General features: G+C 37.4%; 62 protein-coding genes (1 of these 62 only partly in view). 50 read left to right on the forward strand and 12 right to left on the reverse strand.

Annotated features, from left to right (window positions below; all coding sequences use genetic code 11):
- The 5 genes from prwr041_RS06490 to prwr041_RS06510 all read left to right on the forward strand — a co-directional run.
- Positions 1–1,873 carry the 3' portion of a SusC/RagA family TonB-linked outer membrane protein gene (locus prwr041_RS06490; RefSeq protein WP_237072321.1) on the forward strand. It extends 1,355 nt beyond the left edge of the window, so the window shows 1,873 of its 3,228 coding nt (coding positions 1,356–3,228); the start codon falls outside the window, past its left edge; it ends in the stop codon at positions 1,871–1,873.
- 13 nt (positions 1,874–1,886) lie between these two features.
- Entirely contained in the window at positions 1,887–3,725 is a 1,839-nt protein-coding gene (locus prwr041_RS06495; protein WP_207155514.1) for a RagB/SusD family nutrient uptake outer membrane protein, read from the forward strand.
- Positions 3,726–3,810: 85 nt separating this feature from the next.
- On the forward strand, positions 3,811–5,142 hold the full coding sequence (locus tag prwr041_RS06500; protein ID WP_237072322.1) for a pectate lyase family protein: 1,332 nt from the start codon (positions 3,811–3,813) through the stop codon (positions 5,140–5,142).
- Positions 5,143–5,637: 495 nt separating this feature from the next.
- Positions 5,638–7,743 carry a hypothetical protein gene (locus prwr041_RS06505; RefSeq protein WP_207155515.1) on the forward strand — a complete coding sequence of 702 codons (2,106 nt, stop codon included), beginning with the start codon at positions 5,638–5,640 and terminating at the stop codon, positions 7,741–7,743.
- 116 nt (positions 7,744–7,859) lie between these two features.
- Positions 7,860–12,053: a hybrid sensor histidine kinase/response regulator transcription factor gene (locus prwr041_RS06510; RefSeq protein ID WP_207155516.1), complete on the forward strand. Its 4,194-nt coding sequence runs from the start codon at positions 7,860–7,862 to the stop codon at positions 12,051–12,053.
- Between the two features lie 3 nt (positions 12,054–12,056).
- On the opposite strand, the gene prwr041_RS06515 is transcribed toward prwr041_RS06510, so the two are convergent.
- The 9 genes from prwr041_RS06515 to prwr041_RS06555 form a co-directional block, all read right to left on the reverse strand.
- Complete coding sequence (locus tag prwr041_RS06515) at positions 12,057–13,391, reverse strand: glycoside hydrolase family 28 protein (RefSeq protein WP_207155517.1); 1,335 nt, start codon at positions 13,389–13,391, stop codon at positions 12,057–12,059.
- Positions 13,392–13,503: 112 nt separating this feature from the next.
- Positions 13,504–16,638, reverse strand: coding sequence for a DUF4450 domain-containing protein (locus prwr041_RS06520; protein WP_207155518.1), 3,135 nt, complete (start codon positions 16,636–16,638; stop codon positions 13,504–13,506).
- 646 nt (positions 16,639–17,284) lie between these two features.
- Positions 17,285–18,778 carry a lipopolysaccharide biosynthesis protein gene (locus prwr041_RS06525; RefSeq protein WP_207155519.1) on the reverse strand — a complete coding sequence of 498 codons (1,494 nt, stop codon included), beginning with the start codon at positions 18,776–18,778 and terminating at the stop codon, positions 17,285–17,287.
- Positions 18,779–18,798: 20 nt separating this feature from the next.
- Complete coding sequence (locus prwr041_RS06530; RefSeq protein WP_207155520.1) at positions 18,799–20,031, reverse strand: nucleoside recognition domain-containing protein; 1,233 nt, start codon at positions 20,029–20,031, stop codon at positions 18,799–18,801.
- A 71-nt stretch (positions 20,032–20,102) separates the two neighbouring features.
- Complete coding sequence (locus prwr041_RS06535) at positions 20,103–20,750, reverse strand: YiiX/YebB-like N1pC/P60 family cysteine hydrolase (protein WP_237072323.1); 648 nt, start codon at positions 20,748–20,750, stop codon at positions 20,103–20,105.
- The gene (locus prwr041_RS06540; RefSeq protein ID WP_207155521.1) at positions 20,750–22,837 is read right to left on the reverse strand and encodes a TonB-dependent receptor plug domain-containing protein; all 2,088 of its coding nucleotides are present in this window, start codon (positions 22,835–22,837) and stop codon (positions 20,750–20,752) included. Before prwr041_RS06540 ends, prwr041_RS06535 begins: the two co-directional genes overlap by 1 nt.
- Positions 22,838–23,017: 180 nt before the next feature.
- The gene (locus prwr041_RS06545; RefSeq protein WP_207155522.1) at positions 23,018–25,561 is read right to left on the reverse strand and encodes a zinc-dependent metalloprotease; all 2,544 of its coding nucleotides are present in this window, start codon (positions 25,559–25,561) and stop codon (positions 23,018–23,020) included.
- A 16-nt stretch (positions 25,562–25,577) separates the two neighbouring features.
- Positions 25,578–26,228 carry an HAD family hydrolase gene (locus prwr041_RS06550; RefSeq protein WP_207155523.1) on the reverse strand — a complete coding sequence of 217 codons (651 nt, stop codon included), beginning with the start codon at positions 26,226–26,228 and terminating at the stop codon, positions 25,578–25,580.
- Positions 26,229–26,330: 102 nt separating this feature from the next.
- Entirely contained in the window at positions 26,331–27,983 is a 1,653-nt protein-coding gene (locus tag prwr041_RS06555; protein WP_207155524.1) for a DUF6377 domain-containing protein, read from the reverse strand.
- Between the two features lie 299 nt (positions 27,984–28,282).
- Between prwr041_RS06555 and prwr041_RS06560 the strand changes: the two genes are divergently transcribed.
- From prwr041_RS06560 to prwr041_RS06740, 36 genes are all read left to right on the forward strand, one after another.
- A complete protein-coding gene (locus prwr041_RS06560) occupies positions 28,283–31,261 on the forward strand; it encodes a SusC/RagA family TonB-linked outer membrane protein (protein WP_207155525.1) in 2,979 nt (992 codons plus the stop codon).
- A 13-nt stretch (positions 31,262–31,274) separates the two neighbouring features.
- A complete protein-coding gene (locus tag prwr041_RS06565; RefSeq protein WP_207155526.1) occupies positions 31,275–32,792 on the forward strand; it encodes a RagB/SusD family nutrient uptake outer membrane protein in 1,518 nt (505 codons plus the stop codon).
- Between the two features lie 11 nt (positions 32,793–32,803).
- The gene (locus tag prwr041_RS06570; RefSeq protein ID WP_394370812.1) at positions 32,804–34,318 is read left to right on the forward strand and encodes a glycoside hydrolase family 30 protein; all 1,515 of its coding nucleotides are present in this window, start codon (positions 32,804–32,806) and stop codon (positions 34,316–34,318) included.
- 12 nt (positions 34,319–34,330) lie between these two features.
- Positions 34,331–35,665 (forward strand): DUF5121 domain-containing protein, encoded by a 1,335-nt coding sequence (locus prwr041_RS06575; RefSeq protein WP_207155527.1) that lies wholly within the window; start codon positions 34,331–34,333, stop codon positions 35,663–35,665.
- 12 nt (positions 35,666–35,677) lie between these two features.
- Positions 35,678–37,918: a glycoside hydrolase family 3 C-terminal domain-containing protein gene (locus tag prwr041_RS06580; protein WP_207155528.1), complete on the forward strand. Its 2,241-nt coding sequence runs from the start codon at positions 35,678–35,680 to the stop codon at positions 37,916–37,918.
- A gap of 202 nt (positions 37,919–38,120) precedes the next feature.
- Complete coding sequence (locus prwr041_RS06585) at positions 38,121–38,522, forward strand: energy transducer TonB (RefSeq protein ID WP_237072163.1); 402 nt, start codon at positions 38,121–38,123, stop codon at positions 38,520–38,522.
- Positions 38,523–38,532: 10 nt separating this feature from the next.
- Entirely contained in the window at positions 38,533–40,143 is a 1,611-nt protein-coding gene (locus prwr041_RS06590; protein ID WP_207153049.1) for a hypothetical protein, read from the forward strand.
- 1,519 nt (positions 40,144–41,662) lie between these two features.
- Positions 41,663–41,989 (forward strand): heavy metal-binding domain-containing protein, encoded by a 327-nt coding sequence (locus tag prwr041_RS06595; protein WP_207153050.1) that lies wholly within the window; start codon positions 41,663–41,665, stop codon positions 41,987–41,989.
- A gap of 229 nt (positions 41,990–42,218) precedes the next feature.
- The gene (locus tag prwr041_RS06600; protein WP_207153051.1) at positions 42,219–45,293 is read left to right on the forward strand and encodes a SusC/RagA family TonB-linked outer membrane protein; all 3,075 of its coding nucleotides are present in this window, start codon (positions 42,219–42,221) and stop codon (positions 45,291–45,293) included.
- A gap of 38 nt (positions 45,294–45,331) precedes the next feature.
- Entirely contained in the window at positions 45,332–46,966 is a 1,635-nt protein-coding gene (locus prwr041_RS06605; RefSeq protein ID WP_207153052.1) for a RagB/SusD family nutrient uptake outer membrane protein, read from the forward strand.
- A 184-nt stretch (positions 46,967–47,150) separates the two neighbouring features.
- Positions 47,151–47,966 (forward strand): metallophosphoesterase family protein, encoded by an 816-nt coding sequence (locus prwr041_RS06610; RefSeq protein ID WP_207153053.1) that lies wholly within the window; start codon positions 47,151–47,153, stop codon positions 47,964–47,966.
- Positions 47,947–48,672 carry a hypothetical protein gene (locus prwr041_RS06615; RefSeq protein ID WP_207153054.1) on the forward strand — a complete coding sequence of 242 codons (726 nt, stop codon included), beginning with the start codon at positions 47,947–47,949 and terminating at the stop codon, positions 48,670–48,672. Before prwr041_RS06610 ends, prwr041_RS06615 begins: the two co-directional genes overlap by 20 nt.
- 102 nt (positions 48,673–48,774) lie before the next feature.
- Complete coding sequence (locus prwr041_RS06620; protein ID WP_237072164.1) at positions 48,775–50,685, forward strand: glycosyl hydrolase family 8; 1,911 nt, start codon at positions 48,775–48,777, stop codon at positions 50,683–50,685.
- A gap of 16 nt (positions 50,686–50,701) precedes the next feature.
- The gene (locus tag prwr041_RS06630; RefSeq protein ID WP_207153055.1) at positions 50,702–52,156 is read left to right on the forward strand and encodes a family 43 glycosylhydrolase; all 1,455 of its coding nucleotides are present in this window, start codon (positions 50,702–50,704) and stop codon (positions 52,154–52,156) included.
- A gap of 25 nt (positions 52,157–52,181) precedes the next feature.
- Entirely contained in the window at positions 52,182–54,752 is a 2,571-nt protein-coding gene (xyl3A, locus tag prwr041_RS06635) for a xylan 1,4-beta-xylosidase (RefSeq protein ID WP_207153056.1), read from the forward strand.
- A gap of 217 nt (positions 54,753–54,969) precedes the next feature.
- Positions 54,970–58,107 (forward strand): SusC/RagA family TonB-linked outer membrane protein, encoded by a 3,138-nt coding sequence (locus prwr041_RS06640; protein WP_207153057.1) that lies wholly within the window; start codon positions 54,970–54,972, stop codon positions 58,105–58,107.
- Positions 58,108–58,118: 11 nt separating this feature from the next.
- On the forward strand, positions 58,119–60,020 hold the full coding sequence (locus prwr041_RS06645; protein ID WP_207153058.1) for a RagB/SusD family nutrient uptake outer membrane protein: 1,902 nt from the start codon (positions 58,119–58,121) through the stop codon (positions 60,018–60,020).
- 38 nt (positions 60,021–60,058) lie between these two features.
- Positions 60,059–62,896, forward strand: coding sequence for a SusC/RagA family TonB-linked outer membrane protein (locus prwr041_RS06650; protein ID WP_207153059.1), 2,838 nt, complete (start codon positions 60,059–60,061; stop codon positions 62,894–62,896).
- 13 nt (positions 62,897–62,909) lie between these two features.
- On the forward strand, positions 62,910–64,697 hold the full coding sequence (locus prwr041_RS06655; protein WP_207153060.1) for a RagB/SusD family nutrient uptake outer membrane protein: 1,788 nt from the start codon (positions 62,910–62,912) through the stop codon (positions 64,695–64,697).
- Positions 64,698–64,721: 24 nt separating this feature from the next.
- Positions 64,722–65,729 (forward strand): DUF5627 domain-containing protein, encoded by a 1,008-nt coding sequence (locus prwr041_RS06660; RefSeq protein WP_237072165.1) that lies wholly within the window; start codon positions 64,722–64,724, stop codon positions 65,727–65,729.
- A gap of 8 nt (positions 65,730–65,737) precedes the next feature.
- Positions 65,738–67,423, forward strand: coding sequence for an endo-1,4-beta-xylanase (locus prwr041_RS06665; protein ID WP_207153061.1), 1,686 nt, complete (start codon positions 65,738–65,740; stop codon positions 67,421–67,423).
- A 356-nt stretch (positions 67,424–67,779) separates the two neighbouring features.
- Positions 67,780–69,456, forward strand: coding sequence for a glycoside hydrolase family 43 protein (locus prwr041_RS06670; RefSeq protein WP_207153062.1), 1,677 nt, complete (start codon positions 67,780–67,782; stop codon positions 69,454–69,456).
- 1,621 nt (positions 69,457–71,077) lie between these two features.
- On the forward strand, positions 71,078–71,833 hold the full coding sequence (locus prwr041_RS06675) for a response regulator transcription factor (protein WP_237072166.1): 756 nt from the start codon (positions 71,078–71,080) through the stop codon (positions 71,831–71,833).
- Between the two features lie 130 nt (positions 71,834–71,963).
- On the forward strand, positions 71,964–74,003 hold the full coding sequence (locus tag prwr041_RS06680) for a TonB-dependent receptor (protein ID WP_207153063.1): 2,040 nt from the start codon (positions 71,964–71,966) through the stop codon (positions 74,001–74,003).
- A gap of 6 nt (positions 74,004–74,009) precedes the next feature.
- Positions 74,010–74,495, forward strand: a complete 486-nt coding sequence (locus prwr041_RS06685; protein ID WP_207153064.1) for a hypothetical protein — start codon at positions 74,010–74,012, stop codon at positions 74,493–74,495.
- A 470-nt stretch (positions 74,496–74,965) separates the two neighbouring features.
- Positions 74,966–77,335 (forward strand): hypothetical protein, encoded by a 2,370-nt coding sequence (locus prwr041_RS06690; RefSeq protein WP_207153065.1) that lies wholly within the window; start codon positions 74,966–74,968, stop codon positions 77,333–77,335.
- 84 nt (positions 77,336–77,419) lie between these two features.
- A complete protein-coding gene (locus prwr041_RS06695) occupies positions 77,420–78,796 on the forward strand; it encodes a hypothetical protein (RefSeq protein WP_207153066.1) in 1,377 nt (458 codons plus the stop codon).
- Entirely contained in the window at positions 78,793–79,962 is a 1,170-nt protein-coding gene (locus prwr041_RS06700; protein ID WP_207153067.1) for a multidrug transporter, read from the forward strand. Before prwr041_RS06695 ends, prwr041_RS06700 begins: the two co-directional genes overlap by 4 nt.
- Before the next feature lie 25 nt (positions 79,963–79,987).
- Complete coding sequence (locus tag prwr041_RS06705) at positions 79,988–81,640, forward strand: TackOD1 domain-containing metal-binding protein (RefSeq protein ID WP_207153068.1); 1,653 nt, start codon at positions 79,988–79,990, stop codon at positions 81,638–81,640.
- A gap of 13 nt (positions 81,641–81,653) precedes the next feature.
- Positions 81,654–82,973, forward strand: a complete 1,320-nt coding sequence (locus prwr041_RS06710) for a glycosyltransferase family 2 protein (protein WP_207153069.1) — start codon at positions 81,654–81,656, stop codon at positions 82,971–82,973.
- 27 nt (positions 82,974–83,000) lie between these two features.
- Positions 83,001–84,251 carry a nucleotide sugar dehydrogenase gene (locus tag prwr041_RS06715; RefSeq protein WP_207153070.1) on the forward strand — a complete coding sequence of 417 codons (1,251 nt, stop codon included), beginning with the start codon at positions 83,001–83,003 and terminating at the stop codon, positions 84,249–84,251.
- A gap of 145 nt (positions 84,252–84,396) precedes the next feature.
- A complete protein-coding gene (locus prwr041_RS06720) occupies positions 84,397–86,199 on the forward strand; it encodes a MutS-related protein (RefSeq protein ID WP_207153071.1) in 1,803 nt (600 codons plus the stop codon).
- Between the two features lie 223 nt (positions 86,200–86,422).
- A complete protein-coding gene (locus prwr041_RS06725) occupies positions 86,423–87,025 on the forward strand; it encodes a TetR/AcrR family transcriptional regulator (protein WP_207153072.1) in 603 nt (200 codons plus the stop codon).
- A 259-nt stretch (positions 87,026–87,284) separates the two neighbouring features.
- Positions 87,285–88,601, forward strand: coding sequence for a TolC family protein (locus prwr041_RS06730; RefSeq protein WP_207153073.1), 1,317 nt, complete (start codon positions 87,285–87,287; stop codon positions 88,599–88,601).
- A gap of 13 nt (positions 88,602–88,614) precedes the next feature.
- Positions 88,615–89,688, forward strand: coding sequence for an HlyD family secretion protein (locus prwr041_RS06735; RefSeq protein ID WP_207153074.1), 1,074 nt, complete (start codon positions 88,615–88,617; stop codon positions 89,686–89,688).
- A gap of 1 nt (position 89,689) precedes the next feature.
- Entirely contained in the window at positions 89,690–91,267 is a 1,578-nt protein-coding gene (locus prwr041_RS06740) for a DHA2 family efflux MFS transporter permease subunit (protein ID WP_207153075.1), read from the forward strand.
- A 143-nt stretch (positions 91,268–91,410) separates the two neighbouring features.
- Here the strand turns inward: prwr041_RS06740 and prwr041_RS06745 are convergent, their stop codons facing one another.
- The 3 genes from prwr041_RS06745 to prwr041_RS06755 are packed head-to-tail and all read right to left on the reverse strand — an operon-like array spanning position 91,411 to position 96,778.
- Positions 91,411–92,682 (reverse strand): TolC family protein, encoded by a 1,272-nt coding sequence (locus prwr041_RS06745; protein WP_207153076.1) that lies wholly within the window; start codon positions 92,680–92,682, stop codon positions 91,411–91,413.
- Positions 92,679–95,744 carry an efflux RND transporter permease subunit gene (locus prwr041_RS06750; RefSeq protein ID WP_317194506.1) on the reverse strand — a complete coding sequence of 1,022 codons (3,066 nt, stop codon included), beginning with the start codon at positions 95,742–95,744 and terminating at the stop codon, positions 92,679–92,681. Before prwr041_RS06750 ends, prwr041_RS06745 begins: the two co-directional genes overlap by 4 nt.
- 11 nt (positions 95,745–95,755) lie before the next feature.
- Positions 95,756–96,778, reverse strand: coding sequence for an efflux RND transporter periplasmic adaptor subunit (locus prwr041_RS06755; RefSeq protein WP_207153077.1), 1,023 nt, complete (start codon positions 96,776–96,778; stop codon positions 95,756–95,758).
- Positions 96,779–96,976: 198 nt separating this feature from the next.
- Here prwr041_RS06755 and prwr041_RS06760 point away from each other — a divergent pair, with 198 nt between their 5' ends.
- The 9 genes from prwr041_RS06760 to prwr041_RS06800 all read left to right on the forward strand — a co-directional run bounded on the left by prwr041_RS06760 (position 96,977) and on the right by prwr041_RS06800 (position 114,892).
- On the forward strand, positions 96,977–97,879 hold the full coding sequence (locus tag prwr041_RS06760) for a helix-turn-helix domain-containing protein (RefSeq protein WP_207153078.1): 903 nt from the start codon (positions 96,977–96,979) through the stop codon (positions 97,877–97,879).
- Positions 97,880–98,046: 167 nt separating this feature from the next.
- A complete protein-coding gene (locus tag prwr041_RS06765; RefSeq protein WP_237072167.1) occupies positions 98,047–100,713 on the forward strand; it encodes a hybrid sensor histidine kinase/response regulator transcription factor in 2,667 nt (888 codons plus the stop codon).
- 200 nt (positions 100,714–100,913) lie between these two features.
- Positions 100,914–103,985, forward strand: a complete 3,072-nt coding sequence (locus tag prwr041_RS06770) for a SusC/RagA family TonB-linked outer membrane protein (protein WP_207153079.1) — start codon at positions 100,914–100,916, stop codon at positions 103,983–103,985.
- 33 nt (positions 103,986–104,018) lie between these two features.
- The gene (locus prwr041_RS06775) at positions 104,019–105,803 is read left to right on the forward strand and encodes a RagB/SusD family nutrient uptake outer membrane protein (RefSeq protein ID WP_207153080.1); all 1,785 of its coding nucleotides are present in this window, start codon (positions 104,019–104,021) and stop codon (positions 105,801–105,803) included.
- Positions 105,804–105,809: 6 nt separating this feature from the next.
- A complete protein-coding gene (locus prwr041_RS06780) occupies positions 105,810–107,879 on the forward strand; it encodes a glycoside hydrolase family 32 protein (protein WP_207153081.1) in 2,070 nt (689 codons plus the stop codon).
- Between the two features lie 12 nt (positions 107,880–107,891).
- Positions 107,892–110,816, forward strand: a complete 2,925-nt coding sequence (locus tag prwr041_RS13640) for a DUF2961 domain-containing protein (protein WP_237072168.1) — start codon at positions 107,892–107,894, stop codon at positions 110,814–110,816.
- A 154-nt stretch (positions 110,817–110,970) separates the two neighbouring features.
- The gene (locus prwr041_RS06790; RefSeq protein ID WP_207153082.1) at positions 110,971–112,776 is read left to right on the forward strand and encodes a DUF4980 domain-containing protein; all 1,806 of its coding nucleotides are present in this window, start codon (positions 110,971–110,973) and stop codon (positions 112,774–112,776) included.
- Positions 112,777–112,797: 21 nt separating this feature from the next.
- Positions 112,798–113,973 (forward strand): MFS transporter, encoded by a 1,176-nt coding sequence (locus prwr041_RS06795; protein ID WP_207153083.1) that lies wholly within the window; start codon positions 112,798–112,800, stop codon positions 113,971–113,973.
- A gap of 25 nt (positions 113,974–113,998) precedes the next feature.
- Positions 113,999–114,892 (forward strand): carbohydrate kinase family protein, encoded by an 894-nt coding sequence (locus tag prwr041_RS06800; protein ID WP_207153084.1) that lies wholly within the window; start codon positions 113,999–114,001, stop codon positions 114,890–114,892.
- Positions 114,893–115,343 lie beyond the last annotated feature (451 nt).

Below are 115,343 nucleotides of genomic sequence, written 5' to 3' on the forward strand. Positions count from 1 at the left end.
ATTGACAACAAATGCCGGTATAGAATTCGATTTTCTCAAACATTTTACATGGCGTACAGCTGGAAGTTATACGTGGGCTCAGACTCGTTCTGACGTATGGGATAAAGGTCTCACACGTTTAGCTAAGAATAATGGTGGCCCCTATGGTTCACGCAACAATTCAGAGAGTTCTACTTATCAGATAACAAACACTCTAAACTGGGTCCATAATTTTGGTCTAAACCATCTTAATATTCTTCTGGGTCATGAGGTATATCATTTAGATAACTTGAAGCTTGATAACGAATATCACAACTTTCCAGAAGCCAATTTTGGATTAAACAATGTAACGATGGCTAAACCTTATAAATGGGAATCAGACATTAGTAATAGGGCTCTTGTTTCATTCTTCGGTCGTGCATCATATAATTGGAACGAACGTTATCTTGTTACTACTGCACTTCGAACCGATGGTAGTTCTAAGTTCAGTAAAGGTCATAAGTGGGGTTGGTTTCCATCTGCTAGCGCAGCATGGCGTATCACAGAAGAGCCTTGGATAAAGAATACAAGTGACTGGCTTTCAAATCTGAAGTTAAGAGTAGGATTTGGTACAACAGGTAATGATAATATCGATAATAATATGTATGCTACCGACTATGGTGCTGGATATTATACCAATGGAACAGAAGTTATATCAACATTAGTGCCTGGAGGTATTGTAGGTAATCCAGAAATAGAATGGGAGAAAACAACTACTATAAATATCGGACTAGACTTCGGCTTCTTTCATAGTCGTCTAAACGGTAGTATCGATTACTATAACAACAAATCTACAAATTTGTTGATAAAAAATAAAATACCTACATCAACAGGTTACAGTTATCAATATCAGAACTTGGCCTCAGTAAGAAATCAGGGCGTCGAAGTCACTATAAATTCTACGAATATCCGAACAAAGGAATTCGCATGGACAACAGACTTCAATATCGCCTTCAATAAAAATAAAGTGTTGAAACTTTATGGCGGTGATAATGCCAACAACTATATGATTCAAGATTATGACTCTCGTATGTTATTCTATATAGCAGAAGGTCAGCCTTTAGGTCAATTCTATGGATACAAAGCCGATGGTGTCTATACTACAGACGATTTTACACAAAATGCCGATGGAACATATACCATTAAAAATGGAGTTCCTTCCCTAAAAGGAGCAACAAAGTCAAATATCAAACCAGGTGATATAAAATATGCATGCACAGCTAATCAAACTGATAAAGACGGGAATCCTGTATGGAGTACAGATGATCGTACTGTGATAGGCAATGCCAATCCAGACTTTGTTGGAGGTATGAATAACACGGTTCGTTATAAAGGCTTTGATCTATCCGTATTTCTCAACTTTTCTGTAGGTGGTGACGTCTTCAATATGAACACACAGAGATATATTGGGCCTTACCTACCTAATCAAAACACTCTTGCATGTATGGCCAACAGATTCACTCTCATTGACCCTATTACTGGCAAGGAGACAAAAAATCTTTCAAGACTGGCAGAACTCAATCCTGATCAGTATTCAAAGAGTCAGATGTGGAGTGTACATGCAGATAATAAAATAGCCATTTCAGACCCTCTCGACTATTATATAGAAGATGGAAGCTATTTGCGTTTTAGTACCATCACTCTAGGTTATACATTTCCTAAGGCATGGATGCAGAAGATTAAAGTACAAAATATGAGAATATATACCACATTGAATAATATTGCAACCATTACTGGTTATGATGGTTTCGATCCAGAGGTCAGCGCAACGTCTAGTGCCCTTACTCCAGGTATTGATAATTCAGCCTATCCACGCTCTAAGAGTTTTGTTATCGGTATGAACTTAACCTTTTAATGAAAGAGAACAAATGAAAAAGAATATTTTATATATAGGAATTGCGACGGTTTTGTTGCTAGGTACTGCTTCGTGTAATGATTACATCGATATACCTTCAAAATCAAAATATGATTCAGAATCAGTATTTGAAGACGCAACTAAAGCAGAAATGGCTGTATTAGGTTGTTATCCTCAAACATTCAATCGAGAATATTTCTATCAACTTGGCATGGGTACCGACGAGTGCTTCTCAACAGAAGGAGAAACTAACTCAAAGAACCAGATAGCTAATTATGTTTATACATCTTCCAATGCACCTACAGGTCTGTATAATGCTATGTATCAGGGCATTGAATATGCAAATGTATGTATAAAAAATCTAAAGAAAATGAGTTCTTCAAACTCTTCAGAACAGAAGAAGTTGAACTATCTATTAGGCGAAGCTTTGGCTATAAGGGCGGAAAATTATTTTAATCTTGTTCGTTACTTCGGTGATGTGCCATTTATAACGACACCAACTTCAGACGCATCTACGTTCTATTCTTCACGTACAAGCCGTGATACAATTTACGACCACATCATAGCAGATATGCAGAGTGCAACCCAATTATTGTCTTGGGATAGTGAGAACGTCGTAAGTAGTGAATCGGAAAGATTTACAAAGAATTCGGCATATGGTATCCTTGCCCGTATATCCCTTTACGCTGCAGGCTATTCTTTAAGATGGAATCTTGATACATATGATCCTACAACAGTGAAGATGGCTCAGCGCTCTAATCAGACACGTATCAAAGAACTTTATGAGATCGCAGCTGATGCTTGTAAGACAGTAATAGATAGAAAGGAAAATTCTTTGATGCCCAAATATGAGACTGTATTCCGCGATATACTTGAAAAGAAGTTCGATAATGAGACAATGTTGCAGATCGGACAGTATAGTTCTCAAGTTAATAGCTATAATGTAGGTTATACAAATGGCATTTTTTGTCATACAAATACTATTTATGGAAAAACAGCACCTCAAATGATTGTTAATCCTGTGTATTACTTTAATTTTGAAAATGGAGATACACGTCGTGATGTGTCTATATGTAACTATGGTTATGCTGGTACAAAAGACAAAAATGGAGAACGACAACTTAACGGTCTGCCAAGCAACACGATTGGAAAATTCCGCGTAGATTGGAAGAACGATGCTGGTATAAATGCCAGCACGCGTGAGATCGACTTTCCTATTCTTCGATATTCTGACATATTGCTTATGTATGCAGAAGCTTTGAATGAGCTGAACAATGGTGCCAACAGCCAAGCAATAGATGCGCTGAAGCAGGTAAGAGCCCGTGCTTTTGGTGGTGATGTTACTAAAATAGGTAATATTCCTTCTGGACATGACGCATTCCTCAAGGCAATACAGGACGAACGTAAATTGGAATTTGGATTTGAAGGCTTACGTCGTACAGACCTTTGCCGTTGGAATATTTTATATGAGACACTGACTCAAACAAAAAAAGATTTGCTTGATTTGGCAAATGGTGAAGGCCGTTTCTCTGATTATAAGTTACACTATGCAGCTTATAAAGCAGAGAAACCATCTGGATTCAATGAGCCAATTGTTGCTATGAGATATACTCCAATTGCTCAATCTGACTCGATTATATATGCTAAGCAGGGTTATAAAGTTCAGAACATGTTCATCGGTACTGATGGCTTCACCAATGCCCTTCATAAAATTGATAAGAGAGAAGCATGGATGACAACGTCACTTTTCCGTGGTTTGGTTAAAAATCAGGTAGAGATTTTGCCGCTAAATACTACTTCTATTATAGACATTAATAAGGGGTTGGAAGGACAGCAACATCCATTATACTAATAAAGACGTTTTAATTAATTTAGTATTTTTGCCCCTCTTAAATAATACATTTTATCTAAGAGGGACTTAAATATAATATAAAGTTATGACAAAATTTTATTTAGGTTTGATTTTTTTTGCATTGATTTTATCTGCTCATGTTTGTGCTGCATCTAAACGTGCAAAGCGTCTTATTGCATTTCCAACAGCAGAAGGCTGGGGCAAATATAGCTGTGGAGGTAGAGGCGGAAAGGTCATTAAAGTTACTAATTTAAATGACCACGGTCCTGGTTCATTACGATATGCCATTGATTGTAAAGGTGCTCGGATCGTTGTCTTTGACGTGGACGGCACAATTTCATTAGAGACCCCCCTGCGCATTACAAATGACTCTATTACGATAGCAGGACAGACAGCACCTGGTGATGGTATTTGTCTGAAAGACTGCCCGTTGAGTATAGATGCATCAAATGTTATCATAAGATATATTCGCGTCCGTGTAGGAGATAAATATCCCCATGACTATGATTCGGTTACAGGTGGAGGATATGGACAACATGATGTTATCGTCGACCATGTAAGTGCAAGTTGGAGCATTGATGAATGTTTTTCATTATATAAGACCTCTAACTTAACTGTTCAGTGGTGTATGATAAGCCAGAGCTTGGCTAAAAGTCATCACACCAAAGGCGCACATGGATTTGGAGGAATTTGGGGCGGTAAAAATGCCACATGGCATCATAATCTCTTAGCAGATAATACAAGTAGGAACCCTCGTTTTTCTTCAGTCGCTAATACAAAAAATGTAGATTTTCGTAATAACGTAGTTTGGAACTATGGTTTTAAAGCAGCTTATGGTGGCGGAGAATATGGAGAAATAAACTTCGTTGGAAACTATTACAAGCCAGGACCTGCAAGTATTAGACCTCATTTGCTTGATGTCTCAGAAGATGGGACAAGCTTATATTTTATATCTGGGAATGTCATCGAAAAATGTGATTCTATCACTGCTGATAATTGGAAAGGAGTTGGAGGACCGAATCCTATGAGTAGTTTTGTTGGTCACCCTTTTGAATGTGAACCTATAAAAGAACAAATGCCTATGAATATGTATGATAAGGTTCTTAAACAAGTCGGTTGTAGTCGGAATCGTGATTCTTACGATTGTTCTATAATAAAAGAAGTAAGAACAGGTAAACCGGCATTTAGTCCTAATGGAATTATTAATAGCCAGACTGAAGCAGGAGGATGGCCTAAACTTAAAATAGGCAAAGCTAAAAAAGATTCAGATAATGATGGAATGCCTGACTCTTTCGAAGACAAATATGGCCTAGATAAGAATAATCCCAATGATGCATCTCAAATTGCAGAAAACGGATATGCTAATATAGAGAATTATATATTTACTATAGATGCTCAACTTGAAAAAGGATACTAATATTATAAAGGGAATTATATCTTTTATTAAATACATAGTATTTGCATTCATAATATTTATATGGCTGTACAAATGGAATTACAGAACAAGTTTTTGTATAAAAGCCTAATTCTTTTAGATTTTCAATAGATAGAAAATCATTTTTAGTTGATATACCTTCTAGTAACATAATATGAATTAATAGCGATAATGTATAGGTATTAAGTAGCATATTAATAAGTCTACATAATATACATACTATAAATGGATATTTTCAGTTATACAGATAGTGTGGAATTAGACGATGGCAAAATCAAGTATCTGCAAATCGCATTTTGTCATCTGTAGACATAAACGCTTACTACTGGTGTAGCTCTACATACGAAGAGAATTCTGCTAATGCTCAATATTTGGCCATTGGTAAAAATACTGTAAAGATAAACTTATCTAATAGCCGCGCTAACTCTTGTTTAATAAGATGAATTAAGATAAATTAAGATAAATAATAATTAATATATGAACCGAAAATTAAAAATATTTATACTGACTTTCTTGATTAGCATTTCTGCTGCAGGAAGAAGTATAACAATAGACAAGCACGCTGTTGTGAGTAGGAATAATCCACATGTTACATCTGTAGATTCATTAAGCTCATTGTCGGTGGGCAATGGCGGGTTTGCGTTTACGGTTGATGCGACAGGTCTACAATCTTTTCCTGAAAAATATTCAAAAGGTATACCTTTAGGAACAATGAGCGATTGGGGATGGCACTCTTTTGATAACCCCAATGGATATAAATTTGAAGAGACTCTGCGTAATTATGATTTCGGAAGAGGACGGTTAGAACCTTATGCTGTACAGATTAAAGACAATGCTCGTCAAAAGGCTGCTTGTAACTGGTATCGTGTAAATGCTCATCGCCTGCATCTAGGTGTTGTAGGATTGGAACTTGGTAACGATATTCATCAAATCAAGTCAATAGATGAAACTCTGGATATGTATAGAGGTGTCATCAATAGCAAGTTTAAATACAAAGGTAAAGCATATCATGTGAGCACAGTATGTGATCCTGTTTCTGACAGAATAGCTTCTGATATTGTTTCAGATGGTAAGATAACCGTGAAATTCAGATTCCCATATCCATCAGGGGGGCATAGTGATGATGCTTGTAATTGGACTTCTGATAACTTGCACAGTACGGTGTTAGTGAAAAACTCCGCAAACCGGGCTATATTGAAACGTACAATAGGTAAAACTGTTTATTATGTAACAATAAATTGGCAAGGTAATGCTAAGCTGCGTGAACGGTCAAGGAACTATTATGTACTTGATTCTGATGGTAAAGAATTGTCTTTCACATGTTTGTTTTCAGAAAAAGAAACAACATCTTGCTCAATGACATTTAATCATATAAAAACAGCGGCAGACAAGTATTGGCAAGGCTATTGGACAAAAGGTGCTATAGCTGACTTTTCTCAATGCAAAGCAGCACAAGCTAAAGAGATGGAGCGTAGGGTAGTGCTAAGTCAATATTTATTGGCTATTCAGGATTGTGGCGATACACCTCCGCAAGAAACGGGTCTGACATACAATTCATGGTATGGTAAATTCCATTTGGAGATGATACTCTGGCATCAGGCACAATTCGCCTTGTGGGGACACCCGGAAATGCTAGACCGTTCTTTGTCGTGGTATTTTAAAGTTGAAGATAAAGCACGAGAGATTGCAAGAAGACAAGGATTTAAAGGCGTGAGATGGATGAAGATGACGGATCCTAGTGGAGATGAGGCTCCTTCTGATGTCGGAAGTTTCTTGATATGGCAACAACCTCATCTTATTTATCTTGCAGAACTGCTGTACCGTGCTAATCATTCTAAGGCGGTATTGAAAAAGTATGCTCGACTTGTTGAGGAAACGGCTGAATTTATGGCAGACTTTGCGCAATATGATTCTGTAGGGAATAGATATGTGTTAAGAGGATGCATCGCTGCACAAGAAACGTTGCCTGCTTCTACAACAGTGAACCCACCTTTTGAATTATCTTATTGGCATTTTGCCTTGCAGATAGCACAAAGTTGGCGTGAACGTTTGGGGAAGGATAGAAATGCACATTGGGATGATATCATCTCGAAGATATCTCCATTGGCAGATAAAGATGGACTTTATCTAGCGGCAGAAACTCAGCCAGATACCTATTCAAATGAAAGAATGTATAGTGATCATCCAGCAGTGCTTGGGGCTGTAGGTGTTTTGCCGTTTAACAGTCATCAGGTGGATATTGCTAAGATGAAGAAAACAGAACAGTGGATTTGGAAAAACTGGAAATGGGATACCACTTGGGGATGGGATTATCCAATGATGGCAATGTGTGCAGCACGTATGGGAGAACCAGACAAGGCTGTGAGTGCATTGCTTATGAAACAGCAGAAAAACACTTATCTTGTAAGTGGACATAATTACCAGGATGATCGTCTGAGACTTTATCTTCCTGGTAACGGAGGCTTATTGATGTCTGTGGCAATGATGTGCGCAGGATGGGATGGGAGTACAACTGCAAATATTGGTTTCCCTAATGATGGAAATTGGAATGTGAAATGGGAAGGATTAAAGCCACTACCATAAATCTTTGTTTTATATCGGAGTTTGAGCTTATTTTCAAACTCCGGTCTGTTATTGTATGTGTCAAATTTTGTTAATCCGTTTTCTTTGCTTATATTTGCAAAGCATTTAATAATACTATGAATAGGATTAAATTAATTATATTTTGTGTTTCTACAATATGCCTTCTTGGTTGTGCTAACAACTCTAGACAGACCAGTAGTCATATTGATGAGTCTTTTGATTCTACAGCTGTTGATACTGTGTCTTTACCTATACAGGTAAAAGCGAAACATCTTACAATTCAAGACGGATTACCCTCTATTACAATAAACTCTTTGTGTCAGGATAAAAAAGGATTTATTTGGTTTGGTACACGTTATGGACTTGCTCGTTATGACGGTAATAAAATAAAAGTGTATCGTCATAATAATAGTCCAATGTCTATTGATGACAGTAGAATTAAAAAGACAATAGAAGATGCCTCAAATAATAAAATGTGGCTTTACACTGTTTCAGAAACATTTGAATGCCTTGATTTAAAAACAGGTACCCAATCAGATTATATGTCTGGCGAGAAAAAACCTCATTTTACTAATTCCAAATTTGTAAATGCGGGTGAAATATGGATGTATGGAAAGAAAAATGGAGCAATGAGAGTCTGCCTTTTGAATGGCAAATTCTATATTGAGAGATTTGGGAAGGATAATATTGGAAGTGATGATATAGAAATGTTTGATACGGTCAGTAAAAATAAAATACTGATATGTACTCCTGTTAGACTTTATATATACGGAAATAGGAAACTGATCTGTGCTAATAAGGGTAATAAATTTGTTAAGACAAGAAACATTGCCGGTAGACAGATGCTTGTAACGGATAAAGGCAAACTATACGAACTTAAAGGAAATAAGACACAAATGTGTCTGAAAATAGCTTTTGATAAAGGAGATCATTTTGTGGATGATGTGGTATGGAATGGGAAATGGATGATATTTACTAACCTAGGTTGCTACTTTGTAGATATAAAGAAAAGTAAGGTTGAACGTTGCTCCGGCGAATGGGATATTGCCAATGGTAAAATAGTGAAAGACAATAGAGGTAGAAAATGGATTTATAATAAAACAGGTGAGCTGAGGCTGATTACTGAAAAAGGTTTGATAAGTCTTAATCTGTTGCCTTCTGGCGAGACAAATTATATTGATTATGAGAGATACCATATTGTGGAGGATAATCACGGACTTATATGGATTTCAACGTATGGTAACGGACTCTTCGTGTTTAGTCATGACCTTAAACATCAACAGCATTTCATTGCTGATGAAAAAATCCATTCTCCAATAACATCCAATCATTTGTTGGATATGATTGCTGATAGGAATGATGGGATATGGATTAGTACAGAATTTGGCGGAGTGGCACATATTCAGGTCCTAGAAAAAAATACAGAACGTGTATTCCCAGATAATAATAGACGGATGGATTTCTCTAATACCGTGAGAATGATTTCGAAATCAAAAAATGGTAATATATTAGTCGCAACAAGGGCTGGCTGGCTGTATAGATACAGTTCGGATATGAAGCAGATGAAAGGTAAAAGTCATTATGATTCAAACGTGTATGCTATAAAAGAGGCTCGTGACGGACAGACTTGGATTGGTACTCGTGGAAAAGGAATCTATGGTGTAGATGGGTTGGATTTTGGCAACCATAATGTGTTCTGCATGGCAGAAGACAATAAAAACAGAATGTGGGTAGGTACATACGGTGATGGATTAAGTGCAGTGATGAAACGAGGGCAGAAATATCTCATAAAAAAAATGTTTCTTGATAGCGTGGGCACAAATGAGGTTCGTTGTATTATAAAAGATCGTAATGGCTGGATTTGGGTAGGGACAACTGGCGGATTGCTGGTCTTTAATCCTGATAAGTTTATTTTTGACAAGAATGCCTATATCCAGTATCTTCCAGGCAAAGAAATACATGATATATTTGTAGATAGAAAGAATAGAGTATGGCTTGCGATTCCTGAAGACGGAATATGTGTAACAACGAGTAAAAATGGTTATAATAGGCTGAAATTCAAATACTATAACCGTTTAGATGGTCTTGTGAACAACATGACTCAATGTGTTGTTGAGGATAGAAAAGGTGATTATTGGATATCTACCCAACAAGGAGTTTCGTGTTTAAATTTGCGTAAAAAGACTTTTGAGAACTATAGTCTTGACCCTAGTCCAATGGGGAATATGTATAACGAGAATGCTGCCATTTGCTTAGATGACGGACGAATATTGCTGGGAGGATATTATGGTCTGACGATCATACAACCAGGAAAATTACGCCATGCAAAAGACAATGTTAATGTAGTGTTTACATCCGAGCCATATTCGGATATAATGACTTTGGATTATAGTGATAATTCTCCTGTAATAGATTTTTCTACATTGGATTATTCTGATGTGAAAAATGTTAAATATACGTATTGGCTTGAGGGATATGATAAAACATGGAGTGGAGCCTCACCAATATCTTGGGCGGCTTATAAAAATCTACCTTCTGGTAAATATATACTTCACGCTAAAGCTTGTAATGCCGATGGTGTTTGGGGGCGTGAAAGCGTACTAACTATAAGGGTAAATCCGCCTATGTATTTATCTTTCTGGGCGATATTATTATACATTGTTATTGCGGTAGTAGTGATGTATATAATTGTGAGAAATGTGCGTGAAAAGAATGAGTTGCGTAGCAAAGTTAAATTTGAACAGGAGTTGACTAAATATAAATTGTTGTTCTTTACGAATATCGCTCACGAGTTCCGTACGCCTCTTACTCTTATCGAAGGGTCATTGGAAAAGGAAACAAAAATTGTGAAAGCGAATAATTGGCATGGAGAGCTGGATAAGTCAATACGCACAATGAACAAGAGTGTCAAACGTATGCTAAGGTTGATAGATCAGCTACTGGAATTCAGAAAGATGCAGGCTGGGAAATTGGCGTTGGCTCTTCAACAAAGTGATGTTGTTTATTTTGTGAAGAGTTTGTTCTTGACATTTGAAGACGCTGCCGATTCTAAAAAAATAGATTATAAATTCACGTCATCAGAGAATACTTATATGATGTTTTTTGATAAACAGCATCTTGATAAAATAGTGTTTAATCTGCTTTCTAATGCTTTTAAATACACACCGTCTAATGGAGCGATATCATTGGAGATGTCTTTTGATGATGGAATGATGACCATCAAGATAATAGATACAGGAGTGGGGGTACCCGACGACAGACGTAACGAATTGTTTAGTAGGTTTATGCAAAGTAGTTATACTGGTGAAAGTTTTGGTATCGGACTTCATTTGACAAAGGAACTTGTAGCAGTGCATCATGGAACGATAGATTACGAGAAGAATCCTTGTGGAGGATCTATATTCGTGGTTAAGATTCCGACGGATGTTGATGTATACGAGGAACATGATTTTCTAGTACAGGGTAACCCAATTCTGAGAGATGAAGAGGATACGACGTTGCAGTTTAATGAGCTTGTTAATGTATCGGAGACAGCTACAAAAAGATCAAAGCCGTTGAACAGAAAGAAGATTCTTTTTGTTGAGGATGATAATGATATTCGGGAATTTTTGGGAAATGAACTGAGTAACTATTTTGAGGTAGAAACAGAAGCTGATGGGAAAAGTTGTATTGATAAGGCAAAAGAATATGATGTGGATTTGATTATCAGTGATGTTATGATGCCGGGTATGAATGGATTTGAATTGACAAAGCGTTTGAAAAATAATTTTGAGACCAGTCATATTCCTATCATCTTACTTACGGCATTGAGCAATGATGAAAGCCAGTTGGAGGGTATGGAGTCTGGTGCGGATGCTTATATAACTAAGCCATTCAGTCCCCAATTGCTTGTTGCAAGAATATTCCAGTTGTTGAATGGAAGGGAGATTTTGAAACAAAAGTATTCAAAAAGTCTTGAGGAAGTGAGGCCTTCATTATGTTCTTCTGAGCAAGATCAACTATTTGTGCGAAGATTAGATGCCATCATCATGTCAAGAATGAGCGATCAGACTCTTTCTGTGGAGAAAATAGCAGAGATGCTACATCTTGGTAGGACGATCTTTTATAATAAAGTAAGAGGCGTAACGGGTTATACTCCGAATGAATATATAAGGGTGAAACGAATGAAATATGCAGCTGAACTTCTTAAAAAAGGAGAAAAGAATGTGTCAGAGGTAGCTTATGAGGTAGGTTTTGATACTCCGTATTATTTCAGTAAGTGTTTTAAAGACCAGTTTGGCATGCCGCCGTCACAATATAAAGGAGGATAAGATTCATTGAATCTTATCCCCATTTATTCTAACATTATTTATTTTGCAACTTTTTAAGAAAGAGGTGTCCATTTTCCCATAAGGATCATGAGCATTGATGTCGTAAAAAGCAAAAGAGCCAAGGTCATATTTATCTGATGGTTTTAACTGGTAAAATCCTTTTTGGCATGTAATATTGATATTTCTCATTTCTACATTTGAAACGTATGAACGTGGCATATCTTTGCGTTCTTTTAAATCAAAGAACTGTGTCCAAATTTTCGTCCTTATGCCGTATATTGTATTACCAGTACAGTCCTCAACTCTTACATATTCATATCTTTGTGGCGTGTCTGGACGCATCTTGAACAATAGAATGTTGCTTGTATGATTGAAGTTACAGTTTCTCATTATAATATTTGTGGCATCGTAACATTCACTACCAAACGTTATACCACCTCCTGCTTTTGCGAATTTACAATATTGAACAATGATATTACGGCAGGGACCATTAGTGGAATCTTTGTCAACATAAGTTCCTTTGCCACCTTTAAGGCATACTCCATCATCGTTGACGTTTATGAAACAATTGTTTATCAGTACATTTTCACAGGCATCAATGTCTATTGCGTCTGTGCTGGGACCTTTGGGATAACCATCTGTTGGTGCATATATATAGCAACCTAGATATTTTACTTTATTACATTTATATATATGATTTGTCCAAAAACCAGAATTGATCATTCTCACACCACAGATTTTTACATCATTCGAATTTGAGATATAAAGCATCCTTGGTCGTAATGCTTCGAGATTGGTACACTTTGGATTTACTTTTCTCCTTAACCAAAATTCGTCATAGTATTTTAGTCCGTTTCCATCAATAGTTCCTTTGCCGAAAATAGAAAAATCTTTCACCCCATCAACGTTTATAAGTGCGGCAAAATAGTTTGTTGTCATTCCCTCAAGTCTAGTGCGTTTTATCTTGTAATTGGTTATGGCATCGCTACCTTTTATTTTTCCATCTTTAGTGATATACAAGTTTGTCCCTTGTTTGAAGAATAAGGAACCAGTGAGATATGTTCCTGATGGGATGACGACTACGCCGCCACCTTCATTATGACATCTGTCTATTACTGATTGAATTCTGTCAGTCTGTATAACTGAGGAGTCTTTAATTACTCCATAGTCTGTGATAACGTATTGTTTCCCTAATTTATTTATGTTTACTTGTGCTGTATCAGTAAACCAACTCTGTATAGTAGAACCGTCAGGGAACTTTTCGTTTTGACTTTTACTATATGCAGTGACGTGACATGCTGTAAATATAAAAATGAATGCAGTTAAGTATTTAATCATTTGTTTATTAATTGATTTGCATACAAAAATACATCCTTTCAAGGAACCTAAGATATGAAATTATACAATCATGATATAAAATCATTCAGTATATGTCAAAACGATTAAGCTATTACTTCTGTAATGTAATTGCCATCACGCCTACTACCACATCATTTGACAATGTGCGCAAGGTAAATGAACGCAACTTCTTATCTTTATTTAAAGGCATCTTCAAGATTTCTGCAGCCCCGTCTTTGATAAACTGTGGCTCCGCACTATCAGGATTACCACTAACCGATTTTTCAATATCTCCCACGGAGATTACTTTTCTTAGGTCGCGTGTTGCAATTCCTGAACCAAGATGTACTCGATATGGTTTGACAGGACATGTCCAAAAAGCCATATCATCTACATAGTATTCTTGTTCTATAGGACACCAGTTAATTGGATTACGCAGAGCGAGTGTATCTGTTGTGCCATCTTGATAAGTAGCGATAATGATAGCGTTGTCTATACGACTTTGCATGTTGTTGGTGCTGCCTGTTAAAAGGAAGTAAGCATATTTAGCCTTACCTTTTGCCAAAATAACCACGCTGTCTGGATAATTGTCCCATAATGATGTGTATATGATATTCTTACCAATTGCGTGAGAACGAAAGCTTACTCCTATGCCTGTATCATATTTGTCGTTAATGATTTTGGCACGCAATCCGCTATCATTGATTTCGGCAGTACGTTTAGGTATGCACCATTGTCCAATGCCTTGTTTTGGAATTTCTAATGTTGTATATGGGGAACGTGGCGACAGATATTCATTCTTATAGATGTCATCAACATTGGAATTGAAATACTTATCAATGTTTAATGCTCGTGACTTTTTGGCAGATGATATATCATCAAGTCCCATTTTATGAATATATTCTTTTGTGTTGGCTTTTTCTTTGGATGAATCGGCATCGCTAGAACATATTCGACTTTCTTTATTCGACATTTGTTTATTACGGTCGAATGTAAATGTTTGTACACGGTCTGAGTTTCCAGTGATATCTACATAATGGCCAGAATCAAGATTCATGCGTAGAATCAACTGCAAAGGGTGGGTGAAGTTTTGGGTAACCTCATAAATATCTTTAGAGCCTTCACGCTGAAACTTATATGACAGATAAGGGGTATGCACAGAAGCACTGTCCCAACTTTCAGGGAAAGATGGACGTATCATGCATTTTCCAAACAAAGCATCTGGTTTGATTCCGAATAATCCGCACACAATGGCACGTGAGGTGATGCCAATATTATCACCAAAATCACGATAAGCTTCACTGCGTGCTTTGTCTAGATAGCTGATTTGTCCGAAATTACCAGGGCTTCCCCCAAGGAACATCTCATCAAGTAAATCACTTTTCAATAAGTTGAAACCTTCATCTTTTCTTCCTGCCTCGAAATAAGCCAGAGCCATATTTGCCACTTCTTCATGGGCTACATTATTCGTACTCCAGTCATAGGGCATCCAGTCTGATGTGGATAGAGTGTACAAATTCTTTTCCACAGGAGGCATTAAAGATTTATATTTTTCAGGAATAATATATTCTACTGGGATATGAGGAATACTGTTGTTTACATAGTTTGTGGCTTCATAAGCTTGTTCTGAGGAACATGCTCCACAGTCTATTGGTGTGTAGATACTCCAAAGAGCAGCACTTTCATGCAATCTTTTTAGTCCCATGAAATCCTGAAATTCTGCCCAATGTCCTTTATCCTTTATCCAAAGGCGAGAGATCATTGCTTTCAATATGGCGTCAGCTTCTTCATAATATGGTTTAGGGTCTTCACCTATTATAGTTGCAATTCTTGCCATCAGTTTGTTAGCCCTGTAATTATATGCAGAAGAATGTGTCACGGCACCACTGTTATAATACAAAGCATCACTTGCCCATATACAACAATAAGCATCATATAGATGGTCGCCGTCTGGGTCCCAATTACGTTTTTCCCACTCAATGTTTCGTTTCAAAACAGGCCATAAGCGTTTCATCATTACCGTATCTGCATCATAAGAGAAATGCCACAGCAATTCATCTATATAATTCAGATTCATATCGTAATGATTCATATTGTCGTTTCTGTTTGGGTAACGGCAAATATAACCATTACTATACATCTGTGTGCCCCATTTTTCTTCGCCTCTAGCCAAGTTGTTTGTCGAATCTTGCGATGGATGAGGATATATAGGTTCTACATTCGTAACCTGACTTTTTGCGTAAGCGTCGAAATGAGAGATAGCTCTGGTGTTCCATCCAAGTACATCGCCAACATAAGCAGCACGCCAACCGCACAATGGCATGCGCCAACCGATACATCCGTGAAGCCATGTTGAACCATCCCATAAACCATCTGCCGCCGCAGAAAGATTTGCACCAAGCGTATTGATGAAATCGTCAGGAGTAGAAAACTGGAGTCCACCTGTAATGTTGTTCAACGCCTTTTCTTCTTTATCGAAGAGAATACGTCCGGATTTCTTCGCTATGTTTTCTATTTTTCCAGGGTCTTCAAAGACGATATAAGTCTCGCCTGAAGCATTCCATTCTAATGTTACAAGGCCTTTTTCGTCTAGTGAAGCTTCATAACTGCTTCTTGGTTCCAAACCGTAGTCACCTTCACGCATCATTTTCGTTTTGGCAGTCTGGCACATTTTAACCATTAGCTTAACCTTAGGGGAGAATCCCTTTGTTATGATTTGCCACAATGCCCCTTCACCAAATTGTGATGCCAAAGCTACTATTCTAACTTCAGCATCTCCCCAGGATTTATCTTTTACAAGATACGAACGTCTGCCACCGCTATATCTTGATTCGCAATAGCTAGTGCTGTCCAATCTGAGTGCTTTACCCTCTGAGACAATATAGAAACGGAAATTCTTACTTTTAGCCTTGTTATACGAAGCGAAGATTGGACGGTCGCTGGTTTCAAGTCTATAAAGAGTATGTGTACCATATAGGGCACGGGTGTATCTGTTGTTTCCATTAATACAGACAATATCTTTCCCGTTAGGATAATACTGAAAGAATCTTGCTGGCTTTTTGTTTGATTCCTTTATGCCATTCTTGTTATTTGATGGTGAAAGTAATTTATTACCTTCATCCTTACCAGACTTTGGGTTGTTGGAGTCAATAATTGTATAATCATTGCTTTCATTAAAAACAAAAAAAGGATATGCATTAACCTGTAATGAAAGACAAGCCAATAAGTAGATTAATATTTTTTTCATAGTTTGTCGTAGATCTTATTCAAGTTTACAAATTTACGAAATATAATTATTTGTGCAAAAGATTTAAACGTGTTTTTATCTTTTCTTTCAGAAAAAGCTATCTGAGTATATTTTACTTTAGGTTGTTACATTCTTTACGAGGATTAAATATAAACATTCAACGACTTTACATGCTTTTCTAAATAGCTTTTACTTCATGTTAATTATGTAGATGATTACCTTTGACAGTGGAATATCTTGCACCCAAATACGGCGTATTTTCGATGTTTTATACCTTTGAATATCATGTTTTTTAGGGTTCCCCTCGTACTAATATGGAAATCCCTACTTACTAATATGGAAATTCCTCATGGCAATTATGTATTTGGCATTATCTTTGCATCATGTAAAAAATGCAATGAGAATGACATTGAAGTAAGTTTAATGATTCTACACTCGCTTGCATTATGTAAATAAATAGGTTGCCATAATTATTTCGAATATAAAGTATCAAAAGTAAAAAGATTGACTCAGTAGATAAATTAGTTTTGGGTAAAAAGATCAGGATAAGGTATTAGCAATATTAAGATATAAAAGAGTTATTAATAAAAATCAAGTAAAAGCTGGACAGCCGGTTTCCGTGTGGAAGTCGGCTGTCATTTTTTTATTAGTGTCTAAAGTGTTTCCCTATTATAGGAAATCTCGACAACGGAAAGTCTTTCTTCACAAGGTATGCTCCGAAAATGAGAATAAGTACCGTGTTGACAGCTATAGCACCAGCATCTGGGATATAATTGTTTGATAAGTTCATTCCCACATTTAGTATTATGGATAATACTAAATACTTCGCCATTTCGGCTAACGGATAATTTATGCGGTACATCTTCTGTCCTACGAAATATGATATGAGCATAGAAGTTCCATAACCTGTTATTCCTGACCATGCACATGCCATATATCCATAACGGGGAACAAAGATAATATTGCTGACGATGAGCACGATGCAGCCTATTCCAGAGAAGTAAGCTCCCCATATTGTCTTGTCAATAAGCTTGTACCAGAATGATAGATTGAAATATATACCATACATCATAGTTCCTATCATAACAATAGGTACTACACGAAGTCCGTCCCAATAGTCCCTAGCAATAAGGTGTTTGAGAATATCCATATAACCAATTACAAAGAGATATGCGAAGAGAGTAAAGATAACAAAATACTTCATTACCTTTGCATAGGTCTCGCGATTGTCGTTTTCCTTAGCTTTTCCAAATACAAACGGTTCGTAGGCATACCTAAACGCCTGGGTTATTAGTGCCATGATCATGGCAATTTTACTTGCCGCTCCATAAATACCAAGTTGCGTGTTCATGTCTGAGCCCTTGTATATATAAGGGAAGATGATTCTGTCAGCTGTCTGGTTTAATATTCCGGCTACGCCAAGGATGAGGATAGGCCAACTATAAGTCAGCATACGCTTCATGAGCGCTTTGTCGAATACATATTTGAAACCAGTGAATTCCTTGATGAAACAGAATGTAATTGAACCTGTACAGAATAAGTTGATATAGAAAGCATATCCAGCTCCGACTGTAGGATCATAAATTTTGCCGATAATATCAGGATGATTTTTGTATAGTGCAGGGAGAACAATATAGTAAAGAATATTGAGTCCAAAAGTCATTATTATAAAGAGCAACTTCAATGTGGCAAACTTTATTGGTCGCTTCTTGTATCTAAGGTAAGCGAAAGGTATGCACTGGAATGAGTCAATTGCCACCGTTAGCCCCATTACCCAAACATATGATGGGTGATCACTATAGCCCATGAAACCTGATATCTGAGGTAAGAATAGGAATATGAGAGCAATGAATAGTAATGACGTGAATCCTACAGCCATCAATATAGTAGAGTAAACTTTTTCTGGATTTTCATTTGGCTTGTTGGCATAGCGAAAAAATGTAGTTTCCATACCATAAGTGAGAATCACAAGCAGAAGTGCTGTGTAGGCATAAAGATTAGTAATAACACCATATCCACCACTTGCTGCTGAAAGTTTTGCCGTATAAATTGGCACAAGAAGATAAGTAAAGAAACGCCCTACGATACTTGACATCCCATAGATGGCTGTATCTTTAGCTAGCGATTTTAAATTTGCCATATAATTATTTTATTTTTTTCTTAATTTCCGAAGAATGTATAGGCTATGGCTATTGCTGCAATTACTCCTGCCAAATCTGCAAGCAAACCGCATGCTACGGCGTGACGTGTGTATTTTATGCTCACTGAGCCAAAGTAAACTGCAAGGACATAGAATGTTGTATCTGTTGAACCTTGGAAAATACAACTTAGTCTACCTACAAAAGAATCTGGACCGTAATTTTTCATAGACTCAAGCATCAGTCCTCGTGCTCCGCTTCCTGATAGTGGTTTCATGAATGCTGTTGGAAGTGCACCAACAAAGTCGGTGTTGAGCCCGCATTGTTGCATGCACCATGAAATGCCATGGATAAGCATGTCCATTGCTCCAGAAGCACGGAAGACACCAACGCCTACCAATATAGCCACTAGATATGGAATAATGCGTACTGCAGTCGTGAATCCTTCTTTAGCACCTTCGATGAATGCGTCATATACGTTTATCTTCTTGACAAATCCTGCTACGATAAAAGTTAGAATTACACTAAACAGTATAAAATTTCCAGATAGGTTTGTAACTGTAGCCATCGTGTCTTTGTCCATGTTGCCAAATCCCCATATAACCAAACCAACAAAGGCACATAGGCAAAATATAAAGGTAAGAAGTACGGGCTGAAAAATATTTATCCTTTGCCATAAAGACGTGATGATAATACCTGTAAGAGTTGCAACTGTAGTGGCAAGTAAGATTGGTATGAAGACATCAGTTGGCGAAGCAGCACCGTAAGTGGCTCGGAATGCTAATATAGTTGTCGGTATTATGGTTAGTCCGCTCGTATTGAGCACAAGGAACATGATCATTGGATTGGTAGCAGTGTCCTTCTTTGTGTTCAGTTCCTGCATCTGGCTCATTGCCTTCAAACCAGTAGGGGTGGCAGCGTTGTCGAGTCCCAACATGTTAGAGGCAATATTCATAAAAATGCTTCCCATAACAGGGTGATTCTTTGGAATATCTGGGAAAAGCTTTGTGAAAACAGGACTTAATGCTCTTGCTAGGACATTAACCATTCCCGCTTTTTCTCCTATCTTCATAATGCCCAACCATAATGAAAGTATACCGGTAAGACCGATTGATGTTTCAAATGCTGTCTTGGAGGAATCGAAGGTCGAGTCTACCATTGCTTTGAAGATAGTGGTGTCTCCCATCACTAACTGTATTGCTCCAAAGATGAAAGCGATTACAAAGAATGCAATCCAAATATAATTCAATACCATAATGGGTGCAAAAATACTAATAATTTTCCAATCGTTGCAAATAAAATGTGAAAATAATGCATAACATATTTCTACATTATTATATAGAGCATTTTTATGATCTTCTCTCTTGACAGCTCGCCTGGATTACTTCCTGGAGCACCTTCAGGTACTTTCATGCCACCTTTAGAGTAGTAATCTTTCCAAAAAGTAGTGATTTCACCGCTTTTATTGTGGAAACTCATCGGTATAGTGTAAAATAATAATTTACCATTATGGTCTACAAATGATATCTGTACAAGTTCGCTACAATAGATTGCGCTGTCGCTTGGTTCAAAATAAAAGTCGTATGGTCTGCCGATATATTTAAGTGCATTTTTAATGCTCTTAGAAATATCGATGGAATCGCAATTTATTCTACCTGTAATAATCTGTTTGTTACCATCATTACCTTTGTTGGCGTTGATGAAACTGTTGATAGGATTCATGCATACGCCCTTGTGGATGGCTTCGATGGCATAGGAGCCTTTCTTATCTTTATGGAATATTGCTACGTGATTTATGCCCATTTCATCGATACCACGTGTCACATCAGTTATGGCACTAGGCTTCCCGCTAGCACAAAACATTAAGTCTCCTTCTCTCAATAGCGCAGTGTTTGTGATGTGGCGTAATGTTATCTGTGAAAATCCCTGCATCACCATAAAGGTGAGCAGGGAAATTATAAGAATTCTTCTCATTATATATTCATATTGATGCTGGCTCCAGCCATAATCCAGCAGCCAGGTTGCTTTAGATTGCCAAAATCACGGTAGCCTTTGCTGAAAAGATTGTTACCATTTATGTATAAGCTGTATTTAGGCATGTCCCATGACAAACGTGCATCTACAATCCCATAAGTGCTATACTTGGCATAGGTGTATTCCTTAGTTGTAGGGTTTTGGCTTACTACGTAAGAACCGTTACGGTTTTGAAGACGATAGTTTATTCCTAAATTCAACTGCTTCCAGATATTCATTTGTAAGTTTGCCACAAATTTATTCCTAAGATACTCCAAAACATATTGACTCACGATACCTTCATATTTCTTTTGGTCCTGATGAGCGTAAGCGTAAGCGATATTCAACTTTTTGAATATTCTTTGTCCAGTGATAAGTCTGAGTAGGTTGATGTCCATGTTTGCTTCAACTCCGACAGAGTTTATCACTCCGAAATTAGTAGTGGTGAGCGTCTGAGTATCGGCATTCTTGTCCACAATCCAGTCGATAAGGTTTTCCATGTGGTTGTAGTATCCGCTTACACTGGCATTGACCGCTTGTGAATGATATTTCACTCCAATTTCTGTTGCAGCAAGTTCCTCAGGTTTCAGTTCTTTGTTAGCATTGTAACCTTTGGAATTGTAATATAAGTCAGTGAACGACGGCATGCGCAGTGAAGTATTGTAACTGGCGTAAACCTTCCAGTTGTCAGTGATGTTATAGCTTGCGTCAATGCTAGGATATACCTTCATATTCATTTCTGCCCATGAATTCTTTACTGCTACAAGTCCTGCAGAAAGAGTAAAGCGTTTCAGCAATATGTTATGTTCTAAGACGAACTGAATGTTTGTTCGACTTAGTCCATGTGTATAGTCAACATCGGTACCATGTATGTGGCGAGGTTCGGAAAGTATTTCACCAAGGTTAGTACTCACGATGTCTTCGTTTCTAAGTTCTGCACCAATAGCGGTACGCCCAGCTATCCAGTCAAAGTAACCGTTAAGGTTTACTCCATAAACGTCAGTGCGGTGGTAGTTGAATGGATATGCATCAGCATTGTCACGGAACAGTTCCCATTTATCCATGGTGCGATTCCAATAAATGGAAGGACGCATGTGTATTTTACCATATCTGTTTTCTGCCTGAATGGCTGTATATGTCTTTAAAATACGTTCGTATTGTTCATCAGAATATGCGCTGTAAAAAGTGTTGGAGCCAAATCCCTTTGTACTCATTCCTGCATGCCATTTCACCACGATGTCATTGTCATTGTAGTTACCTTGATAAAAAGCCTTCAAACCGTCAAAGTCGGTATTAAGGTTTCCATTCTTGCTGCGAGTGTATCCGTCACTGCGGGTATAATTGGTAGAAAAAGAATTGTTCCAGTTACCCTTTGCAATGTTAGCTCTTGCTCCTGCTGAAGCATAACCATAGCTTCCACCTTCCACATGTGCGGAAATACTGCTCTTTGAAGGAGTTCTAGTAACAATGTTGATTGCACCAAGCAGTGAAGAAGTACCATAGACGCGTGCTGCCGGACCTTCAAGGATTTCAATACGCTCGATTTCACTGATGTCAACTGGGAAATCAAAAGCATTGTGTCCAGTCTGCGGATCGCAGATGTTGATGCCGTTAAGGAGAATTGTGATTTGCTCGTCGTTACCACCACGTAAGCTGATATCAGTCTGGGCACCAATCGGTCCCCGTTGTCTTACGTCTACGCCAACAGCGTATTTAAGCAAATCGTTAACACTTTGTACAGGAGCCGCCTGAATGTCTTCGCGGCTTAGTACAGTTACCATTCTCGTCTGTTGACTTCTTGTCAGAGGAGCTCTCGACCCAGTGACATTCACCTCGTCGAGCACAACTTCCTTGCCGTTCTTGTAGAAAGAAGTGTCGATTTTGGCAACATCATTGCTTATGCTGTTAGCTCTCGCGTTAGTAAGCGAAGCCACGCTAAGTGTGCCAACAATCACTTCCTTACCCAAGCAAGAGAAGAGTGAGTAGCCTTTGTTACTGAAATGAGTAAACTTAAAGCTACTGCGCTTGTTGAAAATTGTTTTGTACATTAATTGTATCTTATTCACCTTGCGTCGTTGCAAGGCGAGTGCAAAGGTAATAAAAAACTTACAGAAAGAAATAAAACTAATGACAAAGCCCCATATAACTTTATGGGAAAAATGATTACGGCGTGATTCCAAAGTATGAAATCACGCCGTTATATATTGTCAACCAAAGTATTAATGGTGTTATTTTATGGTTATCTGTCGGTCTCTGATAAGTTTTATCTGTCGAAGAATATCGTTGTAGTGTATCTTGTTTATGCCAGTAGCTTTTGCAGCCTGTGCCTTAACATAGTTGTCTACCTTGTCAAGATTCTGTGAGGCATATAGGATAGCATCACTGTTATAGTAGATATCATCGCTCTTTCGAGTCTTCTCGTCAGGATTCAACAGTGAGTTAATATCATCAATATAGCTTCGCTGTAGTGAGCGGCGGGCATTGTTTTTGATATTGTTCTCGTTGTCAATAGGCTTCCATACCGTAGAAAACAACTTGTTGAGATATGTGTCAAGTTGTAGCGCATTCTTTGAAGAGAAAGAATCATCATATATGATATTCAGAATTCTCGCAGAGAGTGCAATCTTTAGTAGCCTATCTTGTCTGTCCTTAATATCTTTAGCGACATTTATACCAGTCTTTGTAACGATATTCTCTGGGTATAGCCACATCGGAGCGTTGAAAATCTGACGATCAAGATAGTCGAGTACTTCTAATTCTTTTGATGCAGGAGCAATCTCTACAGGAGCTTTTCCCGGAAGGTTGTTGAGGTAATGTCCTCCAAGATTCTTCATTACATGATTCATGTAGCGACGGAACTGATCACGAACGCTTTCATACATTTCCTCAAGATCATCATATTGATAATCGTCCTGATGAGTCCATTTAGGTAGGTTCGCTATTACTCGCTTAAGGTTCTTGATACCATAATCACTGGCTTTCACGTTGTCATCGCCAAGATCTTCAGACTGTGAACGAGGATCTTCGTCACGTCCCTCACCAGCAAACCACAAACGAGGATTATTTTTAAGAACTTCAGTAGTTTCCTTCATCAGTCCCTTTTTCTCATCTATTTCATCTTTAAATTCAGGACGGTATTGATATCCCCATTTGATCGCCCACTTGTCATAATCGTTGATACGTGGGAATAGTCCCTTTGGAGAAATATTGTCTTCTGGTTGTGCTACATAGTTGAATCGTGCATAGTCCATGATTGATACAGTATGCCCATGGGCTTCCACCCAAGCCTTGTTTCGTAGGTTCTCTACAGGTGTAGCATTGCTAGCTCCCATGTTGTGGCGCAGACCTAGCGTATGTCCTACTTCGTGACTTGATACAAAACGTATGAGCTGTCCCATAAGGTCATCGTCGAAATGCATCGTCTGAGCACGCTTGTCAAGCGGACCGCATTGCGTCATATACCACTTCGTGAGAAGGTTCATCACGTTGTGATACCAGCAGATGTGGCTCTCAATGATTTCTCCGCTTCGTGGGTCGATGATATGAGGACCGTATGCGTTCTCTATTTCTGCAGGAAGATATCTTAGTACGCAGAAACGAGCATCATCTACGCTCATGTCCTTGTCGTTTGGCCATTCCTTTGCAACAATAGCATTTTTGAAACCTGCAGCTTCAAATGCAACATTCCAGTCGTTGATACCTTGTATTAGATATGGTACCCATTTCTTTGGAGTAGCAGGATCTATATAATATACAATCTGCTTAACCGGTTCAACAAGTTTTCCTTTCGCATAAGCTTTCTTGTCTTTCGGTACAAGGTTGTATCGAGCTACAATCTGCTCACGATCAGTCTTGTGTTGGTCGTCATCAAAATATGTCACACGTGTGGTAAAATATCCAACTCTGTTGTCCCACAAACGTTTACGCATCGGTTCTTTAGGTAGGAGTACAATGCTAGTATTTAGCCCAATTGTCACACTTCCAGTGAAAGAGGCCGGTGTAAAAGTCTTGCGTCCTGGAGTTCCTTCACTGCTTGAGTCACTTCCTCCTGACGTTGCAGCTGCGTAAGTGCGTGTAGATGCTATTTCAATATTTATAGGAAACACCTTCATCGTATCTATAAAAGTACGGTCACTCTGCAATCCGCTTACCCCATAAGTGCGTGAATTATTTTTGGGAATGCTTACAACATCATTGTCCTTAAGAAAGAGATTTGTAACCTCTATAAGATTCATGTGCTTATCTTTGTTCTTGCCTATAATCTTGAACGAAGCAATGATAGGATCTGTTGTTGAAGCCTTGAGGGTCTTTGATATATTCGTTTCTTCTCCTGCTATCTGACTAAGTACATAAGCTCTAAGAAGCAATGTGTTGTTATCTCGCTTTTCAAAGTAAAGAGTGTTCTCGTTTACTTCCTCACCGCTGAACTTGCCTAGTCCCTGAGGCACGGCGGTAAGTCTCGTAACAGCAAGGAGATATCTTCCAATAATGGAATCAGGAACATCAAAATACCATTTGTCCTCAATATGTCTTACAGTGAACAGACCTTTCTTAACAGTTCCGCCTTTCTTTATAAGTTCATCATATTCATTTTTCTTTTCAGCTTTTTTGTTATCGTCCTTTTTCTTTTTCTTCAGGTCTTTGTTGTCGTCTTGTGCCTGGGTATGGACATCTTGCTTCGTTGAGTCAGCCATGACGGTATTAGCTGCGTATCCGTTTGCACTCAATATAATTGTGCAAATGCTGATTATTAATTTTGCCTTAATGTTCATTTTCTTTGTTTTTTATTTATATATATTCTGTCAGTTCCCTGAAATTATCAATGATATAGTCGGCTCCGGCATCCATGAGTTCCTTTCTGCTACCATTACCATAAGTAACACCGCAGGTATATGTTCCCGCATTTTTACCCATCAATATATCAAACTTGGTGTCACCAACAACAATTGTTTTGGTAGAGTCTTCACCAAGATGACTAAGTGTCTTTATCACAGGTTCTGGATCTGGTTTAGCTTTTTTAGTATCGTCAGCACCTAGTACGTACGTGATATACTCTTCTAATTCAAGTTCTTTTACGAAATTTTCCAATGAATTGTGGCTCCTGCTACTTGCAATCGTAATGGTGTGCCCCTTTTCGTGTAATTTCTTAAGAGTTTCTATAACTCCAGGAAATGGGGTTACTGCTCCTGGAATGTTGTTCTCGTTAAATATGCGACGGTATGTCTCTGTGCATTTTTTCCCCATTTCATCGGTCATAGGAATAATACTTGTGAAACATTCTTCTAAAGGAAGTCCTATCGTTTTTGCACATTCCTCGGGTGTGCGATATTCAAGTTTCAACTCAGCGATTGTCTGCATCATAGTCTTTGTTATGATGTTGTAGGAGTCGCCAAGAGTTCCGTCGAAATCAAGAATTACGGTCTTAATACTTTTATTCACTTTGCGTTTTTATAAATAAATGTTGTAATGCTAATAAAACTTTGTTGCGAAGGTAGTATAAATAATTGAAAAATAAGCATCTTGATTGAAAATATGATACTGTTACATGTCCATTCCAATCTCTTTTACCTTATGTTCAAACTCATCTCTGTTGCAAAGCGCCTTGCTTTTTATACGTGCCCTGTAATTGTAGATAGAGTTTGGTGAATAGCGTAGGAACTCAGCAATCCTTGAGCTTTCTTCTATTCCCAATCTTATCAAAGCAAATATGCGCAAGTCTGTTGTAAGTTGAGTTTTAGATGGCGGAATTATGCGATGTTGCGGTTGGAGAAGCAGATTAAAATCTACAACGAAATTAGGGAAGATATTGAGGAATACAGAGTCGAAATTATCGAAAAGTTCTTTGATTTCATCTTGTTTCAGTTGGTCAGAACTTGTCATTTTCATCAAATCAGACATCTGGTTAGCCTTTAATTTGCGGTTTATCTTTATTCGATAATTGTCGATTTTATCGATATATTCAGAGCATGCACTTAAAAATTTTCCGATATACTCATCTTTCAGTCGATTGGTTTCGCTGAGCTTAGTGTTTAATGATGAAAGTTCTTCATTCTTTCCGCTTAGTTTTGAATTTAAACTCTCTAGTTTCATGTTTATAGTCTTTAGTTCGTTTCTGGCTCTTGAAAGTTGCCTTTTCTTGTGACATACATATATATATGAAGCTAATAGAAATACAGAAAGAAGACTCACTGCACCAATAAGGCTTTTAAGTTGATAGTTAGCTTTTCTGAGATTAGTTTTGTAAGTGTCGCTTATCACTCCTAGGACTGGAGATATAAGCCAACTGCGCAAGTGGGTGTTGTATCTCTGTGTACAGTTCCAAGAATACTCTACATATCTATTTGAACGTTCTAAGTTGCCCTCTCTGCTCAGCATATTGGCAAGGCTCCATAATGAAGCTTGGTCCATAACAGCATTTCGAATGTCGCAAATTGCAGATATAGCCAACCAATATTTGCAGAGTTCGATGTTATGCATCCCTTTATAAATTTCTGACCTGAAGAAAGCCATATTGGCATAGTCGTGAGTATTCGGCTTTACTTGTTTCATCCACTTGTCACACTCTTTCATTGCTTCACTGTACTTGTTATCGGTAGTGAGTTCTGCAACTTTGCGCCATAGATATATGTTCGAGTTTGGAGAAGCCTTTTTGTATAGTGAATCACGAAAAATACCAGATAGTCTGTAACAACGATCTTTAAGTTTTGAGTCTTTGGAATAGCATCCCATTTCACCATATAGGTGGTTGCAGCAAGCATAGTAGTCAATAAGTTGTTGCCCTTTCAGTTTATTGCCATTTATATATTTAAGGTATTCCAAAGCTTCATTGTAAAAGCCTGTTGCTGCGTATTGATGAGTGAGGGCTATATAATCGTTTACAAGCAATTTTGATTGTTTGTTTTTTGATGCTATATCTATACAATAGTTAAGATAATGAATAGCAGAGTCATTCATATATGCCTGATACTCCTTAAAAAGATTCCATGAAAGGCGATGACGATCCAATATTGCGGAAGTCTTTGCGAGCTTAGCCTTGATTTTGTCAATGCGTTGATCTCTCTGATTTATATACTTCTCTGATTTCGTGATCTCTTTGTCAAGACAATCATATAAAGAATCCAGGTTTATTCTTTGTGCTTGTGTGCATAAAGAAATAGATAATATGATTAGCGTTTGTATTAATCTGTGTTTCATGAGTTTTGATTTAATATTTAAGGGCAAAGATAGATATAAAAATGATAAAATAAAAATTAATAAGTTTTATTTTATGCAATAACCTCTATATAATCACGGATAAAATCTATATCAAAACTTTACTATTGTTTTGCTTAAATGTCTGAATATCAATAATTTGAGTTTTTAATGATAATATAAAAGTCCACATTTTATGCTTTGCGCCATGTCTATATATTTAAAAAGAAGCTAACTTTGCCATCGACAAGTGAAAGACTTGCCTTGAATCTAAACAATTATTATTAACTTTAGTTTAAGTAATGAAAGCAAACAACAATTTATTAACGATGAAAAGATTCTCAATCCTGTTCTTCGTGTTGCTTTTGTCTGTATCAGCTTTTTCACAAAAGGTGAGTATCTCAGGCGAAGTGATCGATAAACAGAATGAGCCTGTCATTGGTGCCACAGTAAAGGAACATGGTACAACAAATGGTGTTGTTACCGATATTGATGGCAAGTTTTCTATTCAAGTAGGAAAGAATGCTGTGTTTGATATTTCCTATATTGGGTATAAAACAAAAAGTGTTAGGGCAACTCAAGGAATGAAGATTGTACTTGAAGATGAGACAAATCTTCTTGAAGAAGTTGTCGCTATTGGTTATGGATCTGTGAAACGTAAAGATGTAACAACCGCTGTTTCAACCGTTTCTACAGAAGATTTAGATACACGCCCAATCGTGTCAGCCGCAGAAGGAATGCAGGGTAAAGCTGCCGGATTACAGATAAGTCAGGCTAGCGGTCAACCAGGAGCAAGTCCAACAGTACGTGTTCGTGGAACAACTTCTTTAAACGGCTCAAACTCTCCTTTATATGTTGTTGATGGTGTTCCATTGACAAGTATTGATTTTCTTTCTGCTGATGATATCGCAGATATGCAGGTATTGAAAGATGCATCAAGTGCAGCTATATATGGAAGCCGTGCTGCTAATGGTGTTATCATTATCAATACCAAACAGGGAAAGAATGGTGTCGCTAAGATTTCATTTAATGCTCACTATGCATGGAATAAAGTTTGTGATCATGATAAAGTGCTGAATACATGGGAGTATAAAGATTTAATGAATGACATCGGAACAGTTAAACTTCCTGATGGATTAACTGATCATACAGATTGGGCTAAGGAGGTATATCGCACAGGTAATGTGCAAGACTATCAGTTGTCAGTAACAAATGGTACTGATAAATTGAGATATTATGTTTCTGGAGGCTACGTCGGAGAGAACGGCGTGTTGAAAATGTCTAATTTTAAACGTTATAATTTCAGAGCTTCAGTAGAGAATGAAATCAAAAGCTGGTTGAAATTTAATGGAAACATCGCTTATTCAGACTATACATATCTTGGAACAGATATAACAACAGGTGCTGGCGCTAATCGCGGTGGTGTCATTCCAGCTATAGTAAACACACCTACTTATGCTCCAGTGTGGGATCCTGACCATCCAGGACAGTATTATAATAATTTCTATGGTGTTAACATCTCTAGTCCTTCTGAGAACCTTGCACGTTCAAAAGATGACAAGAGTCGCTATGACAAGATGCTGGCAACCGGAAAAATAACTGTTACCCCAATTAAGGAACTTAACTTCACAAGTTCTCTTACATTTGACCGTGAGAACGGTAATACTTTTAATTTCCTTGATCCTCATGAAATACAGTATGGACGTGATACTTATGGAACAGGATATGATGAAAGATATTCTACAACCGTATTTGTTTGGGATAATGTGTTGAATTGGAATAAGCAGTTTGGAAAACATCATTTTGATGCTATGGCTGGTAGTTCTTACACTCAGAGTAAATATAGTCATAGTTACATCAGTGGAAGCAATTATGCCGATTCAGACATAAAGACCCTTAATGCTGCAAACAAGATATCTTGGACGGGAACTGGAACAAGTGCTTCAGAATGGGCTATACTATCTTATTTCGCACGTTTACAGTACAATTGGAGTGATACTTATATGTTTACAGCCAATATGCGTGCTGACGGAAGTTCAAAACTTGCACCAGGACACAGATGGGGTATATTCCCTTCTTTCTCTGGAGCATGGAGAATCTCTAATGAGAAGTTTATGAAGAACATTAGATGGATTGATGATTTGAAACTTCGTGGTGGTTGGGGACAGACTGGTAATCAAAGTGGACTCGGAGATTACAGCTATCTTGCAGAATATAATATAAACCGTATTCAATGGTTTGGTGCAGGATATGATGCAAATGCTCTACCTACACGTTCACAGACAACTCTATCTAATCCAGAGCTGACATGGGAAACAACAAACCAGACAGATATTGGTCTAGATCTTACAGTGCTTGGTGGTCGTCTGACATTCTATGCTGACTACTATTATAAACTTACTAAAGACATGCTTATGACAATTACTTTGCCAGCAGGAAGTGCAGCTGCACGTGACCTGAGATATAATGGCGGAGAAATAGAAAATAAGGGTTTTGAGTTTAGTGTAAGTTCAAAGAATCTAGTAGGTAAATTGAAGTGGAATACAGATTTCAATATTTCATTTAACCGAAATAAACTCAAGAAGCTTATGCTTACTCAGGTTTATTACTCTGCAAACACTACAGATTATGTAAATCAGCCTGTTGTACGCAATATGCCAGGTAAACCTCTAGGTACATTCTGGGGATATATCTCAGATGGTGTGAATCCTGAAACTGGTGAACTTAAATATCGCGATGTAAATCACGATGGTGTAATCTCTGCAAGCGACCGTACTGATATCGGTGATCCTAATCCAGACTTTACTTTTGGTATGACAAACACATTATCGTATAAAGGATTTAACCTAAGTGTCCTTTTGCAGGGATCTTATGGAAATGATATCTACAATGTGTCAAGAATGGAAACCGAAGGAATGTATGATGGTAAGAATCAGACAACAAAGGTGCTTGAAAGATGGCGCGTACCTGGACAGATTACTAGTGTGCCAAAAGCAAAGTTCCAGATGTTTAATTCTACATATTTCATTGAAGATGGAAGCTATCTTCGTGTAAAGGATATCTCGTTGTCATACGATGTGCCAAAGTATATCATATCAAAGTTTGGTATCTCTCGTTTGCAACCTTATATATCTGCAACCAATTTGATTACTTTCACAAATTATTCAGGTAATGACCCTGAGGTAAATCAATATGGAAATAGTGGATCTGTACAGGGTATAGACTGGGGAACCTATCCAATGAGTAAATCATTTGTCGTAGGACTTAAACTTGAATTCTAAATATTGCACCAATATGAAATCAATATATAAATCAATAATAATAGGTGTTTCGGCATTATCTTTTACAGCTTGTTCATTAGATTATGATCCGATATCTACACCAACAGAGTTGACACAGGGGACTTCGTCTGATACAGCGACTGCGGTACTCAAGGATCGTCAGGCTGCAATAGATCAGCGTACCAATTTGTATGAACTCCTTAAAAATCGTCAGGAACATTGGCATCTAGACTATCTGCTTGTAGGTGACAGTCATACCGATAATGCGTATGCAGGAACTACTGGTGCGGAGGTAGAGCCTTATGAAACAAACTCTATCGATGCTAGTAACTCTGTGCTGGGACGTGACTGGTCACGCTATCTTGAAGATATAGCTAAGGCAAATGTGCTTATCAATGGACTTGAAGAACTTAAAACAAAAGGGTTGGTAAGTGATAATGAATATCATCAGTGGAAAGCAGAAGGAGAACTGTTTCGTGCTTTGATTATGTTTAACATGGCACGTCTATGGGGATCATTCCCTATAATAACTAAAGTTGCAAAGACGATTACAGCCGAGAACGTAGGAGAAGTATATCCAACATATTTCCCTCCACGCTCTACAGACAAGGAGTGTTATCAGCAGATAATCAGCGACCTTAGTGATGCAGAACAGTATGCTCCGGATTTTAATTCTGCTGACAGAACAGTGTTGAGCAAGGTCGTTGCTCAGGCAATGTTTGTAAAGGTATATGCAGAAAAGCCTGTACAAGACTATTCAAAGGTGATAGAATATGCTGATAAGGTGCGCTGTGTTGCTGGTATGGCGCTTGAACCTGATTTTTCTACACTATGGGGATATGATGCAGATAAAAAAGACTGCGTGAAACGTAATACCAGTGAGGGTATTCTTGAAGTACATTGGACAACTGGTAATGCAAACTGGGAGAGTTGGATGTATGGTCGTAGTCTTGAGAATTATGATTATTACTTCTCTTGGGCTAAATGGATAACTCCGTCACGTGACTTAATAAAAGATTTTGAGAGCGAGAATGATACTACACGTATGAATCAAACAATAGTTTACTATGCATGTAAATGGAGTAACTATTATCCAGCAAGTAGATATCCGTTTATGTATAAATATCGTTCAGGCTACAACAATCAATATAAGTTGAGGCTTGCCGATATTATACTTCTTGAAGCTGAGGCTTATGCGTATAAGGGAGACAACACGAAGAGTGCCGATCTTGTGAACTTAATTCGTAACAGGGCAAAACTGCCAAACCTTACAGCAGATAAAACAGCTACAAAGGAAGCTATGATTGAGGCTGTGCTGCATGAACGTCGTCTTGAACTTGCTCTTGAGGGAGAAAGATGGTATGACTTGTGTAGAAATAATAAGGTTGAGGAATATTTGAATGGTCTAAACAATCGTGACTCGGGACGTTTGATGCAGAGAAAGCAATATGATGCCAACTCTTATCTTTTGCCAATACCTCAAAGTGCTCTTGACGAGAATACGAATCTACAACAGAACCCTGGTTATTAATATTTACAACAATGAAAAATAATAGAACTATGATATTATCAATGGCAAGTGCGTTGCTTATTTCCTTGTCAGCGTGTGGCAACATGGACACTATAGATAACACTCCTAATCCTAATGTGGTAGAAGAAAATCTATCAGGAAATCTAGCTACGCTCTATACAACAACTGCAAATGGCAGCGCGACACTAAAGAAGACATACAGTCAGGTGGCTTCAACAGTAAACATGGCGCCTACAACAATTCAGGTTGATCCAACAAAGACTTATCAATCTATGGATGGATTTGGTTTTGCTATTACGTATTCCACATGTTATAATCTGATGAAGATGGATGCTGCTTCACGTGAGAAATTCCTCAAACAAACTTATTCCACAACTGAGGGATATGGTGTGAGCTATGCTCGTATATCTATAGGATGTAATGATTTCTCAAGCACAGAATATTCTTTGTGCGATACAAAGGGACTAGAGAACTTTGCACTTCATAACGATGAAACATCTTACGTGATACCTGTCCTTAAAGAGATACTTGCAATAAATCCTAATCTAAAGATTATGGCATCACCATGGACTTGTCCTAAATGGATGAAAGTATCTGATATTAATACTAAGGCTGCTTTTGATTCATGGACAGACGGGCATCTTAATCCTGACTATCGTAAGGATTATGCACAGTATTTCGTAAAGTTTGTCAATGCGATGAAAGCGAATGGTATAAATATTTATGCCGTAAGTCCTCAAAACGAACCTCTCAATCGTGCCAACTGTGCATCTCTTTATATGCCTTGGGATGAAGAGGCTGCGTTCGTGAAAGAATTAGCTTCAGCATTCAAGCAGAATAATATCAATACAAAGATATACGTTTACGATCATAACTATAATTATGACAACGGCGGAGATCAGCAAGACTATCCAATAAAAGTATATAATGCTTTAGGACAGAATTATGATGGTTCAGAACTTGTCGTAGGTGCAGCCTTCCATGATTATGGAGGTTCAAACACAGAACTAACAAATGTTCATAACAAGGCTACAGACAAAGATTTGATTTTCTCAGAAAGCAGTATCGGTACGTGGAATGACGGACGCAATCTTTCAAAACGTCTTGTAGAAGATATGAAGAATATAACCCTTGGAACTGTAAATCAATGGTGTAAGGCTGTGCTTGTGTGGAACCTTATGCTTGACGAAAAGATGGGACCTAATCTTGATGGAGGTTGCCAGACATGTTATGGTGCGGTTGACATATTTAACAACTATACTACAGTGAAATATAATTCTCATTATTATGTGATTTCACAAATGTCATCTGTTGTACGCCCTGGCGCTGTTCGTATCGGAACTGCTTTACGTAGCGTATCTGATAAAGATATAATTTATTCAGCATTCCTTAATCCAGACGGAACCAAAGCATTGGTTGTACTCAATTCTGGTGATACTGATATTACTGCAACTATTGGCGATGGAAGTGAAAACTTCAAAGCTGTAATTCCTGCACAGGGAGTTGTGTCATGTTCATGGAAATAAATACGTGTCAATATGAAATTAATTAAATATCTATCAGCAGCTTTATTGCTGTTGCCATTTTTATCATCGTGTCATGATTATGACTATGATAATATTGTAGCATCAGGAAACCCCGTTATAAAGGCTTCTGTTCCTTCTAGTGCCATGATGGGAGATTCTATTGATGTTGTAGTAAACTGCAGCGATGCTGAAGGGCAAGCGTTGTCTACTCTTAAAGCTGAATTGTGCTTTAGTGACGAGGTGGTTGAACATACCACTGTTCGTACGGCAAAAGAAGGTGAATATAAAGTGCGCTTGTTTGTGCCTTATCTTCAATATATTCCAAATGGAAAAGCTGTTGTTCGCCTTACATTGCAGAATGTAACAACAAAGTCAACAGTTGAAAATGTGAATTTAGACGTTACCAGACCTCATTTTGAAGGAATGCATTTTATCACTTCAGATAAAGTGATATATGATATGGTTGAAGGTGCTGATTACACTTATTCAACCACTGTTCCAGCAAGCGTAAACACTTTTAAGGGACATTTTGAAACAACTGATGGAAAGTTCGTGTTTGGATCTTCTGATGATGGCGTGAAGCTAGGAATAAATGGACTTATAGGTTTTCAAACAGCAAATTTAGGAGATGTAAACGTAACATTTAATACCCGTGATTATACGTTTAGTCCTTTTGAAAAACTGCCTATTCAGCCTTTGGAATTCATAAACGCGGATAAACAGAATGTTTATACAGGTGTGCTTACTCAAGGTAAACTCTATAGTTTTATTGGTGATAATGCTCTTGCTTCAGACAGCTGGTTCTATGATACCGATTTCTTTACTAAGAATTCTGATGGAACATATACGTTTAATGCACTTACCGGAACGTATAATATTAAAGCTATTTTTGATCGCAAAGGTTTCAATATTTATGCAATGAATGGAAATAATCCCGCAACGCTGAATCCTGATGGAACAGGTGCTATATGGATTCTTGGTGATCCAATATTCGGTAAGCCAGATTTCACACAAGCACAAGGTTGGTGGACCGGTACAGACTATTCACTATGTATGGCGCCAATTGCTCCAAAGATTTATCAGTTGACCTTAACAGTAGGAAAACAGTTGAAAGCTGGCAGCGACGTTAACTTTAAGTTCTTTGGTCAGGCCGGTTGGGGTGTTGAGTTCAAGGCCGCAGGCGATTATGCAATTTCAACATCCAATCCTTGGTTTAGGGTTAATGAGAGTGATGGCAATATTCATCTAAAGGACGGTGTGTCTATACATGATGGTGAAACGTATGTGTTTAATGTAGATTGTACTAAGGGTGTTAATGCTGCTGTATTGACTGTAACAAAGAAGTAGGTTATTAATTAAATGATGATATTAGTGAAAAGAACGATTCTATTATCAATATCCGTATTACTGGTTCTGGGTTTAAAAGCCCAGAAACCAGTATATCTGGATGAGTCTAAACCGTTGGAGATGCGTGTTGAAGACGCATTGTCACGTATGACTTTAAATGAGAAGATTGCTGTGATACATGCTCAAAGCAAGTTTTCTGCAGCAGGAGTTAAACGACTTGGATTTCCAGATTTCTGGACAGATGATGGTCCTCATGGAGTTCGCCCAGACGTGCTTTGGGATGAATGGGAACAAGCTGGACAGACAAATGATTCATGTGTTGCCTTTCCTGCTCTTACATGTCTTGCAGCTACATGGAATCCTTCTTTAGCTAATTTATATGGACATAGTCTCGGAGAAGAAGCTTTGTATCGTGGAAAAGATATGATTCTTGGTCCTGGTGTGAATATATATCGCACACCGCTGGGTGGAAGAAACTTTGAGTATCTTGGTGAGGATCCATATCTATCTTCACGCATGGTTGTGCCGTATATCTGTGGATTGCAGAATATGGGCGTTGCTGCATGCGTGAAACACTATGCTCTTAACAATGATGAGGAATACCGTCATCAAGTGAATGTTATAGTGGACGACCGTACTCTTCATGAAATATACCTCCCCGCTTTTAAAGCTGCCGTTACCGAAGGTGGAGCATGGGGCATTATGGGCGCTTATAATCTTTATCATAATCAGCACAACTGTCATAACGAGATTTTGTTGAACAAGATTCTGAAACATGATTGGAAGTTTGATGGCGTAGTTGTTTCAGACTGGGGCGGAACTCATAATACAGATGAGGCTGTGATGAATGGTCTTGATATGGAATTTGGAACTGGTACTGACGGACTGCGTGCAGGAACAAAGAATGCCTATGAAAACTATTATATGGCTTATCCATATCTTATGGGTATTCGTGAAGGCAAGTATTCTGAAAAAGAACTTAATGACAAGGTTCGCAGAGTGTTGAGATTATATTATCGTACGACAATGAATCGTAACCGTCCTAATGGTTTTCTGTGTTCTGAAGCTCATTATGCTGCCGCAAGAAAAATCGGCGATGAAGGTGTTGTACTTTTGAAGAATGATAAAAATGTATTGCCAGTTGACACTCTTTCGGTACATAATATCCTTGTAGTGGGAGAGAATGCTATCAAGATGATGACCGTTGGTGGAGGTTCGTCTTCATTAAAGGCTCAAAAAGAGATTTCTCCTTTGCTGGGTTTGCGAGAGGCTCTTTCATGCCACAATATCAAAGTGGATTATGAACGCGGCTATGTAGGAGATGTAACAGGTTCTTATAATGGTGTAACTACAGGACAAGATCTTAATGATAAGCGCTCTGCTGCTAAACTCATTGAAGACGCTGTAGCAAAAGCTCGTAAAGCTGATTACGTAATATTATTCGGTGGATTGAATAAAAGCGATTATCAGGATTGCGAAGGTCACGACCGAAAGGAGTATGGCTTGCCTTATGGACAGGATAAACTTGTTGAAGCACTTGCAAAGGCTAACAAAAAGCTTGTATTTGTGAATATATCAGGAAATGCAGTTGCAATGCCTTGGAAGAATAAGGTTAATGCAATATTGCAAGGATGGTTTGTTGGTTCTGAATCAGGTGAAGTGCTTGCAGACATTATAACAGGTAAAGCAAATCCTTCAGGAAAATTACCTTTTACTTGGGCTGCATCTCTTAATGACGTACCTGCTCACAGACTTAATGCATATCCAGGAAAATGGCGTGCCGATCATAAGATAATTGATGAGGAATATAAAGAAGGCCTTTATGTAGGTTATAGGGGCGTAGACAAATTCATGACAAAGCCATTGTTTGCGTTTGGACATGGATTGAGCTATACATCTTTCAAGATTACTAATCTTCGTGCAGACAAGCAAGAGATGACACGTGATGGAAAGATTACATTCACTGTTAATGTAAAAAATACCGGAAAGCGTGAAGGTTCAGAGGTTGTACAGTTATATATAAATGATGTAAAGTCATCATTGCCACGTCCGTATAAGGAACTTAAAGGTTTTACAAAAGTATCGTTGAATCCTGGAGAGTCAAAGGATGTGTCAATAACTATAGATAATGCATCGCTTAGTTATTATGATGACAAGAAATCAGAATGGGTTTCAGAATCAGGAGCCTTCAAGGCACTGATTGGAAATTCATCAGATAATATTATTGGCGAAATAGGTTTTGTTTTAAGGTAAAATCTGTTATTAGGTTAGAGTATCAGATTGTTTTTTTAGCTGCATCATTATATATGGTGCAGCTTTTTTTGTTTAATTTCAGCTTTTTTGAACGTTGTGTAATCTTGTGTAGCAATTTATTTGGATTAGTCAGTACGAAATTCTACATTTGCAGTGTCATGACAAACAAATATAATGATAACTAAACAAACAATTTATGATTATGAAAAGATTATTTTTTGCTATAATGCTGGTTGTAACATCATTTACTATTGCCAGTGCACAGAATAAAGCCGATGATAATTCTGGAAAGGTTTATGAAGTGGCAGAAGTCATGCCTGAATACCCAGGTGGAAATGCTAAACTGATGGAGTTCCTTTGCACAAATGTGAGATATCCAGTTCAAGCTCAAAAGAGTAAGATAGAAGGTCGAAGTGTTATCGGATTTGTTGTTGAGGAGGATGGATCTATATCTAATGTAAGTGTAACGAAGGGATCACATCCATTACTTGATAGGGAGGCTATAAGGGTTGTGAAGGAAATGCCTAAATGGAAACCTGGTTTGATAAAAGGAAATCCAGTACGTGTGAAATTCAATTTACCTGTATATTTCAAGTTGAATTAGAAACTGTTATATGAGGAAGCCACTAATATTCATAATAATTCTCTCTCTTATGGTTGCGGGATGTGCTGATGAAAGGCATACCCGTAACCCTAAACTTATTGCTTTGGATAGTCTTCAGCGCATATCACCTGATTCGGCTTTTAATATGCTTGATGATTTTAACGACGTGCTCACACCTAATGACTCAGTTTATAATAATCTTATTTATACTGAGACAATATTAAACAAGACAGTTTCTTATGCTTCAGATTCAGCAATTAATAAAATAGTGGATTACTACACGACCAAGCAGGATAATGTGCTACTTGGTCGTGCTTATCTTTGCCGTAGCATAAACAGATATAAGAACGGACAATATTCCTGTGCCATAACAGATGCTCTTATGGCAGAAAAGCTGCTGCCAACTGATGACAAGTACTATGGGTGCAAGGTGCAGTTATTATTGGGTCTAATTAATCTTGATGCTGGTTGTTATAGAATATCTCTGGAAAGGCTTAAAGTGGCAAGCCATTATGCCGATGAATTCGGTAAAAATCTAACATTGATAGCTCAAAGTTATAATTATATGGCAGAGGCTTATGACAGATGTGGCAGAAGAGATAGTTTCATGCTGTGCATCAGACATATTAAGCCGCTTCTTGCTAAGTTGGATAATTATACTAAGGCTGATATCAATGTTAATATCGGAGATATGTATATGCGAGCTGGTAAACTTAATAAGGCTTTAAGTTATCTTTCTGAAGGCGAAATATATGATTTTTCGTATAAGGCTTTGTATATTATGGGTAAGGTCTATTTTATGATGGGTAATAGCAAACAAGCTAATGCGCATTGGGAGGACGCTGCAATCTCAGGTTCACTTCCGATACGTGCGGCTTCTCTAGCATCATTGATAAAACTGAATCCAAATAGAGAGGAACTTTATAAGCAATTTTATTCTGTATATAAGCAGATGCCACATATAGACAGTGATGAGTTGTCTGCTTTTCAGATGCGTCTTGCACAGCAGGAAATGCAGCATGAAACATATATCCGCACAATAACCTTGCTGTATATAATAATAGGCATATTGTTGCTTTTAATTTTATCTTACTTATACTATCATCATAAGATGAAGGTCGTTCGTCGCAGGCTTAGTGATATCAATGCCCGTTATCTTGGCTATCTTGAAGACTATAATAATGCGAAATGCAATATTGAAGAGTTGAAAAATGAGATAGTTAAATATCAGGTAGACAAAGAAGCTCCTGAGAATTGGAGTATAGAGAACATGTTGCTTAATGCTGATGTTGTGATATCGTTGCATAGAATAGCCTCAAGAGGGCAGTGCGCAAATGAAGTCAATTGGCAACAGCTTACCCAACTTATTTCAGAACGTGATAAAAGTATGGCTATATTACTAAGCAATAATCCAGAACTTTCTGATCGTGAGCAACATGTTATTATGCTTATTAGACTGAGATTCATTCCTAGTGAGATATCTGTATTAATGGATATTAGTGCTCAAAATGTGACAAATATGCGTCAGCGACTTATGCAAAAAATGTTTGGCGAAAACGGTGGAGCTCGTGACTTTGATCATCGTATACACGAATTGCAAAGGCCGGCAGTTTTAATATAAGCATGATGATAATAATGCGTATTGATGCATAAATGCTTCTCCCCTGCGTTTTTCGCGTTTTTTAGCTACGAAGCTACGTCATTTCTCGCAAAGCCTATAAACAGAGGGGCTGGCGAAACGTAGTTAGGTCTATTTAGCTTCGACGAGCTACGTTTCAGCTACGTCATCCATTTCTGCTTATATTATGTACGTGTAGGTACGCGCGCACTTAGGGTTTTGAAAAATATAAGTGTCGAAGCGTCAACTTAATGGATATCAGTATTTTATCGACGAATTCGACTAAATGAAGTGACGGTGATTTGACGGTCTAATTTCAAGTTTTGCATGCGTTTCTATATAGAAACGCAACTAGTTCCATATAGAAACGTAAACGTTTCTACGATGTTTTACCTCCTGTTGCTTCGTAAAACGCACGGCATTTCATCGTAAAACGGATTGCAAAACATCGTAAAACGCATCGAAATTCTTCGTTAAGTACAAGACAATATGAGGAAAATCTTTACCCATATTTTACCGACGAATGACCGACACTTTATTCGATCCGAAAAGGGTCCTAATAATTTGATGCTCAACGGATAGACACTTCGACACTTGTTTTTATGAAAAGTCCAGAGTGTGCACATACGCACGCATGCGTATTATGATGTGTAGCATCCAGTAATTGAAACTTTGGCTAACAGACTAACCTAAATCTGATTGCATGGACAAAATTTTTGCAGTATCTTTGCCGAGAATTCAGCGGAATTCAGCAGAACATTTAAACAAGCTTGAAAATTCTGTTTTCGTTTACTGAATCAATTAATACATCCTCAGTTCCCCAGATACAGCCAACGGTTCTTTGACAAATTCACTTATAGAATACATTTCATCCTTAAAAAGACACAAATTGACGTAGCTAGAACGTAGCTAATCGTAGCTAAATACAGCTAACTGCGTTTCGTTAGCCCCTCTGTTTATGGGCTTTGCGAGAGATGCCGTAGCTTCGTAGCTAAATAAAAACAAAACCGCAGAGACGACGCCCTAAACTATGACAATATAGATTAAGTTGGGAAAATGCAGAGCCGAAGTAGAATGTTACTTGATAACAGGAAGGTATGATAAAAAAAACGCGTTAAAGATCAATGATTAAATGGAAGAGAATTGTTGCTTTATGCTTGCAAATTGATGTCTCTTATATTATTGTAGTCAATTCGTTGTTTGTAATGGTACAAAAAGACAGGTCATTCCTCACGGATTAACCTGTCTTTATTTAAAAAATTAATCTATCATGAAAAACTTGTCTAATTTTACTAGACCATATACCATATATCTTATACTTTATTCCTAGACAATAATAATAGACTATTTCGGATACAAAGTTATGAATATATGGTCAATAACACTGATACTATATTGCTATAATCTTTGCATTTCTTGCAATCAACAATATTTTAATTGTATCACAAGCGTGATATATGTATATATTTTGTTTTATCAAATTTAATTGTTACATTTGCAAACAAATATATAATTAAATAATATGATACTATCAACAACTCCTTCACTAGAAGGTAAACACATCACTAACTATTATGGTGTGGTAACAGGCGAAACAATTATCGGCGCAAATTTATTTCGTGATTTGTTTGCAGGAATACGTGATATAGTAGGTGGACGTGCCTCATCTTATGAAAAGGTGCTTCGTGAGGCAAAAGATGCTGCAATGAAAGAAATGAGTGAACGTGCTGAGGCTATTGGAGCAAATGCTATTGTCGGTATAGACCTTGATTATGAAACTGTAGGTTCAAATGGTAGTATGCTAATGGTAACTGCTTGTGGAACTGCCGTACGTATAGAGACAATATAAGGTTCACTGAATTAAGTGAACTTTTTTTTATATTAAAGATTAAACTTCCTAAATTAGCTTAATAAACGAATCGTTTGTCGGAAAATAGTAATATATACTGCATTATTAGCTCTTTTTATCGTTTTTGTTATGTCAGAGAAAGTTTTTGTAATATTTACGAAAATAAGGTTGTTGTGTTTTGTATACTTTTGCCATAGGGATTCTATTAAGAACGTAAATTTTGAGAAACATGAAAAACGATTTTAGAATTGGAAAAACATTAATGTTACTTTTTATGTTATGCCTGTTTCCTGTAGGAATGCTAGCACAAAATGTTTTGAAAGGTACAGTTACCGATGCAGATGGAGAACCTGTTATCGGCGCTTCTGTAAGAGAAGTGGGAACTAGTAATGGAACTGTTACTGACATATCAGGGCAGTTCTCTATTAATGCTCCTGCAAATGCAAGACTTACGATTTCGTATGTCGGGTTTGTTACACAACAAATAAATGTATCTGGCAGAAAAAACATCTTGGTGAGTCTTGCTGATGATACAAAATCCATTAGCGATGTAGTAGTCATTGGTTATGGAACTCAGAAGAAAGCCGATTTGAGTTCATCAATCTCAATTCTTGATGCAAAGGAAATTACCAAAGTTCCTGGTGGACTTTCTGCAGGACTGCAAAGCTCTGTTCCTGGAGTTCAGGTAACTAACGGTCGTATACACATTCGTGGTGTAGGTTCTATTAACAATACTGATCCGCTTTATGTTGTAGATGGAATGATTGGAGGCGCTGTTCCTGATGAAAACAATATCGCTTCAATTCAGATACTTAAGGATGCTGCCTCTTGTGCAATATATGGTGCTCGTGGTGCAAATGGTGTTATCGTAATCACGACTAAGCGTGGGCAGGCTGGAGAAGTGAAGATTGACTATAATGGATATCTGGGATGGAAAGGTTTTACTCATGAGATAGATCTTCTTTCAGGTAAGGATCTTGCTGAACTAATCAATGAGGAGATGTATAATCAGAATCCTTCACGTAAGGACTATATGGCAGGACTCTCAGATCCTGAATCTATTGGCAAAGGATATAATATGTTTAAGGCAATTACGCATACAGCCTCATATCAGAAGCATAATGTCAGTATCAGTGGTGGTTCAAAGGATGCTAACTTCCGAATTACTGGTATGTATGGAAATGACAACTCTTTATATATAAAAGAAGGTTCTGAAAATATGTCACTGAATGTTGTTTCAGACTTTAAAAAAGGTATCTTTGGCTTTGGAGAAACTCTTACTGTGGGGCGTAATCTGAATCACAGTACAGATATGCTTAAACTGATAGCTATAAAATGGAGCACTGCTTGTCCAATTTATGACCCTACATCATCTACTGGTTATGCAGGTGCATCGCTTGGTACTGATATGGAAAATCCAAGAGCCACTGCCGATAATACTTGGAACCGTAATGAAACAAATACTATGACAGGCAATGCTTGGATTACAGCAGAGCCTATAAAGGGATTGGTGTACAAATTCAATATGGGAGCAGACCTGTATCGAAATAACGGTCGGTCTTATGATGCAGACTATGTTGTGGGTGATTATCAGAAGAATACACCTGATACGTATTCTATGAGTAATAATAGAAGTAACCGTTTCCTCTATGAGCATACATTGACATTCGATAAGAAATTTAACTTGCATCATATAAATGTGATGGCTGGTATCACATCTGAGGAAACAAAGGGATATGGTTTTAATGCAAGTGCCCGTGATATGCCGAGTTCAGAGGTTCTTATTCTTGGGGCTACTCAGAATGCTTCCTCAAAGGAAGTCGGTAGCTCTGAATCACACTCAGCAATGTATTCTTATCTTGCCAGATTGATGTACGACTATTCTGGAAAGTATATGGTTACAGCAAACTTCCGTCGTGACGGTAGTTCAAATTTCGCCAAGAAAAATCGTTATGGAGACTTCCCTTCCTTCTCTGGAGCATGGCGCATTAGTCAGGAAAAATTCATGAAGAGCCTAACATGGCTTGATGACCTGAAACTACGAGCAAGTTGGGGTAAACTGGGTAACTCTAATATATCTCCATATCAATATCAGTCTACGGTTTCTTTCAATACCGTACGTTATTACTTTAATGATGTTGAAAATACAGGTGCTCTTCCAATGACACCAAGTAATCCTGACGTGAAATGGGAAGCTTCAACATCAACAGACTTTGGTTTTGACCTAACGATGCTTCACAATAGATTGACAATTACCGCTGATTATTATAGAAATAGGACTAATGATATGCTTGTAAATGTACCGATAGCACGTTCTGCTGGATATTTGAGCGTGTTCCCTACAATGAATGCTGGAAGCATAGAGAATAAAGGACTTGAATTAATAGCCACATGGCGTGACCATATAGGAAATAAATTCGATTATAGTATTTCTGCTAACTTTTCTACTGTAAAAAATAAGGTTATAGACCTTGGAGCAAATAATGAAATATTTTCTGCTTCTGGGATTACTTGTACTAAAGTCGGAAATTCTATAGGACAGTTCTGGGGATATAAGACTGCTGGATTGTTCAAAACAGACGCAGAAGCTGCAGCTTATGTAAACAAAAAGGGCGAGCGTTTACAGCCGAATGCAAAAGCTGGTGATATTAAGTTCCTTGATCTTAATGGTGACGGAACAATCGGTTCTGCCGATATGGACTTTATCGGCAATCCTATTCCAAACTTCTCTTATGGTATTACAGCTGAGGCTCAGTATCGTTCATCATTTGGTACATTTGATTTCTCTATGGTCTGGAATGGCTCACAAGGAAACGATATCTATAATAATACACGTAGCTATGGCGAAGGAATGTATCATAATTACGCATGTTTTACAAGTGTAAAAGACCGTTTCCGTGCTGAGGATATTACTTTTGTAAATCCACTTAACGGCAAGACTACATTCTATCCAAAGAATACTGATACTAATATGCCACGTGCTGTATATGGAGACCCGAACCAGAATATGCGTCAGAGTGATCGTTATGTAGAAGATGGATCATACTTGAGACTTAAATCTATCGTACTAGGATATACAATGCCACAGCGTTGGTGTGATAAGATGTATCTTGAGAATATGAGATTCTATATCGGCGCAAAGAATCTGTTTACTATTACAGACTATAAAGGTTATGATCCAGAGGTAGGTGATCAAAACACAAGTGGTACAAATCTTACTCGTGGTATAGATGGACTTACATCTTGGGATCCAACATTCCCTAACAGTAAAGAATTTTATATTGGAGTGCAGCTTACATTCTAGATAGTAGACTATGTTACAAATATTAAAATGGAATACATATGAAACACAATATAATTAAATATATGGCTGCTGGATGTTTGCTGGCAACTGTGTCAAGTTGTAAACCCGATATGGACCTTAATAATCCATCAGAAGTTTCAACCAACACTTATTATCAAAAGATTTCGCAGCTTCAGAAGTCGCTAATACCAGCTTATCAAGCTCTTATTGGCAGAAATCAGGGAGGATATTGTTTTACGACATTATTCACGCTTCTTGCTCCTGGTGATGATTATCAGCGTACATACAAATGGTCAAATATGTATCAGGATACATACAACACACCCGCAAGTGATGCGGCCGCTATGGGGCCTTGGCAAGACTGGTTTAATGGTATAATGGCGGCAAATCTTGCGATTGATAAAATGAACAATTTTGCGGTAAACGACAATGATAAAGAAACTCTGAATACAATGCTTGGACAAGCTTATTTTCTTCGTGGTTTGTATTATCTGAATCTAGCGTCATTGTATGGAGAGACTATTCCTCTTTATGATCATGCCATAGCAACAAATGCAGATTATTATCCTGCTAATGCTGCTAAGGGAACTGTGTATCCACAGATTATAAACGATTTCAAAAAGGCTGCTGAATTGTTGCCTGTACGTAGTAAACTATATGCTGATGCTTCAAATATAGGACGTGCGACTCAGGGGGCTGCACTTGGATTTCTTGCAAAGGCTTGTTTGTGGCGCCCGCTTATAGAAAAAGGTAAGAGCGTAGATTATGATACGGCTATTGCTGCTCTCAAAAAGGTTATAGAAAGTGGTGAGTATAAGTTGAACGCCAATTTCAAGGATAACTTTACCAACAATCCTGCAACTGAAAATGGCTCGGAGAGCGTGTTTGAAGTACAGATGCATAATGGTAATAGTTGGATGGGAGGTGACCTTAGCGATTCATGGCGCTGGTTAAATATTGGACTTCCTGATGGGACTGGAGGTTGTTGGTGGAATCTTGCTCCTACTCCAATGGCCTATAATGAATTTGAGAATGGAGATCCAAGACGTTATATGACATTGTGGTGTCCTGGTGGTGCAGACTTTACAGATATGAAGGGCAACACTATTACTTTTGATGACATGAATGCTAAGTGTTCTTCTGACAAAGATCTTTACGGTACACGCAAGGCTTGTCCGGATAAGATGATTTCCGATACAGATGATGACTTCAATGATCCACTTATGCGTTATTCTGATATATTACTTATGTATGCTGAATGTTTGCATTTTACAGGACATGATGGTACAGATGTAAACGATAATACTGGTGCAAAATATTGGATTCAGCAAGTACGAAACAGAGCAAACAATATTGTTCCTTCAGAGCAGTCAAAGCTATGGTATTCAAAGTCACCAGGGACAATACCTAATGTTGATGATTTGTTGAACGCTGCTCCAACAATCAATGGATTTAAGATGGACAATGTAATGAATGTGATAGAGCATGAGCGTTGTGTAGAACTTATGGGTGAGTATTATCGCTATTTTGATCTTATGCGCTGGGGTATGAAGGATCCTAAATATCTAGAGCCTCTAAAAAAACTTGGATGGAATGAAAACAAAATGTATCTTCCTTTCCCTCAAGAAGAATTGAATAATAATCCGAATTTAAAAGGAAATGAGGCTAATTAGTCTTTATGTGATTTCTTTAAATGATTTTATAGATAAAATGTTTTGGTAATTTATTAGAGTGTTGGTTACCATCTGTGTGAGCAGATGGTAACTTTTTTTGTATCTTTTATTTAAAAGATTGAAAACTATTTCTTTAAAAATAGTTTTTTATGTACCTTTGCCAGTGAAAAGATTTCCACGGATTATGATAAAAGATAGAATTATTAAAATGTTGTGCTTGTTCACAACCCTTATGCTTATTTCATGCGATGATGTTTTTGATGTTTATCCCTATGATGTGAATATTAAAGGTGAAACTCATATTAATGCTACTAATATAAGCAAAATAGAGGGTCTTTGCAAGGATAAGGACTCATTGAAGATAGCCTTTATCAGTGATACTCATGGTTGGTATTCAGATTTTAAGGATGAGGTCGCTGATATTAATAGACGAAGCGATATTGATTTTGTGATACATTGTGGCGATATTACAGACACAGGTACGACAAAGGAGTACGAATGGGCTCGTAGTATATTTAACAAACTTAATGTTCTTCATGTAGCATTGATTGGTAATCATGATTTTCTAGGAACAGGAGATCAAGCTTATCATGTGATGTTTGGTGATAATGATTTCAGTTTTATAGCAGGAAGAGTTAAGTTTGTATGTCTTAACACGAATGCCACAGAATATGATTATCTCGCTTCTGTACCTAATTTTGATTTTATGGAGAGTGAGCTGAAATCGGACTCAGCGGATTTTGACCGTACAGTGATAGTGATGCATGCTCGTCCAGGCAGTGAGCAGTTTAACAACAATGTTAGTAAGGCATTTAATTACTTTGTGCATTTATTCCCAGGAATAATGTTTTGTGTTTCAGGACATGAACATGCTACTCAGGCAGATGAGTTGTTTAATGACAAACTTATGTGGTATGGTGTAGACTGTGCACAGCATCGCAAATATGATATATTCACAATAACTAAGGAAGGATATAAATATGAAGTCGTTAATTTTTAGTGCTTTGCTGTTGTTTATACCATTACATTCCTTTGCAGGTGGTGTGATTGACGAGATTGATAGTCTAAGTTTAAATGACTCGTTGGCTTATTTCACTTCCAGTAACCACCCGAATATATATAAAGAGAAAGGGCATGAAAGTGCTTATGATCGAAGGGTCCATTATTTCAGAAAGTATTGGGCTGCTCTTATACCAACTCAGGTAGTGGTTCAGAATGCGGGAAATATGGGACTTTTCTCTATAGGTTTGGGATGGGACTATGGTAAACATCGCCAATGGGAAACTCATATACTTTGGGGGTATATACCAAAATATGACAGCACGCGTGGGAAACTCACTATGACGCTTAAAGAGAATTATATACCATGGAGTATATATTTAGGCAAAGGTTGGGGATTCGAACCATTTGAAACCGGTTTGTATATAAATACTGTATATGGCCATGAATTTTGGCGTAGTCAACCACAGCGCTATCCTGATAAGTATTATAATGCTTTATCGACAAAGTTCAGAGTTAATGTCTTTTTTGGTCAACGTGTTACAAAGGTTATTCCAAATAATCACCGTATGTTTGTGAAAAGTATTACCGCATTTTATGAGATAAGTACTTGTGATCTTTATATACGTTCTATGTTTACAGACAATGATGTGAAACTAAAGGATATTCTGGGTTTATCCTTAGGGTTGAAATTTCAGTTATTATAATGTTATGTAACAATATGCAAAGTTTCTGATACAAATATTATGGTATGTGTATGAATTATTTATTATTTTTGCAACATTAAATGATTTATACATTATATACCCATGAAGAATGTAAAACACATCTTATTATCAATTATCATAGCGTGTCCGCTGCTTGGTGCAAATGCTGCAACACCGGACACGCAAACTCATTTAGTGCCATGGAATAAAGGCGCATTTCAAACAAACAATTATAGAAATCTGTTTGTTGAAATGGGATATAGCAAGAAACAGGTTGATAACAAACTGAATGAAGTATTCAAAGAAGTTTTTTATGGTCCTCACAAAGTGTATTTTGAGGTAGGGGACAGTATGGCATACATCTCGGACATTAAAAATCATGATGTGCGCACTGAAGGTATGTCTTATGGTATGATGATTGCAGTGCAGTTTGATAGAAAAGATATCTTTGACAAAATATGGCGATGGAGCAAGAAATATATGCAACATCAGAATGGACCACGTGAAGGGTATTTTGCTTGGAGTTGTAAGACAGATGGAACACGAAACTCCGAAGGTTCGGCTTCTGACGGTGAGCTATATTATATTACATCTCTTATATTCGCTGCCAACAGATGGGGAAATGATACTGGCATAAATTACAGAAAAGAAGCGCAAAAGATAATAAACTGTTCTTTTTTGAAAAACGGCGAAAATGATATTATGCCGCTGATAGATAAGCAAACAAATCTTATTACTTTTACTCCAGATAAATTTGGTGGCAGGTTTACGGATCCTTCATATCATATTCCTGCATTTTATGATGTGTGGAGTCGCTGGGCTTATGATGGGAGAACAGACTTTTGGCAGAAAGCTGCAGCTGTGTCAAGAGAATATCTTCATAAAGTTGTGAACAATGTTACAGCATTAAATCCAGACATAAGCAATTATGATGGAACACCATTAAGAATAAGAGATTATGTCATGAATACATTCAGATATGATTCATGGCGTGTGCCTGCAAATATTGCACTAGATTATCAATGGTCTTGCACTGATATGAAATGGCAGAGGGAATATGGAGAGAAGATTCAAAACTTCTTTTATTCAAAGGGAATTAATACTTTTGTTGATCAATACAATGTAGATGGAACATTGCCGAATGAGAAAGAAATTCTTGCTGCGGGTGATTATCCAAAAGCTTTACGTCATTCAATAGGACTTCTTGCTACAACTGCTACTGCATCATTGATGTGTAGTCATAATATAAGTAACGAATTTGTTAACGCATTATGGAACGCTAAGCATGAGACATCACCAGATGGATATTTTGATGCATATTATGATGGATTGCTAAGACTATTTGCCTTTATGCAACTAAGTGGTAATTATAGAATAATTCCTCCTATGCATGATGGTAAAGAACCGCAGCTTGAAACATATTTCTCAAAATGTAAAACGAGAGATGCTGCTCCAGATGATGATGGTTTTATAAGGAGATGGACACTGCTGGAACCTATTGATAAACCTAATGTAAGTAATGCTGGCTTTACGGATAGTTATCTTCGTGATGCTTTTTATCATGAGTATTTCAAAAATCAACAGACTTTTGTTCCAAAGGATGGTAGCGTCGTCAAAATAGGTAATAATAAATTGACATGGCATTCTATGGATAGTAAGCAATATAATGTGAAACTCTTTAGATTGGCTTCTGGACTTGGAAAGCAAACTTACGGTGTGTTGTTTTGGGCAGTTACGATAATTGACTGCAAGGAAGATATTCCGAATGCCAGACTTGCTGTTGGTTCCAATTCTGCATCAATGTGGTGGTTGAATGGTAATGAAACGCTTTTGCTTTCTGGAGACCGTAGGATGGTTAAAGATGATTGTGTGTCGCAAAGGCTTACATTGCATAAAGGTAGGAATATTCTTCGTGGAGTAGTTATAAATGGTCCGGGAATGAGTAATTTTTGTGCGCGCTTTGTAGATGAAAGTGGCAAACCTATAAAGAACTATACTATAAATAATAAGTAATCTAAAATCAGAAACAATGACATCTTTTCATAATATATTCATCGCACTTTCGGCAATGTTGACTTTATCTCAGTCAGCAAATGCACAAATTGGTCAACCTTATATTCATGACCCATCAACTATAATGGAATGTAATGGCAAGTATTATACATTTGGCACAGGTGGTGGAGGATTGATATCTGATGACGGTTGGAACTGGAAAGGCGGAGCCGTGAGGCCAGGCGGAGGAGCTGCCCCTGATGCAATAAAGATTGGTGACAGATATCTTATTGCTTATGGAAATTCAGGCGGAGGACTTAACGGCGGACACAATGCCCACATCTTTACGATGTGGAATAAGTCCTTAGATCCAAAATCACCAGACTTCAAGTTCACAGAACCAATAGAAGTAGCTTCCTCTGATGGTTACGAGGATAATGACGCAATAGATCCAGGATTGTTACTAGACCCAACAAGCGGTAAGTTATGGATGTCTTATGGTACTTATTTCGGTAATATACGCATCGTAGAACTTGATCCTAAAACCGGTGATAGAATATCTGGAAACAAACCTGTTGATATCGCAATAGACTGTGAAGCCACAGATTTAATATATCGTGACGGTTGGTATTATCTTTTGGGAACACATGGTACATGCTGTGACGGTGTGAATTCTACATATAATATTGTAGTTGGCCGCTCGCAAAACATTCTCGGTCCATATATAGATAATGTAGGTCGCACGATGTTTGAGGGCGGTGGTAGAATGGTTATATCAGCCAATAACCGTGCTGTTGGTCCTGGACATTTCGGACGAGAAATCATTGATAATGGAGTGGAAGTAATGTCATGTCATTATGAGGCAGATTTTAATCGTAGTGGTCGTAGTGTGTTGGCGATAAAACCATTGTTGTGGAAAAACGGATGGCCGGTAGCTGGTGATAGTTTTAAGGAAGGCGACTATGCTATCATATCAGAACGTCGTGGCTATGCGCTGGAGCTTTCTGTTGACTTTGTGAGGATTCCTCAGAAGCAGCAAGCGTTTTGGCACATAGATCCTAATGAGCCTATCGAGTCATTGCCTAATCAACAGTTGTCTGATGTTATTGGAACATGGCAGAAAGGTGATATCAACGTACGTACTAATGACTATATGTGCCGACCAAATCAACTTTGGACTATAACAGCAATACCTGAAGCTGGAGGATATCTGGGTGGACCATATTATAAAATTACAATAAAGGGAACGAATCGTGCTCTCATGGCAACAGCTAATGCTGAGGTTTCAACTGTCCCTGAGTTTACTGGTAAGCCAGAACAGCAATGGCGTATAGAACAACTCACGGACGGAACTTACAGGATAATGCCAAGAGTGATACCTGGAAAGGCTGAACCAAATACGCATTATGTGCTTTATTCTGCAGGAGACAGTACGCCAACTTTAGCTCTTTATGATTTCAATACGGATAATTCAAAATGGAATTTCAAATAGGCTATAACACAATAATAATTAATATATGAAGAAAATATTGACAATGGCGTTGACGTTGTTTGTGTCGCTATCAATGACAGCGCAACAATTGCCTTACCAAAATCCAAAACTTAGTGCGACAGAAAGGGCAAAAGATCTTCTTAGTCGTCTTACATTAGATGAGAAGGCTCTGTTGATGCTTGACGAATCACCAGCAATTCCACGTTTGGGAATAAAGAAATTCTTTTGGTGGAGCGAGGCTTTGCATGGTGCCGCTAATATGAGCAATGTTACTGTATTTCCTGAACCAATAGGAATGGCAGCTTCATTTAATAATCAATTGCTTTACAATGTGTTTACCGCCACAAGCGATGAAATGCGTGCACAGTATAATCATAGAATGCTGAATGGTGGTGAGGATGAGAAGTTTCATAGTCTTTCTGTGTGGACTCCAAACGTAAATATATTCCGTGATCCTCGTTGGGGGCGTGGACAGGAAACATATGGTGAGGATCCTTATCTCACTTCAGTTATGGGTACGGCAGTGGTAAAAGGACTTCAAGGACCTGAATCATCTAAGTATCGTAAGTTGTGGGCTTGTGCTAAGCATTATGCAGTTCATAGTGGCCCAGAATACACACGCCATACAGCAAACCTTAATGATGTTAGTCCACGTGACCTTTGGGAGACATACCTTCCTGCATTCAAGACACTTGTAGAAGATGCTAAGGTGCGTGAGGTTATGTGCGCATATCAACGATTGGATGATGAGCCATGTTGTGGTAACAATCGTTTGTTGCAACAGATATTACGTGACGAATGGGGCTTTAAATATCTTGTAGTTTCAGATTGCGGTGCTGTTACTGATATATATGAAAGCCATAAAACAGCTTCTGATGCTGTTCATGCTACAGCGAAGGCTGCATTGGCTGGTACTGATGTGGAATGTGGATTTAATTATACATATAAAAGTATCCCAGATGCTGTGAAACGTGGATTAATATCTGAAGCAGAGGTTGATAAACATGTAATGAGACTTCTAGAGGGACGTTTTGAATTGGGTGAAATGGATGACCCTAGTCTTGTTGAATGGTCAAAAATACCTTACTCTGTAATGGATTGCAAGGAACATAGACAGACAGCTCTTGATATGGCACATCAGACAATAGTCCTATTGCAGAATAAGGATAATGTACTTCCTTTGAAGAAAAATGCTGAAAAAATAGCTGTTATCGGACCTAATGCCGCAAATACTCCGATGATGTGGGGTAATTATAATGGAACACCAAACCATACTGTTAACATCCTTGACGGAATAAAAGCAAAACAAAAGAATGTTGTTTATATTAAAGGATGTGATCTTACAGACAACAAGATTGTTAATCCGCTTTTTGCACAATGTTCAATTAACGGAAAGCGCGGACTTCGAGGAACATTCTGGAATAACACTGAAATGAGCGGTAGTCCAGTTACTACACAATATTATAATAATATGGTGGCTGTAACAACTGCTGGAATGCATAATTTTGCACCTAACGTGAAGATTGAAGATTTTTCTGCAAAATATGAAACAACGCTGCACCCACTAAAGGCAGGTGAAGTTGTCGTAAATGTTGAGGGTTGTGGTGATTTTGAGGTGCTTGTCAATGGAAAGCAAATGCAGAAACATCACACTTGGCGCACTACCGCTACACGCACTCCGATAAATGTTGAGGCAGGAAAGAATTATAATATAGAGATTAGGTATAAGTTTGTGAAGACTTGGGGTGCAAATATGAAAATAAACATAGGCACCGAAAGTACCATTGATTACGATGCAATCATAGCAAAATTGAAAGGTATTAATAAGGTTGTGTTTGTCGGTGGTATTTCTCCTGCTCTTGAAGGTGAGGAGATGCCTGTGAATATAGATGGCTTTAAGGGTGGTGACCGTACTAATATAGAACTTCCAAGTGTACAACGTAATTTTCTTCAGGCTTTGCATAATGCAGGTAAGACTGTGGTCTATGTAAACTGTTCAGGTTCGGCGATAGCTCTCGAACCAGAGACAAAGAATTGTGATGCTATCGTTCAGGCTTGGTATGCTGGACAGGAAGGTGGAACAGCTGTTGCTGATGTGCTTTTTGGAGATTATAATCCATCAGGTAAATTGCCTATTACATTCTATAAGAGTACGAAGCAGCTTCCTGACTTTGAAGATTATAGCATGAAAGGTCGTACTTATCGTTATTTCAGTGACCCCTTGTTTGCATTTGGTTATGGTGAAAGTTACACCAAGTTCAATATCGGTAAAGCAGAATTAGAACATGAAGGTGATTCTATATTGATGAAGGTCCCAGTTGAAAATATTGGTACTAAAGACGGAACTGAAATATTACAAGTTTACATTCATGATATGCAAGATGCAAATGGACCGATAAAGTCGTTGCGTGGATTCTGTCGTGTAAACTTAAAAGCTGGTCAGAAACAAGTTGCAAAAATAAGTCTCAATAAGAAATCATTTGAATTCTTTGATGAGTCAACAAATACGATTCGGACACGTCATGGTAACTTTGAAATCATGTACGGAAGTAGTTCGCAGGATAAAGATTTGCAAAAAGAGACGATTATGTTTTAGTAAAAATTCATATTTGTAATGATTGTCGTGCCGGCTGAAAATATTCAGTTCGGCACGTTTTTATTTCCAGAATGTTTCAAAAACATTAGTTTTTATGCTATTTTAGCGTATATGTTACATAAAATAAAATGCTCGTTACAATTTATGATATTTATTTAATATGTATTAAATATATTTGCACTCGCGAATTAAAAAATCTAAACCTAATAATTAAAAGATGAAACAAGTACTCAGACTTTTTCAAATCGTTTCTCTTGTTGTTGTGTTTATGTCAGTGTCGGCAACCCCGTCATTGGCTCAAGGCACATTGAGAGGAAACGTAATCGACTCGCAAGGTGAACCGTTGATTGGTGCCACTGTCGTAATGAAGGGAAAAACTTCTGTGGCTACAGTTACCGATTTCGACGGTAATTTTGTGTTGAACACTTCGGTTAAGAAAGCAACATTGTTGGTTTCTTATGTTGGTATGGTTCCGCAGGAAGTAGTTGTCACAGAAGGTAGAGTTGTAAAAGTTGTCTTGAAAGACGACGACCACACATTGCAGGAAACCGTGATTATCGGTTATGGTCAGCAAAAGAAGGCCAGCGTTGTGGGATCTATTACTCAGGCCGATGCCAAAGTGTTGTCACGTACGGGTGGTATTTCCAGCCTTGGTGCAGCATTGACAGGTAATCTTCCTGGTGTAATCACTATGTCAAGTTCTGGTATGCCAGGTGATGAGGATCCAAAAATCCTTATTCGTGGTGTGAATACTTGGAATAATAGTGAGCCTCTTGTATTGGTAGATGGTATCGAGCGTCCTATGGGTTCAATTGATATTGCTTCAGTACAGAATATCTCTGTTTTGAAAGATGCCAGTGCTACAGCCGTATATGGTGTGCGTGGTGCTAATGGTGTTATCCTTATTACTACAAAACGTGGTGAGGAGGGCAAGGCAAAAATTGAAATTGGTATGCAGATGACAGCAAAAGTCGTTTCTAAATTACCAAACAAGATGAATAGTGCCGATGCTTTAACTGTTCGTAATCAGGCTGCCGAGAATGAGCTTGGACTTAATCCTGATTCTTGGTCAAAAATGTTGCCAATGTCAACTATTGAAAAATATCGTCATCCTGCAAACCTTGCAGAAGCTGAAAGATATCCTAATGTTGATTGGGCAGACCAACTTTTCAACAAGTCGGCTATTTCTTACAATCCTAATATTAATGTAAGTGGTGGTACAGCTTTTGTTAAGTACTTTGCTTCTTTGGATTTCTTGCATGAGGGTGACCTTTATCGCAAGTGGGATAATAACCGTGGTTATCAGGCAGGTTATGGCTTTAACCGTATTAACTTCCGTTCTAATTTAGATTTTCAACTTACAAAAACAACAAAATTGAAAGTAAATCTATTTGGTAGTAATGGAGTAAAGCAAGGACCTTATGGTGTAGTATCTAATTCATGGGCTGAAACTCAATTGTGGCAAGCTGCTTATTCTGCACCAAGTGATGCTTTCATTCCTCGTTACAGCGATGGCACATGGGGATATTTTCCTGATGATACACAAGGAGCACCTAATTCTATAACAAACTTGGCTCTTGCTGGTGTTTGTAAAACTACAAATACTAGAATTAATACCGACTTTACATTAGAACAGGATCTTGGTTTTATATTGAAAGGCTTAAAAGCAAATGCCACAATATCTTGGGATAATTCTTTTATAGAGAATAATCGTGGTATTAATGATCAGAATCATGGAGCTCAGTTCAAATGGATAAATCCTGAAACTGGTGAAGTAACATATTCTCAAAAAGGAGATAACAAAACTGGATTTGATTTCAACGAGGGTATTTTATGGTCTACAGATAAAGGATCAGCAAACGTTGGTAATCGTAACCTATTCTATCAAGGACAGTTGTTCTGGGGTGGTAAGTTTGGTAAACACGATGTAACAGCTATGGGTGTATTCAACCGTAATGAGACTGCTTATGGAAGTGAGTTTACTCACTATCGTGAAGACTGGGCTTTCCGTGCCACATATAGTTATGCAAGTCGTTATTTCTTAGAGTATAATGGTTGTTATAATGGTTCTGAAAAATTCAGTAAAGACAACAGATTTGTATTCTTTAATTCAGGTGCTGCAGGTTGGCTTGTAAGTGAGGAAAACTGGTTTAAGCCATTAAAGAAGTATGTTGATATGTTGAAATTCCGTTATAGCTATGGAGAAGTCGGTAACGACTGGGTTGGTGACCGTTGGCTATATGCTACGCAATGGGCTTATGGAAGTACAGGACCAAATATTTCAGGACAATCAGTTAATGGTCTTTATACAGATAATAGTCCTTATACATGGTATAAAGAATTTAAGATAGGTAATCCTAGTATTCACTGGGAAGTCGCAACAAAGCAGAACTTTGGTATTGACTATAGCTTCTTGGGTGGTTTAATTGCTGGTAGCTTGGAATTCTTCAACGAAAATCGTCATGATATCCTTGTTGATGGTGGAGATCGTTCTATTCCTACATATTTCGGAGCTAAAGCTCCTACAGCAAACATGGGTAAGACAAAAAGTCATGGTTATGAGTTCGAGTTAAGATTGAGCAAGATTATAAGTGGAGTTCACTTATGGGGTAACTTCAATATGACTCATGCTGTAAATAAAATTATTTTCAAAGACGACCCTGTTTTGAAACCTGCTTATCAGAAACAAGCTGGTTATGCAATAGGACAGGACCATGCAAATTTAACAACAGGTTTTGCAAATACATGGGATCAAGTTTATGGTATGACAGAATTTAATACCAATGATAACCAGAAATTGCCTGGAAGCTATACTGTTATTGACTATAATGGTGATGGTGTGATTGATTCAAATGATAGCGCACCTTACGGATATACAGGAACACCAGAAAATACATATAGTGCATCTATTGGTGCAGAATGGAAAGGCTGGAGCTTTTATGTTCAATTCTATGGTGTATCTAATGTAAACCGTTATGTTGCTTTTAACTCTTTAGGAAAGAAGCTTGATACAGTGTTTGATGAAGGCACACTTTGGTCAAAATACACAACGGATGCTGATGCTCCAATGCCACGTATCAATTCAACACCTAGTTACAATGAAGGAACTCGTTTCCACTATGATGGTTCGTTCATCCGTTTGAAGAATGCAGAAATAGCATATACATTTACCGGGTCTTGGGTTAAAAGCCTAGGTATTAGTAGTATTCGTGTATTCTTGAATGGTAACAACCTTTGGGTTTGGTCAAGAATGCCTGATGATCGTGAGTCTAACTTTGCAGGTACAGGTCTTGGCTCTCAGGGTGCTTATCCAACAGTTAAGCGTTATAACCTGGGTCTTAAAATCAACCTTTAAATATCATAACAATGAAATTCTTTAATAAAATTATACTTTTTAGTACATTGACCCTTTCTATGGGATTTGTTTCGTGTACTGACTATCTGGACAAGTCGCCAGATTCAGACATCTCGAGTACAGATGCCTTTAAGGATTTCCACAATTTCCAAGGATTCACTGAGGAACTCTACAATTGTATTCCTGACTTTAATGGTGGATATTGGACTAACTCTTGGAATTGGGGTGAGGATGAAATACTGAATGTAGGTACAAACTTCCACTTTGTATATAAAGTGGACCAGGGTGATTTCTGGGGATGGCAGAGAGAATTTGATGGTTGGTCATCAGGTTGGATGGACCGTCAGAAAGCCAGCGATTTTAATCCTGGTTCAGACCGTTTCGGTCATAGCCTTTATCCTGGTTGCTGGTATGGTATCCGTAAGGCAAATATGGGACTTGCTAATCTTGATAAGTTCTCTGGAACAGATGAAGAAAAGAATCTTATTGCAGGTCAACTCTATTTCTTCCGCGGATGGTTCCACTTTGAGTTGATGCAGTATTTTGGTGGTCTACCTTATATAAAAGAAGTTTTGCCTTCAGACCAGCCTTTGACATTGCCACGTATGACATATAAAGAATGTGCAGATTTGGCAGCTGAAGATTTCCGTAAAGCGGCTGATCTTCTTCCTGTTGACTGGGATAAGACAACTATCGGAGCTCAAACAAAGGGAAAGAACCAGTTACGTGTTACAAAGATTGCAGCATTAGGTTATCTGGGAAAGAACTATTTATGGGCTGCAAGTCCATTAATGGCAAAAGGAACCAGTGCTGGTACTTATGATTATGATGCTGACTATGCAGCTAAAGCTGCTAATGCGTTCGGTGAATTGTTCCAGACCATAGATAATAATGATACTCCGTTTGGTTTGCTTCCATGGGCTCAGTATTCAGAAAACTTTGTTACGTCAGGAGAAAATGGAAAGATGCCAGGTCAGACTAAAGATAACTCTATTACTGAAGCAATCTTCCGTGGTCCTGTTTATGGTAGTGGTTGGGGTACTTCTGCTTGGGGACAAGCAAAAGCTTATGGCGGTAGCGATATCAATGATGGTGGTGTAATCTTCTTACCTACAGCTAACTACGTAAACTATTATGGTATGGCTAACGGTTTACCTCTTAAAGATCCTGATTCAGGATTTGACCCAAATCATCCTTGGAAGGGACGTGATCCACGTTTCTATAATGATATTCGTTACGATGGATGTCGTTTAGTAAAGAAGGAAACAACAGGCGACGATGATAATACCAAATGGCGTTATGCAGACTTGCAGACTGGTGGTTTGTTCCGTAGCGAAACTCGTGGAAGTCGCACTGGCTATTTCAACTATAAGTTTATCACCAATGCGTGCAATAAGTGGGATGATGGTTATGGTTGGTCTCCACAAATTAATATTCATCTTCCATGGATGCGTCTTTCTGATGTTTATCTCATGTATGCTGAGTCTGTTGTTGCAGCTACTGGTAATGCCCAGGGTAGTGCAACTACTACGATGACCGCTTTACAGGCTGTTAATAAGATTCGTGAACGTGCAGGAGTTGCCGATGTTAACTCTAAGTTTGTTTCTGACCCACATAAATTTATGGATGAGATTCGTCGTGAACGTGCTGTTGAGCTAGCTTTCGAGGGACATCGCTTCAATGACCTTCGTCGTTGGTTGCTTCTAGACAAGTATCCTTATAATGTAAAGACTTCACAGGAATTCTTGCGTGTTGGTGCTATAAACCCTACAGATCCTACACAGGATGCTGTCAGCGGATTCAAAGAAGTACAGATATTGAAGCGTGACTTCTCTGCAAAGCATTATTGGTTGCCATTGAAGAAAGCTGATACTCAACTTTATGTTGGATTCGACCAGAATCCTGGATGGTAATTAGATTTTTAAAAACTTACATATTGAATATAAGAGTTATGAAACATATATATAAGACAGTCGCACTTGGAATGGCACTGTTGCCAATGGCAGCATGGGCACAAGACGATGCGGATTATAACGACTCGCTCGCTAATAAGGTGAACGTCGCTTTTCGCACTGTTGACAAAAGCGACTTGATGGGTGGTGTCTCATCTGTCAACATGGTTGAGCTCACTCATAAAAATTATACTACATACAGTCTGGATCACATGGACTCTTACGTGGGTGGTTTCAATGGTCAGCTTCAGCTATGGAATATGGGGGATGCTTTGGTAATCGTCGACGGTGTACCTCGTGATGCTAACAATGTGTTACCTACAGAAATAGAACAAATAACTTTCTTAAAGTCTGCAAGCGCCGTTGTTCTATATGGTAGCCGTGCTGCTAAGGGTGCAATCCTTATCACCACTAAGCGTGGACATAATGATGGTCTTAAGATTAGTGTTCGTGGTAATGCTTCTCTTTACGTTCCTAAGAGTTACCCTAAGTATCTAGGTTCTTCTGATTTTATGAGCCTTTATAATGAGGCCCTTACTAATGATGGAAAGCCCACGGTATATAGCAAAGATGATATATATAGCTATTCACTTGGTGACAATCCTTATCGTTACCCAAGCCTTAACTTCTTCTCTAAGGATTATCTGTCAAAAACTTATCAGCGTTATGATGGTACTGCTGAAATTTCTGGTGGTGGTAAATACGCTCATTTCTATGCTAACATCGGTTTGATGCATACTAATGATTTGTTAAATTTTGGTGAGGGAAAGAAAAACGGTACTACGCGATTAAATATCCGTGGTAACATTGACCTTCGTTTGAATGATTGGATAACAGGTTATATCAATGCAAATGCTACATTTTACGACGCTCGCAGTGACCGCTCAGACTATTGGGCTCAATCAGCAAAGGTTACTCCAACAAGTCAGAACCCATTGATACCGTTGATTCCTATTGATTTTGTCTCTGGCGATAACGCTACTTTGCAGAAGATGATTGCCAATTCAAACTACATTGTTGATGGTAAGTATCTTTTAGGTGGTACACAGTCTATGCAGACTAATCCATTTGCCGCTATGTATGTTGCTGGTTGGACTAAGTCTACCAGTCGTCAGATGCAGTTTGATATGGGTGTTAACTTTAATTTGAATCAAGTTCTTCAAGGACTTACTTTCAAAACTAAGTTTGCTGTTGATTATGCAACATCTTATAATACTACATTGTCTAATGATTATTCAACTTATGAAGTTAAATGGGATCAGAACAGATTTAATAGCATCAACGACCTAACTAAGTATGGTACTGATAAGCGAAGTGGTTCTCCAACAGCTGATGGCACAGTCTATAAGCAGACAATTCTTGTTCAGGGACAGTTTGATTATGCTCGTTCATTCGGTAAGCATAATGTTAATGCCACATTGTTAGGCAATGGATATCAACGGAGTCTTTCAGGTGAATACCATCGCATAAGTAATGTGAATCTAGGTCTTGATCTTAATTATAATTATAACAAGACTTATTATGCCGATTTGTCAATGGCTGCTATTCATTCTGCTAAACTTGCTCCTGGACATAGAGATGCCGTATCGCCTGTAATGTCATTGGCTTGGCGTTTGTCTAATGAAAAGTTTATGCAAGGAACAAAGACATGGTTGACAGATTTGAAGTTGAATGCTTCTTATGGTCTTATAAATGAGGACTTGGATATTGAAAAATATTATATGTATGATAACAAGTTCACAGCTACCGGTACATGGTGGGGATGGAGCGAGAGTGCAAATTCATTGCAGACATCAGACTCTCAACAAGGTATCAACAAAAATCTTACTTTTATCAAACGCAAGGAGTTTCGTGCAGGTCTTGACGCAAATTTGTGGAATGGACTTATTACATTGAATGCCAACTTCTTTGATATAAAAACAAATGGCTTAATTATAAGCCCAGAGGCTACATTCCCTAGCTATTTCAAAACATCTTGGCCTGTATCTTCTTTCTTGGCTTATATTAACTACAACAATCAAAGCCGTACAGGTTTAGACTTTACTGTGAATGCTCATAAGAAATTTGGCGAATTAGACTTGCAAGCTGGTGTTACAGGTATGGTATATTCTTGCAAGAATACTAAATACAGTGAGAATGTTGCTTATGATTGGTTGAAGAATGAAGGTGCTCGCATAGATGCACTTCGTGGATATCAGTGTTTGGGCTTCATGACAGAAAAAGATGTAGTGAGAGACGCTGCTGGAAAAATCACAGGTTATGCACCTGGCATTGCCGTAATCAATAACAACGCACAACCTGGTGACTTGAAATACAAAGACCAGAATGGTGATGGTGTTATCGACGGTAAAGATCAGGTAATACTTGGTCATTGGACACCGGATTTCAACCTTGGTTTCAACTTTACAGCTAATTACAAGAGATTCACACTTTTCATGGGTGTTACTGGAAACTTTGGTGGATCTGGAGTTAAGGATAACTCTTATGAATGGGTATATGGTGCTAGTAAGTACTCTGATGTTGCACTTGGTCGCTGGACTCCTGCAACTGCTGCTACAGCGACATATCCTCGTCTGACAACACAAGGTGGCGATCTAAACTTCGTAACTTCAGATTTCTGGACATACAAGACAGATGCTGTTCGTTTAAATAAGGTTCAGATTACTTATGATTTACCATCTAGTCTCTTCAAAGGTTCATTTGTTCATAGTCTCTCCGTATATGTATATGGTAGCGACTTACTCACTATTGCTAAAGAACGTAAGTACATGGAGACAAATGTTGGTTCTGCACCACAATGTCGCAGTTACAATCTTGGCTTAAAGGTTAATTTCTAAAGACTTGAAAATCATGAAAAAGATTTTAAATATATTGACTCTAACGGTTGCAGCTTTGGCTTTCACCTCGTGTGATGACCTCTTTGAACCGGCTATTGAGAATAATCTTGGTTTGGATTATATGTATAATAATGCTGGATATGCTGAGGGTGTACTCGGTAATGCCTATACACGTATTCCTTGCGGTTCTTTCCCTTTCAGTGAAGTGGGTACAGACGATGCCGTAAGCAATGATCCTGCAAATAACTATCGAAAGATAGCTTCAGGCAGTTGGACTTCTGATAGCAATCCTACAGAACGTTGGCGTGATTGTCGTGCTGGTATAACTTATGTCAACCTTTTCTTGAGTAAGGCAGACAAAGTGCATTGGGCTAACGACGAGGTTGCTGCTGGAATGTTCAAGGACAGAGAAATGGGTGAGGCTTATGGTATGCGTGCTATGTTCATGTATTATTTGCTTCAGGCTCATGGTGGATATGACGAACAGGGTAACTTGCTCGGTGTGCCAATCGTAACTGCTTCTGAGGATGTAAATTCAGAATTTAATATTCCTCGTAATACATTCGCTGAATGTATGAAAGCTATTTATGACGATTGTCAGAAGGCTTTAGAATTACTTCCTACAAATTACGCAGACATTTCTTCTGATGCTCAGATACCAACAAAGTATAAGGGTGCATCAACAGGTCAGTACAACCGCGTATTTGGTTCTATATTTAATGGCAGAATGAATGGAGCTATTGTTGAGGCATTCCGTTCAAAGGCAGCCCTTCTTGCAGCGAGTCCTGCATTTCAGGCTTCAGGTGCTAAATGGGAAGATGCTGCAAACTATTCCGCACAGGTGTTAGACCGTATCGGTGGTGTAAGTGGTATGGACAAGAATGGATGGACATGGTATTCAAATAACAAGGAAATTGATGGTCTTGCTAATGGTGAATGTCCAAAAGAAGTATTGTGGCGTGGTGAGAAAAGCTCAAACAATGATTTGGAAACTAACAATTTTCCTCCTTCTCTTTATGGTAAAGGGTTGATAAATCCTACACAGAATTTCGTAAATGCATTCCCAGATAAGAACGGATATCCTATCACTGTGTCAACTATTTACAGTGATACAATTCCTTATGCAAACCGCGATCCTAGACTCGCTGCTTATGTTGTATTTAATGGTGGACAGGTTGGTGTAAATAACACAGCAATCAATACTGCAGCAGACGCAACTGACACTAAGGATAATACTAAGCTAAATAAAGATGGTATCAACCACTTTAGCGGTAGCAGTACACGTACTGGTTACTATCTTCGTAAATTGCTGCGCCAGGATGTAAACTTGGACCCAACAGCGACATCAAAGCAGATGCACTATACTCCGAGAATACGTTTCACAGAGATCTTCCTTAACTATGCAGAGGCTGCAAATGAGGCTTGGGGACCAACAGGAAACGGCGGACATGGATATTCTGCGTATGATATCATTGCTGCTCTTCATAATCGCGCTGGTGTAGGTAATGATTATCTTGAATCAATAAAAACAGACAAGGATAAGATGCGTCAGTTGATTCATAATGAGCGTCGTATAGAACTTTCTTTCGAAGGCTTCCGCTTTTGGGATTTACGTCGTTGGAATGCTCCTCTTACAGAAAAAGCAATGGGTATGAGTATTAATTCCGCAAAACACACTTATTCTCCTGTTGATGTTGAAACTCGCGACTATAAGGATTACATGAACTATGGTCCGATTCCATATACCGAAGTTCTAAAGTATGATCAACTTCAGCAGAATAAGGGCTGGGAATTAAAATAAACAATTATAAAAATGCTATTTAATATGAAAATTAAACATATAATTCTGTCTATGCTTGCCGTTTCTGCAGCTTTCATGACTTCTTCATGCGAGAATGGCGACAAGGATTTCGGTGACTTTGATTACCAGACAGTTTATTTTGCTAAGCAGAGTCCTGTGCGTACAATAACATTAGGTGAGGATGTATATTCTACAGACCTAGACAATGCCCATGATTTTGAAGTTTACGTTACTCTTGGCGGTGTTGAGAAAAATAAGGTTGATCGTAAGGTTTCAATAGCTGTAGATGAATCTCTTTGTACAGGAAAGACTTTTGAGGATGGTCATTCAATATTGGCTCTACCAAAAGAGTATTATCAGTTGAGCTCTAATGAACTAACAATTAGCAAGGGACAAATCATGGGATGCATAAAGGTACATCTTACAGATGCTTTCTTTAATGATTCTAAGTCAACAGCATTAAACTATGTTTTGCCTTTGAAAATTGTGAGTGCAGGTAGTGATTCTATTCTTGCAACAAAGAATTATACTCTTTACGCAGTAAAATATAAGAATCCATACACTGGTTGTTGGTTGAGTCATGGTACTGATAATATTGACTATAATGGTGTAAAGACAACTGTTACTCGTGAACCTCAATACGTTGAGAAATATGATTTGCGCTATCTTGCTACAACATCTTTAAAGCAATGCACATATCCTATCACTACTACTGTGACTCAAAAGGATAGTAATGGAAAAGATGTTGAGGTTGAGATAATACGTAACTTGGTTCTTACATTTGATGATGCAGGCAACTGTACATTGAGTTCTAATGATGCTGATTTTGCAGTTACTGGTACTGGTAAGTGGACATATCATGGTGCAATAAAGGCATGGAATAATACAGATCGTGACCTTATTGACCTTACTTATGATGCTACATTTAAATACAACTATGGTACTGAAGCACGCTATAAAAAGATCTCAACAAAGGAGTCTTTGATAATGCGTGATCGCCAGAGTAAGTATGAAACATTTAATTTCAAATAATCTTAATTATGAAATACAACAAGATAATTTCATTTGCAGCTGCTGCAGTGCTGTTATGTGGTTGTACTGACAATGATATGTTTAGCCAGGCTCCTAAGGAGCCTGGAATAACAGGTCAGTATGACTATCTAAATGGCTATAATAAGCTGAAGACATATGTAGACCGTAACGCTAATCCTAATTTTAAGTTGGGTACTGGTGTCAGTGCAGCCGACTATCTTGGCCATAAAAGGGCATGGACTGTTACCAATGAGAACTTTGATGAGTTTACTCCTGGTAATGCCATGAAGTTTGCCTCAGTTGTTGGCGATGATGGAACAATGAACTTTTCAACAGTAAAAGACCTTGTAAATAAGTCTGCTGAGGCTGGATTGACAATCTATGGTCACACACTTTGTTGGCATTCTCAACAGAATGTCACTTATTTAAAGAGCTTACTTGCTCCACCTAACTATTTCTTGCATGTAACATCTACAAGTTCTGGTAAGAATGCTTGGGATGCATCAGTAACATACGCCCTTTCTAATCCTTTGGTTGTTGACAAAACTTATGTTATAAAGCTTAAGGGTAAAATTAATGCTGAAGAATGGGCTTCGGGAGATCCTGTTCAGCTCTATTTTTGGCCTAGTTGTGAAAAAGGAACACAATATCTTAGTGGTTTTCAACTTACGAAAGCTTGGAACGAAGTGTCCTTGGAGTTCAAAGCATCACAGCCTATAGAAAAATTAAATTTTGAATTTGGTTTCTTAAAAGGTGATTTTTGTATAGATGACATATCACTTGTTGAGAAGGGAACAGATAAAAATCTTATATTAAATTCCGATTTTGAGGACGATAATGTTAGTAATTGGACCTTCCCTTCATGGCTTAAACAATTGTCAATTATTCGTGATAAGGAAGAGTCTGCTAACTCCGGAGGAGAAGAAGCTGCTAAGGACTCACTCAATAAAGTACTTGATAAGTGGATTGGTGGTATGATGACAGCTTGTGACGGTAAAGTTAAGGCTTTTGATGCAGTAAACGAACCTATGAGTGATCATGTTCCTACAGAACTTAAAACTGCAGGACGTGATGGTAGTGCAAAGACAAACTTCTTCTGGCAGGATTATCTTGGTAAAGATTATGCACGTACAGTTGTTGCGCTTGCTCGTAAGTATGGACCTTCAGATCTTAAATTGTTTATCAATGATTATGGTCTAGAGTCAGCAACCCAAAACAATGCCAAGTGTCTGGGATTAATTGATATGATTAAGTACTGGGAGAGTGACGGTGTTACAAAGATCGATGGTATCGGAACTCAGATGCACGTTACTTGTTCTCTTAATCCTACTACTCAGAAGCAGAATGAAGATGCTGTCGTTAATCAGTTCAAGTTGCTTGCTGCAACTGGCAAACTCATCAAAATCTCAGAACTTGATATGGGATTGGCTGACGCAGCTGATAAAACACTTACTACTGATAGTGTGAATACTGAGGAAGAACAGAATGCCCAGAAGGCTTATTACAACTTCATTATCAAGGCATACTTTGATAATATCCCTGTTGCTCAGCGCTATGGCATTACGTTATGGTCTCAGACTGATAGCCCTGCAGGTAGCGGATGGCGTCCTAACGAACCAATAGGTATTTGGAATAAGGACTTTGTACGCAAACCGGCTTATGCAGGTTTTGCAGATGGATTAGCTGGAAAATAATATTGTAAGGCTTTATAATAATAAATGGCGTCCGACAAATATCGGACGTCATTTTTATTTATATAGAGTGATATTCTTCTTTTAATTACAAATGTTAGTTCACTCTATGAGAGTGGTGACAACAGTCGTAATGATTGAAAATATATTTTGTGATGTGCTTTTTAATAGTAACTCTATAATATTAACAATAATGTATTAATAAATATTTATTTGCTTAATGTCAAATTGTTATGACATGATGCTTTTAGTGAATTTGATACATTCAGAAAAGTCTATGATACATAAATTCATGCTATTATATCGTAAAAATAATAACTTTGCAGACATGATTTAATAAATTATCTGTTTAAATAATTATGATAGTAAAAACAATATTAGCTGCAATGCTGGCAGCGTTGAGTCTGTCTTCTAATGCTCAAACTGCCACATTTAAGAGTTTCAGTTATAAAGGTAATGATACTCGATTCAATAAGAGTATTGATAACAGTAAGCAATTCTATAATCCAATTCTAGCTGGTTTCTATCCTGATCCGTCTATATGCAGGGTTGGTGATACATTTTATCTTGTAAATTCTTCATTTTCGTTTTATCCAGGTGTGCCTTTGTCAACAAGTAAGGACTTGGTAAATTGGAAACCATTAGGACATGTACTTGATCGTAAGTCGCAACTTCCACTTACACATCAGCGTATAAGTGGTGGTATATTCGCACCTGCAATATCATATAATCAGAAGAATAAGACTTTTTATATGATAACAACTAATGTTGGTGCTGGTAACTTTTTCGTAAAAACAAAAGATCCTTCAAAAGGTTGGAGTGAGCCTATCTATTTACCAAAAGTTAACGGAATAGATCCTTCTTTCTTCTTCGATAAAAACGGGCAGGGATATATCGTCCACAATGCTCCTGTTGACGGTGGAGCTGATTATGAAGGACAACGTGCTATACGAATATTCAAGTTTGATGTCAATGGCGATAGTATCATTGGTAATCATACTCAGATTGTGCGTGGAGGAACTCATGTTCAGAAAAATCCTATATGGATAGAAGGTCCTCATCTTTTCCGTGTAGGTAAGTATTATTATCTGATGTGTGCTGAGGGTGGTACGTGTGATTGGCATAGTGAGGTTATATTCCGTGCGACTAATCCTATGGGACCATGGATAGAATGTCCAAACAATCCAATCCTTACTCAGCGTACAGGTCTAGATCCTAAGCGCCCTGACATAGTTACAAGTACTGGTCATGCTGACATTGTACAGAGTAAGAGTGGAGACTGGTGGGCTGTGTTTTTAGGTTGTCGCCCTTACCAAGATGATTTCTACAACACAGGACGTGATACATATTTATTGCCAGTTACATGGAAGAACGGATGGCCAGAGATTTTAGAGAAAGGTAAAGCTGTGCCTACCGTATTATCAAAAACAGACTGGCAGAAGAAATATAATGTAGCTGATGTCAATCATATGACAGGTAATTTTACATATACTGATAACTTCAAAGATGGCACATTGGACAATCGTTGGATATTCTTAAGAAATCCTTCTGATTTCTATAAGTTCACAGATGGTGGATTAGAGATTAACGCTAAAGCGGTTAACATAAGTCAACCAGAATCTCCTTCCGCAATCTTTGTACGTCAACAGCATAATACATTCACAGCAGAGACAGAACTTACCTTCAATCCGTCTGACGAACATCAGCTTGCTGGATTGGTATTGTTGCAGAACGAGGAATACAATTTTGTATTTGGAAAGACTATGCGTGATGGAAAGTCTGTTGTTACATTGAAAAGGTCAGAAAGAACAAATGTCACAGTTGCTTCTGCAACTCTTGATAATAGCGAATCACAACAGCCGTTGCGTCTTAAAGTAGAAGGTGATGGTCGTTACTATAGTTTTTACTATGCGGCAGGTAATGGTGCATGGAAACTATTGGCGAGTGGAGTTGACGCAGTCAACTTGAGTACTCATCAGAGTGGTGGTTTTATTGGTGCATGTATTGGCTTGTATGCTACATTAAGTAATAAGTAATTAGTTATTTGATAGGTTTTAATGTTAAGTTAGTTTTTAGCATTCCTGATTCTTTGGTCGTGAGATTGAAGAATCAGTTTTTTATATAACGACATTGTGTAAATGTTCTATTTAAGTAATACATGAGTTGTGCTTAATAAAAATGGACCTGCATCTTTCTTCTGGAAGTGACTTACTGTTGCAAAAGATGTGTAATTTATCACTCGTGCCCACTTAAAATGATTAGCTTTTAGTATAACGTATGATAATTACTGTTTGAACCTAGATTTCTCATTGACGATTTGAATTTTGTACATTTAAGCTATCTTCTCTGCGTTTTTCGTGTTTTTTAGCTACGAAGCTACGGCATTTCTCGCAAAGCCTATAAACAGGGGGGCTGGCGAAACGTAGCTAAGTTCATTTAGCTTCGATGAGCTACGTTCTAGCTACGTCAACTTATGTCGTTTTAAGGATGGAATGTATTCTATAAGTGAATTTGTCAAAGAAACGTTAGCTGTATCTGAGGAACTGAGGATGTATAAATAGATTCAGTAAACGAAAACAGAATTTTCAAGCTTGTTTAAATGTTCTGCTGAATTCCGCTGAATTCTCGGCAAAGATACTGCAAAAATTTTGTCCATGCAATCAGATTTTGTTTGAGCTGTTAGCCAAAGTTATAATTACAAGAGTGTTGCACATCATAATACACGTGCTCACGCATGCGCACACTCAGAGTTATTCGTAAAAACAAGTGTCGAAGTGTCTATCCGTTGAGCATCAATTTGTTAGACATCTTTTCGGTTCGAATAAAGCGACGGTTATCCGTCGGTAAAATATGGGCGAAAATTTTTATCGTATTGAATTACACTTTACGAAGAATTTCGATGCGTTTACGATGTTTTGCAATCCGTTTGACGTTATATTGCATTGCGTTTTGCGAAGCAATAGGAGGTAAAACATCGTAGAAACGTTTGCATTTCTATATGGAATTAGTTGCGTTTCTATATAGAAACGCATGAGGAACTCGATATTTTACTGTCAATTCACCGTCACTTCATTTAGTCGAATTCGTCGATAAAATATTGATAATCATTAAGTTGACACTTCGATACTTATATTTTTCAAAACCCTAAGTGCGCGCGTACCTACACGTACATAATATAAGCAGAAATGGATGACGTAGCTGAAACGTAGCTCGTCGAAGCTAAATAGACCTAGCTACGTTTTGCCAGCCCCCCTGTTTATAGGCTTTGCGAGAAATGCCGTAGCTTCGTAGCTAAAAAACACGAAAAACGCAGAGAAGATAGCTTAAATGTACAAAATTCAAATCGTCAATGAGAAATCTCAGGCAAAATATTTATTATATCATACGTTATACTAAAAGCTAATACACTTGAAGTGGCATTAGTAATAATTAATACATATGATATATACTCGCCTATTGCATTTTTTTTATTATAAGAATCTTGTTTAGAAAAAAATGTAAATCATACTTTTACTTATCTATTTATGTAATGATAAATTAATTATAAATGTTGCCACATTAGTTAGAAAGATCAATATTTTATTATAACTTTGCAAAAACAAAGTAGGCAATGGGCGTTCATCCTTATACCTGTCTACAGATAAGTCTATATCAATTATGAGTGAAACAAGCAACAAGATGAAACCATTCCATTCTGTTATCATATTTATGATATTCGTAGTTTGTGCGGCATTATCTAGTATGCACAACTACAAGGTAACCAAGGATTCAATAATCCAAGACATGAATCAAGCCTTGAGCCAAACAATATCCCAAAAAGAAAATGGATATATAACTCCTGATACGATAATCAATTATCGTCAACACCTGAAAATAGATGCATTGAGAAATCGTTCATTTCTATATTATGCCTGTAACAACAAGGGTAATGTAATTTGCAGCAGAAAAATAAAATGGAACTCACAACAGTATTCGGTTGAATTTCAAAGTTATGCCAATTGTTCTGCAGCCGACATTATGGGATTGTCTGACCAGCGGCTACCTGCTTCAATACTAATAATCGGTATTTTGTGGGCGGCATCGTCGATATGGTATTTCAGAAGAAAGTATAAGGGCGTAATTGTTTTAGGCAATATGGTGTATTCGGAAGATGAAAATTCTTTTTATGATCTAAGTAAGGCGCCTGTTTTTATGACTCCAATGCAGGAAAAACTAATGATGATGTTTTTCTCATCAACAAATCATAAACTCTCCAAAAAACAGATTTGTGATGAATTATGGCCAAAGAAACCAGATGCCAGTGAGACCTTATATACGTTGGTGAGGCGTATAAAGCCAATAATACAGACTAGAGGAAACCTTAAAATTATATCTGAAAGAGGCAAAGACTACATACTTAGCGTTAACGATTAATTACCAGTGATTCAAGTAATTAAATGATTCTGACATTTAGATAAAATAAAATGTCAGACAGATGTCAGGTTGTTTTCAATTCTTTTTTTTAGCATTTTAATATCTTTGTGTGAAAATTTAAAACGCAAAGATGAAAAAAACTTGTTTTTTGATTATGTTTGCATTCTCTTTTAATATTCTGAATGCGCAAAACACAAAAGAAATCAATCTGAACGAAGTAACCGTTAACGCTTCCAGAATTGTGAACAAAGCTAACGGAATGATTATCATACCAACAGAATCACAACGAAAAGCTGCGACTAATGGATACAGCATGCTTGGTAAAATAGGACTTCCATATATAAGAATTGACGAGACAAAACATTCAATAACAGCCTTAGGCAATCAGGGAGACGTACAAATACGCATAAACAACGTTATTGCGGCAAAAGAAGATATGCTGGCTGTTAATCCAGTGGATATAATAAGCATAGATTTTATTGATAAACCAGGAGTTAGATATGGGGAAGGAGTTGCTTACGTCATCAACATTGTCACACGGCGTGATGAGTCTGGCTACACGTTTGGTACAGATATGATGCAATCTTTAACTGCAAGAAGCGGTAACTATAGCGGTTACGCAAAGATTAACCATAAAAATTCAGAACTGGGACTGACTTATAATTTATCATATAATGATTTTAGAGGAAACATATATGATGAAAAAGCCCAATATACGCTTAATGATGGTTCAAACTACATCATTTCACGCGATGATATCGATTCACGTTCGCGTAATATAGAACATACATTTGAACTAAAATACAACCTCGCTGATTCTGCTTCATATGTTTTCCAGACATCATTGTCGGCTAATTTTGAGCATACGCCCGGAGACTATAACAAAAGACTTATAACTGACAACGTAAACGAATATATATCTGAAACAAGAAACAATGGAAACGTAAAGTCACCAGCCCTTGATATTTATTTCTTTCATAAGCTTGGTAATCATCAAAACGTCACAGCAAATTTTGTTGGTACTGCTATTTCTACAAATGAGTACAACTACAACGACGAAGGTAGCCCTTATGAATATACCACAAACGGAAATACTTGGTCTATGATGTCTGAGGCAATATATGAAAATATATTAAATCCTGTCACGGTATCTGCAGGAATACGCAATAATATAAAATACACCAAAAACAAATATGGTGGCAGTGTAGATACTACAAACAGAATGCACAACTATGGAACATATATTTTCGGAGAACTGAAAGGACATTGGAATAAATTGGGATATGTGGGAGGGTTTGGAATTTCAAATCAAAGATATAATCAAGGGGAAAACGGCTATAACTATTGGCTGATGCGTCCAAAAGCTACGATAAGTTATTCGCTAAACAAAAACTTGGTTATGAATTATAGCTTTGAGATTTATGAGCATATATCTAAAATAGCAATGATCAGTGATACTAAAATACGCGAGAATAGTAGAGAATGGACAGTTGGAAATTCAAATCTTGAACCAAACAGAGTTACTACTCATACCTTAAGACTGGCATATAGCACAAAAGGATTTAACAGCAAAACAGATATTGAATATAGATTGAACTCAAATCCAAATTTAGCATATTATACCAGAACAGAAGATAACCAATTTCTTTATACACAGAAAAATCAGCATGCTATCAATATGCTTATCTTGCAAAACTCAACAAGGTATGACATAATTCAAAATGTTATTTCACTTTCTGCATACGCTGGGGTATATCGTTTCTTTAATTATGGAGAGAACTACACGCATGTGCTCACTTCGTATAATATGGGAGGGCGCATACAGTTTTATTTGGGGGCTTTCACAATTACAGCAAATGCAGATAACGGTTGGAAGTTTATGGAAGGCGAAACATGGAACAAAGATGCTGGCACAACAGATATCGTATGTTCATATCATATTGGTAACTGTGACTTATCAATATACTTGCAACACCCATTTCAAAATAATCCAAAGATAAACCATGCAGAACTTGTGGATAAATACATTAAGAAGTCTATGATAATGCATAGCCGTGATAACGGAAATATGTTAACCGTAAACTTTGCATGGAAATTAAGTCATGGTAAAAGATTTCAAGACATACAAAGAAAAATGAAAAACAAAGATACTCAAACTGGTATATTATAACTAAAGATGAAAAAGATACTTCTTGCTCTTGTAATATTCATCACCGCTTGTTTTGCTATAAATACGCCAAGAAAAGACGAAAGAAACTTCAAGGATATATTTAAGGAAGAAATGAATTATGCTGAATTCAAGACCTATATTGATCCTGATATGGGATGCAGTTTCCAATATCCTTCTTTTTTTAGCCAAGAAAGCTGTGATGACGGAACTTGCTGTGTAAGATTTGGATATCATACCAACGACATAAATATGGTCTTGGAATTAAAGATTTTATATGTAAGAGCGTCCACAGATGTTTTCAAAGAGTCTATATCATCAGGAAACTTAAATAGTTATGCTGGTTATTGCTATCATTCACATAATATTGTTTATAGGCATCGCCGTTATGTTCTTACTTTTTTCTATCCACAGGATTACAAACATGCTGTAACACGTATAATTCGTAATCTCAATGTGTGGAAACCATTTAAGTATTGTAAGAAAATATTTTAACTTCGTTTAAAAGATTCATAAACAAATATCAAATGGTATCTTTATAGAATTTTTGATTTCCTTTTTCATTATCATGTGATTTATTATATCACAATTCTGTTGACATTTTATTTCGATGCTAAAGTTCGCAAATAGTGATGTTCGCTATTTTTATTGGTGCATAAAATCAAGGTCTTCAATATTATTATATTTATATTTAAAATGTGTATGTGCTTGATGTATAATAGTAAATATAATAGACATGTATATGATCTCTTTACTATTATTCTTTGTTATTATTAAGCAAACACAACCGTTGTTTTAATTCATTTTCACGTGTTGCAATGTTAATCTATGCAAAAATAAGACTCACAAGTGTTAATATGTAATGCAAATTAGTATACCTTATCTATTTTTTTCTTAACATTGTAGCACGACTAAATTTCGGAGTATATAATAACGATAGATTTCTTAGACTAATAATTTTACAAATGCAGAACTTTAAATTGCTTTTAGTAGGTGTGGCCATATTGGGCTTCACCTCATGTTCTAATGATGACTCAGTAAATGAAGAGATTCTTAATCCATCCGTCACAGGATTGTCAGTGGATGCTTCGTCTGGTTCTTCATTATCTGATTTGGTGCTTAATTTTAAGTCACCTGGAACTCGTGCTGTGGATTACACAACACTATCTCTTGGTTTGATTACTGACATGCCATCAGCACCATCTGTTCCAAATGATGCTGCTGATTTTACAAAGGTTGTCAGTTATGGAAACGTTTCAACAACTAGTAATTCTGTTTATTTAGCTTCTGGCAAAACATATAATGGGGGGCTTGGGCTTGATAATAGAACTTATTACATTTCCGGAGATATGACACTTGATAATGTTTGGGGCTCTGGTACAATCTATATTTTGAAAGGTGGTTCTTTAAATCTAAACCATGGTGAAGGAACCTTGTTGAATAATCAAGGTACTACTATCTATAATTATGGCACACTGACAACTACTGCCAGTAAATTCTACATTGGCGGTAATGAGACTCTCTATAATGCCGGTAGTTTGGATATTCCTACACAAACATTCAAATGTGAAGGCAAGGTATATGTTGGTGGTTACCTAAATACTAAAGGATGGGAATCAAACCAAAATGAACGTGTAAACGTCGTTGGAAATGTTACAGTTGCTGATGCCGCATTACAACTAGATGGTAACATCCACGTTGGAGGCTCGTTTACGGCTCCAGCTATTACATTGCAAAACAGTTGTAAATTTGTCAGTGATTGCTCTATTAAGACCCCTGGTGAATTAAGACTTAATAGCAACAATGTTGTGCTTTATGCAAATTATGTGGAATGTGCAAGTCTTTATCAGTGTGCTGCGAGTACAATACAGTTAGAAAATGGTGCTTATATTAACTGTGCTGGAACATATACTAACCTTAATAATGGCAATGATGCAAAATTCGTTCTAGAAGGCGACAAAGCAATTGCTGTCATAAAGGCCGCAAAGATGATTTGGAATGCAGGCGGAGACGTTCAACGTGTGTATTTATTTCAGACTCCAGGTAGTGGATCTACAATAGCTGTAGACTGTGCTTCTTTTGCTCGTCTTGTTAATAATAATGACGAGATTGCGATGGCATTTGACGAATTCTCTTTTGATGGAGGTACCGTTGTTAATATTCAGGATGAATCTAAAATCCCAGGAAACATAAAGATTGCAAAGACGGATTGCAACCCTGGTTATAATCCTGATCCATCAATACCTACGACTGATCCAACCGCGCCAACAATAGATGTTATTGCCGAGGTAAACAATGATCATACTCATGATATTTCTGCCACATGTGTTAAGGCATACAAAGGAAATGTTTATGTTTCTTATCATCAGAGAGGAACTGGTCAAAGTGGATGTCTTGAAGTTTTGAAGACTGCCAACGACAAGACACAGCTATTACAGTTTATTCGTGACCATAATAATGAGCTTGATTATAACTCGTTAGCGATTAATCCCAACGTTGGAACATACGGACGTGTTTATGCTGTCGGCAACTCAAATAAAAAGGGTGGTATTATAGCCTATATTGATTTGACAAGCGATGGATTAATGAATACTAAGGATTCTGTTACAGAAAAGGGAACAGAAAAGCCTTTAAACATAGTTTGTCTTAAAGGGTATAAGAAATATGCAACAATTGACAAGGATACAACTGTTGACGGTGATGGTAATAGCGTTGCTATAAACGGAAGTCATATTGAGGTGATGACAACTTCAGGTTATCGTGTATATGATGCTGCCACGCTTGTTCCTGAAAGTGTGACTAAACTTCCTGGCAAGGCTAAGTTCATTGATATCAATGGTAACACAATGGTAACAGCTTATCTTGCAACACAGGCACATAATTCCGATGAAGCTATAAAAGCTAATGTTCAGACTTATGCAACTTCTGATTATAAATTAGCAAAGCCTTTAACCGAGATAACTAATGCTGCAGATATTCAACCAAATAATGGTAAGAATGTCGTCCTTGCTGATGGCAGCAAACTTTACTTATGTACAGGTCGTGACGGATTAAAGGTGTTTGAGAATGGTACGTTATCATGGAGCTACCAACCAGAAAAAATAACCACTTCTAAGGGTGTTTATAAGGCTTATTGTAACGGTGTTGCCTTTGATAGCAAATATATCTATCTTGCTTATGGTTCTTATGGCCTTATTATCCTTGACAAGACAACTCATAAAGTTATTGCTCAACGAAAGATGGTTAAATCTGCCAACTATGTAACTTTAGCTGATGGTTATATCTATGTGGCTTACGGACGTGATTGTCTGCAAGTCTTCAAGTTAGTAGAATAATCTCCTTTTATCATAAAAGACCAACTCGGGAATATTTATATTAAATGTTCCCAAGTTGATCTTTCCTAAAATTGAATTGAGTAAATGAATAGTACCTTGAATAAATTGTTTACTGTCATGCTACTATTATGTCTGCCCCAAATGGCTATCTATGGTCAGATGGACAATCATAATGGATACAGACCAAAGATGCTGGTTTATAAAAATCTAAAAAACAAAGATGTGTTAAAGCATTTCAATGAACGTTTCAATGAACTAGAACATCTGTTTAACAATGCTAAGGTTATTATGTCGCCTTATGCTGCCGCAAGAGATATTTCAAATTATAACACCATTCTTGACTCACTTTATAAAGTTAAAAACAATCAAGATGTTAAATCATTACTGCTGAATAATGGATTAGAAGTTACTGGACAGGCTTATGGTCGCTTAGACAACTCTTTTCATATCAGTGATGATGATGATGTGTCGTCTTATAAGGCAAAGGCTCAAGCTGAAATTGGATGGGATTTGATTAATAGCAAATTTTATCAGAAAGAAGCTAAAACCAAACAGATACTTTATGGAAATGAGGTTGACAGACTGCAACAGTTCAAAAAACAAAATGAAAATGTTTTTGACGATAGCCAGAATAAAATAATAGAAATGTATAATTACTATTTGGCTGTGACTATGACTCATAGGTTGAAAAATCTGGATATATTAAATGAGGCATCACAACTTATGCTTGAACAAGATAGGGTGGCTACTGATCAGACGATGGATTTGATGAATGAGAAGATCGATTTGGAATATCAACTTTCACAAACATATAATGCGGAAGCTCTTGATAAGCAGCCTCTGTTTATAATTAAACCAACGATGCTTGTTGTTGATACATTGGCTTTGATGAATCTTGTCAAAGACAATATGGGCTCAAAGATAATAACAGCTAACCAAAAGATGCTTGAAAATCGGAAACAGCTTACAAATTATCTCTCTACAACAAAATTGACACCATTCTTTAGGGTGTCTTCTTATTGGACTAGTAAAGACAGGCTTAGCAAGAATCTAGACTTAGGAGTAAGATTTACTATACCTCTTTGGAATCAGACAAAAAGCAAGAAGCATTCCATTGATGTCCAGAGTGCATTGTTGGAATTACAGCGTACTACAGATAATGAACAACTGAGAAGTATATGTCTTCAACAACTCAATATTATTGATAAGCTGAATCAATCGGTCAGCGTGGAGGCGATTCATATGAGGCAGCTAAAAAAGTATGTTGAAATTCGTAAAAAAGCGTATGCTCAAAATCAGAATGGATATAATTATATCGTCAGGATGCAGGAATATAACCAATTGCTTAAAGGAACGGAACGTCTTTGCCACTTGATGCTGAACCGACAGATGGCATTGATAAATATTGAGAAGACGATAGGAGCAGATGTAAAATATTTGACAAGGGAGGTAGACCTATGAACGGCTTTAACTACGATACTGAACCGCAGCAGGAAGATGCTCGTGAAATGCTTCGTTACCAGAAAACTAAACTGGCTAAACAACAGCTTGTTTTTTCGTGCTTCTTTTTGTTTCTTTTAATATTACTTGGTATTTATGTTGTTAATAGAATTATGTATGCTCAATATGACGGATACATAAAAATAGATCAAAACCATGTAAGGGCTTTGGACGATATTTATGTGTTGCGACTTCATAAGAAAGTAGGAGAACATGTGAATCCAGGGGATACTCTTTATTCTTATGTTCTACTGAACAATATTATTGGTCAATATGACGTGAATCATCGCCCAGCTGTTATAAAAGAAGCTGCTGACATGAAATTACAAGCACAGTTGGCAAAACAGCAAATTCCTGTATTAAGAACAAAACTGCATGAACTGCAAAAGCAGATGAGAAGTGAAAGTAGCGATGTATTTTATGGCCTTACCGATAATGCAGCGCAAAACAATTTGAAAGCTCAGATAGAGGAAACCAAGACAGAGATAAAAAAGCAGCTTGCTACAGTTGCTATATATGTAAAATCTATAGGTAACACAAGACAATATATTCATGGTAGTGGATATGACCGTGACCGCGCCGGTATGCCTTATTCTCCAGAAGGTAAAAGATATAACGGATCATTGGTTCTATATGCCTGTGCGCCAGATAGTGGTATTATCACTGATATAAAAATCCCTGCAAATACTGTTTTGTTCAAGACAGAGGAGGTTATGTCTATGCAGTATTCCAATTATGGTATAGCTAATCTTGGAGTAATGGTTTATGTACCTAGTGACAAGGTGGATTACATCAGTAAGGCAAGTGATGTTGAAGTGATTGTCAATCGAGATATAATACTTAAAGCCCATGTTAAATTGCTAGGACTGCGTGTGGAGGATATTCCAAAACATCTTTTGAGTAACTTTTCACATGATATTGATGCGGTAATTGCATATTTGAATTTTGATAAGGGGCAAGTTGTGCCTTATTGGGTATTGAATGATAATCTCCCAGTTAGAGTTCGTGTCAATAGATTGAAAAGTAAAAAACAACCATTCAGTGATAGACAGTTTATATTCACAGGCGATGGTGGTTCTGTACCCTATAAACCTGCGGGGAAAGTAAATACGAAAGTGCAAAAGTAAAGTTGTCATACTAAAGGAATAAATAATGAATGTTGATGGATTTCGAATATATACAAATTCTTATGGTCGCAAGATTGCGATAATAACAAAACTTGTTGATTTCTCAGATAAGTCATATTTTTATTACGGTGCCTTTGATGCCGTTTATATTAGCATGACTAATAGTCATTTAGTGAAAGCGGTATTGAAGCGTATCAATCCGGTGACATGCAACGAAACTTCATATCAGCCGCTTTTTGTCAGTAAACGGCTAAAAGGAAAGTTAGGATTGCACGATTACGTAATTGATGACTTTATTGATAACCCAACAACATCTGAGGTTGCTACAAAGATAGAAGACATTATCAGAAATACTAAGGAAAGGGGAATAATACCTGAAGATGAGCTAATAAAGACCTCTAGTGATATATTTCTGCGAATATACAGATACAAGTTATCACGCAATGATTTAATAATGAAACCAGAACTCGTTGAGAAATCGGCGACTGGCTATTCGTATCCTTTACTTGAATTATTCCATAATCTAGGATATTATCATTTACGTGAACACTTCTCTTTTGAACAAATCAGTTATGAGAAAGGTACTTTTCGTCCTTTGCGTTTCGTAAACAAAATACATCTTTGCCCTAAGTGCCAACACTCTCATCTACTTTATTATGAAACTTGTCCTAAATGTGGTAGCTCAGAATTGCACATCGAACAGATGATTCATCATTTTGCTTGTGCCAATATTTCTGCAGAAAGTACTTATAATTTAGGTGGACAGTTGGTTTGTCCTAAATGCCATGAACCATTGCGCCATATTGGTGTAGATTATGACCGACCTGCAAGCCTTTACTCATGCGAAAACTGTGGTAATAATTTTATTTCACCAGTAACAAAGGCTTCATGCACATATTGTGAGACAGAGACAAATGTGAAGGAACTTGTGCCTCACGATATATTTGAATTTGAGATTACTCCCCAAGGTGCAGAGAATATAGCACATTCTTTGTATCCGTTATATTCTATCAACTCATATTTTGACAACTATATGAGTTTCTATGCATTCAGAAACAGACTTAAATTACTTATCGAAAGGAAGATAAACAAGGATCAGATTGTAGGACTTGTTCTAGCTAAGATCTGGACTTTGGATGAAAATGGACGTACTATAGTCTCAACCGATGACGTTGTGGCTACAGCGTGTCGTGTCTTCTCAACAAATAAAGTAGCTTCTACAAAACATATTCTATATATAAGCTGCACTCTTTATCAAGGAGAGGGTCAGAAACAGCTTGATGAGTTTAAAAATAAGGTTGTTGAAGGAGCTAAGATACTTGCTGCATTTATCGAGCCTGGTCATACTCAGCACTATACGTTTGAGATTGTTGGAGATAAAATTACCGATATAAAGGCTTATATGCAACAGTTGGAATTAGTTCCTAATCAAGCTGATCATGTAACTACTTATGAAGAAGCAGAGCACCCGATGGATATTTCAACTCCAGAAGCAGTTATGAAACACTTCTTAGGAAATAATAAAAAGATAAGTGATGCTCCTGTCACGGCTGACGTGCCAAAAATACATGATGTAGAGATAACCAATAAAAAGTCATTTAATTATATTTCTTGGCTTATAATGATTGGAGTCGGAGCTTTAGCTGCTATTATAGGTAGATATTTGTGGTTAGTATAAAAAATAAGATTTGATGTTTAATGAATTCTTTGATTTTCTCGACACGTTTGTGACATATCTTCAACATCTGTCATTATCCAGCATAGTAAATACATATTGGTTCCTTATATTCATTGAGCTGCCAAGATATTATATTGTTGAATATGCTGTTATGTTTTATATTAATCTGCATCAAAAAAAAATGCAGAAGCTAAAGAAATTTGCAAAATTTAGATTATATAAAGATAATCCCTTGATATCCGTAATCGTACCAGGAAAGAATGAAGGACAGCATATCTATAAACTTGTAAAGTCGCTTGCTGAACAAACATACCGTAATTATGAGGTTATAATAATAGATGATGGATCGGATGATTTTACACCATATATCTGTGCCGACTTAGAAAAAGCCAACCTCATAGATAAGTATATCAGAATGGATGTCAGAGGTGGAAAGGCTAGTGCTGCCAATATGGGAGCAAACGTCTCAAAGGGCAAGTATATCGTGCATTTGGATGCAGATTCTTCTTTAGATGTTGATGCCATAGAAAACATTTTACTTCCGTTTTATCTTGATGATAAAATAAAGGGAGTAGGTGGTTGTGTTAAAGTAAGAAACTCTCAAAAGACTATCTGTACTTCACTTCAAGCAATAGAATATCTGAAACGTATTCAGGTTGGACGAACTGTAACATCTTTCTTTGGTATATATCATATTATATCAGGTGCTTTCGGTGCATTTGAAACAAAGACATTGCGCACATTCGGTTTTTGGGATGTTGGGCCTGGACTAGATGGTGATATTACCCAGAAACTTCGTAAGGCTGGGTATCGTGTGGTGTTTGCAAATGATGCAATATGTATGACTAATGTTCCAACAAAATGGTACAAACTTTTTCATCAGCGTATTAGATGGTCACGCTCACTGGTGAGATTCAGATTGCGTAAGCATATAGATATCCTCTTACCGAATAAAAATTGGTCGTTTCTGAACTGGTTGTCAAATATGGAAAGTATAATGTATGACTGTGTTCTCAACTTCGTGTGGGGGTTTTATGTTATTAACCTGATGTGGAAATTCAATGAACATATAATAGAGGTCGTTTTCTTGGGATATTTCATACGTTTATGTTTCAATTTCTTTGGGTTTGGATTGATTATGATTACCTCAGAGCGGGCTCGGCAAGAGTTTAGTCTTATAAGATTTATGCCATTGATGTCTCCTTATTCTGGATATTTTCTGAGGATTGTCCGCTCAATAGCTCAATTGCAGGAATTTTTCTTCTTTAGGTCTTATGATGACCCGTGGAATCCAGAAAAGACTTCACGATATGCTAAACTAGAAAGAAAGTAATTAGTCTTTTTATAAATAATATTTACTATGATTAGAAAAAACAACATAAAAATTGCAGTAATAGGTTTAGGATATGTTGGTTTCCCGCTTGCATGTCTTTTCGCTAAGAAATTTAAAGTGATAGGATATGATATTGATGCGTGTAAAGTTAAAAATCTTAACATGGGGAAAATCGGTGATATTGATGTCAATATTGATATAGTAAAGAATTTGCTCTATTCCGGAAGGTTGAGTCTTACATCATTACAGAGTGATGTGGCTGATTGTAATGTTTATATTGTTGCTGTGCCAACTCCTGCTGACAAGAAGTTGAAAGCTGACCCAACATTACTTTATCAGTCTTCTGTTGATTTAGGTTCAGTGCTCTCACCTGGTAACATAGTTATTTATGAGTCAACAGTATGGCCTGGAATGACGGAAGAAGAATGTGTTCCACGGTTAGAAAAATCATCGAGATTGAAGTACAATGAGGATTTTTTTGTAGGATATTCACCAGAACGTATTAATCCAAGTGATCAGGAACATTCTGTCGCAAATACAAAGAAAGTTACTTCTGGATCAACTCCTAAAGCTGCTGCTTTCGTAGACAGGCTTTATAGATCTGTTTTGCAAAATGGTACATATAAGGCGTCTTCAATAAAGGTCGCTGAAACATGTAAGATGATGGAAAATTGTCAACGTGACGTTTTAATAGCATTCGCTAATGAAATGCTTGGAATTTGCCAAACGTTAGATATTGATTTCGATGAGGCTAACAAAGGTGCGGCAACAAAATGGAACTATGTGAAGGTGAATCCGGGATTCGTAGGTGGGCACTGCATCGCTGTTGATCCTTATTATATGATTGATAAGGCTTCTGCAGCAGGATATAATCCAACTTTGCTTAAAGCCGCACGTCGTGTAAATAGTAAGATGGCACCGAAATTCGCACGGCATGTTATCGTAGATATAAAATCTCGTGGTTTAAGTGTTGGTAAAAGTAGAGTGCTTTTATTAGGATTTTCTTTTAAAGCTAATTGTCAAGACATTCGTAATACGCGAGCTTATGATATTTATGAGATGATTCATCGGTATACACATCATATCACTATTTATGATCCCCATGTAAATGCAGATAAGGTTAGGGGCGAATATGGTGTAGATGTAGAGACGGATGAGGACTCTTTGTCTAATGAAGGATATGACGCAGTAGTTGTTTGCACGTCCCATTCCGTATTCAGGAAACCCCAAAAATGGTTGAAAAAAGGTGGGAAAGTATATACTCTGAAGCATATTTGATATCCGTTATTTCGCCAAGATTGGACATTTTAGTCCTGTTTTGGCGAAATAATAGTCAAATAAGGTTTATAGATTGGCCTAATATAAATGTTAAAAGTATATTCAAAATGCAGCATTGCCGAAACTTTATTCGTATTTTTGTATTATGGAAAAACAAAAGATACGAGCATTATATAGCGACAGACATGATGCGCTTGTGAAGGACATAAACACGTTGAAGCATAAAAGTCGTGGATTCATATTGGGGGAAGTGTTGACTTTTCTTCTTTTTCTAGGATTCTTAGTTCTTTTCACGGTTACAGATTTTGGATTGGTGTTTATCGCTATTGCTATAATTAGTATTTTGGCTTATGTTGGCGTAAGATATGCTGACGCTAGGAATAGCGCTAAGATCGATATTATGGAATGTCTTGATTCTGTATATCTGAATGAGATAAAAGCTAGTAATGGCGATTTTTCTTGTTTTGATAGTGGAGAAAGATATGTAGATGCTCATCATCCTTTTACTTTTGACCTTGATTGCTTTGGCGCAGATTCACTCTTCAATAGAATAAATAGAACTGTTACTTCAGGCGGAAACAAATGTTTGGCTAAGTTTATGTCTACAGTGAGACCACACTCTTCGGTAGACTCACTTACGCAATATCATGAAGCAATTATAGAACTTGCTGCCGATGATAAGGTTGACTGGCGTATGAAATTCATGTCTTTGGGCATAGGAAAAAATATTGATTCAGTTGCAATACTACGGGCGGTAAAGTCTGTTAAGAGTTTTATAGTGTCTGGTCTCTTCGCTTCGTCATTTATTCCTTGGATAGTTTGGACACTCACCCTGTGTTTCGTCGTATCGCTTATACTAACTGGAGCGGGCGTTATAAACTATGTTATACCAGTGATGTTGGCTTTAGTCAATTTTTTTATATCAATTAAATTGTGTCATAAAGCATTGCATGAAATATATAAAATAGTGGATAAACTGCATACACAACTGGTGTCTTATGTGAAACTTATCAAACATGTTGCTGATGCGGACTATACATCTACTCATCTTGTTAATGCCAAAGAATTACTTACAGAGGCAATACCTTCTTTCATGGAAATGCAAAGCTTACTTGCTGGTATTGAGAGAAGATCAAATAACTTATGGTTTTTCTTTTCAAATGCAGTAGCTCTTCAGGATGTATTTATTGTTCGAAAGTTTGTGAAATGGCAGAATGCTTATGTTGAGAAAATGGACACGTGGATAGATACAGTAAGCGATGTTGATGCAATTGTGGCTATGTCTACATTCAGTTTTAATCATCCTGAGTCACATAGTGCTAATATTCTGGATGATGACAAAATTATTTTTGAGGCACATAATTTATATCATCCATTCCTTGATGAAACAGCCGTTAAGAATGATTTTCTTATAAAGGACCACAACTATTATATTATTACTGGAGCAAATATGGCTGGTAAGAGTACGTTCTTGCGAACATTAGGCATAAACTATATATTGGCAATGATGGGAATGCCTGTTTTTGCAGACAATTTGACGGTTTCACAGTTTAATCTTTTCACTAGTATGCGTACTACAGATGACCTGACTCATGGCATTTCTTACTTTAATGCCGAATTATTGCGTCTTCGTCAGTTAATCAGCAGTTTGAGTGGTCCGACGTTAATCATTCTTGACGAAATATTGAAAGGAACAAACTCTCTAGACAAGTTAAATGGTTCTCGTCTTTTCCTTGAATACATTTCTGGTAAGAATGTAACTGGAGTTATTGCGACACATGATTTGGAATTGTCTAAAATGGTGGAAGTATATCCGGATCGTTTCCATAATTATTGTTTTGAAATAGAGTTGGGAACAGACATCACATATTCTTATAAGATAACTCAAGGTGTCGCAAAGAATCAAAATGCGACGTTCCTTTTGCAGAATATACTTAAGGGGATGTAAATGAAGCGATGTAAGACGATTATTTCTTATATATTTTAAGTGTGTAGATTGGAGAACATAATACTAATAATAATCTTATTCAATACTTTTATCCATAATACTAACACATAAAATGCGATACATAAATTGGCTAAAAGTGTTTTTTTAGTGTTAAAAACGCTAAATTATTAAGTGCAATACTAAAAAATATATATCTTTGCATCAACAAATTTGTTGAACAATTATGGTTAAAAGTAAAGATAACAATACTGAGCAAAGAATTCTGGAAGCTGCAAAGCAAATCTTTTTAAGAGATGGGCTTCAAGGTGCACGTATGCAAGATATAGCTGATCTTGCAACTATTAATAGATCTATGCTTCATTATTATTTCAGAGATAAAGAAATGTTGACGCATGAGACGATGAAATCTGTAATAGCCCAGTTTATAAAGACTTTCAAAGAAAATCTTAACTCAGATATCTCTTTTGATGAAAAGGTAAAAAAGTATATTGAAACTGAGGTCGACTTTGCTTTCAATAATCCTAATATGCTTATTTTTGGTTTACATGAAGCTTCAAAGGATCCAGAGTTCTTTAAAAAGATAATTGAAAATAAACGTAGCACAAATTTCAGAAACCAACTGAAAGAGGCATACCAGAAGGGTGAAATAAAAACCAAAGATATTGAGGAGTTTGTGATCACTGTATCTAGTCTTTGTATGTTTCCTTTCATAGCAGGACCTATATATATGATGATTTTTAGATGGGATCAAGACAAATGGGAGAGTTATCGTAAAACGCTAAGAAAGAGTTTGCCGAAACTTATAAAACAAGTTATAACCAAATAGGTATAACTTTTTTTTTGCTCCATAAATCAACAAAATTATTGAACATAATAGTATAACATAAATGATGAATAATGAGGTAACCATAGTTAATATGCAATTCACCGAGGTAATCATATGTGTTCACCGAAGAAGTATTGATTAATCATTGCTTGAGTTATACCTTTGCAGCGTCAAATCAATCAAAATGGATATAAATAAACCATTCTGACCGATGCGAACAAAGTAAAAATGATAATAAATAGTTATAGAAATAAAAGTTATGAATGCGTTAAAAGTAAAAATCAATTTCGGTAAAAAGATTGCATTGATTGCTGGAATTGTTTTCCCAATGTTTGCCTGCTCGCAGACTTGCAAGCATTACACACTAGATCAATTAATCCAGTCGGCTTACCAGAAATATCCTTATGCCGCTAGATTGGATTTAATAAATCAGCAAAGCAACGAGTCTCGTAAAGTTATTGACTCAGAATGGCTTACACATATTTCTGTATCAGTTAAGAGTTCATATCAATCAGAGATTTCTGCAATTAGTATCCCTAAGGATATTGAGGACAAGTTTGGTGTCAATATCGGAGATGGTAAAAAGTTGCAATATCAAGGTGGAGTGGGTGTTTCTCAACTTATTTATGATGGTGGTGTTGGTTCTATCAAAAAGCAAATTAGTAATTTGGACAACACTACAAGAACTTATCAAATTAGGTCGCAGATGCTGCAGGTAGAAGATAATATTGATAATTTGTTTGAGAGCATCCTTCTTACAAAAGAACAGATTAAAGTCGTTCAGTTTAAAAAAACAGATCTTGAATTAAGAAAGAAAGATGTCTCGGCAGCCATTTTGAATGGTATCTCGCTAAAAACAGATATTCAGGAGATAGAGGCTAATATTATTCAGTTAGGACAACAGGAAACAGAGTTCCGTATGTCATTATGTCAGCAGTATCTTGCGCTATCATCTTTTGCTCAATTGCCTATTGATACAGCCTCCGTTCTTGAATTGCCTGAGCCTACAAAGATTGTGGATCGCAATTTCTCTACACGACCCGATTATAAAGTTTTCTGTACTCAAATTATGAGTGCAGACAGCAAACTGAAAGAACTCAATACGGAATATGTTCCAAAACTATCCCTTTTTGCTAATGGATATTATGGACGTCCGGGACTTAATATGATGGACTATTCCACTCACTATTCGGGAATAGTGGGTGTTTCGTTAACCTGGAATATTGACGCATTTTATAGTAATACCCATCAGCGTAATTTAATAAAAATAGATAGAGATATTACACGTAATCAAAAGTCTGTTTATGAGATAGAAATGAATAGGCAGATTGATAATCTTAACATAAATCTGGCTAAAAATAGAGAGTTGTCTAATAGTGATGATCAGATTATCAAGATACGCTCTAACATAAAGGATGTTGCATCAATACAGTTGAGAAATGGTACAATAACGCTAACAGATTACCTAATCAAACTAAATGATGAGGCGCAAGCAATGGTAAATAAGTCTATTCATAATATAGGATATTTGATGGACGGCGCTAAGATGAAAACTTTACTTAATAAGAACAACTAAAAACAATAGGATAATGAAAGCTTTAAATATGAAATCAAAAAAGATGTTGTTTACAGCGATAGCAGTGGGTGTTGTAATCATATGTTCTGGTTCTGTAATAGCATATGATGATTGGAGTCAGGAATCTACCGACGATGCTTATATTGACGGTAATATAATTCCGCTACGCACATCTGTAACAGGATATGTAACTAAAGTTATGTTTCAGGATAATCAGAAAGTAGCCAAAGGAGATACGGTCGTAGTTTTCGACACAGTTGGCTTGAAATCCCAGATGATTCAAGCTGAGGCTCAAGTGGCATCTGCACAAACTGAACTTGAATCGTGCAAGAAACAGATCTTGGCTTCTAAGTATGGTGAGAGCACCGCAGACTTTAATGCTGGTTCGGCTAAAGAGAATGTATCTCAGGGCAAGGTAAAAGTATGGCAGGCACAGAAAGACTTTCAAAGAATCGAAAAAATGTATAAGTCAGGAGCTGCAACCCAGCAGACTTATGATAATATGAAAGCGAATTGGCAGATAGCACAGGCTCAGGAAAGAGCTTCTGATAAACAGTTTAATGCTCTCTTTGCCCAAGAATCTACCACACGTCTGCAGACTAATATTCATTATACACAACTTAAGCAAGCTCTTGCCCATATCAAGCAGGCTTATGCTCAACTCACTCTAGCAAAAGACCAGTATAAGCATGCTTTTGTAATAGCTCCATGTAACGGTATTATATCTAAGAAAAATGTGGAACCTGGTCAGTTCATTCCTTCAGGCACTGCTCTTGCTTCCCTAATAAGTACATCTGACATTTGGATTACTGCAAATTTTAAAGAAACACAATTAGAGAATATGAAAGCTGGGCAACAAGCTATAATCAAAATAGATGCTTATCCAGGACTCAGAATTAAAGGTATGATAGCTAGTTTTTGTGCAGCTACAAGCACAAAGTTCTCTTTATTACCTGCAGAAAATGCATCTGGTAACTTTATAAAAATAACCCAGAGGATTCCAGTACGTATTAAGATTACCAAAAGTAGTGAAAATAAAGCACTCCTTCCAGGAATGAATGCGGTCGTATCTGTAAAAACAAAATAAGATGCAAAACAATGTTACAACTACAAACGCAGAATACCCAACAGGCTTTGTAAGAATTCTTATTGTCGGCACATGTATTGTTGCATCGTTGCTTGATCTCATTGATTCTACTGTCGTAAATGTCTCTTTGCGTCATATAGCGGGGAGCATTGGTGCATCAACTACAGATGTGGCTTGGATCATTACAGCTTATGCTATCTCTAATGTGATCATTATTCCTTTAAGTGGGATGTTAGCCGAACTGTTTGGAACAAAGAACTATTTTACGGTTTCAATAGTAGTCTTTACTTTAGCTTCATTTATGTGTGGTAATTCAAGCGAACTTTGGGAACTGGTATTATGGCGCTTTATTCAGGGACTCGGAGGCGGAGCTCTGATGACTCAATCTCAGACAATACTTGTAGCTTCATACCCACCAGAGAAGCTTGGCATAGCAAGTGTTATCTATGGCATTGGAATTGCTGCCGGTCCTGCACTTGGTCCAACTCTTGGTGGATTCATTACTGACAATTATTCATGGCATTGGATATTTTATATCAATGTTCCTCTTGGAATCATTGCGGCTACTACGTCATGGTTGACAATACCCAATGAAAAGAATTATCAGCGCAAAGAACATATTGACTGGTGGGGGATTCTATTTCTTTCCATTGGTATTGGAAGTCTGCAATATATACTCGAAGAGGGCAATTCTAAAAATTGGTTTGATAGCAATATCATTATCATCTTCAGTCTCATAGCAGCGATAGGGCTTTCTGCTTTCGTTTATACAGAAATGATACAGAAAAATCCAGCAGTTAATATTCGGTTATTAAAGCATCGAAACTTGGCTATCGGTATAATGTTCAACTTTATCATTGGAGCGATACTCTATATTGCGGTTTATACATTCCCTTTGATGGCACAAATCAATTTAGGCTGGACTGCAACTATAAGCGGGCTGTCGCTTATGCCTGGAGCTATTTTGTCTACTGTTGGAATGATATTCTCACAGAAGTCAATTGATCGTGGTGTAGATCCTAAATTACTTATTATAGGTGGCTTCTTGTGTACGTTCATTTTTGGTACATGGATGAGCTTCCAGTCAGAGTGTTCGTCATATTCAGGTCTTTTTGTGCCACTTCTCTTTAGAGGACTTGGTATAGGATTATTTATGTTGCCTGTTATAATGATGTCTATACAAGGACTGAAAGGAGCCGATGTTGGTCAGGGAGCTGGATTAGGAAATATGGCAAAGCAATTGGGAGGAGCTGTAGGTATAGCATTGATAGGTTCTCACATATCTGATGCACAGGCGATGTATCAGGCGCAGTTGTCATCTAACATTAATATTTATTCTAACACGGCTACTGATGCAATGCAAGGTGTTTCTCATGTCTTACAAAGCTCAGGTATGAGCAGTGGAACTGCTGATGGTATATGCAACACCCTTCTAGGGTCTGAGGTTTTGCGAAGTTCACAACTGCTTAGTTATCTCTCTTCTTTCAGAATGCTGGCTGCAATAAGTCTTATGTCTTTGTTATTCATATTTTTCTTAAAAAAGAGGATTAAAACTTCAAATAATGAAAGCAACGATTAGTCTTTCCCTTATGCTTGTACTGGTAATGCCATAAAATAGTAGGTTATCTGTAATACAAATTATATAAATAAATCCCAAGTGCTAAATTGCTCTGAAGAGTGAAATAGCTCTTGGGAATTTTTATTTGAATAGGAAGAATATCGTTACTCTGTTTTATTCTTATAATCTACTATGCATAGTTGATAAGCTGCATACGCCTGAATATATTCATTCTTTGCATTCTGTAGTGCTGCTTGAGCATCAAGCATATCGGACATGGTCGTTGTTCCTGCACGATATGTGTTAGTGTTTAAACGTAGATTCTCTTCAGCCTGTGTTATAGACTTTATACATACTTTTATCTGCTGCCATGCTTCAATCACATCATCATGTGCCTTTTGTATATCAATAGCTAAAAGTTCTCTGTTGTCTTGTAATGTCTCCATCGCATTCTGTAACTGTAAACTGGCTTTTTTCTCATTATGACCACCTTCCCATAAGTTGGATATTGGAACAGACAAGGTCACAAAAACAGCTCCTGATAAATTGTTCTTATCAAAAAAGTTATCATAGGAATATGATGCTCCTACACTAAGGGTAGGGAGTGACTTTCCTTTTTCGATGTTAAGATTAGTTTGGCTTATATCAATATTTTTCTTCAGCAACTTATATTCAGGTCTTTGTTCTACCTTATCTGATGGAGATACTTCCATCGTATATAGATTTGGTTGCTTGCCAATCTCAATAGGAGAGGAGATGTCTATTGATGTCTGAGGTTTGCCAATATACTGAGCTAGCAGTAATAGACTTTGGTTTAAGGCATTGTTAAGTTTAATACGTGCACTCTCATTCTTATTTTGTTCTAATTCAACCTTTAATAAATCATTACGGTTCTTTAGTCCAGCTTTGACAGCTGAACTCACATCTATGTGTAACTTGTTCAAAAGTGAATCAGAAACATCCAGCGTGCGGATTGCTTCTTTGCAGTCTACAACCTGCCAGAAATATCTTTGGGCATTATATGTTACTTGACGTATAGAGATGTCTTTCTGAATGCGTGCAGCGTCTTCCCCATACTTGGATAGTTTATAACTATTGCTGATGCGACCACCTGCATAAATAGGCTGCATCACGGATACGCCCGCTGTTACACCATTCTTTAATGCAGAATAACTGGCAAGTCCCAAGTTCAGATCGAGCAAATGCTTGTCAGCAGCAAATCCGATAGCAGATGCGCTAACCTTTGGCAAAAAGGCATTATATGTATCCTTACGGGTTTCTGATGCCTGACTAATTTGGTTGTCGGCAGTGCGAACAGATATATTATGTTCTATTGCCATTTTACTAACTTCTTCGGCTGTATAACTATGCTGTGCTAGCAAGGCCAATGGCATTACCAATGCCATCGCCAATGTAATTATTCTTTTTGTTTTCATTTTACTACCATTTTATAAGCTACAGGCATCACTGTGAGTATGAAAAGCATTGTAACCATTGTCCCATAACATATCACGGCTCCCATTGGTGCCCACATATAACTACCACTGATAACCATTGGCACTACACCCATAGAGGCTGCTGCCGATGTAAGGAAGATAGGACGCATACGCCTAAGTGCGGCATAATAGATTGAGTCGGCTGTAGTGAGATGCTCTTTCTGTTTTATCTCGTGGGCGTAGTCAAAGAGTATGATGCCATTACGTACAAGTATTCCCATAAGACTTACTATGCCTAGCACGCTTGTTATACTAAAGTTGACTCCTTGAATGATGAGACCTAGGGCTGCCCCAAAGACGCATAGCACCAGACATGACATCATTAGTAGAGATATACCTATGCGCTTGAAATGCCATAACAGAATGAAGAAGATGATAACCACAGATGTGATTAATGCCATTATTATGCCTGGCATCTGATCACTATCCCCAGCATAGCGACCTCCATACGAAAGGCTTACTCCGTTAGGTAGATGTACATTATCCAGTTTTTTAATGAGATGTTCGGTTGAAGCGATCACATTATTATTACCTGATACCTCTGATGATACAGTAACACTACGCAAACCGCCACGATGTGTAATTTGCCCATATTCCAACTGGCTTTTGAATTTGGCTAACTGACGTAATGGAGCGTTGCCAAAACCATAATGTACAGGTATTAGCTCGTTTTTTACATCATTCACTGTTGCACTGTCTGAGCGTTGTGACTTCATAACTACATCTGTTCCATAGTCGCCCTCCCAAAGTGTTGCAACCTTGAGCCCGCTGCTATACTGTAACATCATAGTCTGCTGAAGGCCAGCATTTGTCATGTCAAGCATGTGCATTTGTTGTTCGTCAGGACTGATGTGCAATGAATGTAATGGCTCTTCAAAACTAGTTCGTACCAATTGTAGCTCTGGCATTTTACGCATTCGCTCGGCTATAATATCAGCTGCCTTGGAAAGTGAATCTAAATCTCCACCTGTAAGTCTAACTTCCACAGGATGGGCATCATCATTGAATGATAGCTGTACGATACGTATATTTGCATCAGGGAAATAGTTCGAATACTTATTCTTATACTTGTCAACAAGTAGTTCTGTCATTTTATTGTCAGTCGTGTTGACGATAAACTGTGCAAAATTACTGCCACCTAACTGTGGTGCATAGTCTATATGAAAACGTGGAGAAGAAGTTCCTATAAACGATGTAACTGAAACCACCCCACTATCACGCCGTATCATATTCTCTAAACTATCTGAAATTTGAGCTGTTCGGTCAAGCACTGTACCTGTTGGGAGATTTATCTCTACGGCAAACTGATTGCGCTCTGCATCGGGCATTAATTGTTGTGGAACCATGGATAGCATAACACATCCTATGATAACACTTAGCACCGCCGAACCTATAGTTATAGCGGGATGCCTGAAGCACAAGTCAAGTAACAACTTATATTTTACCTGTAACCACTCTAATATTGAGAATTTCTTTTTCCTGTTGTCTCTGTTGATTATTGATATGTTTTCTGGCTTAATAAAAAAATACTGCAATATTGGTACTACAAGTTGTGCCACATACATAGAGATGAACAGAATGATGGTAATAGCCCACGGGAAACTCTCAAAGAACTCTGTAAGACCACCATTCATAAAGATTATAAGTGGGAAGAATGTTATGCTTATAGACAGTGTGGCTGAAAGTATTGATTTAAAAAAGTGGCGAGCACTCTCTATAGCAGCATGCCAACGGGATATGCCGGATGAAAGGAGCTCTATATAATTATCAATTATAACAATCGAATCGTCTACAATCATACCAAGAGTAACTATCAATGCAGCCAGTGTGACTGTATTAAGTTCCATATCAAAAGCATATAATGCACCAAGGGAAATTGCAATCGTAACAGGGATAGTGCCTGAGGCGACAAGTGCAACACGAAGAGGCATAAGTAACAGAACAACTCCAATAACTGCTACTATGGCAATAAGAAGTTCTTCGAAGAATGAATATATACTGTCTTCTACTACTTTGCTCTGGTCGGTAATCTTCTGTATCTTTACATCTTTTGGAAAAGACTGCTTAATGGATAACAGTTTTTCATTCACTTTCTCTCCCATGGATGTAATATCTGAGCCTTTTTTCATCTCAATGCTCAGAAGAAGAGTTTTTGAACCATTGTAATTGATATACGATTCTGGTTTTGGATATTCTTTTCTAACATTGGCAATATCCATCAGTCTGACAGATGAGTGTGTTGCTGGATTATTAATGATTTGTATATTCTTCAGTTCTGAAACCTTCTGCATTCCAAGATCTACATAAATTGGATATTCAGTGGTACCATCTTTTATACGACCTGAACCAGTAACACATCCTTTCTTCATAAGTGCGTCTGCAACCTGTTCGCTTGTAAGACCATAATGAGATAGTCTTTCATTATCGATAGTGACACTTATCTGTTCTTTCTGCATTCCGTAAACCTGAATGCGACCTATATCGTTAATCGTTCGCAGACTGTCTTCCAACTGCTTCATGTATTCATTCAGTTGTCTGTATGTCTTTTGTTTGCTTTCCATGGCAATCAGCATAGCAGATGTTTCACCAAAGTCATCAATTACTTCTGTGCCTACTACACCTTGAGGCAATTGTCGTCCATAGGCATCCAAGCCATGACGAAACTTACTCCAGAAAGCGTCTTTATCTTTAACATCCTCATTAAGCTCTACTTGAACAATACTAATGCCATCACGACTTGATGATATCGTTTTTTTTCGCTTTACTTCATTATATGTGAATATATAATTCTCAAGTGGTTTGGTTACTTGCTGTTCAACATTCTCTGATGTAGCACCAGGATATAAGGCAACCACCAATCCTTGACGGATAATGAAATTAGGGAATTCATTTTTCTTCATATTATCAAGTCCCCAAATACCAATCCCCATAAGGCAGCTGACTATCAATATCACAATTTTGTGATAACGCATTGCCCATTCTTGCATCGTCTTTTTCATCATAGAATCCTTTCCTATTTGATAATATTTACACGTGAACCATCACTTAGCTTTTGCATTCCTTCAATGATAAGTTCTTCTCCGGTAGACAATCCGCCTGTGACGTTGATTCCGTTTTCGTTTTCATCACAAATGGAGATACTTTTACGTCGTGCAACTCCTTTGTTTACTACCCAAACGTAATATCTGTTGTTGTTATCCATCTGAGCTGATTTGAACGGAATAATAATACCTCTATTGTGTGATACACCTATATATACTTTGCATATCATACCTGGTAGAAGTTTATGATCTGGATTGTTTATGCTGATACTTACAGGATAAGAGTGAGAAAGAATATCTGCTTCAACACCTACTTCTGATATTTTGCCAGCAAATACTCTGCCCGAAAGTACATCAACTTGCAATTTTACAGGTTTGCCTACTTTCATAGAACTCATTTCTTGTTCTGGCACAGATACGTTTATTTTCACATGATCTATTTTCACAAGTTTCGCAATACTCATCCCTGGACCCGCGTTCAATCCTATTTCGCCAGTCTTCTCTGATATATATCCATCAAAGGGAGCCCTGATACTACAGTCTCTTATCATCTTACTTGTAATGGCCTCTTGTGACTTTGCCTCACGCAACTTGCTTTGTGCTTCAACCAACTGTACTGCAGGAATACTATTTGTGGCCTTCAGTTGCATCAATCTATTATAGTAATCGCGGGCCTGCAAGGTCTGTGTATGAGCAGCCTGCCATTGGTAATATGCCTGCGAAGTATTTGATATTGCTATAAGCTGTCCCTTTTTGACATATTGTCCTTCATCAACAGCCATTTGCTCAATAGTTCCGCCATTGATAAAGCTCAATGCGACTCCATTCTCTTCTTTTACTGTTCCGGAATAGAACTGTGAATTGTTATCTGTTGCAATACCGACGGTTTGTACTTTTACACTAACAGCTGTTTCGTTATTGCTGTTATCTCCTTTCCTACATGAACTTAGGAAAATCAACATAAAAAATAATGCTACCTTGAATTTAGTTTCCATAATTTTTTTTATTTATATTTCGACTGCAAAAATAGAGCAAATGGAACACCTTTAAGTGTTCTGTAATATCCTTTAATTGTGCAAATTGTGTTATGGATAAAGAAATAAGAATAATAAAACAGTAAAAATGGAATACAGAACAGTAGTTGTTGCGAAAAAAACATTTACTTTGCAAAATAAACCAAAAACATTACTGGTATGAAAAAAATAACTTTCGGAAGGGTACAGCAGGAAGATGGAATATACTACAATGATGATGGTATAATATTGATAGACAATATTACGCAGACTTCATTGGCTGATTATGAAGATATAAACCTTGAATTCAATGTCTTTGTATACTGCGAAAAAGGGAGATTGCAGCTTACGCTCAATGATAATGTATATCTTTTGAAATCGCAAGATTATATATTATGCCAAGCTGGACAGCATGTTAAAGACTACATGATGAGTCAGGATGTAGAATTCAAGATGTTGGTTTTTACTACTGCCGCCATTAATAATTCATTGTTCCTAAAAGATGCGATATGGAATATTTCTGGTCTTTTAGACAAGTCACCTAAACAGCATTTATCTGATGAGGAGGGTGAGATAATAGAACACTATTACGAACTTACTAAGATTCACATGAATAAGGATGATGATCAAAAATACAATCATGATATAATAAAGCTTCTTTTTCAAGCTCTTGTAATGGAGTTCTTTAAAATTACAGATGCTAAAATTAAGATGGATGGTTTACCCGATGCTACTGCAGATAAGAGTCAGAATGGTGTGTTGTTTCGCCGTTTTGTTGAGTTGCTGACAGCTAATGATGGTAAAATAAGAACAGTGCAAAAGGCCGGTGAGATGCTGAATGTATCTCCAAAGTATCTCTCTAAAGTTATCAGTAAGGCTGGAGGTAAGACTGCTATGCAGTATATTCATGATTATACGATGGAAGCTATTCTTTATAGATTGAAATATACTGATTTATCAATTAAAGAGATTGTAGTGGATATGGATTTTCCAAATATTTCTTTTTTTGGTAGATTTGTAAAGTCGATGTTAGGGATGTCTCCTCGTGAATATAGAGAGAAATTAAGAAAGGAAAAGTTGTAAATCGTAACAATCGTTATTTTTCATATTCATTATTCATAGATAGGTAAATTCTATGTGTTGAAAATATAGTATAAATATAATGCACTCCAATAAATTGATAAAAGAAAAATCTCATTCTTTTGATAAAATAAATTTAATTTGTAAATTTGCAAAGAAAAGACTTTGTTATGAATAGAACTTTATATCTAAATATGTATCAGAAAGCATTTATATATATATTATTGTTAATATCACTTTCTGCTTGTACTCCGAAAAACAAACATTATGTTATTGGTGTGTCTCAATGTAGTGAAGATATTTGGCGAGATAAACTGAATGACGAACTAAGTATTTCATCTTTTTCTAATGAGAATGTAGATATTCGTTTTGCTTCAGCAGATGATAATGATCAACGACAGATAGAACAAATTAATCATTTTATAGATGAAGGTGTAGATTTGCTAATAGCGTCACCAAATCAGATGCATACAATTTCTTCAGCTATAGATAGAGCTTATGCAAAAGGTATACCAGTAATTCTTTTTGACAGGAAGACAGATTCACGCAACTATACAGCATTTATTGGAGCAGACAACTATGTTATAGGTAAAGTGATGGGTGAATATGTAGGAGTGTCCCTTAAAGGTAAAGGCAATGTACTGGAGATAACTGGGCTGGAGTCATCTTCACCAGCAGTGGAGAGGCATCGAGGATTCTGCGATGCTTTGAATTCATTTCCTAGTATAAAACTCATTGGAAGTTTGCATGGTGACTGGACAAAAGAAAGTGGCTCCTATTTAATGGACAGCCTGCTGAAAAAAAGAAAAGATATTGACTGCGTGTTTGGACAGAACGATCGTATGGCCATGGGAGCAAGGATGGCTGCAAGAAAGTTGGGCTTTGATAAAAATATAATTTATATTGGAGTTGATGGGTTGCCAACGTCCGATGGAGGACTTCATAATGTCGCTAGCCATGAACTATCCGCATCATATATCTATCCGACGCGAGGTGATTTAGTGATGCAGTTGGCAATGAATATCTTGAAAAAGAAACCATTTAAGAAAGACAATTATCTAAAATCGACTATTGTTACACCTGAAAATGCGCATGCAATGTTAATGCAAGTGGATGAAATAAATCATCAGCGAGCTAGGCTTATAGAATTGCATGGTAAGGTAGACCAATATTTTGCACAATATAATCATCAGCAGATTTATTTGTTTCTGTCCGTTGTTATTATTATTTTAATTATCAGTTTCTTTGTATACATCTATCGCACAATAGTAATGAAACGGAGATTGGCTGACGAAACGGCAAAAGCAAAACTTCAGTTTTTTACAAATGTAAGTCATGAGTTCCGTACGCCGCTTACACTTATAGCTGATCCTGTCGAACGATTGATTGATGACAAGGAAATAAGTGCTAGCCAACGTTCGTTGTTACTTGTCGCACGTAAAAATGTGAATGTGATGCTGAGGCTTGTTGGTGAGATTCTTGATTTCCGTAAAGTGCAGAATGGAAAGATGGACGTAGATTTAAGTATTTTTGACTTGGCGGAAAATATGCGTCAGTGGATAATGGGATTTCTCCCTAGTGCTAATACAAAGAGAATAACTATTTCTACAGAAATACCTGAAAGTCTGGTTGTTTGTGCTGACTTGAATAAAATGGAGTGTATCTGTTATAATCTGTTGTCGAATGCTCTGAAATATACGCATGATAGTGGGCATATCTGTGTGTCTGTTAAAGAAAATAATGGTATGTTTACATTTATTGTGTCCGATGATGGGATCGGAATACCTAAAGATAAGGTGTTACATGTTTTCGACCGATTCTATCAAGCACGTAATAGCAACATCGGAGGAACCGGTATTGGATTGGCTTTAGTGAAAGCGTTTGTGGAGCTATTAGGTGGCGTGGTAAGTGTGAAAAGTATAGAAGGACAGGGCTCTGTATTTACTGTTACATTGCAGATAGGTAATATAAATAGTAATGAATATTTACGGCAGGCTTCTGTAAATAATGATGAGACCTTTGTCGTCGCACAGGAAACAATGAATAAAAACGAAGAAAATGTTGAACTTCGGCAAATGACAAGTATTGTTACTGATGATGACAAACCGACAATTTTAGTCGTTGATGATAATGATGATATTCGTACGTATGTTACTTCATTGCTTGAAGCTGAATATGATGTAAAGTTGGCTTCGGATGGAAAGGCTGGACTTGAAAAGGCGCTAAGATATGTACCGGATTTGATAATATGTGATGTCATGATGCCTATTATGGATGGTTTGGAGATGTGCGATTGTGTGAAACGCGAAACGGTTACCAGTCATATACCTGTGATTTTGTTAACAGCACGTACACAGGAAGACCAACGTACTGAAGGTTATAATTATGGTGCAGATGCTTATATCACTAAACCTTTCAGTGGAAAGGTGTTGCTGGCACGAATAAAGAATCTGTTGAATAATCGTCTTTTGCTTCGTGATATATTTAGTAGTAACGAGCTTATGAATGATAAGCCGAAAGATGCCGATACGCTATTTATCAATGAATTTCGCAAGCATGTACAAGCCCAGATGTCAGATGCTGAATTGAACGTGGAAACTTTAAGCGCAGATATGGGATTGAGTCGTGTACAGCTTTATCGTAAAGTTAAGGCTTTGACAGGATCTTCGCCAGTGGAGCTCATACGTATAACACGTTTGAAACAGGCAGAGCGTCTTCTTAAATCTAAAGGGAAAACGATTGCCGAAATTTCTTATGAAGTAGGTTTCTCTTCACCATCTTATTTTTCTAAATGCTATAAAGAATATTTTGGAATCTTACCTGGCGAAGTGAAATAAGCCTAGAGAAACGCAAAATATGAAGTCATTTTATCTTTTATAAGTAAATGCGAAAAATCGTTCAATCAATCACAAATTTGTTGCATGAACGATTTTTCGCATTCTTAGAAACATTCATGTTATAGAGCAGACATAATCAATTATACCTTTGCAGAAAATAATAAAGTGTAAAACCTAAAATATCACTAACCTAAATAATTATGCAAAAGAAAAGTTTATTTCGAATGTGTACTGTCATGGCATTACTGTTCGTGAGTCTGGTTGTCAACGCTCAGGAAACACTGATAAAAGGTAATGTTATTTCTGCAACTGACAACGAGGCTGTTATCGGCTTAACAGTAAGAGAAAAAAGTACAAGGAATGCCACTGTTACAGATATGGATGGTAATTTCTCAATTAAAGTGAGTAATGCTGATGCAACTTTGGAGTTCAGCTATATTGGGTTTGTCACCCAAAGTTTACGGGCATCAAACGGCATGAAAGTGATTATGCGTGAAAATACACAGGCTCTTAAAGAAGTGGTGGTCACTGGTTATATGTCGGAAAAGAAAGCAGACCTTACTGGTTCTGTTTCTGTTGTTAAAATGAAAGATGTTGCAGATATTCCAACAGGTAACGTTTTGTCAAGTCTGCAAGGTCGTGTTCCAGGTATGAATATCACCACTGACGGAACACCTGGAGGAACCAATACTTCTACATTGGTGCGTGGTAGATCCTCATTCCGTGATGGAGCAAGTTCTCCACTTTATGTTATAGACGGAGTCATGACGCGTGAGAACTTGTCGTCTATAATTTCCGCCAACGATATTGAGTCAATCCAAGTATTGAAGGATGCCGCTTCAGCATCTATTTATGGTGCGCAAGCTGCTAACGGAGTGATAATTATCACTACAAAACATGCAAAGAAAGGTGAAACACGTGTAACGGTGGATGCATCTCTTACAGCGCAAAAATATACTAGTGGATTTAATATGCTGAATGCTGATGAGTGGGGGCAAGTTTATTGGCAGGCTTATAAGTATGCCAATAATGGAGCAACCCCTTCTAGTGAAGTTTACGGGAATGGTAATACTCCTAAAATGCAAGATTATGTAGGACTTAATGGCATTAAAGTTAATGCTCAGGACACAAACTGGCGTGATGTGATTTATCAGACGGCATGGATGCAGAATTATAACATTAACTTGTCAAAAGGTACAGATACGGGTTCTACTACACTGACGTTGAACTTCCTTGATCATAAGGGATTAGTTAAGTTTACAGAATTCAAACGTTTCAATACCCGTCTGGCCAGTGATTATAAATTCTTGAATAATCATTTGCGCATTGGTGAGAATATATCAGTTAATTACTGGACTCAAACACTTCAAGACGGTGGAATTAATGAAAATGTTATCAAGCAGCATCCGGCCAAGACGGTATACGATTCTATGGGCAATTATAATGATGCAATCAGTGATGTGCTTGGAGATACACCTAATGCGCTACGCTTACAAGAAAATCAGAAAAACAACAATCATGAATATTGGCGTGTATTTGGAAATGCTTACATTGAAATAGAACCGATTAAGAATCTATTGATCCGCTCTAACTTCGGTATCAATTACTACAATGAAAACAATAAACTATGGGAACCGAAGTGGAGTCGTGACCAGGTAAACAAGCTTACACAGTCACAGGTACGACAGACAGATTGGGTATGGACTAATACTGCCAACTATAATGTTGATTTCGGTAAGAACAGTTTTACAGGTCTGCTAGGTGTAGAAACAAAGAAATACGCTAACAAAACAGAGTCTGGCTATGGTACAAATCTAGCTATAGAAGATAAAAATTATTTATATCTTGATGCTGTGACATCCGGACAGACCGTAAATGGTAATGCCAGTTATTACTCTATGGTTTCAGTTTTCGGAAAGCTTAATTATAGTTACGATGAAAAGTATCTTCTTTCTGCCACAGTTCGTCGTGATGCTTCTTCACGATTAAGTAAAGATAATGACGCTGAGGTGTTTCCTTCATTCTCTGCTGGTTGGAGAATATCAAAAGAAAACTTTATGAAAAACACCACTTCGTGGCTTGATGAATTGAAGCTACGTGCTTCTTGGGGTATAAACGGTAATGATATCATTCCTAATGATGCTTTCTATAATAAGTATCTTGTTAGTTTAAAGGATGCAAGTTATAATATTAATGGTGATGGTAGTACACTTGCAGCTGGTGCTTTAAAGACACGTTCTGCAAATCCTGACCTTACATGGGAAACTACAACCCAAACCAACCTGGGACTTGATGCTTCTTTCTTGCGCTCACGTTTTAATGCATCATTGGACTATTTCTATAAGAAGACAAAAAACATGCTTGTTGAACGTCCATATATAGCTGTTATTGGTGAGGGTGGATATGCTTGGTATAATGGTGGAGATATGGATAATAAAGGGTTTGAGGCAACTTTAACATGGCGTGACCATGTAAAGGACTTTAACTATGAGGCATCATTTAATATGGCTATCTATAAGAATACAGTTACCGGATTATCTCAGGATATCTATTATACTTATGGTGGTGGTAATGGTGTTGATAAGTCTCTGGTCGGTCAACCGTTTGGTTCTTGGTTCGGTTATAAGACAGATGGCATATTCCATACACAGGCTGAGGTTAACGAATATAAAAGCAAGTATGATGTGCAGTTTGGTGCTCCAGGTGTGGGACGTATTAAATATGTAGATGCTAACGGTGATGGAAAAATCAACACTAATGACCGCACATGGTTGGGTAGTGATAATCCTAAATTCATAGGCGGACTTAATCTTAGTTGCTCTTATAAGGGATTTGACTTGAGTATGTTCTTTAACGGTATGATACGTGATGCATACAATAACTCAAAATATTACACAGATCTCTTCCAATGCTGGACTGGCAATCACTCAACACGTCTTCTTGATGCAATGAAGGCTTATCAAAGTTTTGAGTCAACAGGTTATTATGATTGTAAGGTTCCGGCCTTGACAACCCTTAACTCCAATAATGAGGACCAACTATCTGAATTCTATATCGAAAATGGTAGTTATATCAAACTGAAGACCTTGACACTTGGTTATACTTTGCCACAGACATTGCTTAATAAATTGAGTTTACGCACAGCACGTGTATATTTGCAGGCACAGAACGTGTTTACAATCACAGGTTATACTGGTGCCGATCCTGAAGTTCTGGGATATTCGTATCCGTTGCCACGTACATACTCTTTCGGTATGTCATTCGGCTTCTAATCACTTTAATTATAAATATAAAATATAAGAATCATGAAACTCAAATATATATTCTTAGTAAGTGCGATAAGCCTTTTGTTTGCTGGTTGCAATGAAAATTCTTTTCTTGATAATCCTCCTCAGGCTACATTGAGCAATGGAACAATGACATCAGCAGATGGTGTAGACTTGCTTATAAATGCGGCTTATGCTGCATTGGGTGGTCCTGGTGGCCAATCTAACAGTGTATGGATTTACCCTACAACTAACTGGAGTTATGGTGAGGTACGTTCCGATGACGCATATAAAGGTGGCGGTGGTGTTGGTGATGTCAACGAAATCCATAAAATGGAAACTTTTGATGTTGATGCAACCAATGGTAATCTTGATGGTAAATGGTATCAATTATACTGTAGTGTTCAGCGTTGTAACTCTGCTTTGCGAGTTCTTGACAATTCCACTGATGGACAGATAGAAAATAGGAATATACGTATCGCTGAAATGAAAGTACTGCGTGCGCATTTTTATTTTGAAATGAGTCGTTTGTTCAATAAAATCCCATATTTTGATGAGAATGTAGCCAACAATTCAATCTATAAGACTATCAGTAATAATCAATATACTAGAGATGAAATCTTAGGTAAATTAGCTCAGGAGATGCTTGATGCTGCAGCGGTGTTGCCAGAATCTCAGTCTGAGGTTGGACGCGTTAATAAATATATTGCTTATGCTTATGCTGCCAAGATAAAACTCTATCAGGCATACAAACAAGATGAAACTACTCATGCAGTAATATCTGTTGACAAAACTTTGATGAAGGACGTCGTGGACCTTTGTGATAAACTGATAAATAGTGGTAAGTATGACTTGCTGAGTGATTTTCAGGGACTTGACCTTATTGCAAACGAAAATGGAAAAGAGTCAGTTTTTGCGATACAGTATTCAATGAATGACGGAACTATTAACGGAGGTCGTATAAACTGGAGTAATCTTCTTAATTCTCCTGGTGGTGGCAGCCCTTATGGAGGTGACGGATTCTTCTTGCCTAGTCAGGATTTAGTTAATGCCTATCAGACTGATGCCAACGGACTGCCTGATTTTACTTATCAGTCTAAATCCGATTATAGCAAGGTAACAGACAATGGAGATAATACATATTCTTTATCTAATGTAACACCTTCTGTGGACCCTCGCCTTGATTTTGTTGTCGGTCGTCCGAATATCTCATGGAAGACTTATATGAAAACTCCATGTAATGGATGGGTTCGTGATAAAGGCACATATGGATATAATTGTACAAAACGTTTCTGGGTCTCTCCGGAAAGTCCTGATATGATGCAGGGATGGCCGTGGGGTGCAAGTCAAATGAATTGGCAGATTATTCGCTATGCTGACGTGTTACTTTGGAAGGCAGAGGCCTTAATAGAAATAGGCAGTGATTTGACGACTGCTCGTGCACTGATTAATAAAGTTCGTGAACGTGCTAAAAATAGCAGTTATGTCAAAGATTTTACTGACAAGAGTAAAAATGCCGCAAACTATTCTATAGGTCTTTATGCTGCTGATAACTGGACACAAGATTATGCCCGTAAAGCATTGAGAACCGAAATGAGACTTGAAACAGCAATGGAAGGAGAACGTTTTTTCGATTTAGTCCGTTGGGGAATAGCTGATAAGGTGATGAATAATTTCTTGACAGTTGAAAAGAGTAAACGCATCTATTATGCTAACTCTAAGTTTACTGCAGGAAAGGATGAATACCTAGCTATACCTAACAATCAATACGGATTTTCTGGTGGTATTTACGTTCAGAATCCTGGATATGCAGCATTTAAGTAGAAATCAATGAGACGATTATTTGTTATAATGCTAATTTCAGTTATTTGCTCCCATTTGTGGGGGCAGATAATTTGGCACTTAGAGGGACCTGATGCTCTAACAGCTAAAGGCCAAACTTTATGCTTCCATTCATTAAAGGAATGCGAAGAGACAAAAGGCATAACGGGTTGTGGCTTACGTACCGACGGCTATTCTACATGGTTAAGTTACAGTAAATCCGACATACATTCTGCAAGTGCTTACTTTGCTTTAGAATCATTCCCTAATGAATATGGAGCATTCATCGCATTGAAAGGAAATGGACACTCTGTTTCTGTAGGGGCGGATGAACAGGGAAGGTTAACGGTTATAGACAATTCTACAAAAATATGTACTGTAGCAGAGGTTAAACTGAAAACATTTACTTGGTACAAGATAGGAGTAAGTGTTTATAAAAAAGAGGTATTGTTTTATGTAAATAATAAAAAGCTATTCTCTTTAAAGAAAAGGTTAAATGTAGATGAGATGATGCTAGGTTGTGGTTATTATAAAGAAACTCCGCAAGAATTTAGCCTTTCTTCAATAAATGGTGTTATAGATGAGGTAAGTATTAATAATTCAGATAATAGCTTGCTTGATATAAGTAAGCGTCCTTGTTTATCGATTCCTGCCTCTCGTTTTGCTGAGGATTTTAATCGTCCGGTATTCCATTTGCTTCCTGCTGCAAACTGGACAAATGAAACTCATGGACTTATCAAGTATAAGGGTCTGTATCATATTTTCAACCAGAAGAATGCCTCTGCTATCACATTGAGGCAAATAAATTGGGGACATTTCATTTCGAGTGATCTTTTGCATTGGGAAGAACAGATACCGGCAATCAGTCCTGACAAGGACTATGACCATGCTGGAATTTGGTCGGGGCATGCGATTATCGATGATGCTGGTAAACCTATGATTATCTACACTTGCGGTGGTGATACTACTGGCGTTGGACTGGCGTCTCCTATGGACGATAGTCTGCTAATATGGAATAAGTATGAAGGCAATCCTGTAATCAAAGCTCCAGCACCAGGTTATAGCCGTACCGACATGCGTGACCAGTATGTATTTAAAGACAATGGTTGCTGGTATATGATTATTGGATATGGCGTAGATGGAAACAATGCCCATGGGCTGCTGCCTCTTTACAAATCTGATGATTTGAAGCATTGGACCTACCTACACCCATTATATGAAGGCAACCCAAGCGTCGATGCAACGGGAATATTCTGGGAAATGCCTTGTTTTATTAAGATTGGTGACAAGTATGTGCTGTCTGTAAACAGAACACCGAATAAGGGCATACCTGCACGGACTCAGTATTGGACGGGAAAATTTATAAATGAGCGTTTTGTTCCAGATACCCCAATACCTAAGAATCTTGAGGTAATAAACCGTCTGTTGTCACCTTCTCTTTGGCATGATGATAATGGTGATCTTGTTTCAATGGCAATCATCCCTGATGAGATAAGTGGAATAGCCAATAATATCATGGGGTGGGCTCATGCCTATAGTTTGCCAAGGGTATGGACTCTAAAAGACGATGTTATTAAGCAAAATCCTATTGAGGCTTTGAAGCAACTCCGTGATGTGAAAACAAATTACTGGACTTCAAACATTACAGAAAAGCCGCTGATGATCAATAAGATAGAGCATCAATTGGAGACTGATATAACATTCCATATAGGAGATGCAAAGCAGATTGGTATTACGCTTTGTCATAATCCATTAGGCTGTGAGTCATCAACAATTCTTTTCAATATAGAGAGCGATTCACTTATAATAGACCAAACAAAGAGTAGCATGAGAAAAGGTATACCTAACAGGGTTAGAAAAGATTTTTATCATGTGGCAGGCGATACTTTGCACTTACGTCTTTTTATTGATGGCTCTATGGTTGAAGGTTTTATCAATGACGGTGATGCTTTCTCCACACGAATTTTCCCTCTCTATGAAAATAGCACTGAAATGAAACTGTTTGCTGATGGTTCAACAGCTTGTGCTTCTGCAGTAGTATATAAACTTAATTCGGCTAAAGTAAAAATGAACTTTTAAAATTAGTTAAATATGAATACGGTATTATTGCTTTGTGCTTCTATTCTTAGTGCCTTTGATATTACTACAGAAAGCTTGTTGACAGAAATGACTTCTTATGAAGAATCAGCTAAAAAACCTGCTATAGAATATGTTTGTCGACAGATTAGTAGTCATGATAGACGCTCCGTTTCTCCATTCCAGCCTGGTTGGTTTGCTAATGACGATGGCTCTGGCGTTGAGCGAACTGATACTGTAGAAGGTCGTATCGAAAAAGTAATGTTTGATGAGGATGGACCAGGAGTGATTACTCGATTTTGGCTAACAACTATAGATAAACGAGGAACCATGAGATTTTATTTCGATGGTTCTAAAACTCCTGGATGGACTATCCCCGCTTATGACCTTATGCTTTTCGGAATACCCGAACTAGGTAGGGGATTGCTACTGCCTCACACTAGTTATAAACCTAATGGCAAAGGTGGCAATACATTATTTTTTCCTATAGCTTATGCCAAGCATTGCAAGATAACATTCGAAGATAAACCTGGTATTAAACAAACTCCTAAATACTATGCTATCAATTATCGTACTTACAAAGCAGGAACAAAGATAGAAACTTTTTCTAAATCAGTGGCTTCTCGTGCGGCAAAGCAGATAGCCTCTACTGATTATTTACTTCAACACCCTAAAACGGTAAGAGGTGGAAAAACAATGGAAAAGTCTGGTGTGTTGTTAGCTGGAAGCCAGATGTCACTTTCTCTGCCAGAAGAGCAGAAGGCCATCTGCGAAATGGTTATTAGAATAGATGCCAAAAAGGCAGATTATGCAGAAGCTATACGCGGTTTGATGCTTTGTGCATATTTTGACGGCGATATGGCTCTGAAAGTTCCAGTTTCTGATTTTAGTGGAGCGGGCATGGGTGGCTTTGCCGTTAAAAGTTGGTACTTAGATGCCGATGGTAAGGGCGAGATTGTATCTAGGTGGTACATGCCATATAAAAAATCGGCCAAGATAATATTGATGAATACCACTGGCAAAGAGGTAAAAACTATAATCCGTGTGCGAGTGGTTGACAATAAGTGGGATGCACGTTCCATGTATTTTCGTGTAACGTGGAAACAAGAGAATAGAGTTCCTCTCTGTTCTTCTCCTGATAGCCCCGATATGCGTGACTGGGAATTTACTAATCTCAGAGGCGATGGTATGTATAAGGGTGATGTTATGACGCTTAACAATCATTCTCCAAAATGGTATGGTGAAGGCGATGAGAAAATTTATGTTGATGGTGAGCGTTTCCCCTCACATTTTGGAACTGGTACAGAGGACTATTACAATAGTTCGTGGGCACCAGTGCATATTTTCCAAACGCCTTTTGGAGGTGCTCCACGTGCTGATGAAGTAAGTTCTCATGGATATAATACATTCTTTAGAACACGTAATCTTGATGGTATTCCCTTTTCTAATAATTTGCGTTTCAATCTTGAAATGTTGAGTTGGGAACCAGGCAATGCCGATATCGCCACTACTGTATTTTGGTATAGTGGCCAACTATGTGATAATCTTTATAAGGAGCCTTATCGTCCTCAGTATCATTTTTCACCTAAACATTCATGGATAGGCGACCCCTCAGGACTGGTGAAGTTCGGTGGAAAATACCATTACTATTGGTGGGGAAAAGCAGAATCGAATGATTTGGTACATTATAATGAAGTTAGCCCTATGGTGATGAATGGCGCAAGTCGTAACATTAGTTATTTCACTGGTTCGTGTGCTATTGACAAGAATAATACTGCTGGCTTCGGAAAGAATGCCTTTATTGCAGCTTACACCATTTACGAGAATGACACGAAGAAACAGTGTCAGGGTATATCATACAGCCTTGATGGACGTGAGTTCCATTATTATGATAATAATCCAATTATTGATTTGTGGAGTTCGGAATTTCGTGATCCCACAGTGTTCTGGTATGCTCCTACTAAAAGCTGGGTAATGGTTGTGGCTAAAGCCCGTGAGAAAAAAGTCAAATTCTATACATCTAAGAATATGAAAGATTGGACTTGGACAAGCGACTTTGGTCCTGCAGGTGATTCTGAGCAAGCTTGGGAATGCCCTGATATATTTCAGGTTAGTGTTGATGGAAATCCAAATAATAAGAGATGGGTCTTGGTTACTTCAATAAACTGGAATAAAGAGCAATACTTCATTGGTGATTTTGATGGAGAGAAATTCACTTTGATGAATAATCACCCGCAAACTCCTTTATATGTAGATTCAGGCCTTGACTATTATGCTTCAAGAACTATTCGTGACTACGATGGTGATATGAAGAATGTAGTTACTATTGGATGGGTTGCAACTTGGGATTATGCTCAGCAGGTACCTTCTAAATTTGGGAAAGGTTTCTGGTCTATACCTCGTTATTACGAGCTGAAAACTTATGAAGAGGGCCTTCGCCTTATTCAGAAACCAGCCGAGGAACTTAAGGTACTTAGAGATAAACAGATAGATCTTAACATGACCTTGCCCGTAGGCAAATCATCTCTTCCATCATTTAAACCTAAAGAGAATGTGTATGAGATAGAAGCTTCTTTTTCAAACTTGTCTCCTGGTAATGTTTTTGGAATGAATCTTTGTGTAGGTGAGAGCAGAAAGTTGGTTATAAGTTATGATACCGATTCAAAGAATTTGTTTATCGACCGTACTAATTGTTCTGCAGAATTCATTCCAAAGTTTCAGCGTACGGCCTTTTCAAAGGTTCCTATATATAGAGGAAAACTAAACTTACATATTTTCGTTGATAAATCCAGCGTGGAGATTTTTGCAGATGATGGCAGAAAAGTTTTTACTATGCAGATATTTCCTTCTGAGAATCAAACAGGTATTGAATTATTCTCTGTATGCAAAGGAGTAAAACTTGATATAAAAGCTTGGAATCTAAAATCAATATGGAGGTAGGCATTAAAGATTTTTATAATTTTGTTCCATTTAGTCATAAAATTGTTGCAGAGAAACATTTTTGATATTCAATGGAAGATTTCTTATATAATAAGTACGTACCTTTTCCTTCGAAAATAAGACTATAATCAGTTTATCTATTAATTTAAAAAATATGAATCTGAAAAAACTATCAACACTAGCGATGCTTATTATGTTTGTTTTGGGCGCTGCATTTGCTCAGAGCAACATTAGCGTTAATTACCTGGGAAATAACAACACGATGGTGAAGTTCAAAGCCAATCAGAAGTATCTACTTATGCCTATTGAGGAAAGTGCTCCCGAGGCCCAGATATCTGTACTCATCAATGGGGAGATTATGCAGCAGATGAACGTTCGTCTGGCTCAGGGAAAGAAAGATTATCTGGTGCCTCTTGATTTAAAGGCATGGCAAGGTAAGGACATTGTTCTTAACATTCGTACCGCTAACGATCGTAGTAATGTGCGCGATTCTCGTGCAGATGTTTGTTGGAAGCAGATGGAGCTTTCGAATACATTTGATGCAAAGAATGTGGAAAAGTTTCGTCCGGCTTATCATCACACTCCTCTTTATGGATGGATGAACGATCCTAACGGAATGTTCTATAAGGATGGTGTATGGCATCTTTATTATCAGTTTAATCCATACGCCAGTGTTTGGGGAAATATGACATGGGGGCACTCTTCTTCTACTGATTTGATTCATTGGAAGGCTGAGGCGCCAGCAATATATGGAGATGGACTGGGAACAATTTTTTCGGGCTCATCGGTTGTAGATAAGGATAACACTTCTGGATTTGGTTCTGGTGCCATAGTTGCTATATATACATCTGCTGGAATGACACAACAGCAGAGCATGGCTTATAGCACAGACAATGGCATGACATTTACAAAGTATTCAGGTAACCCAATTATTATGAGTGACCAGGAATGCCGTGACGATAAGGTGATATGGAATGAACAGACAAATAAGTGGAATCTAGTTATGGTAGCAGCCTTGGAACATCAGGTGTTGTTTTATTCATCTGATGATTTGAAGCATTGGACTAAAGAAGGCGCATTCGGACATGGATACGGTGCGCAGGATGGCGTATGGGAATGCCCGGATTTGATGCAACTGCCTGTACGTGGAACTGGTGAAAAGAAATGGGTGCTGATAGTAAATATAAATCCTGGAGGACCAAATGGTGGTAGTGCTACGCAATATTTTGTTGGGGATTTCGATGGAAAACAGTTTGTATGTGATTCAAAGCCTGAATGCACAAAATGGATGGATTATGGTAAAGATCATTATGCCGCGGTTTCTTGGAGCAACTCTCCTAATGGTAGGCACACTGTTATGGCATGGATGAGTAACTGGCAATATGCTAATGCTGTTCCCACCAAACAATTCAGAAGTGCGAATTCTTTGCCGCGTGATATTGAACTCTTTAAGAATGTTGATGGTGAGTATTATATAAGTACTACTCCTTCTCCAGAATTAGTCGCATTGCGAGGCAAGGAAGTAAAGTATGGACAGTTTAGCGTACACAAGAAAATAATCTCTAAGAAACTTCCTCTTAATGCGGATGGACTATATGAAATATTAGCAGACATCAATAATTCAAATATCACTAATATTATGTTGAGTAATGCTGATGGTGACAGAGTGCTAATGACGTATAATTCGGCAAAGCATACATTCGGTATGGATAGACGAAGAAGTGGGCTGGTGGATTTCAGCTCTGACTTTCTGGCTGCTACTGTTGCTCCGACATCAGCAAGTAAACATCAGACTTTACGTATGTTTATTGATCGCAGTAGTATTGAGATATTTGATGGAGATGGAAGATTTGTAATGACAAATCTTGTGTTTCCACGTAGTCCTTTTACTACAATATCTTTTCAATCGAATGGTAGAAGTAAGATAAACAATTTAAAGGTGTGGAATATTAAATACTAATAACAATAAAATATAGCAGAAATGAATAAGTCTAAATTAAATATTACCGCATTGTTGCCGGTTATGTTATGCTTCTTTACAATGGGATTTGTTGACTTGGTTGGCATTGCTTCCAATTACGTGAAACAGGATCTTGGATTAGCTGATTCGCAGGCGAATTTATTCCCATCACTGGTCTTTTTCTGGTTCTTGATATTCTCGGTTCCAACAGGCCTTTTGATGAATAAAATAGGACGTCGTAAGACAGTACTTTTATCTATTGCCGTAACGATAGTGTCATTGTTGATACCTATATTCAGTGAGGGTTATATTGTTATGTTGATTGCATTTTCATTGCTTGGTATCGGCAATACCTTGATGCAGACTTCATTGAATCCTCTTATCAGTACAATTATCACGGGCGACAGACTTGCAAGTACACTTACATTCGGTCAGTTTGTTAAAGCTATAGCTTCATTCCTCGCACCTATTATAGCATTGTGGGGAGCCACTGGCGCGCTACCTCTTTTTGGTTTAGGTTGGAGAGTGTTGTTCCCATTATATAGTGTAATAGCTATTATCTCTATTCTTTGGCTTGGTGCAACGAATATAAAAGAGGAAGATATCAATGGTCACGTTTCAGGATTCCGTGAGTGCTTTGCTTTGTTGCGTAATCCATTTATACTATTGTGCTTTCTTGCTATAATGTGTCATGTTGGTATTGATGTAGGAACAAATACTACTGCGCCAAAAATATTACAGGAAAGACTTGGTTTTACACTTGATGAAGCAGCGTTTGCAACAAGCCTGTATTTTATTTTCCGTACTATTGGCTGTCTTACTGGTTCTGTGATATTGCGTAAACTGAGCACAAAGAAGTTTATGTTTATAAGTGTAGGTCTGATGTTGCTTTCAATGATAGGTATGTTAGCTTTCAGTTCTAGAATTATAATTTACGCAGCGATTGCCTGTGTGGGATTTGGCAACAGTAATGTTTTCTCAATGGCATTCTCTGAAGCACTAATGGCAATGCCTAAAAAGAAAAATGAAGTATCAGGACTGATGATTATGGGGCTCTTTGGTGGTACGCTATTCCCTTTAGCTATGGGATATTTTAGTGATATCACAGGGAGTCAGACTGGTGCAGTGGCTATAATGACTATAGGAGTTATCTATCTTATAGGGTATACTATAAAACTGAAAAAGCAAAACATATAAAATAAATTTAATAACTTAAAAGTATATGAAGAAAATCGTAGTGGGAATGGGAGAAGCCTTATGGGATGTATTACCAGACGGAAAGAAAATCGGAGGGGCTCCTGCGAATTTTGCTTACCATGCATCACAGTTTGGACTTAACGGCTATGTTGTTAGTGCGGTTGGTAATGATGAACTTGGTAATGAAACGATCAAGAATCTTACGTCTAAAGGTATGAATCTAAGAATACCACAGATCCCTTATCCAACAGGTACGGTTCTGGTAACACTAGATGCTGATGGTGTACCTGCTTATGATATTAAAGAGGGAGTTGCATGGGATAACATCCCATTTACTCAAGAATTGGAGTCCTTGGCAAAAGAAACTCAGGCTGTTTGTTTCGGTTCATTGGCTCAACGTAGTGTGATATCGCGTGAAACAATTCATAAATTCTTGGATGCAATGCCTAATGATGATGGTCGTCTGAAGATATTCGACATTAATCTGCGCCAGTCTTTTTATAGCAAAGAGATCATCTGTGAGTCATTGAAACGTTGTAATGTGTTGAAAATAAACGATGAGGAACTAGTCATTATAAGTCGACTTTTCGGTTATCCAGGTATAGATTTGAAGGATAAATGCTGGCTATTGATTGGTAAATACAAATTAAAAATGCTCATTCTTACTTGTGGTGTAAACGGAAGTTATGTTTTTACTCCTGGTGGCATGTCGTTTGTAGAAACTCCAAAGGTTGAGGTTGCAGATACGGTAGGGGCTGGAGATTCTTTCACAGGATCTTTCTGTTCAGCTATATTGAAAGGAAAGTCTGTCAATGAGGCACATGAATTAGCGGTGAAAGTTAGTGCATTTGTTTGTACACGTAATGGGGCAATGCCATATTTGCCTTATGAACTTACATCTAGTTTGGATTTAAAATAATAACTGATGTGCTCACAAATGTTATAACTTTGTGTGCCATTTTCTTTATCTTCATAATAAAGGTTTCTTTAATACCATTTGCCAATTCCGAGAAAGAAAAGGTGGAATGATATTAAAGTAACTTTTTTACTTTTATTCTTTATTATACCAAAAATAAACAAAGATGTAAAAAATAATAACTATTAGCCTTATTTTATAGTTTGTTTTTGTACAGCTGATATGCTGTATACGTTTGAAAATATTCATCCAAATAGATCGTCGTGGATATGGATTTTCTAAATATTTCTTTTTTTTGGTAGATTTGTAAAGTCGATGTTAGGAATGTCTCCTCGTGAATATAGAGAGAAATTAAGAAAGGAAAAGTTGTAAATCGTAACAATCGTTATTTTTCATATTGTTTTCACGATAGCGGTAGTGTGTTTATGCTATATATTTACTACTTTTGTATCTG

Origin of the sequence: Prevotella herbatica, from assembly GCF_017347605.1 — a bacterium.
Lineage (GTDB): Bacteria > Bacteroidota > Bacteroidia > Bacteroidales > Bacteroidaceae > Prevotella > Prevotella herbatica.

Bases quoted from the DNA above. Each gene is read 5' to 3' on its own strand.
- prwr041_RS06495 (WP_207155514.1), top strand. From the start codon at position 1,887: ATGAAAAAGAATATTTTATATATAGGAATTGCGACGGTTTTGTTGCTA.
- prwr041_RS06500 (WP_237072322.1), top strand. From the start codon at position 3,811: ATGACAAAATTTTATTTAGGTTTGATTTTTTTTGCATTGATTTTATCT.
- prwr041_RS06505 (WP_207155515.1), top strand. From the start codon at position 5,638: ATGAACCGAAAATTAAAAATATTTATACTGACTTTCTTGATTAGCATT.
- prwr041_RS06510 (WP_207155516.1), top strand. From the start codon at position 7,860: ATGAATAGGATTAAATTAATTATATTTTGTGTTTCTACAATATGCCTT.
- prwr041_RS06515 (WP_207155517.1), bottom strand. From the start codon at position 13,391: ATGATTAAATACTTAACTGCATTCATTTTTATATTTACAGCATGTCAC.
- prwr041_RS06520 (WP_207155518.1), bottom strand. From the start codon at position 16,638: ATGAAAAAAATATTAATCTACTTATTGGCTTGTCTTTCATTACAGGTT.
- prwr041_RS06525 (WP_207155519.1), bottom strand. From the start codon at position 18,778: ATGGCAAATTTAAAATCGCTAGCTAAAGATACAGCCATCTATGGGATG.
- prwr041_RS06530 (WP_207155520.1), bottom strand. From the start codon at position 20,031: ATGGTATTGAATTATATTTGGATTGCATTCTTTGTAATCGCTTTCATC.
- prwr041_RS06535 (WP_237072323.1), bottom strand. From the start codon at position 20,750: ATGAGAAGAATTCTTATAATTTCCCTGCTCACCTTTATGGTGATGCAG.
- prwr041_RS06540 (WP_207155521.1), bottom strand. From the start codon at position 22,837: ATGTACAAAACAATTTTCAACAAGCGCAGTAGCTTTAAGTTTACTCAT.
- prwr041_RS06545 (WP_207155522.1), bottom strand. From the start codon at position 25,561: ATGAACATTAAGGCAAAATTAATAATCAGCATTTGCACAATTATATTG.
- prwr041_RS06555 (WP_207155524.1), bottom strand. From the start codon at position 27,983: ATGAAACACAGATTAATACAAACGCTAATCATATTATCTATTTCTTTA.
- prwr041_RS06560 (WP_207155525.1), top strand. From the start codon at position 28,283: ATGAAAGCAAACAACAATTTATTAACGATGAAAAGATTCTCAATCCTG.
- prwr041_RS06565 (WP_207155526.1), top strand. From the start codon at position 31,275: ATGAAATCAATATATAAATCAATAATAATAGGTGTTTCGGCATTATCT.
- prwr041_RS06570 (WP_394370812.1), top strand. From the start codon at position 32,804: ATGAAAAATAATAGAACTATGATATTATCAATGGCAAGTGCGTTGCTT.
- prwr041_RS06575 (WP_207155527.1), top strand. From the start codon at position 34,331: ATGAAATTAATTAAATATCTATCAGCAGCTTTATTGCTGTTGCCATTT.
- prwr041_RS06580 (WP_207155528.1), top strand. From the start codon at position 35,678: ATGATGATATTAGTGAAAAGAACGATTCTATTATCAATATCCGTATTA.
- prwr041_RS06585 (WP_237072163.1), top strand. From the start codon at position 38,121: ATGAAAAGATTATTTTTTGCTATAATGCTGGTTGTAACATCATTTACT.
- prwr041_RS06590 (WP_207153049.1), top strand. From the start codon at position 38,533: ATGAGGAAGCCACTAATATTCATAATAATTCTCTCTCTTATGGTTGCG.
- prwr041_RS06595 (WP_207153050.1), top strand. From the start codon at position 41,663: ATGATACTATCAACAACTCCTTCACTAGAAGGTAAACACATCACTAAC.
- prwr041_RS06600 (WP_207153051.1), top strand. From the start codon at position 42,219: ATGAAAAACGATTTTAGAATTGGAAAAACATTAATGTTACTTTTTATG.
- prwr041_RS06605 (WP_207153052.1), top strand. From the start codon at position 45,332: ATGAAACACAATATAATTAAATATATGGCTGCTGGATGTTTGCTGGCA.
- prwr041_RS06610 (WP_207153053.1), top strand. From the start codon at position 47,151: ATGATAAAAGATAGAATTATTAAAATGTTGTGCTTGTTCACAACCCTT.
- prwr041_RS06615 (WP_207153054.1), top strand. From the start codon at position 47,947: ATGAAGTCGTTAATTTTTAGTGCTTTGCTGTTGTTTATACCATTACAT.
- prwr041_RS06620 (WP_237072164.1), top strand. From the start codon at position 48,775: ATGAAGAATGTAAAACACATCTTATTATCAATTATCATAGCGTGTCCG.
- prwr041_RS06630 (WP_207153055.1), top strand. From the start codon at position 50,702: ATGACATCTTTTCATAATATATTCATCGCACTTTCGGCAATGTTGACT.
- xyl3A (WP_207153056.1), top strand. From the start codon at position 52,182: ATGAAGAAAATATTGACAATGGCGTTGACGTTGTTTGTGTCGCTATCA.
- prwr041_RS06640 (WP_207153057.1), top strand. From the start codon at position 54,970: ATGAAACAAGTACTCAGACTTTTTCAAATCGTTTCTCTTGTTGTTGTG.
- prwr041_RS06645 (WP_207153058.1), top strand. From the start codon at position 58,119: ATGAAATTCTTTAATAAAATTATACTTTTTAGTACATTGACCCTTTCT.
- prwr041_RS06650 (WP_207153059.1), top strand. From the start codon at position 60,059: ATGAAACATATATATAAGACAGTCGCACTTGGAATGGCACTGTTGCCA.
- prwr041_RS06655 (WP_207153060.1), top strand. From the start codon at position 62,910: ATGAAAAAGATTTTAAATATATTGACTCTAACGGTTGCAGCTTTGGCT.
- prwr041_RS06660 (WP_237072165.1), top strand. From the start codon at position 64,722: ATGAAAATTAAACATATAATTCTGTCTATGCTTGCCGTTTCTGCAGCT.
- prwr041_RS06665 (WP_207153061.1), top strand. From the start codon at position 65,738: ATGAAATACAACAAGATAATTTCATTTGCAGCTGCTGCAGTGCTGTTA.
- prwr041_RS06670 (WP_207153062.1), top strand. From the start codon at position 67,780: ATGATAGTAAAAACAATATTAGCTGCAATGCTGGCAGCGTTGAGTCTG.
- prwr041_RS06675 (WP_237072166.1), top strand. From the start codon at position 71,078: ATGAGTGAAACAAGCAACAAGATGAAACCATTCCATTCTGTTATCATA.
- prwr041_RS06680 (WP_207153063.1), top strand. From the start codon at position 71,964: ATGAAAAAAACTTGTTTTTTGATTATGTTTGCATTCTCTTTTAATATT.
- prwr041_RS06685 (WP_207153064.1), top strand. From the start codon at position 74,010: ATGAAAAAGATACTTCTTGCTCTTGTAATATTCATCACCGCTTGTTTT.
- prwr041_RS06690 (WP_207153065.1), top strand. From the start codon at position 74,966: ATGCAGAACTTTAAATTGCTTTTAGTAGGTGTGGCCATATTGGGCTTC.
- prwr041_RS06695 (WP_207153066.1), top strand. From the start codon at position 77,420: ATGAATAGTACCTTGAATAAATTGTTTACTGTCATGCTACTATTATGT.
- prwr041_RS06700 (WP_207153067.1), top strand. From the start codon at position 78,793: ATGAACGGCTTTAACTACGATACTGAACCGCAGCAGGAAGATGCTCGT.
- prwr041_RS06705 (WP_207153068.1), top strand. From the start codon at position 79,988: ATGAATGTTGATGGATTTCGAATATATACAAATTCTTATGGTCGCAAG.
- prwr041_RS06710 (WP_207153069.1), top strand. From the start codon at position 81,654: ATGTTTAATGAATTCTTTGATTTTCTCGACACGTTTGTGACATATCTT.
- prwr041_RS06715 (WP_207153070.1), top strand. From the start codon at position 83,001: ATGATTAGAAAAAACAACATAAAAATTGCAGTAATAGGTTTAGGATAT.
- prwr041_RS06720 (WP_207153071.1), top strand. From the start codon at position 84,397: ATGGAAAAACAAAAGATACGAGCATTATATAGCGACAGACATGATGCG.
- prwr041_RS06725 (WP_207153072.1), top strand. From the start codon at position 86,423: ATGGTTAAAAGTAAAGATAACAATACTGAGCAAAGAATTCTGGAAGCT.
- prwr041_RS06730 (WP_207153073.1), top strand. From the start codon at position 87,285: ATGAATGCGTTAAAAGTAAAAATCAATTTCGGTAAAAAGATTGCATTG.
- prwr041_RS06735 (WP_207153074.1), top strand. From the start codon at position 88,615: ATGAAAGCTTTAAATATGAAATCAAAAAAGATGTTGTTTACAGCGATA.
- prwr041_RS06740 (WP_207153075.1), top strand. From the start codon at position 89,690: ATGCAAAACAATGTTACAACTACAAACGCAGAATACCCAACAGGCTTT.
- prwr041_RS06745 (WP_207153076.1), bottom strand. From the start codon at position 92,682: ATGAAAACAAAAAGAATAATTACATTGGCGATGGCATTGGTAATGCCA.
- prwr041_RS06750 (WP_317194506.1), bottom strand. From the start codon at position 95,744: ATGATGAAAAAGACGATGCAAGAATGGGCAATGCGTTATCACAAAATT.
- prwr041_RS06755 (WP_207153077.1), bottom strand. From the start codon at position 96,778: ATGGAAACTAAATTCAAGGTAGCATTATTTTTTATGTTGATTTTCCTA.
- prwr041_RS06760 (WP_207153078.1), top strand. From the start codon at position 96,977: ATGAAAAAAATAACTTTCGGAAGGGTACAGCAGGAAGATGGAATATAC.
- prwr041_RS06765 (WP_237072167.1), top strand. From the start codon at position 98,047: ATGAATAGAACTTTATATCTAAATATGTATCAGAAAGCATTTATATAT.
- prwr041_RS06770 (WP_207153079.1), top strand. From the start codon at position 100,914: ATGCAAAAGAAAAGTTTATTTCGAATGTGTACTGTCATGGCATTACTG.
- prwr041_RS06775 (WP_207153080.1), top strand. From the start codon at position 104,019: ATGAAACTCAAATATATATTCTTAGTAAGTGCGATAAGCCTTTTGTTT.
- prwr041_RS06780 (WP_207153081.1), top strand. From the start codon at position 105,810: ATGAGACGATTATTTGTTATAATGCTAATTTCAGTTATTTGCTCCCAT.
- prwr041_RS13640 (WP_237072168.1), top strand. From the start codon at position 107,892: ATGAATACGGTATTATTGCTTTGTGCTTCTATTCTTAGTGCCTTTGAT.
- prwr041_RS06790 (WP_207153082.1), top strand. From the start codon at position 110,971: ATGAATCTGAAAAAACTATCAACACTAGCGATGCTTATTATGTTTGTT.
- prwr041_RS06795 (WP_207153083.1), top strand. From the start codon at position 112,798: ATGAATAAGTCTAAATTAAATATTACCGCATTGTTGCCGGTTATGTTA.
- prwr041_RS06800 (WP_207153084.1), top strand. From the start codon at position 113,999: ATGAAGAAAATCGTAGTGGGAATGGGAGAAGCCTTATGGGATGTATTA.